Below are 115343 nucleotides of genomic sequence, written 5' to 3'. Positions count from 1 at the left end.
ATTTTATGTTATTGTGTGCAAGGGCAAGGTTCTAAAAACTTTGATAAGGCGAAGAAATTTTGTTTTACAAATCCTATTGCTGCGCATCAATTATTGCAAAAAATTACAGATACCACAATAGCGTATTTAAAGGAAAAAGTTAAAGCGGGTGTAAATGCTGTACAAGTTTTTGATTCTTGGGGAGGAATGTTGTCACCAACAGATTATCAAGAATTTTCGTGGCAATATATTCAGCAAATAATTAATGCGTTAAAAGATGAAGCTCCAGTAATTGCCTTTGGTAAAGGATGTTGGTTTGCCTTGCAAGAAATGTCTAAATCTGGTGCATCTGCTTTAGGTGTAGATTGGACAATTACTGCAAGAAACGCGCGTTATTTAACTGGCGGAAATATGACATTACAAGGTAATTTTGATCCTACGCGTTTGTACTCATCACCATCTGAAATTAAAAGAATGGTAACACAAATGATAAACGAATTTGGGAAGGATAAATATATTGTAAATTTAGGGCATGGTATTTTGCCAGACATTCCTTTAGAAAATGCCAAAGCATTTATAGATGCAGTTAAAGAATATAAGAGTCCGTCTTAATTTGGTGAAAAGGTAAAAAAACGATTCGATTAAATTTTGATGAGCTATCGTGTTTCCTCTTTTTTAGAAAAGGACTAAGGTTAAGATTATGGTTAAAGACATACTTTCAGGAATTAGAACCTATTTTGGTGCTTTTGGTTTAATATCTAAACTAAAGCTATGGAAGTATTTTGCAATACCAATGTTTATTAGTTTTGTAACCGCTTTGGTAATTGGTGTTATAGCTTATAATTTGTCAAATCCTATAGGTAATTTTTTAGCTAAAATTTGGATTTGGGATTGGGGCAAAACAACCTTTACAACCATATCTGCATTTATTGGAGGTTTAGTTGTTTTAGTACTTGGTTTAATTCTATATAAGCATATAATTTTAGCATTATCTGCACCATTTATGAGTCCTGTTTCAGAAAAAATAGAAATTTATATTAATGGAAATTTATCACATCAACATAGAAAAACCTCGTTTCAAGAGCAATTAATAAGAGGAATAAGAATTAACGGTAGAAACTTAACAAAAGAACTATTAGTAACCATTCCAATTTTACTTTTAAAGTTGGTGCCTATAGTAAATATATTTTCTACGCTATTATTGTTTTTAGTTCAAGCATATTATGCAGGTTTTGGTAATATGGATTATACTTTAGAACGGCATTTAAAATATAGAGAAAGTATACATTTTGTAAGTAAAAACAAAGGTTTTGCAATTGGCAACGGTATTGTTTTTTTACTGTTTTTATTAATACCAGTAATTGGGGTTGTTTTTGTTTTACCACTATCTGTAACTTCTGCAACTGTAAATACAGTTAAGGTATTAAACAAACAGAAAGCGTATAGTTAAGAAATATTTCCTTTAAAAATGATGCGTTAATACTTTGTTTTAGTAAATAAAGTAGGAAGTTATAAAATGAATAATACTGACAATAAAGTTAATAAACATGCAGAAAGGTAAAGTTAGTTTTAAAAAGGAATTTTACAAGTACATAGAAAATTTACAAGATACGATAACTTTAACTCTAGAGAAATTAGACGGCAAAGCAAAGTTTAAAGAAGATCTTTGGCAAAGAGCAGAAGGAGGAGGAGGTAGAACACGAGTTATAGAAAACGGTAATGTTTTTGAGAAAGGAGGCGTAAATATATCTAAAGTTTTTGGAGAATTGCCAGAAGCTTTACGCAAACAATTTGGTGTAAAAGAAGGAAACTTTTTTGCGTGTGGCTTAAGTTTGGTCTTGCATCCAACAAATCCGTTTGTGCCAACCGTACATGCAAATTGGCGTTATTTTGAAATGTATGATCAGGAAGGTAACATTGTAACACAATGGTTTGGTGGTGGGCAAGATTTAACGCCTTATTATTTGTTTGATGAAGATGCTATACATTTTCATAAAGTATGTAAAACCGCTTGTGATAAACATAGTGCTGAATTTTATCCAAAATTTAAAGATACTTGCGATACCTATTTCTGGAATACACATAGAAATGAAGCAAGAGGAATTGGTGGTTTATTTTTCGATTATTTAAAAGAGACCGAAGATTTTTCTATTGAAGATCGATATAATTTTGTAACAGAAATTGGGAATAGCTTTTTAAATTCTTACACTCCTATTGTAGAAAAAAGAAAATCTTTAACTTATTCTAAAGAGCATAAAGATTGGCAAGAGGTAAGAAGAGGGCGTTATGTAGAATTCAATTTAGTGCATGATAGAGGCACATTGTTCGGTTTAAAAACAAACGGAAGAATAGAGAGTATTTTAATGAGTTTACCACCTGTTGTGCAGTGGAAATATAATCATCTACCAAAAGAAAATTCTAAAGAAGCAAAACTTTTACAAGTTTTAGCAAAACCTAAAAACTGGTTAAATTTATAAAAACATTACTTATAGATTGATTGTTAATAGTGGTCATTATTTTTTTTGATTCTTTTTAAATTGTTAATAACTCCTAATTCACTGTAAAAACCTACCCTTTATTTACCGAAAAATAAAGGTTTCGCTATTCTCTTTTTTGTGTTTTTATCTATTTAAATATTTTTTATTTCTACTTTATCTTTTCTTTTTTTTTAAATTTAAAATACTGATTATAAGTTATTTATTTTTTTTGATGTTATGTGATATGATACGTATTGTTTAGGGTTTTATATCAGAAAAAGGTGTAAAAAATATTGGTTTACAGGCCGTGTTTAACTTCGTTTTATGTTTTAACCTTATTAACAACAAGATGTTTTGTTTATTAACAATTTGTTAATAAGTCAAACTCGTTCGTTTTAGGGTAACATTAAAAGTTTGTAAATTGTTACTGATTTTAGCACTTATTTTAACAATCTGTTTTATCCTAAAAATTAAAAAATATGAAAATCAAACTAACTTTCTTTATATGTTTCATTGGTGTAAATGTATTTGGTCAAACAAGTAATACTGTAGATTCTTATAAATTGAATCAAGATTTCGGTAAAATTATTCAAGATTTATCTAATAATTATATTTATTTAAATGATAAAAAAACAGATTTTAATTGCGTAAAAGAAACCTACTCAAAGTACATTTCTAAAGTAAAAACAAATCAAGAAAGTGTTTTGTTTTTTGAATATTTACTAAACGAGTTTTACGATGGGCATTTATTATTAAATACCAAAACAAAAGCCTCTTTTAGGTTACATTCTCCTGTTTATGTAAAGTTGAGAAATAATTCATTTTGTATAGAAAACATTTGGTTTTCGCAATTAGAGAAATTTGGTAAAAATATTTTAAATGCAGAAGTTTTAAGATTTAATGGCAAAGATTTAAATAGTGCTATTGATGATTTTCCTGTGCAATGTGTAAACAAACAAATACCAGAAGTAAGGGAGTGGATAGCAAATAAAATAATTGCTGGAAGATATAATGAGGCAAGAATGTTAACATTACAATTGGCAGATGATAGAAGGATTAGCTTAAATCTTGATGAAATTGAAGTTAGAAAAGATAATAAATTATTTTCTGTCACTAAAAAAAATGACATTGCTATTATAAGGATAAATAATTCTTTGGGTAACAACAATTTAATTAAACGTTTTGATAGGGCTTTAGATCAACTTACAGATACTAAAGGTATAATCTTAGATTTAAGAAACACCATTAGTGGAGGAAATACCTACGTGGCAAGAGCAATAATGAGTAGATTTATAGAAACAGAATTGCCTTACCAAAAACATATCTCTAAAGAAAAATATGGAAATAATCCAGCAATTTCTAAAAGATGGGTAGAGTATGTAATGCCTAGAGGTAAGCAATACAAAAAGCCAGTTGTGGTTTTAGTAGGAAGATGGACAGGTAGCATGGGAGAAGGTTTGGCTATTGGTTTAGATGGAATGCAAAGAGCTACAATTGTTGGTTCAGAAATGGGTAAATTGGCAGGTTCAATTGTAAATTATTCTTTTAATAATAGAAATTATGGTTATAGCATTACAACCGATAAAATATTGCATGTTAATGGTGAAGCAAGAGAGAATTTTGTTCCAAAACACCTGGTTACACAACAAAGTATTTTAAATGATGATGTTTTGATAAAAGCCTTAAATTTAATAAAAGGAAAAGAAAATGAAAATTTTGTTACAAATGTAAAGTCTGGTAATAGAATAGTTTCTAAGTTAAATAAATAGGGATAATGAAATTTTTAAAGACAGAGAAACAGCTTGGTAAAAAATCTCAGTTGCGCTAATTTTGTGTTTTTAGCATTTCTTGTTTTTATTTTCTTAGGCATTTGCTAAAGACATTCAAACAGAAACTTACCTATTTAAAATGTGATAAAATTTTGTTGTAAACCTTTTTTATAAAGAGATTATTCTTTTTATGACTCTAAGTTTATGCGTATGCTTTTGAGTGTCTAAGTTAAAAATTCCACTATGATCTAAAGTGTCTATTCTAACTTTGCCATGCACATGTATAATGTTATAATTGTTTAATATAATACCTACATGAATAATTTCTCCTTCTTCGTTATCAAAAAAAGCCAAGTCTCCTGGTTCACTTTCTTCAATAAAGCTTAAAACTTCACCTTGTGCGGCTTGTTCTTTAGCGTTTCTAAACAATTTATAACCACAAAGCTTGTAAACCATTTGTGTAAAGCCAGAGCAATCTATACCAAAAGGAGATTTACCACCCCATAAATAAGGGCAGTTTAAAAAAGTAAAAGCCATTTTTACTATGGCGCTTTTTGGTAATTGACTATTAAAAATTTTACTTTTATAATCGTATACTGTTGCTGCAATTTGTAGTTTTCCGTCTTTTAATAAAGGTAGGTGAGAGCCAATACAGATTGTAGTCAATTCGTTTTTAGAATTTATTACAAAATCTACAATTTCTGAGCTGCAAGCAATATTTTGAGTTGCTATTTCTTCAAATGTATCTTTAGCTATTGTAGCAAATTGATTGTTGCTTATATAGCCTTCAAAGTCATCAAAAGCAAGTTTAATTTTACTCCAATCACCATCATTTTCTAATATGGTAAAATGCTCGCCAAACAATATCTGATTAGTCATTTCAGAAACATGAGACCCAACTGCTCTTAAAGGAGCAATGCTTAAATTACAAATGCCGTATAACAAACTATTGTTTTTGGTTTTTAAATTTTAAAAGTACCGTCATAAATATCAATTCTTTAAGAAACTCTTTCTATAACCATAGCACTTGCACCACCACCACCATTACAAATTCCTGCTGCACCAATTTTCGCATTATTTTGTTTTAAAATAGAGGTTAAAGCAATTATAATTCTAGCGCCAGAGACACCTAAAGGATGTCCTAATGAAACTGCTCCACCATTTACATTTACCTTATTATTATTCAGGTTTAAAAGCTTTATGTTAGCCAAACCAACTACAGAAAAAGCTTCGTTTAACTCAAAAAAATCTACATCTTTAATATTTATATTAGCTTTTTCTAAAGCTTTTGGTAATGCTTTGGCAGGTGCTGTGGTGAACCATTTAGGTTCTTGTGCAGCATCTGCATAACTTACTATTTTTGCCAATGGTTTAATTTTTAATTCTTTTGCCTTTTCTGCAGACATTAGCACTAAAGCAGCACCTCCATCGTTAATTGTAGATGCATTTGCAGCGGTTACAGTGCCTTCTTTTGTAAATGCAGGTCTTAAAGTAGGTATTTTTTCTAGTTTTACATTTTTAAACTCTTCGTCTTCAGTAAATAAAATAGGTTCTCCGCGTCTTTGAGGTATAGAAACTGGTACAATTTCTTCTTTAAATTTACCATCTTTCCAAGCTTTGGCAGCTTTGTTGTAAGAGGTTATGGCAAAATTATCTTGCTCTTCTCTAGAAAAATTATATTTTGTTGCACATTCATCTGCACAAACACCCATTGCTACTTGTTGGTATGCATCTACTAAACCATCTTTTTGCATGCCATCTTCCATGGTAATTGGGCCAAATTTAGATCCTTTTCTTGCATGTTGATAATGAGGTATGCTACTCATGTTTTCCATACCTCCAGCAATTACAATTGCTGCATCACCTAAAGCAATGGTTTGTGCTGCTAGCATTATAGATTTCATGCCAGAGGCACAAACTTTATTTACAGTTGTACAAGGCACGTTTTCTGGAATTCCAGCATAAATAGCGGCTTGTCTTGCTGGCGCTTGCCCTAAACCAGCAGAAACTACATTTCCCATGAAAACTTCATCTACTAAATTTGTATCTAAATTTATTTTATCTAAAGCACCTTTTATGGCAATTGCGCCTAATTTAGTGGCTGGTATACCAGACAAACTCCCTAAAAAACTGCCAATAGGGGTTCTTGCAACAGATACAATTACAACTTCTTTCATATTCTAGTAGATTTTAAATTCATCGGAATTATGGCTAAATTAAAGAAATTTAATCAATTTTAAAGGGATTGTATCCTTGTAATTTTAAACCTAAATATTTTTACAGTAAGTTTGTTTCTAGAACCATAACTATATGAGTAATTTAGTAAACAAACTCTATCAAAACAACGCCATAATTTATAAGGTAATGCTGTTTTTAATAACTACAACAGCTATTGTGTATTTGTTTCCAAAAGGAGGGCAGTTTAAGTACGATTTTAATAATGGGCAATTATGGAAATATGATAATTTGTATGCCCCTTTTGATTTTGCTATTCAAAAATCTGAAGAAGAAATAGTTATTGAGAAAAAACAGATTTCTGTTAGTACACAATTGTATTTTAATTATGATGAACTTGTGCAAGAGGAAGTTTTGGCTACTTTTAAAAGAAGGGTAAGCGCATTTACACAAAATGATTCCGTAAATTTAGTTGATAGGGAACGTTTAATTCTCAGGGGTGTAAACATTATAAAAGAAATATATAAAACTGGTTTTTTAGAAGTAATTAGTCAGGATAGGGTTTCTAACGGAAATGAGTTGGTGGCTATAAAAAAAGGGAATGTTGTAGAAAATGTTTTGTTTAAAAACCTATTAAATTCTAACAACGTCTTAAAGAAAATATCAGCGGGAATTCCCAATTCAAATTCAAATACTTTTGTGGCGCAGGTATACACTGTTTTATCAGAAATTATAAAACCGAATGTTTTTTATGACGCAGCGTTTACGGATAAAGTTTTAGAAACAGAAATGTCTAATATTTCTTATACTAAAGGAAAAGTATCTGCTGGTGAATTAATTATTTTAAAAGGAGATATTGTTGAAGGAAAAAAGTTGGCCATTTTAAATTCTTTAAAAAGTGAATCTGAGTCTAAAGTTTGGACAGAATCTAATTACAATTGGATTATTTTTGGCTATACCATTCTGGTTGCGTTAGCCTTATTAATGTTATTGCTATTTCTTCAAAAATATAGAATAGAAATTTTTAATAATACCAATAAAGTAACGTTTATATTTTTTAATGTGTTTTCTATGATATTTATACAAACACTTGTTATAAAATATAATGTAGATTACCTATATGTTGTGCCTTTAAGTATACTGCCAATTATTTTAAAAGCTTTTTTTGATGCACGCCTTGGTCTTTTTACGCACGTTTTAACAGTATTGCTTTTAGGTTACATTGTGCCCAATAGCTTTGAGTTTATTTACCTTCATATTATTGCAGGTATTGTAACTATTTTAACGGTTTCTGAATTGTATAAAAGAGCAAATCTTTTTATTTCTGTTGCACAAATTACAGGAATTTACATGATTACGTATTTTGCATTTTCTATAATTAGAGAAGGTAATGCCTCTCAAATTAATTTAGAATATTTTATTTTATTTGCAGTGAATGGTTTGTTATCTTTTTTATCTATTATTTTAATTTATATCTATGAAAAAGTATTTGGTTTGGTGTCTGATGTTACTTTGTTAGAACTCTCTAATACAAACACAAAATTATTAAGAGATTTAAATGAAAAAGCTCCAGGTACTTTTCAGCACTCTATGCAAGTCGCTAATTTAGCAGAAGCAGCGGCTAATGAAATAGGAGCAAATTCTATGTTGGTTAGAACAGGTGCACTATATCATGATGTAGGTAAAATGGTAGATCCTATGTATTTTATAGAAAATCAAACTACAGGCGTAAATCCACATAACGAATTACCTCCTAGAGATAGCGCAAAAATAATAACAGACCATGTTATTAAAGGAATAGAAATTGCAAAAAAATATAAGCTACCAGATAGGATTATAGATTTTATTAGAACACATCATGGAACGAGTACGGTCTATTATTTTTATATGAAAGAAAAGGAGCAAAACCCAGATGAACATATTGATATTAAAAAATTTCAATATAAAGGACCAAATCCTTTTTCTAAAGAAACCGCTATTTTAATGATGTGTGATGCTTCAGAAGCAGCTTCTAAAAGTTTAAAAAAGCCAACAGCACAATCTATTAGCGATTTAATAGATAAAATTACAGATAAACAGATGGCAGAAAATCAATTTTTAAATGCAGATGTTACATTTAAAGAGATCGAAACAATAAAGAAAGTTATTAAGAAAAAACTGCTAAACATCTATCACTTAAGGCTAGAGTATCCTGATTAAAAAAAATATAGAAAAAAGTTAAGAAACCATTTGTAATATTGTAAATGTAATAGTACATTTGCACTCGCATTTTTAGATAAATGCAGTAGTTCATTAAAAAGGAGAGGTGCCAGAGTGGTAATGGAGCAGATTGCTAATCTGTCGACGGGTAACTGTCGCCAGGGTTCGAGTCCCTGTCTCTCCGCAAAATTTAATACTCGGGGTGTAGCGTAGCCCGGTCATCGCGCCTCGTTTGGGACGAGGAGGTCGCAGGTTCGAATCCTGCCACCCCGACAAAAGCCTCAGTTTTTAAACTGAGGCTTTTTTATTTCTGAAAAATATTAAACAACTATAATTTAACTGTAAAAAGATCTTTTTACATTTTTCCTTTTTTAAAAACTTACATCTTTTCATTTTAAAGTAATTCATTAATAATTATAGCAATTCGTTTGGTGTAAATGAATTAGATTTATAAAATTCAATATTAGTTTTAAAGCTGTTCTTTAATTTTTTTCTAAGAATTTTTTCAGAAATACTTGTAGCAACAAGAAACAAAAGTTTTATTGCAATTTTGAATTCAAAGTAGCTGTTATTCACGAATTTTATAATTCAGTTGTAAACGCTATTATTATTTAAAAAAGTAGTTGGTGTTGTGTTTTTAGAAAGATGGAGTAGATAAAGGTATCAATAATAGTTTTGAATAGTTTTTTGCTTGGGGAATAATGGTTTTTAATTTAAATTAAAATCACTAGGTGCATTTGCCCAAAGTTTATAATTGCCACCTTTTTCTAGCAATTTGTTTTTCCAGAGACTTTCTTCTTTATTCGAAAAAATATTATCAAAATTATTTTCTGAAACAAACCAAGAGCTTGTTTTTAATTCTTCAGAAAGTTGTTGTTTATCCCAACCAGAATATCCTAAGAAAAATCGGATATCTGATTCTTGTAACAATCCTTCATTTAAAAGTTTTTTTAATTGATTAAAATTACCACCCCAAAAGATGCCATTAGCAACTTCTATGCTATCTTCTAATAATTGAGGTATTCTATGCACAAAATATAAATTATCCTGTTCTACAGGACCTCCTTGGTATATATTAAACTCACAAGCTATTTCTGGCATTAAATCATTTAAATTATACCCTAATGGCTTGTTTAATATAAAACCAACAGAATTGTTATCTGTATGTTCTGTTAACAAAATAATTGCTCTGTTAAAAGAATCGTCATTTAATATAGCAGGTTCTGCAACTAATAATCTACCCTTTTTAGGAAGTAATTTAGACATTTAAACTTTTTTTATAAATATAGGAATTATTTGCACAAAAAAAAACTCTCTTAAAAAAAGAGAGTTTAATATCGTGTAAAACGCTGTGTTTACTAGTTTACAGCATCGCTTAATCCTGCACCAGCTTTAAATTTTGCTACATTTTTAGCAGCAATTTGAATCGTTTTTCCTGTTTGTGGGTTTCTACCGCTTCTTGCAGCTCTGTTAGAAACTGAAAAAGTTCCAAAACCTACTAAAGCAACTTTATCTCCTTTTTTTAAAGAAGAAGTTACATTATCTGTAAAAGACTCTAAAGCTGCTTTAGCTGCTACTTTAGAAATTCCTGCGTCAGCAGCCATTGCATCGATTAAATCTGATTTGTTCATAATAAATGTTTTTTAAATTATTTAATATTTTATTTTTTTGCTTAATAGCTTAACAAATATAGACGGAATGGGGGATTAGGCAAATTAAGACCCTAAAAAAGCACCTTTTTGTTAATAAAAGTAGGTGTAATGTTAATAAAGTAGTCTTTGAAAATCAAAAAACCCTACAAACCACGCCAATAAAGGGGTTACAACATTATTGCGTCTTCAGAAAAAGTAAACCCGTTCAATAGACTTTTAGCGTCCATTTTTTTCTTACCAGATATTTTTATTTCTTCAATTATTAAGTATCCTTTATGTACGGCTACTTTTAATTCTTTTTTGTTATCAATTATTTTACCTGTTTTGTAATTGTGATTTTCTTCTTGCTTTGAAACAGCATAAATTTTAGCTGAAATTTCATTTTCGTCATTTTTTATAATTGTCCAAGCTGCAGGAAATGGATTTAAACCTCTTATTTTATTATAAATAGAATCAAGAGAAGCTGACCAATTTATTTTTGTGTTCTCAGCATTTAATTTAGGAGCAAATTTTTCTTCAAAATCAGGTTGTTTTGTGGTAGCAACTTTATCTTGTTTAATAAGGTCTACCGTTTTGGCAACTAAATTTGCACCTAAATGCATTAATTTATCGTGCAATGTGCCTACAGTTTCATTATTTGCAATATCAATTTCTTCTTGTAATATAATTTCTCCTGTATCAATTTTATCATCAATAAAAAAAGTAGAAACCCCAGTTTTTGTTTCACCATTAATAATAGACCAATGTATTGGTGCTGCACCTCTGTATGCTGGCAAAAGAGATGCATGTAAATTAAATGTACCATACGTTGGCAGTTGCCATACAATTTTGGGTAACATTCTAAAAGCAACTACGATTTGCAAATTTGCATTTAAGCTTTGCAACTGATCGTTAAAGGCTTGGTTTTTTAAATTTGTAGGTTGTAGTATTGGTAATTCTTGAGAAAGTGCATATTTTTTTACTGCAGATTGGTTTAACTTTCGACCTCTACCTGCAGGTTTATCTGGTGCAGTTATAACACCAACAACTTTGTAATTATGTATAATTAAGTTTTTTAAAATGGCAACAGCAAAATCTGGTGTTCCCATAAAAACGATACGTATATCTCTCATTATTATTTTTTTAATTGAAATTTATTCTGATGATTTATTACCAAAACACCAATAGCTATTAGGTTTTGCAAATGTATTAAAATGCTATTTTCTGACGCTTCTATTGCGCTGCTTATTTCTGTAGAAGTTAATTGTTGATGTTTTTCAATTAATTCTAAAATTTTGGCGTCTAAATTTGTAGGGTTCTTCTTTTTTCTTTGGATGCAGACATCGCAAATTCCACAATTTTTAGTTGAGTTTTCATCAAAATAATTTAACAACTGTATGCTTCTACAAACCTTATTGTTTTTAATAAAATTTATGAAATTTGCTGCTTTTTTTTGTTTCTGATTTAGAAATTGTTTTATTTCTTTACTAATTTGATTTACAGTACTATTGTCTTCTCTAGGTAACAGGAATGTTATGGAGCTTTCTGCTTTTACAGGAACATAGTTTACCAAATTATTTTCTTGTAGTTTTTCTAAATTTCTTATGGTTTGTTGTGTGGTTATGCCTGCCTTTTTTGCAATTAAAAATTCGTTTATTTTAGTTTCAGTTTCAAAAAGCCCACCATAAGTTCTTAAAACTACATTTAAAAAATTTTTGAATTGCGTATTTTCTGCAGAAAATTTTAAAATTGCTTTATGAGAAGTCAATACTTGTAAAGTTGCCTTTTTATTGTAATTATTGGTAAGTTGAATAATACCGTAATTGGATAATAATTTTAAAATGATATCTGTTTTTATCAAAGAGAAATTATGTTTTTTACAAAATTCAAAAAAGGTAAAATCGAAATTTTCTATGGTAAGTTCACCATGGGCAATTCTAAAATACTGGTACAGTTTTTTTAAAACATCTTTAATTTCTTTAATTGAAGGCAACGCATTTTGGGTATTTAGCTGGTGTATTTTAATATCATTATCATTATATAATAAAACGCCAAAAGATTTTTGTAAATCTCTACCAGCTCTACCTGTTTCTTGCACATAATTTTCTGTGCTAGCTGGTAAATTATAATGAATTACCAACCCTACATTAGCTTTGTCTATACCCATGCCAAATGCATTGGTAGCAACTATAATTGGTATTTTTTCAGACATCCAATTGTTAAAATGTTCTTGTTTTTCTGCGGATGTTAGTCCTGCATGATAAAAAGAACTTTTAAAGTGATTTGCATTTAGAAAATTAGAAATCTCTATGGTTTTCTTGCGTGAGTTTACATAGATAATCGCTGGTTTTTTTGTCTTTTTAAAAATATGGAGTAAACGCGTTAATTTGTCTTCAATTTTAAAAATTTGATACGCCAAATTTTCTCTAAAAAAAGATTTCTTAAAAATTACTGGCTTTTTTAAGTTTAGGTTTTTAGAAATATCTTCTAATATCTTTTGGTTTGCAGTTGCTGTTAAAGCAATAAAATTAGCATGAGGTTGTAAATCTTTTAAAACGGCAATATTTCTGTAAGAAGGTCTAAAATCATGACCCCATTCAGAGATGCAATGTGCTTCATCTATAGCAATTAGATTTACATTTAACTCTTTTATTTTCTGTTGAATAAATTGCGACTGTAATCTTTCTGGTGAAATATATAAAAATTTAAAGCCGCCAAATTTTATATTATCAAAAAGTGTAATTTGCTCATTTTGGTCTATGCCAGAAGGAATTAAAGCAGCTTTAATACCCTTATTGTTTAAGTTTTTTACTTGATCTTGCATTAAAGCAATTAATGGAGAAATTACCAAACAGATGCCTTCTTTTGCTAAAGCGGGTATTTGAAAACAGATAGATTTACCACCACCTGTAGGCAACAATGCAATGGTGTCTTTTTGTGCTAAAACGGCTTGTATAATTGCTTCTTGTGGTGTTCTAAAGGAAGAAAATCCCCAATATTTTTCTAATATTTCTTTTGGTGAAATCATATATCGCTATTAAGCGAATTTATGATAAAATCGCATCTTTTGGCAATACTACCAAAAGGAACTTTAATTAATTTATAGCCTAAATCTGAATATGTTTTTACTAAAAAATTATCTATTGCTAAAGATTCTTCAAAAGTTTCATAACGTTCATTATCTGTAATATGAATGTCTTTCCAAGGCGCAAAATGAAATATTTTGGTGTATTTATAATGTTTGCTTTTTTCTAAAAAATAGGCAGGATAAGCTGTTTTAAAATAATCCATATATGCATGCACATCAGGAATGCCTCTGTCAAAAAACACTACTTTTTCGGCAACTTGTTCTGCTGCTTTGTATTGTGCTTCTCTACCTTCTAAAAGCAATTTGCTAAACAATAAAGGTTCTGTTAAAAAAAGTTGATCAATACCTTTTTCTTGTGCTTTTAAGGTAACTTCTCTAGAAATTTCAGAAAAACAATAAAAGCCACGATTTTTAAGGGCATTTAATACAGAAGTTTTGCCAGTTCCAGGGCCACCAATAAGCACAATTTTATTTTGCATTTCACAAAAATAATTCATTCCGTTTATAAACCTAATTTTTAATGTAATTTTGTAGATTGCATTCCCAAAAAAGTTTAGAAAATTATTAACAAAACATATGAGTAATAAAGCCGAATTTTACACCAAGTTAAAAGCTCAATTAGAGGATACAACTACGTTTCCTGCAGATTATTTGTATAAGTTTATAGTGCCAACAACAGAAGATCAGGTAAAAGAAGTAGAAAATCTATTTGACAATACAGGTGCTGTTATTAATACCAAAAAGTCTAAAACAGGCAAATATGTTAGTGTTTCTGCGCTTTTAAAGGTGCAAAATGCAGATAAGGTTATAAGTTATTACAAAAAAGCAGAGGCAATTAAAGGAATTATATCATTATAGTAAATTAATTATGAGAATTAAAATTTTATCAATTTGTATTTTATTTTTAAGTTTTGGTGTTTTTGCACAAAAAAAATCTAAAACGCTAGTAACCATCAATAATCAAAAAACAAGCGTTGCAGATTTTAAACGTATTTACGAGAAAAACCTAGATGCAGTAGATAATGAAGAGGCAAAGGACGTAACAAAAAATTTAGAATTATATATCAATTACAAATTAAAAGTTGAAGAGGCTTATCAATTAAAATTAGATACGTTGCCTTCTTATAAAAGAGAAATAGAAACGTATAAAAATCAACTTTCTGCACCTTATTTGCAAGACACTACGTTTATTGCAGACTTGGTAAAAGACATTTATTACAGAACAAAAAACCAAATAAAAGCAAAGCATATTTTAATAAGGTTGCCAAGAGATGCAACACCAAAAGATACACTGAAAGCTTATGCTAAAATAAATGCAATACGAGATAGGATTTTGGCAGGCGAAAATTTTGAAAAAGTTGCAAAAGAAACGTCAGAAGATGGTTCTGCAAAAGATGATCCTGCTACAGGTAGAAAAGGAAATGGCGGTAATTTAGGTTATTTTTCTGCCTTTAATATGGTGGCACCTTTTGAAGATGCTGCTTACAATACAAAAATTGGTAAAACGTCTAAACCCTTTAGAACTCAATTTGGGTATCATATTGTAAAAGTAGACGATATTAAACCTTCTAAAGGAGAAGTTGAAGCGGCTCATATTTTGGTTTTAGACACTACCAATAATGGTAAAAATAAAATAGATAAAATATATGATGAGTTAATTATAAGCAAAGATTTTTCAGGTTTAGCACAAAAATATTCAGAAGATAGAGGCTCTAAAAGTAGAGGTGGTAAATTGGGTAAATTTGGAGCTGGCAGAATGGTAAAACCTTTTGAAGACGCTGCTTTTGGTTTACAAAATGAAGGTAGTTTTTCTAAACCATTTAAAACTAGATTTGGTTGGCATATTGTAAAACTTCTAAAAAAACATCCAATAAAGCCTTTTAATGAATTAGAAAATGATTTAAGAACTAAAATTAAAAGAAGTTCTAGAATGCAAATATCTAAAACAGCAGTTATTAATAAGTTAAAAGCGCAATATAATATTGTAGAGAATGAAGTTTCTAAAAAGATATTGAACAGAAAAAATATCAACGGAATACCTAAAGATTCTTTGCAACAAACCTTATTCACAATTAACAATAAAAAGATTACTCAAGAAGAATTTGTAAAATATACTAGAAACAGAAGAAATAAACCTGTTTTTTTACTTTTTGATGAATTTAAAAACGAAGAAATTTTAAAGTACTACAAAGAAAATTTAGTAAACACAGAGCCAGAATACGCAAATACTTTAAATGAATACGAAGACGGATTGTTGTTGTTTGAGCTAATGCAGCAAAAAATTTGGAACAAATCTTCTAAAGATACGCTTGGTTTAAAAAGCTATTTCACAAAAAATAGTAAAGCATACAAAACTGCAGATTTAAAGGAAATTAAAGGTGAAGTTATGAATGACTACCAAAATTATTTAGAAAAAGAATGGATAGCAGATTTGAGGAAAAAAGCTACTATTAAGGTAAGTAAAAAACAATTAAAAAAGTTGATTAAATTTTACGCTAATAAATAATGAAAAAATTAATTGTTGTTTTTTTTGTTGCCTCTTTTGTTTCTTGCGATTATTTTATGGTGCAAGAAAAGCAATTAAATACAGCAGAAATTATAGCCACTGTAAATACAGAAAAACTTTTTAAACAAGATTTAAGAGAACTTTTACCAGAAAACTTAGCTACAGAAGATAGTTTAATTTTGGTAAAAAGTATTATTCAAGATTGGGCAATTAAAAGGCTTTTACTTAAAAAAGCAAGCACTAATAATACATTGGAAGATATTACAGATATTGATAAATTGGTGCAAGACTACAAAGAAAGTTTATTAATTAATAGCTATAAAGAAAAACTGGTTAAACAAAAATTAGACACAACAATCTCTGAAGAAGTAATAAAAAACTATTATCATTTAAATAAAAATAATTTTAAACTAAATGATATTTTAATGAAAGCGAAATATCTTTCTTTTGACAATGCTATAAATGATAAAGAAGAAATTATATCGCTTTTTAAATCAGATGCCATAGAAGATGCAGAAACATTAGAAAAACAACAATTAAGTTTTAAAATATATCAGCTAAACGATTCTGTTTGGACTCCATTAGACAAGATTTTGTTAAAACTACCGTTTTCTAAAGAGAATCTGTTAAAAAAAACAAAATTCATACAAAAACAAGACTCATTAAGTTTATATTTGGTCGCAATTAAAGAAGTTTTAAATAGAAATGATACTGCACCATTAAGTTATATTAAGCCCACCATTAAAGAAATTATTTTACACAAACGTAAAATAGAATTAATCAAAGAAATAGAAAAAATTATAGTTAAAGATGCCACAGAAAACAACAACTTTAAAATATATTAAATTATGTACTGCATTTGTTTTTTTATTCGGAATAATACAAAAAGCAAACGCTCAGAAAGTTAAAATAGATGGTGTAGCCGTAGTAATTGGTAAAAACATTGTTTTAGATTCTGATATAGAAAAATTTAAATTAGAAATAGAAAAACAAAGTGAAGGTAGAATTACCATTTCTGATTGCGAAATGCTAGAAGAATTAATGCAGCAAAAATTACTATCTCATCACGCTGTTATAGACAGTGTAACAGTTTCAGACGCAGAAGTAAATGCAAGAGTAGATAGAAGTATACAGTATTTTACACAACAATACGGCTCTATAGATAGAGTTATTGCTGCTTATGGTATGAATGATTTAACCGATTTAAAAGCAGAATTGTACAGTGTACAAAAAGATAATCTTTTAATTAATAAAGAGCAAGCTAAGCTAACAGAAAAGGTAGATGTTACTCCAGAAGAAGTACGTTTATATTATAACGGACTTAAAGATAAAGGAGAATTACCAGAATTTACTGCAGAAATAGAGTTGGCACATTTGGTTTTAAAGGCAAAACCTACACCTCAAGAAAACAAAAAAATTATAGACCAATTAACAGAAATTAGGCAAGAAGTTTTAGATGGTGCTAGTTTTAGATTAAAGGCTATTATAAATTCTAAAGATCCTGGAGTTACCCAAAACGGAGGTAAAATAATGGTAACTAAAGAAGCAGGTTTGGTAAAAGAATTTAAAGAAACTTCATTTGCGTTAGAAAAAGGCGAAATATCTAAACCGTTTAAAAGTATGTTTGGGTATCATATTATCATGTTGCATGAAATTAAAGGAAATACAAGAGTAGTATCTCATATTTTAATGCAGCCAGAAGTGCCAGATAGTAGATTAAAAGAAGTACAACTTAAAGTAGAAGAAATTAAAAGAGATATAGAAGCTGGTAAATTAACTTTTGCAGAAGCAGTTAAACAATATTCAGATGATGAAGCTACTAAAAAAAGTGAAGGATTAATTGTGAATCCATATACCGGAGAAAGCAAGTTTAATTTAGTTGGTATGGATCCTGCTTTATATGCAAGAGTTAGCGATTTAAAGAAGGGCGAAATTTCTGATACATTTTATGATGAAGAAAGAAGTGGAGAAAAAATGTATAAATTTTTATACATGAGAGAAAGAACAAATACGCACAAAGCAGATTTAGTAGAAGATTACGTTAAAATACAAGATTTAGCCTTAAAAAAGAAAAAAGAAGAAACTATAGAGAACTGGGCTGTAGAAAAGATAAAAGATACTTATGTTAAATTAGGTAAAGAATATAAAAAGTGTACTTTTAATAAAAATTGGAAAAAAGAAGTTAGTAAATAATGTCAGACGTTGCAGCAATAAATAATTTAGTAGATAAATTTAAATCTTTAAAAACAGAAATAGGTAAGGTAATTATAGGGCAACAAGAAGCTGTAGATTTTACCTTATTGTCCATATTTTGTGGAGGTCACTCGCTTTTAATAGGTGTTCCTGGTTTAGCAAAAACACTTTTGGTAAACACGGTTTCTGAGGTTTTAGGTTTAGATTTTAAAAGAATACAGTTTACACCAGATTTAATGCCTTCAGATATTTTAGGTAGCGAGATATTAGATGAAAACAGACAGTTTAAGTTTATAAAAGGCCCAATATTTTCCAATATAATTTTAGCAGATGAGATTAATAGAACACCGCCTAAAACACAAGCTGCTTTATTAGAAGCAATGCAAGAACGTTCTGTAACCGTTTCTGGTAACCATTACAAATTAGATTTACCCTTTTTTGTCTTAGCAACCCAAAACCCAATTGAGCAAGAAGGTACTTACCCTTTACCAGAGGCGCAGTTAGATAGGTTTATGTTTTCTATTAATTTAGAATACCCAACTTTTGAAGAGGAAGTGCAGGTAGTAAAAAGTACAACTTCTGCAGTAAACCAAAAAGTAAGCGCTATTTTTTCTGGTGAAGAAATTGTTGCCATTCAAAAATTGATAAGAAAAATACCCGTGGCAGATAATGTAATTGAGTATGCCGTTGGTTTGGTTGGTAAAACAAGACCTAAATCTTCAAAAGCAACAACTATGGTTACAAGCTATTTAGATTGGGGTGCAGGTCCTAGAGCTTCGCAAAACTTAATTTTAGCAGCTAAGGCACATGCAGCTGTTAAAGGTAAATACTCACCAGATATTGAAGACGTAAAAGCAGTAGCCATTCCTATTTTATCTCATAGAATTGTTAAAAATTATAAAGCAGAAGCAGAAAGCGTTTCTATAGCAGATATTATTAATAGTTTATTGTAATTCAAAAAACGAAAGTTTAGTTTTAAACGTGGTTTACGTATTAAAATTTACCAATAATTACAAAATGCAATAATTTTAAAGATTTAACCAAGTAGTTTATTTGTAAGTATTTTAAATGAAGACGCTATTGTAAGTAGTGCTTTTTAATCCGTTAGTTTTTTTGAAATGGAGTAAATCACAATATTTCTACCTGAGTTTTGTTTATTCTGAAGACTCCAATTTACCCAGCATATATCAAGGCTTTTATGAAATCATTTTCAAAGTAAATTGATTTCCAAGTCTTTCAGTAAATTATCCTGATATAATTTTTCATATAAACTACTAAACTATTTTATTCAATCTGTTTTTAAAGTCTTGTTGAAATAAGAAATAAGCTTTTTCTCCTTCGCGCTCTTATAACTTTTTTGCAAGTGATTTTGAGTAAATTTAAATTTAGAGGTTTCACTAAAAATCTCAATTTTTTCTTTATTGAATCTACTTAGTAACCAAATAAATTTATGATAAACGTTATCGTTTAGTTTTAATTGTCTAGTGTGTATAGTATAAGTGTTTCATACAAAAGCAAAAAAAGATTTAATTACTATTTTCTATATGAATTGTTCTATAATTTGCAAAAAGCATTAAGCCTACTCAGGTGCTTCAATTTCAAAAAAACTGAATACGTTACCTCCATAGCGTTTGTCATAGCTGTGGTGGCTGTGTTTTGTTAAGTCTGTGTGTTTAGAGTGCTCTATAATTAGTACGCCACCTTCATTTATAATTTCTCTTTCAAATACTACATCTGCAATTTTTAAAAATTGCTCTTCATTAAAATCATAGGGTGGGTCTGCAAAAATAACATCGGCTTTTAAAGGTGTTTTGTCTAGAAATTTATAAACATCACTTTTAAAGGTATTAATATTTAAATCTAACTTTTTTGCGGTTTCATTTATAAACTTAATACAACCAAAATGTGCATCAATAGCATAAATAGATTTTGTTCCACGAGATGCAAATTCGTAACTAATATTTCCTGTACCAGAAAATAAATCAATAACATCAATGGCATCAAAATAAAAAGTATTATTTAAAATATTAAATAAAGATTCTTTAGCCATATCTGTGGTTGGTCTTACAGGTAAGTTTTTTGGAGCAGATATGCGTCTTGATTTTAATTTTCCAGAAATAATTCTCATGAGCCTAAAAGGGTATAATTTGTATGTTTTGGTAGGTCTAAAACTTTAAAAATAGAATTGTTGCTTTCTAACAAATACATGTTTTTTATATACAAATACGCTATTTTATAAAGACTAGTTTCTTTATCTATTTCTCCGGTAAAGTATAATTTAAATTTAGCGGTGTCTAAATTTAATTGTTCTGCTACAAATAAAATGTAGTACATAAAATCTTCTTTTGTATGGTAAGTAAAGCTGTTTATTAATACTACTTTTTTAGCTTTTAAAATAGTAATATCTAACGTGCTTTTATCAACATTAACATACATAGTTGTTTCCTCTCCTGTATTTTGCAGCGTGTATTTTTCTATAAGAACTGTTGTGTGGTGTTTATAATCAAACTCACCAAAGTTGTTAAATAAATAATTGTTTATGTTTACATAAGGCACATAAACGTTTTTTATTTGTTGTGCTGCAATAGCATCAAACGCAATAAAATCTGTGGCTAAAACTTTAATGTTAAATTTTAAGTAACTGGCTAGTTGGTCTTCTTTAAAATATATACCTGGTACTAATGTAGAAAGGTTGTTGCTATGTATTACAGTTACTTTAGAAAAATCTTTTTGCAAATGACTATCTGTACTAAAAATTTCTTGTATTTTTAAAAGTAGTTTTTCTGGAGTTTTTACAGAATTTTCAAAGCTATATTTACAAAAATATAAGGTATTTTGTTCGTTTTGATTTGTGATGCAAAAAGAAAATCCATCCAAATTAAATTGGATGGATAATTCATTTTCTTTTAGGTGAACTAAGCTTGTATTGCTATTTTTAATTTCCACCTTTTTTATCATAAAATGGAGGCCAATTACCTGCAGTTGTAACTTCATCTAAAGAACCAACAAGAACATATTCTCCTCTTATTTGGTCTGTTGCTAAAGCTTCTATTTCTTGTTTTACTAAAGACGGTTTCATTCCTTTTAACAAGAATTCTTTTTCAATTCTAGCTCTAAATACAGGTACTTCAAGGTCTTGTACTTTTTCTACAGTTCCAATTTCTAGTTCAAATTCTTTATCTGTTCCAGGAACTTTAAACATGTTTTTAAAGTCTCTATTTTCAAAATATTTAAGTACAGGCTCGTAACCAATTGTATCTGTTACTCTTTTTTCTACATCAACTGTAATTCCTCCACCTTTTCTTACTTTTTCCATAACAGTTTGTGTTCTTGTAAGTGCTAGTTGCGCAACATTTATAAAATTAATTAAAGAATCTTTATTATCAATATAATTACCGGTTACTTCATAATGTTTTACTTGTGCATCTCTAATAATTTTAAGGTTTTGAATTACAGGAGTATATCTTTTAATTTTGTTGATATTAAAGTTTATAGGCTCCATAATTCCACTGTAAATTTTATTACCATAAAATACAGCTAAAACTAGCAATAATATTGATGCCAACCATCTTAATTTTAATGGTAAATATTTAACGGTTACAAAAGCAAAAGCTGCGGCAACCAAAACTGCAAGTAAAATTTGAACATACAAAGGCAATTCTACAGCAACTATAATCATTCCTAATAATTTCATTTTTAATAATATTTTTTAATAGTATACTCGCAAATCTACAATTTTTTTTCAATGATAAAAATTTTTATTTATAAATCGATGTATCTTTGATACTTTAAATTTTTTATGATAGAAAAACCATTAGATTTTTACAAAGAATTAGTTTTTAAATTTCCACATTCGCCTACTTTAAAACAGAATAAATTATTGAATTTGTTAAGTTCATTTGTTTTTAATGAAGACAAAAGCGCTTTGTTTTTATTAAAGGGTTATGCAGGTACAGGAAAAACTACTACAATTGGTACTTTTGTAAATTCTTTAAGGATGGTTAACAAAAAAGCGGTGTTATTAGCGCCAACAGGTAGAGCTGCAAAAGTAATTGCCATTTATTCTAAAAGGCCTGCATTTACCATTCATAAAAAAATATATTTTCCTAAAAAGCAATCTAACGGCTCTGTAGATTTTGTTTTGCAAAAAAACAAACACACCAATACTATATTTATTGTAGATGAAGCTTCTATGATTCCAGATGGCAAGCAAAATCAACAATTATTAGATACCAAATCTTTACTAGATGATTTAATTAATTATGTGTATTCTGGTAAAAATTGCAAATTGATTTTTATTGGAGATACCGCCCAATTACCACCAGTAAAATTAGAGGTAAGTCCTGCTTTAGAATCAGAAAAATTGCATTATGAATATGATAAACAAGTAACAGAAATAGAATTAGATGAAGTAATGCGTCAGCATGAAAATTCTGGTATTTTAGCAAACGCTACAGCATTAAGATTGTTATTAAAGAATGAAGATGAAAAGTTTGAGTTTGATTTAAATTTTATAGATATAAAAAGGTTAGAAGACGGTTATGATATTGAAGATGCTTTAGTATCTGCCTATGAGAAAGATGGGGTAGAAGATACTGCTTTTATAGTACGTTCTAATAAAAGAGCAAACCAATATAACCAACAAATTAGATATAATATTAGAGGGCAAGAAAATGAAATTTCTGCTGGAGATTATATTATGATTGTAAAGAATAATTATTTTTGGTTACCAGAATCTTCTAAAGCTGGTTTTATTGCAAATGGAGATATTTGCGAGGTTTTAAAGTTATTTGCTGTCAAAGAATTGTATGGTTTTAAATTTGCTGAAGTAGAAATTAGGTTAATTGATTACCCAGAAATGCAACCTTTTGAAACTGTTTTATTGTTAGATACTTTAACAAGTGAAAGTCCTTCTTTAACCTATGAGGAATCTAATAAGTTATACCAAGCAGTTAAAGAAGATTATGCACATGAAAAATCTAAATTTAAACAATTTTTAGCCATCAAAAAAAATAAATATTTTAATGCATTACAAGTTAAGTTTTCTTATGCAATGACTTGTCATAAATCTCAAGGTGGCCAATGGAAAACCGTTTTTGTAGAACAACCTTACTTGCCAGATGGTGTTTCTAAAGCTTATTTTAGATGGCTTTACACAGCTATTACAAGAGCTCAAGAAAAATTGTATTTAATTGGGTTTAAAGATGAATTTTTTAAAGATGCTTAAAATTTATTTTAATAAATAACTCAATTTTATAGCCCCAAAAGTATGGCCTGTATTATTTTTTAAATCTTTAGATTTATTGGTGTTATAATTAAAAACATAACCAAAATTTACGTTTTTGGCTGTAAATAAAAAACCTACTTCTAAACGAAAAACAACTGGGTTTATAAAACTAGTTACCACACTGCCTTTATTTAAAAAATTGCCTTGTAAAGTTGCATCATAAAGTACATAATTTACCATAGGTTTAATGTATAGTAACGTTTCTACAGCTCTAAAAAAAGTGCTTTTTTGGTTGTTTAAATGATTGTTAAAAGCAATAGAATTAGAAAAGGGTTGTAAAGCATTAAACCCAATTCTAGCAATAAAACCACTACCAATATTAGTGTTTACACTTCCTGCGTTAGCAGTATTTAGCCAAGTAACATCAAAACGATTTGTAGTTTCTTTAAACAGAAATTTGTTGTAATTTAATTGTAGGTTGGCAGCCAAAGAATTTTTAATTTGAAATTGCCAACCAACAGCTTCAGGAAAATTATACAGGTTATGAATAAAATTTTGCAATTCTTTACCAAAAGCACTAGGTCCTAAAATGCCAAGTTTATAATTAATAGCAAACGAACTATTGTTCGTATATACTTTTTTAATACCAAAACCAGCATATAAATAACCTGCAAATGGCCTGTCATGATTATTTACAAATTGCGTTACTGCATTACTGGGCGTATACATTTCATGGCCAATTTGCCAGGAATAAATTTTTTTAACTAAGTTTTTATGCTTCCTTTTTGATACATAGTTGTAGTTTAAAAATATTCCGTTGGTGTAATACCTATCGTTATAGGTAGAAGTGTACAAATCATTTTCGCTTACAAAGCTAATTTCCTTGCTATATTTTTCTTGGGAAAAAATTACACAGGTAAAAAACAGCAAAAAAATTAGTAGGTTTTTAAACATTTCTAACAAATATAAAATTTAATGTTTAAATTGATTTAATTTTAACTTAAATGATAAAAAAAAATGATATTTTTAAGTTTTTAAAGAGATGTATGAGTAAGAAAAGTATGCTAACCGCAGAAGACTTTAACAGTCTAAAAAATAGTGAAGATTTAAAGGAGTTACTTAAAGCTAAAAGTCATTTGTATTCTAAAGTACAAAAAACACTTTTTTATGAAGAAGAACTTCGTCAATTACAAATTGAATTGGTAAAGTTACAACGTTGGGTTTCTAAAGAAAATAAGCGTGTAGCAATTATTTTTGAAGGAAGAGATGCAGCAGGTAAAGGAGGAAATATAAGACGATTTATGGAACATTTAAACCCGCGTTCCAGCAGATTAGTAGCTTTAAATAAGCCAACAGAAGTAGAAAAAGGGCAATGGTATTTTCAAAGATATATTAAAGAATTACCCAACCCTGGAGAAATTGTTTTTTTTGATAGAAGTTGGTACAATAGGGCAGTAGTAGAGCCTGTAATGGGTTTCTGTACAGAATCTCAATACAAAGAATTTTTAGTACAAGTGCCAGAGTTTGAGCATATGATGTATGAAGATGGTGTAATTATTATAAAATTTTGGCTATCGATTACTAAAGATGAACAATTAAAACGCTTTGAAGAACGTAAAGAAAATCCGTTAAAAAGATGGAAATTTAGTCCTGTAGACAAACAAGGGCAAATTTTATGGGATAAATACACACATTATAAAGAAGAAATGTTTTCTAAAACCCACACTTCTTATAGCCCATGGATGATGATTAAGACAAATGATAAACAAGTTGCAAGATTAGAAGCAATTCGTCATGTAATTTCTCAATTTGATTATGACGGTAAAGAAGATGCAACAACAGTATTAACTCCAGATCCTAATGTGGTAACACGTTATTTTAGATCTAATAGTAAAAGTATAGATTAAACAGTATGGCACATCAATTAAATGAGAAACAGTTAAAAAAACTGAATACAAAAAAAGGCTTAATTTCACTTTTATCTAAAGAACCTTTTAGTATAGAAAGAAGTTTACGCTATGTAGATTATCAGAAAAAACTAAAAAAATTACAGGTAGAGTTAATTCGTTTGCAAACTTGGGCAATAGAAAATAATGAGCGTATTATTATAGTTTTTCAAGGTAGAGATGCTGCAGGTAAAGGTGGCGCAATTAGAAGATTAACAGAACGTATAAACCCAAGACATATGCGTATTGTAGCCTTACCAAAGCCAACAGAAGATGAAGAAACGCAATGGTATTTTCAACGTTATGTGAATCAATTTCCTACTGCAGGAGAAATTGTTTTTTTTGATAGAAGTTGGTATAATAGAGCAGTAGTAGAGCCTGTAAATAAATTTTGTACTCAAAAAGAATATGAAATTTTTATGAATCAGGTAAACGATTTTGAAAAAATGATCTTAGAGTCGGGTATTCATTTGGTTAAAATTTACATGTCTATTTCTAAAAAGGAACAAGCCAAACGCTTTGCAGATATTAAAAGTAATCCATTAAAACAATGGAAAATGACAAAGCTAGATGAAAAGGCTCAAGATTTATGGGAGCAATACACAGAGTATAAAAAAGCCATGTTTGCTAAAACAAATACAGAGATTTCTCCATGGAAAATTATAAGAGCGAATAGAAAAACGGAGGCAAGAATAAACGTAATCAATCACGTTTTAAAAAGAATACCTTACAATAAAGAAATTAAAATTTAACCAATTAACTTTTTAACAGCACTAAAAATAAAAAAAATCTCTGCAGCTATTTGTTGATTCGTTTTAAGGTAAGTTTCTACTTGATTTTCTGTGCCATCAGAAAATTTTGGATCAACAAAAGGTAAGTGGAAACGTGCAAAGGCATCAGGTATAAAGGGGCAGTTTTTATCAGCATTATTACAAGTAGTAATGGCAATAAAAGGTTTAGTGTTTATAAAATCATCAAAATGTTTGGAATAGCATAATATACTTTTTTTACTACCATCAAAAGAAACCAAATATTTAGGATTTTGATGACAGAATTTTTCTAACTGAAAATTAAAACCTACTTTTTGCAAAGTTTTTACAGTATTTCTATAAAATGCTGTAACTTCTGTACCACCAGAAAATGCATTTATACGCAAATTGAAGAAATTTGCAGCATAAAAAGCCCACACTTGCCCCAATTGACTTCTTCTAGAATTGTGCGTGCAAATAAAATTAAGATTTACAAGATTTTCTTTTTGGTATTCTATAGCTATTTTATCAGAAATTTTAGAAAGTAAAACCTTTCTTTCTTCACTAACATGCACATTTTTTATTGCCTGCTTAAAGAAGTTTTCTGTAGATATAGAAGAACTAAAAATCATATGCTTATTTTTGAACAAAACTAAGATCTAATTTTTTATTTAGAATTAAAATAATGTTAAGAATGCGTTTAGAAATTGGTAACAAAGTAGCTGTTTTAGATGATGTTATAAAAGGAAAAGTGGTGGCTGTAAATAAAAATATTATAGCTGTAGAAACCACAGATGGTATGGTTTTTAATTTTGACGAAAAAGAGTTGGTTAAGATAGAGAAAGAGCAACATGAGTTAAGTAAATTCTCTGATATAAATAATGATTTATTAAAAGAAAAAATTGGTGCCGTAAAACAAAAAGAAAGCCTTTTTAAAAAGCAGAAACAAGCTGTAATTATGGAAGTAGATTTACATATTAATCAACTTGTAAAATCTGTAAGAGGTTTAGATAATTTTGATATGCTAAACCTACAAATAGATACAGCAAAAAGAAAATTAGAATATGCCATTGCAAAACGAATTTCTAAAATAGTTTTTATTCATGGTGTGGGAGAAGGTGTATTAAAATCAGAATTACAATCTTTATTTAATAAATATCCTGTAAAATATTATGATGCTTCTTATAAACAATATGGTTTAGGAGCTACAGAAGTGTATATTTATCAAAATATAAATTAAAATTTATAATGCGTATTTTTGTAATATGACTACAATATATTTAGACAATGCAGCAACAACAGCGTTAGATCCAGAGGTGGTAAATGTTATGCACGTTTCTATGTTACAAAATTATGGCAACCCTTCTTCTACACACCAATTGGGTAGAAAGGCAAAATCTGCTGTAGAAACTGCAAGAAAAAATATTGCAAATATGTTGAATGCATCGGCTCCAGAAATAATTTTTACTTCAAGCGGAACAGAAGCAGATAATTTAATTTTAAATAATGCCGTTTTAAATTTAGGGGTTACCAAAATTATTACTTCAAAAATAGAACATCATGCTGTATTACATACTTGCAAACATTTAGAAAAAACTCAGAATATAGCTTTGAATTATGTAAAAATACAATCTAATGGTAATGTAGATTTACAAGATTTAGAATATTTATTACAAACATCTAAAGAAAAAACTTTAGTAAGTTTAATGTATATTAACAATGAAATTGGTAGTATTTTACCTTTGCAAGAAGTAGGTGAAATATGTAAAAAACACAATGCACTTTTTCATTCAGACACTGTGCAAACTATTGGGCACTACCCATTAAACTTGCAAGAAATTCATATTGATTTTTTAGTGGCAAGTGCGCATAAATTTCATGGACCAAAAGGCATTGGATTTGCTTTTTTTAGAAAAGGATTTGGAGTTTTACCAATGCTACATGGCGGAGACCAAGAAAGAGGTGCAAGATCTAGTACAGAAAATGTACATGGCATTTTAGGTATGGAAAAAGCCTTAAAAATAGCTACAGAAAATCTTCAAAAAGATAAAAATTATATAGAAAGTATAAAATTATTTTTTATTTCTGAGTTAAAAAAACTGTCAAAAGATATTTATTTTAATGGCACATCAGGAGATTTAGATAAAAGTAGTTATACCATTTTAAATGTGCGTTTTCCAATAAAAAACAGTATGCTGTTATTTACGTTAGATATGGCAGGTATTGCTGTTTCTGGAGGTAGTGCTTGTCAATCTGGTAGTAATAAAGGTTCTCATGTATTGCAAGAAATTTTATTAGAAGAAGAGGAAGAAAACACCTCTGTTCGTTTTTCATTTTCTAAATACACCACTAAAGAAGAAATTGTAACTACCATTAAAAAACTAAGCACACTTTTTAAAAAATAGTTTTCTTTTTTAAGTGGTTTTTGAATGAAAAACTTCTACTAAAAAAGCAAGTAGAACATCATTAAAATAAAGCATATTTCTTATATTTGTCCTTCCAAAAAAGACACAAATTATGTTTAATAATTTAAGCGAAAAGCTAGATAAAGCCTTACACACCCTAAAAGGGCATGGTAAAATTACAGAAATTAATGTTGCAGAAACTTTAAAAGAAGTAAGAAGAGCGCTTTTAGACGCCGATGTTAACTTTAAAATTGCCAAAGAATTTACTAAAAAAGTACAAACCAAAGCAATTGGGCAAGATGTATTAACTACATTAAACCCAGGGCAATTAATGGTAAAGCTTGTAAAAGATGAGCTTACAGAATTAATGGGAGGAGAATCTGTTGGAGTAAATTTAGCAGGATTGCCAACGGTAATTTTAATGTCTGGTTTGCAAGGTTCTGGTAAAACTACGTTTTCTGGTAAATTAGCAAACTTCTTAAAAAATAAGAAAAGTAAACAAGTTCTTTTGGTTGGTTGTGATGTGTATAGACCTGCTGCAATTAATCAATTACAAGTTGTTGGAGAGCAAATAGGTGTAGAGGTTTATGCAGAAGTTGGTAATAACAATCCTATAGAAATTTCTCAAAATGCTATAAAACATGCCAAAGCAAACGGCAAAAATGTGGTTATTATAGATACTGCTGGTCGTTTAGCAGTAGATGAAGAAATGATGACCGAGATTTCTAACATTCACAAAGCAATTACACCACAAGAAACTTTATTTGTTGTAGATTCTATGACAGGGCAAGATGCTGTAAATACAGCAAAAGCTTTTAATGATATTTTAAATTTTGATGGTGTTGTTCTTACAAAATTAGACGGTGATACAAGAGGTGGAGCCGCTTTATCTATAAAATCTGTTGTAGACAAACCAATTAAATTTATTGGTACTGGTGAAAAAATGGATGCAATTGATGTTTTTCATCCAGATAGAATGGCAGATCGTATTCTTGGAATGGGAGATGTAATTTCTTTAGTAGAAAGAGCCCAAGATCAATACGATGAGCAAGAGGCGAGAAAACTTCAGAAAAAAATAGCAAAAAATCAATTTGGTTTTGATGATTTCTTAAATCAGATTCAGCAAATTAAAAAGATGGGAAGCATGAAAGACCTTATGGGAATGATTCCTGGTGCTGGAAAAGCTTTAAAAGGTGTAGATATTGATGATGATGCTTTTAAAGGAATTGAGGCCATTATTCACTCTATGACACCATCAGAAAGAAGTACGCCAGCTTCTATTAATGCAAGTAGAAAAAAGAGAATAGCCAAAGGTTCAGGAACATCTATTCAGGAGGTAAATCAACTAATGAAACAGTTTAACCAAATGAGCAAAATGATGAAGATGATGCAAGGTGGCGGTGGTAAAAAGATGATGCAGATGATGCAAGGAATGAAATAATTTAATATCCAGATTCACGATTTACTATTTAGTATTCAAAATAAAATTTTGAAATTCAAAACAACAAAATGATTCTACTCGACGGAAAAAAAACAGCGGCAGATATTAAAGAAGAAATTGCCTTACAAGTAAACGAATTAAAAAATAACGATAAAAGAACACCACATTTAGCTGCAGTTATTGTTGGTAATAATGGCGCAAGTATAACTTATGTTAACGCAAAAGTAAAAGCTTGTGAACGCGTTGGTTTTGAATCTACTTTGATTCGTTTAGACGAAGATATTACTGAAGAAGAATTGTTAAATGAAATTGCAGTTTTAAATGTAGATAATGATATTGATGGCTTTATAGTACAATTGCCTTTGCCTAAACATATAGATGAGCAAAAGGTTTTAATGGCTGTAGATCCAGATAAAGATGTAGATGGTTTTCATCCTACAAACGTAGGTAAAATGGCATTAAATTTACCAACTTTTATTTCTGCAACACCTTTTGGTATTTTAGAATTGTTAGACAGGTATAATGTAGAAACTTCTGGTAAACATGTTGTGGTTTTAGGTAGAAGTCATATTGTGGGTAGCCCAATGAGTATTTTACTTTCTCAAAAAAGGAAAGTTGGTAACGCAACAGTTACCATGTGCCACAGTAGAACTAAAAATTTAAAAGATATTACCTTACAGGCAGATATTGTTGTGGCAGCTATTGGTATTCCAGAATTTTTAAAAGCAGATATGGTTAAAGATAACGTAACTGTTATAGATGTTGGTATTACAAGAGTTGCAGATTCTTCTAAAAAAAACGGATTTAGATTGGTAGGAGATGTTGCTTTTAATGAAGTGGCAGAAAAATCTGAATTTATAACGCCTGTACCTGGTGGAGTAGGACCCATGACAATTGCAATGTTGTTAAAAAACACTTTACTGGCTTGTGAAAGAAGGGCATAAGAAAATATGAATAAAAAAAAATCCATCAACTACTTTTATGAATATTTTCAAATATTTCTAGGAGTAGTTTTAACCAGTTTGGGCTTAAAAGCTTTTTTATTGCCTAATGGTTTTTTAGATGGTGGTGTAACTGGTATTGCACTTTTGGTAAGAACCCAAGTAGACATAAATATGTCTTACTTATTAGTGCTTTTTAGCATTCCTTTTTTAATTTTAGGGTATTTTACAGTTGCAAAAAGAATTGTAGTTAAATCTATAATTAGTATTTTGGGAGTTGCCCTTTTTATACACTTTGAGAATTTTCAAACCATTACAAATGATAAATTACTAATTTCTATTTTTGGAGGTTTATTAGTAGGTTCTGGTATTGGAATAGCCATAAGAAACGGCTCTGTTTTAGATGGCTCAGAAATTTTAGGAATTTATTTAAATGATAAATTTGGCATTAGTATTGGCAAAATAGTGCTCTTTTTTAATATTGTTTTATTTACAGCCACTGCTTTCGTAGAAACTATTGAAATTGCTTTGTATTCAATTTTAACCTACATTATAGCGGCTAAAGTTACAGATACAGTTATAGAAGGCTTTGAAGATTTTATAGGAATAACAATTATTTCAAAACAAAACGCTTTAATTAAAAAAGCTATTTTAGAAGAATTGGGTGTAGGACTAACGCTTTATAAAGGATCTTCTGGTTTTGGGAACAATGGTATATCAGAAGATTTTGATATTATTCATTCTATTATTAATAGAATTGATATTAAAAAAATGTATCGTATTGTAGAGCATATTGATACAGAAGCTTTTATTATAGAGTTTGATGTAAATACAGTAAAAGGAGGAGTTTTAAGACATTATATAGATAAGAGAAAGAATAGAAAACTTCATGCTTTTCAGGCAGCAAAAAATTCAAAAAATAAATAATTTGCTCTAAAATTACAGTAAAACGTTTGGTTTTGACGTTTAGTTTTATATAAGTTATTGTTTTAGATAATTTTTTATTGCGCTTCTCTATTTACCAATTCCATAGAAAAAGCGGGCAAACAAATGGCTAAGTATTCGCAAGAATCATTAAAAGGATTTGAGTATTGCACCCTAGTATTTTTTTCAATTTTAATTGATTGACCAGCTTGTAAAACAATTGTTTCGTCATTAATTATAAATTGTTTTTTTCCTTTTATAATATACGTATATTCTTCAAATTCTGGTGTTTGAAATGGCTCACTCCAACCAGGAGGTGCAACCATGTGCGCAATACTTACTTTATTATTTTTATCTGTGGCATTGCCAAAATGTTCTTCTATGATTTTACCATCTGTTGTGGGAACTACAAATGGAGATTTTTGTATGGTGTATTTTTTTTTCATAATGGGTTGCATTTTGCAAAAGCGATTGAAACGGCATCCTTTTTTTTGTGCTAATTTCTAAAAGTTTTTATTCGCTAAAACTTAAATTTTTAATAACTAGATATTGAAACAAGTTCAACATAAAAAAAAGATATAGTGTAAAGCGCGGTAACGCTTTTTTGCGTTATTTGCCCTAATTGAACCAAACTACTAAAGATTTCATTTTAGCTAAATCTGGAATTTGCTCAATAGTTACTTTTTGTGCGCTAAAATCTCTTAAACCCAACTCTTCTTTATCTATAGCAATTGTAATATTGTAATCGTTTATAAATAAAGTTGCTGTAGAAAATGTAGATTCTATTCTATTAATATTGTTGTTTGTGTTAATTCCAGAAAATGTTGCATTAATATTAATTCCGGTTTCTGTTTTGTATCTAGCATCATGAATTTCTATACTTTTAATGGTAGAAACAGAATCTAATTGCTCTTTAGGAACTATGGTTAAAAGGTGTTTTCCGCCTTTTTCAAATACTAAATATTCATCATCATCTTGAAAATAATTATCGCCAAGTGCGCCTTCGCTTAAATTTTTAACAATAGAGTCATTTGCAAAAATTTTATCTAATTCTTTAATTGTAGTTTTAGTATGTAGGTTACCTACTTTTCCTTTTTCAATTTTAAATTTATTTCCATCTCCACAGCTTATGAGACTTAAAGAAAAGGTAAGCACTAAAATTTTAAGTATATTTTTTTGAATCATTTTTGGTTGTTTATACTTTTATAACGTTGTTTTTATTGTTTTGTTATTTTAAAACTTTTTTTAAAATACCAAATGCAGCTCTAATAAAAGTAGCACTTGTTAATACTTTAACTATTGGGTTTTGTGCGGTACTTCTTCTTCTAGAACTAGATCTAGAAGCACGCTCTTCTCTTGCTTTTTCTTTTGCCTTTTCTTTAGCCAAACGCTCTTTTTCTTTTAGCTCCTTTTCTTTTTCAATTGCTTTTTCTTCTGCAAGGTTAATTTTATCAATTTTAGAGTTTAAAAGTTCATAAGCACTGTCTCTATCTAAGTTTTCGTTGTATTTGTAGAATAATCTAGAGTTGTTTATTACGTTTTTGAGTTCTTTGTCTGTTAAAATATCCATTCTACTCATTGGCGCTCTTAACATAGTTCTTGCTAACGGCGTTGGTATTCCTTTTTCGTTTAAAACAGATACAAATGCTTCTCCAATACCTAATTGAGTTAGTACTTCTTTGGTATCGTAATATTCAGAATCTGGGTAGTTTTCTGCAGCTAATTTAATGGCTTTTCTATCTTTGGCTGTAAAAGCTCTTAAGGCATGTTGTACTTTTAAACCCAATTGTGCTAAAATATCTTCTGGCACATCTTTTGGGTTTTGTGTTACAAAATACAAGCCAATTCCTTTAGAACGAATTAGTTTTACAATACTTTCTATTTGATTTAAAAGTGCTTTGGATGCTTCTTCAAAAACCAAATGTGCTTCGTCTATAAAAATAACTAATTCTGGTCTGCCAGCATCTCCTTGTTCTGGGAAAGTTTCGTACACTTCTGCTAATAATTGTAACATAAATGTAGAAAACAACTTGGGTTTATCTTGTATATCTGTTAAACGTAAAACAGAAATAATTCCTTTACCATCTTGATCTACTCTGGTTAAATCTTCTACATCAAAAGATTTTTCGCCGAAAAATAAATCGCCACCTTGTTGTTCTATTTCTACAATTTTACGTAAAATGGCTCCAGTAGAAGATGATGAAATTCGCCCATATTCTGCTTGAATTTCCTCTTTACCTTCATTAGTAACAAATTGTAATACTTTTTTAAAGTCTTTAATATCTAAAAGAGGCAATTTATTATCATCACAATATTTAAAAATAATGGCAACAATGCCACTTTGTGTTTCTGTTAAGTCTAAAATTCTAGATAATAAAACTGGGCCAAATTCTGATATTGTAGCACGCAGTCTTGTACCATCTTGCTCTGAAATTGTTAAAACTTCTATGGGGAATTTTTGTGCTGTAAACGGAAAACCAATTTTTGCATGACGTTCGTCTATTTTAGCATGTCCAGGACTTGGTTGTGCCAAACCAGATAAATCTCCTTTAATATCCATTAATAAAACAGGAATACCTTTTTCAGATAAATTTTCTGCTAAAACCTGTAACGTTTTTGTTTTTCCAGTTCCTGTTGCACCCGCAATTAAACCATGTCTGTTTAAGGTTTTTAAAGGTACTTTTACAATAGCGTCTGTTATGGTTTCTTCTCCCAACATGGCTGCACCTAATGCTATAAAATCTCCTTTGGTTTTGTAACCTTCGTTTATGTAACTAAAAAATTCTTCTTTTTGACTCATTTAAAACTATTTAAAAAATCTGAAACAACTAAAATAAAATTGATAGATAAAAATTCAGATTTCAACCATAAAAATAAGTAAAGTTTAAGAAGTAGGGAATTTTTTTACAGGTTTGTTGCAAATAGATTTTAAAAATGTGCAATAAAAAAAGATTTGAATTTTTTACGCCATTTTATTTTATCTTTTTCTGATAGCTTGTTGTTGTCTAAAACAATCCCTTTTATGGCATATTTTTCAGTTTCAAATTCGGTTGAAATTTTTGTAATATTACAATTATTGATGTGTAATAAAATAAGTTTTGGCACATGAATAAGTTGTACAGGTAATTCTGTAAATGTATTATGCCCTAAATGAAGTACATTTAATTTTTTTAACTGCTTCATAGAATTTGGTAAACTATTTAGTTGATTATGTTCTAAATATAAATTTTTTAAATTGCTTAATAAACCAATTTCTTCTGGTAAATTATAGATGTTGTTATTTGTGAACCAAAGCGATTTTAATTTTTTATTACTTTCTAAAATTTTAAAAACACCAGGTTTTTGGATGTGATTATTGCTTAAATTTATGCTAGAAAGTGATGTTATTTTAGAAATTTCAACAGGTATTTCTTCTAAATTATTTTGTTGTAGGTTTATAAATTGAATGGGCAAAGAGGCAATTGCTGTAATGGCTTGTTTAAAATTAAGATTAGGATTGTTGTTTAAAGAAATGTGATTTAAATTCTTTAACTTTAAAATAGAATTTGGAATTCTTTTTAAGTGCAAACTATCTAAAATAAGGACTTCTATTTTTTCTGGATTTGGAATAGCGTTTAAAACAGCATTTAAATTTAAAGAAACATTTCCAGAAAGGTTTAACATTCTTATTTCTTTAAATTTATGAAAGTTAATAGGTACTTTTTTTAATTTTTTATTACTTAAATCTAAACGATATATTTTATTATAATTTTTGAGATTTGTATTTGTAAAGGTTTCTCCAAAAGAGCGTTTGTAGGTATTACAACTTTGTAAAACAAACGCTAAAACCAAATATGTAAAGTATAGCCTTTTAGTCATTGGTTTGTAACGTTTTAAAAATGCTGCTGTTCAATTCAAAAAAAAGGTTGTCTTTTTTACTTACATTCCAAGGAAATCTGGGATTTAAACCAACATTGTCATGCAATGTGTTTTGTACAAAAGCACCAAGTTTCTGGGAGTTGATGCCTGCTTTTAAAGTTGTACTGTAATTATTAGTTGTATAGTTGCCAAATAGATAAGCATTTGCATAAAAAAGATTTTTAAATGGTGGTTTTGTATGCCACACATTTTTGCTGCCATCGTCTGAATTTACCATATTATTTGGTGTTTTACTATAATCTGGATTTGGCGTAAACAAAGAAAGAGCAAAACCTATATTAAAAACTTCTTGCTTATTTAAAATTCTACTATAACTAAGTTGTAAAACACCAGTATTTCCAAAATCTGTACCTTCTCCATAAAAAAGATTTCCTCCTCTAAAATCGTTTTTAAATTGAATGTTTAACGAGTTGTTATTTTTACTAAATCGCATTAAAAACTTACCTAATCTTTGGTTAAAAGTATTTAGATTTTTTGGTAAAAACTCTTTTTCGAATCCAAAACCTAAACCATAAAAACGTTGTTTGTTGTTAACAGGACTGTTTAATAATGTGTTTTCGAAAAAGGAAGAAGCTAAAAAGTTTAGATTATTTCCAACGCCTAAGAGTGTAAAAAAATCATACCCATAATTAAAACCTTTTGTTTTTATAGTATGTCTTTTAAAGAGATAACCACTGTATAAAGCAATGCCACTTTCAAAAGCAAAATTATTAAATTGACCTGTGCCAATAGCATAAGTGCTAAATTTAACTACTTTATTTTGATTGCCTAGTTGTATTTCCGCTTTAAAAATGAAACCAACATCTACATTTGTTTTTTGCGCATAAATGGCTAGGTTTACTAGAATTACAAATAAAGAAATATGTTTTTTAAAATTGATAATTTGGCAGTTTTAATACAGTTAAACTATTTAACAGACAATAAATTTGCGAACAATTTATACGCACCAGAAACACCTGCAGGCAATTCTCTAAAGAAACTTAAACCTGTGTAAATGTAATTTCCCTTGCCATATTTGGCAATAAGTAAACTCCCGTTTTTAGGCGTTTCTCCCTTATCATTCATAGATAAAATAGGTGTGTATGCGGAATTCCAAGAATTTGGAAAATACAAACCACGTTCTTGCACCCAGCCTTTAAAATCTTGTGTTGTAATTTTGTTGGGAGTATTTAAAACAGGATGGTTTTTGTCTAAAATTCGTACTTCTGCAAACTCGTCTGTAACTCTATCTCTAGAGAGTTGCAGTGGGTAAGGAGCACCAACATCAACTCTTCTGTTGGTGTTGTATTGTACAATTAAATTGCCACCATTTTTAACATAATTCAATAAGAATTTTTGTTTAAATTTTAATTCTTTTACCACATTATAAGCTCTGATACCCAATACAACGGCATCAAATTTTTCCAAATTTTCTGCATTTATTTTAGATGGGTTTATGGTTTCTACCAAATACCCAATTTGTCTTAAGTTTTCTGGTATTGCATCACCAGCGCCTTTAATGTAGCCAATATTGGTGCCTGTTTTTTTAATATTTAGACGTACAATTTTTGCTTCAGAATTTATTAAAACCGATTGTTTTGGAATATGATTGTAATTTATTTCTACCAATTCTTTAGTAAACTCTTCACCATTAACTGTTGCAGAAATTTGCAGTTTTCCTTCAGTTTGTTTTTTAGGAGGTGTTACTTTAAAAACAACCGTTTGTTTATCATTTTTCTGCTGAATATTAAAATTGATTCGCTTTGGAGAAACTGCCCAATTATTAGGAACATTTAAGCTTACAAAACCATTAACATTATTTGCTCCTGCACGAATTGCAACAGGTATTTCTTTTGTAGTATTGTCAGAAAAAAGTAACACTTTATCTTTAAGATTGGTAGTTACCTTGGGCAATACTTCAAAAGGTTCATAAATTTCTCCTTTATCACGTTCTGCATATCTTCTAACAATGTTTTTCGTAATGGTTAGTGGTATCTTGTCAATAATTAAATGAAAATCTATTTTTGCAGGTCTTGGCGTTTCTGGTTTTCCAATTAAAAGTTGATTTTCCACGGCATACATGCCTAAGCTAGCTTGTTTTTTAAGCCAATAAGGAGCTGAATATGCTGTAGTATTAATTACCAAATCTTCTTTAAAAGTTACCCTTTTGTTGGGCGTTAGAATTGTGTTTTTTTTATAGACTTTATTTTCTAATCTAGAATTGAAAGAAACCAATTCAATAGCAGTTGTACTTCTGTTTAAAGTTTCAAAATTTACAGAAACTTTTGTTTTTGGCGCAGTTGAAGAGGTATTTGCAGACGCTTCTAAATACAAGCCAGCACAAGCTTCTATAATTTCTTTAATTTGTTTTTCTTTGATTTCTCTCCAATGATTGTCTTTTAATTTTTGAATTAATTTGTAGGCTTTCATTAATTCTGGTAAATGTTTAGATGGATTTATAAAATTAAAATTTTCTTCAACTTCATATAAAATTTCACCAATTTCTCCACCCTTTTCAATACGATTCCAAGTGGTATTTATTCCTGAAAAAATATCTTCTTTATCTTTTGGTGCATCACCTTTTAAAAACTCTATATATTCTTTTTGAGAACCTCTTGTGGTAAGTCTGCCAAAACCTTGGCATAAATGTTGGCTGCTTGCTAAAGATGCTAATTCGTTGTTAGATAAACCTTTTAACGGGTAATAAGCGCCCACATCAAAAGAAGTAAGTTTACCTTCAGTTGCTTTTTCAAAATCGGCTTTATTTCTATAAAACCAAGAAGAAGTATTAAAGTATAAACGTTTGGGTTGCCAGGTTTCCGTATATTTTAATTGTTCAGGGAATTTTGTTTTATCATTAACCAAATCAAAAGCAGCAACACTTAACATGGCAGAACTTGTGTGATGGCCATGAGTTGTACCTGGTGTTCTGTGATTAAATCTATTGATAATAACATCTGGTTTAAACGTTCTTATTGCCCAAACTACATCACTTAAAACAGCTTCTTTATTCCATATTTTTAACGTTTCATCTGGGTGTTTAGAATAACCAAAATCATTCGCTCTGGTAAAAAGTTGTTCACCACCATCTACATTTCTTGCGGCTAGCAACTCTTGTGTTCTTATTACGCCTAGTAATTCTCTAATTTCTGGGCCAATTAAATTTTGGCCACCATCTCCTCTTGTTAAGGATAAATAGGCTGTTCTTGCTTTAACTTTATTTGATAAATAAGCAATTAATCTGGTGTTTTCATCATCTGGATGTGCGGCAATATATAAAGCTGTACCTAAAAAATTTAGTTTTTCAATTTTCTCAAAAATTTGGTTGCTAGTTAATTTTTCTGGTTTTTGTGCAAGTATTGATGTTGAAATTAGTAAAATTACTAAAAAGGAATGTAAGATTTTCTTCATTTTAAAATATTGATAATGAGCAAATGTACTTTTTTTATAACCTACAAGAACGCTGTTAACATAATTATAACGTTTACAGCTCATCAACAAAATGCTTATAATCTGTTGATAAAATAATTTTTAAAATAACTTAATAAAGTTATATTTGTAATACAAATTAAGACAAAAAATAAATGAAATTTATTGTATCAAGTTCGCAATTATTAAGACAATTACAAGTTTTAGGAGGCGTAATAAATAGTAACAACACCTTACCAATTTTAGACAATTTTTTGTTTGAATTGTCTGAGAATCAGTTAAAAGTTTCGGCATCAGACCTAGAAACTACCATGAGTTCTGTGGTAGACGTAGAAAGTGATAGTACAGGTTCTATAGCAGTTTCTGCGCGTTTATTGTTAGATACTTTAAAAACATTTCCAGATCAACCCTTAACATTTAAGACAGAAGGAGAAAATACTATAGAGATAAGTTCTGACCAAGGAAAGTATGATATGGCGTATTTTGGTGGAGATGAATTCCCAAAAGCAGTTACTTTGCCAAGTCCAAGTCAAACAGTATTGCCAGCACATGTTTTAGGAACAGCAATTTCTAAGACCATTTTTGCTGCAGGTAATGATGATTTAAGACCTGTAATGAGTGGTGTATTTTTTCAGTTTAGTTCTCAAAGTTTAACTTTTGTAGCTACAGACGCGCACAAGTTGGTTAAATATTCTAGAACAGATGTAACTGCAGATCAAACGGCAGAATTTATTATGCCAAAGAAACCTTTAAATTTATTAAAGGGAATTCTTGGTGGTTCTGAAAGTGAAGTTACCATAGAATATAATGATGCAAACGCAAAATTTACTTTTGATAATATCGTCTTGGTTTGTCGTTTAATAGACGGAAAATATCCAAATTATGAAGCGGTAATTCCTAAAGAAAATCCAAATAAATTAACTGTAGATAGAGCATCTTTTCAAAATTCTGTGAGACGTGTTTCTATTTTTTCTAGTAAAACAACGCACCAAATTCGTTTAAAAATGGCGGGTACAGAATTAAATATTTCTGCCGAAGATTTAGATTTTGCAAACAAAGCAGATGAGCGTTTAAGTTGCGATTATCAAGGAGATGATATGCAAATTGGTTTTAATTCTCGTTTTTTAAGTGAAATGTTAAGCAATTTAAGCTCTAGTGAAGTTTTAATTGAAATGTCTTTGCCAAATAGAGCAGGAATTTTAACACCTATAGATGGCACAGATGAAGGTGAGCAAATTACCATGTTAGTTATGCCTGTAATGTTAAATAGTTAGTATTAAAACTAATGAGAGTTAAAATAGATTTTTTTGTTTATATTAAAATCAAAATAAATTTATAAAATGAAAACTCTCTATTTTATCTTTTTTTTATGTTGCTTTCAAATTTTAAGTGCTCAAACAAATACAAATTTTAGATTAAGCAAACAGTATTTTGTTAGGGGAGACGCAAAAATAATTGGAAATACCATATTAAGTAAATACAAGAAAAAATCATTTAATAATAAATTTGTTATTAATGATGTTGTAAAAATGAAATATGTTGATATTGACAATGACAAAAGTACTTTTAGTTCTAGTCAAGCAACTTTAAAAATACCTAAAAACACCAAAAAAATAGTAAATGCTACCTTATATTGGTCAGCTATTTATAGTTTTAATCGAGGTGTAAAAAAAAGAAAGGGTAATAACATTGTTTATAGAGGTAATAATGTTAGAGATAAAGATATTCATAAAATAAAATTTAAAACACCAAACAATACTTATCAAAACATAGAAGGTAAAGTTCTTTATGATGGATTTGAAAAATCTAAAAATACAGACAATGCCCCTTATGTTTGTTATCTTGATGTTACAGATATAATTAATAAAAATCAAAATAAAAACGGAGTTTATACTGTTGCAAATATTAAAGCCACACAAGGTTTTACAACTGGCGGTTCTTCTGGAGGTTGGTTACTACATGTTGTCTTTGAAACGGAAAGTGGTACACCTAAATTTATAAATACCTATCATGGCATTAATACAATTAGTAAAAAACCTTTACAGATAGAATTAAACGGTTTTAAAACAGTTAAAGAAGAAAACGTAAAAGCGGCTTTAACTTTGGCTACTTTAGAAGGTGACAGTGGTTTAGGTAGAGATCAATGTCTTATTTACAACCAGAAAAAAGAAAAGTTTATTCCTTTAAAAAATAAATTAAGACCTGCTAGAAATTTTTTTAATGGCACCATAACCATAAACGAAGAAAACTTTAAAGATAGATTACCATACAATTTAAATAATTTAGGTTTTGATATTGTTGAAACGGATTTACCAAACCAAAATAACCAAATATTAACAAATGCGACAACATCATTAAAACTTAAACTTCAAACAAAATCAGATAGGTTTCATTTGTTTTTTGCATCTTTTAAAACAGAAGTTGACAGTGTTTTTTTTAAGGATAAAAAAGAAATTGAAGAAAGAAATATAGAAAATAAAATTAAGATAAATGGACTTTTGGTTAAAGATTCAAAATATATTAATGGTATAACAGACCTTACAAATAAAGAAATAGCTATTAAAAAGAACATTAATATCCCCAATTTAAAGTCAGGATATTATATCATATCAAATGTGTTTTCTAACCCAGATTTTGCTGAAAAATGGAAAGACTTTTTAAAAAATAAAAACCATACTCCAATAACATTTGTAAATCCAGAAAATCAATGGCAATATGTATCTATTTTTAATAACTTAGATAAAAACAAAGCAATATTAGAGTTGGAACAACTAAAAAAAAGCGAATACTTTAAAGATCTATGGATACAAAAAATTAATTTAGATTGATTTAAATACATTCTAATTTATTTTAAAAGCAATTAAAATAGTTGTTTAAAAAGTAAATAAAGTGTTTCCATCCAAAGGTAAAACCAACCAATATCAATCCTTCTAAATTTCCATTGATTAAAGTGTACATAGTAAAAGAGTATCTTAATTAAAAGACACTCTTATTTCGTTTAAATAATAAACGAATTTACAAACTGCTTTTGGGGAGTAGTTATCTTTTTGTAACTTGTGAAAATACTTTTAAAGTATCTTTTTTCATAATTTTCGCGTCTTTTAGGGTTACTGCAATTACATGTTCTGGGTTAGAAACCTGAAATATATAACTGAATTGTCTAAAAGAGGTTATATGGTAATTTGGGAACTCTTTCTCTACAGCAGCTTTATTTGATTCATAATGTGCTAACTCTGTTTTTACCGGTTGACAGCCAACTAATGTTAAACCTAAAAATGCCAAGGCAATACATACTTTTCTCATAATAAATAATTTTTAAAAATTAATAAAAACTATTATTATACTAACTCAGAATTAAATTATATAGGGATAAATTCTGCTTTTCTAAGCTATTACATAATAGCGAAAAAAAATACATTTTGTAAAGTAGGGAACTTTAAATTGTATTATAACAAGAAATGTTTTTAGGGTTAAACAATTTCCAACTTATTATAAATTTTAACTATAGGGAGTATAATTAAATAACATTACAAAGATAATAAAATTTATTTCATATTTAAAAAGGAAAAATTATAATTTATTCCTAAATTTAAAAATGTACTACCTAATGTGCCTCCTTTTGCTTTTACATATCCTAAAGCACTTCGTAGTTTTAATGTTTTATTTACTTGATATTCAAAGCCTAAGCTAGGTTTTATAATTAAGCCTTGACCTGTGCTAATATTACCACCACCAGCTGCACCTGCAAGAAGTTGTGTGAATAAACGGGTGTTTATACCTATAATATTTTTAGATTTAAAACCTAGACCAATTAAACCTTCTCCATAAGCACCTGCATTGCCAAAATTTGCAAAAGAAGTTTGTCCTGCAATGTATAGGTATTTATTGATATCAAAATTTATTTGCAAAGATATTTGATGCATGTCTTCTGTTGGGTTTTCTATTCGTTTTGCATCAAAATACCAATCTTGTTTTAAAATAAAATCTACTCCTTTAAAAATTCCACTGTTAAAAGTTTTATTTTCATTTGTAGTAATTGCTCCATTTCTGTCTAAATAATACTTTAAGCCAATACCGTAAGAAGATGCTGTAAAATCTTTACTAGGAGTTAAAACGTATCCTTTGTTAATTGATATAAAAGTATGGTCAAAAAGTTTTTGTTCAATAGAAATATCAGGAGAAATCATAAAACCGCCATCAGAATCTACACCACCACCACCAGCTGCACCAATACTAAATTTACCTAGAATATTTGTTCTTCTTTTATTAAAGCTAAAGTGATAACCACCTCCTAAAAATACATCCATAAAGCCAGCTCTAATTCCGCTATAAGCGCCATCTACTTTTACAAAAGCAAACCAATTGTCTGTAAAATAGTTTGCAAATTCAAAACCAGCAAGACGTATTGTTTTGCCTTGTATGATTTCTTCTTTATTAGGGATTGCTCTTGTTGCATATAAATTGTTTAAATGTAACATTAAAGCATTGGTTTTACTTTTCTGATTCCAAGAAGAATTTCTTAATTGTTGAATTGAATACGTTTTTTCTAATGCTTGGTTTTCAGCATAATCATAATTTAAAGGAATCTCTATAGCTACATTTATTTGACTGCCTTTTATTAAACCCTCATCAAAAAAATTAACGTAACTGTAGCCTGTATTTAGAGAAAAATATTTAAAATCGTAACCTAAATTAAAATGTGGTAATATAAAAGCTCCTCCTCCATCTTTTGCTCCTGCACCACCTCCACCACCAAAATGAAAGCCTGTATCTAAATAAAATTTTTCTGAAATAAACTTTTTGTAGCCAGCATTTAAGCCAAGTGTAAAAAAACCACCTCTTTTTCCTGTAACAGAGCCATAAATACCTAAACCTGTATAAAAAGACTTGTTTAAAAGAATGTTATAATGTATTCCAGAAAAACCCATGTTTGGTTCATTTGGAATTTCTACCTCTGGCATTACTATAGATAAGTAATCTATTTTTGCAAAGCCTTTTTGTTTCAATTTCTGTGGAATATTTTTGTCCTGAGCAATTAAGTTACAGCTAGAAAAAATAAGTAAAAGAATATAAAAGTACTTTGTAACCATGAGTTTATGTATAAAATATTTTGCAAATATAAATTATCTTTTTTCAATAGTAATAATAACAGTTTTAGAGGCTGGTGTGTTACTTGTATGCGCTACACTTTTTATGGGAACTAAAACATTTGCTTCTGGAAAATAAGTTGCAGTACATTTTTCTGGAATATTGTAGGGTACAACTAAAAACCCTTTTGCCATTCTTTTTTCAGTATTAAAATGACTGCTTAAATCTACTAAATCTAAGCTTTTGAAGTTAGATTTTTCCATGTCTTTTCTATTCATAAAGATAATGCGTCTTTCATTTAAAACACCTCTGTATCTATCATCTAAACCATATATAGTTGTATTGTATTGGTCGTGGCTTCTAATAGTCATCATTATAAATTGATGCTCATTTAGTTTTATTTCTGAAGGCTTGTTTAAAGTAAAATTGGCTTTTCCTGTTTTGGTAGGAGAAAAGTTGTTATTTCTTGCATTGTTAGGTAAATAAAAACCACCATTTTGCCTTATTTTTTGATTATATTTTTCGAAACCTGGAATAATTTTGGCAATTTGAGCTCTAATTTTGTCATAATTAGAAATTAACTCAGTCCAATTTACTGTTGAATTTTTTAAAGTAGCATTTGCTAAGCCAGCAATTATTGCAGGCTCACTAAGTAAATCTTTTGAATGTGGATTTAAATGTCCTTGAGATTTATGCACAACTCCCATTGAGTTTTCTACAGAAATAAATTGTTCTCCAGAACTTTGGTAATCTTTCTCTGAGCGTCCTAAACAAGGTAAAATTAAAGCTTTTTTACCAGTAATTAAATGACTTCTATTTAGTTTGGTAGAAACATGAACGGTTAAATTACAGTTTTTTAAAGCTTCTGCGGTATATGTTGTATCTGGTGTAGCAGAAATAAAGTTGCCACCCAAACCAAAAAATACTTTTGCTTTTTTTTGATGCATTGCTTTTATAGAATTTACCACATCTAAACCATGTTTTCTTGGAGAAGAAAAATTAAACTCTTTATCTAATTTGTCTAAAAAAGAATCTGGCATTTTTTCCCAAATCCCCATAGTTCTATCGCCTTGCACATTAGAATGACCACGAACAGGACAAGTACCTGCGCCTTTTTTACCAATACTTCCTTTTAACAATAAAATATTTACCAACTCTCTAATGTTATCTACAGAGTTTTTATGTTGTGTTAAACCCATTGCCCAACAAAAAATAATTTTATCATTATTGATAATCATTTCTGTTGCTTCTTGAATAATCTCTAAAGAAAGACCAGTTTGTGGCAATAACTCTTCAATAGAAAAATTATCTAAATCTAAAAGCATTTCTTCTAAACCAGCAGTCTTATTTTTAATAAAATCATGATTAAAAACAGCACCAGGATTTGCCATTTCTTCTAATTTCATCAGTTTTAATATGATTTTTAAAAGGGCAACATCTCCATTAATTTTTACTTGTAAAAATAAATCTGTTAAATCCTGTCCTTTTCCAATCCATTTTAAAGGGTTTTGAGGATCTTTAAAATTTAGTAAACCAACTTCTGGCAATGGATTTATGGTAATTATTTTACCACCATTTTTTTTGGTTTCACTTAAAGCGCTTAACATTCTTGGATGGTTTGTTCCTGGATTTTGCCCAATTACAATAACCAAATCGGCATAATTAAAGTCATCTAAGGTAACAGAGCCTTTTCCAATTCCTAAAGTTTCGGTTAAGGCAGCTCCACTAGATTCATGACACATATTAGAGCAATCTGGTAAATTGTTGGTACCAAATTGTCTTACAAAAAGTTGGTAAAGAAATGCGGCTTCATTACTAGTTCTGCCAGAAGTGTAAAATATGGCTTCATCTGGTGTGTTTAAATTATTTAGTTCTTTGCCAATTAATTCAAAAGCACTTTTCCAAGAAATTTCTTCATAATTGTCTTTTCCTTCAGGCAAAAACATAGGTTGTGTTATGCGACCACTTTTACCAATTTCATAATCAGATAATTTAGAAAGTTCTTGTACAGAATGTGTTGCAAAAAATAAGGGAGAAACTTTGTTTTTTGTAGCTTCTTCTGCAACTGCTTTTGCGCCATTTTCGCAATATTCTGCTAAAAAAGCACGCTTAGCATCAGGATCTGGCCACGCACAACCTGGGCAATCAAAACCATATTTCTGATTCAAGTTTTTTAACAACTTAATTCCTTTTACAAAGCCTACCTCTTTATTTATATTTACTAATGCAGATTTTATAGCTTTTGCACCAACGGCAGAAGTTGGGATTTTTGTCAATTCAATTCCTGTTAATTTTTCTGCTGATGTTGCATTTGTTTTGTTTTTCATAACGCTTATTTTAAATATTCAGGATTCGAATAGATTGTCATTTTTTGTGCTCTAGTAAAACCAATTAAACAAATACCAAATTCTTTTGCAAAATCTACAGCTAAAGATGAACACGCAGAAACTGCTATTATTACAGGTATTTTGGCAATAAAAGCTTTGGTTACAATTTCATAAGATACTCTACCACTTACTAATAAATATTTGGCTTGGTTTAGTTGTTCGGTTAAAAGTAAATCTCCAATAGCCTTATCTACGGCATTATGTCTGCCAATATCTTCTTTAATACTTAATAATGTATAAGTTGCGCTAAAAAGGCCAGCAGCATGACTACCACCTGTTTTTAAAAATGTTTCTTGGTACTTTTTTAGTTGAATAAACATTTTATAAATATGCACAGCATCTACTATTTTTTCTGGTGCTAGTTTTTTACCACTTACTTTAATGTCTTTTAGTGCTGTTTTGCCACAAATACCACAAGAAGAAACAGATAAAAGTGTTCTTTTATTTAAATAACCTTTTCCTAAATTATTTTCTGCGATTGTTACATTAATAATGGTTGGAACATTATTTTTTTCTTCAATAATTTTAAAGTAAAATGAAGATTTTTTTTTTAAGATATCTTCTGCGTATAAAAGGCCTCTTACCAGTTCTTTGTCACTTTTTGGCGTGCGCATAACAACTGTGTAAGGTTTTTTGTTGATGTTTATTTGCAACGGAGCTTCTACCACCAAAAAATCATCAATTTTGTTTAAAATTGTGTTTTTAATTTTTATGGCTTGGTAGGTATTAGTTTGCATTTACAAATGGCTTTACTACAAACTTAATAAAAAAAGTGATAGCTTAATAAGAACAAAAGTCTTAGAAATACATCTAAGACTTTTTATTAAGTGTTTCTTACCCCTAATAAAGTAACACTCAAGTGTTTCAAAGCTAAACTTTATTATCTGTAACCCTTAGAAAAAATATATTTTAGTTATTAACATTTTTCTATAAAAGTTATTAACAATCTATTTGGTTTCTATTTTATTTTACTGGTAATCAGTACAGTTAGTTTGTTTTTTTTGTTAGTAGTGCAGAAGATAAATAGATTACCACCTTCTTTAATTTTAGTTTCTTTTCTAATTTGAGCTACTGTTTTTGGAAAGTTTCTTGTAGTAATATTGGCTTTGTTGTTGGGTATTAGTTTTTTAAGTAACTTTTTATCATAAGCCAATATGTGGTTTATTTTAAATACTCTACCAGGAAATGTTTCTAAATTTTCTGATGTATACAAATGTGCATGTTCTTGTAGTTTAAAAACATTAAAGTGTTTTGTTATTTGATGAAAACCACCAGACTTTAATATAGCTGCATTAGGCTCATATAAATAGGAGAGTGGCATTTCATATTTAGAATAGTTTGTTTCTTTATAATTAAATTTAAAAAATTCTTTAATTCCCTTTTTTAGGTTTATTGTTTTTATTTGTATTTTATTTTCAAAATCTTTTTCTAAAAGAAATAATAATTCTTTTACTTCATTATTAACGGCTATAATATGAATTTCTTTTACATTTTTAAGTTCTCCTATAGTTTGTGTAATGTCTAAAATTGGAGATGTTTTTACCAGAATTGTATTGGTTTTGGTAAAAAGAAAGTCAATTTTTGGAGTTATGTATGGTAAACAGTCTTTTAGTAAAAATACTTTTCCTTTTACTTCATCTCTTCTAGAAGGATCAATATAAATGCAATCAAAAAAACACTTGGTTTCTTTTAAATAATTTGCACCATTTACAGCAATGGTTTTAATATTTTGATTGTTTAATTGCCTGTAGTTGTGGTTTACAATTGTTGATAATTCACTATTAATTTCACAATGAATTACTTCTTTAAAATGTTTAGAAAAATATAGGCAATCTACCCCAAACCCTCCAGTAATATCTATAATTTTATCACCAGAAATTAAACTAGCTTTATACTTTGCTGTAATTTCTGATGAAGTTTGCTCTATACTTACTTTTGGTGGGTAATAGATATTTTTACTTGCAAACCAAGTAGGTAATTTCTTTTCAGATTTTTGTTTGGCAATAATTTGATTTGCCAATTCCTGTATGGTAATTTCTTTAAAAGGAGTTCCTTTTAAAATTAGCTTTGTAATTTCTGTTTTTAAATTTTCTGCAATAAATTGCTGAACTTCTGGATTGAGTATGGCTAAATTCAATAGGAATTATAAGTCTTTTGTTAACGATTTTACAATTTTATTTTCTGCTAAAAATTCTTTTAAAATTACTTTTAAAGCAGTGTATAAAGGCACAGCAGTTATCATTCCTGTAATGCCAAATAATAAACCACCAATAATAATAACTAAAAATATTTCTAACGGATGTGATTTTGTGGTTTTAGAAAAAATAATGGGTTGGCTAGCAAAATTATCTACCAATTGGGCAATAAAATAACCGATCATTACATAAATAGTTGTTGGTAATATTTCTGTTTGAAAATCTTGTGTAATATTACTAGTCATAGATAATACAAACATTATAAAAGCTCCTATTAAGGGACCTATATAAGGGATTAAATTTAATAAAGCACATAAAAATGCAATTACAATGGCATTATTTATTCCGAAAATTAATAAAATTATGGTGTAAAAAATAAACAATATTGTTATTTGCAATATTAAACCAATAAAATATCTAGACAATAAATTATTAATGGTTTCTAAAGATTTAGAAAATCTAGTTTCTGTGTTCTTAGGCATCAATATTAAAACACCTTTTTTTAGCAACTGACTGTCTTTCATAAAGAAAAAAGAAATAAACAATACAGAAAATAAGCCAACACTTAATGTACCAACAGCGCCTAAAACTGTATTTAGTAAATTTGGTATTGCTTTAAATTGAGAGGTAAAATCTATATTTTTAAGTTCGTTTAATATATTTATTCCTTTGGCAGAAAAATAAGTATTAATTTGATTGAATATATTTTGAATATTAGATTCTAAACCATCTACTTGTAAAAGTGATAAACTTTCGCCTTGCTCTATAATTAAAGGGATAAATAAGCCAATAATACCTGTTAGAAAACCAAGCATTAATACCATAGAAACTATAACAGCTAAGGTATTTGGGAATTTTAGTTTATTTCTTAAAAATAAAATGAAAGGTCTAGCAATTAAAGATAAAATTGCAGCAATTACAATGTAAATAATAACAGACTGTATAGTATATAAAAAATAACATAAAAGGAAAATTCCTAACAGAATTGCCAGTGCTCTTAAAATACCGTTTGCTATTGTTTTCGCCGTCATTAATTATATGCTTTAACTTCTCCCATACTTAATTTTCTACCGTTTGCAAAAGTATGATTTTTTGGAAGTAACGTTCCACTTTCTGTTGTTATCCAATCTTGCCATGTAGCAGAAACACCATTCATTTTCATGCTTGGCACTGTCATTTCATAAGCAATCGGTAAATACGTTTCATCTAAAATCCATAAATACGAGTCTCCAGGAGTTGTGCCACCAGTTGTGTATTTAATTAAGAGCGCAGTTTTATTATTTTTTTTCTCAATACTTCTAATGGCGCCATTATCAAATAATTTATGTGGTGCAACTAGCCAAAAAGAATCATTATTAAAAATATTCCAAGCCCTATTAATAATTTTAGCATTAGGTGTTTCTTGTTTTTTATTATTGAAGTATACCGTGCTTTTTTCTTTATTTGTTGGATATAAGTTTACGCGAATGGAATCCCAAGATACATCTGCAACGTGTTTTTCTTTATCCCATTTAAAAGAACGTCTGCCACTAAAACTCCATTCTAGATAGCGTGTTTTTTGATAAGCATTGTGTTTTATTCTGTTTAAAATTTTGTTTGCTAGCTCGTTTGCTTTAGGATTATAGGCTCTTACATTTCCCATTGGAATTTCTAAACCAAATAAAGAAAGTGTATGGTTTGTAGGTAATTTTATACCAGATTCTGTGTTTTTTAGTTGATTCCAAGTTGCAGAAACTCCTCCAATAGGAATAATCTTTGTCCACATTTTATAAGAAGTTGGTAAGTAATTATCATCTAAAATCCATAAATAAGAATCTCCAGGAGTGTCTCCACCAGAAGTGTAAGTTATTAAGAGCGCATCTTTATTATTGTGTTTTACAATACGTCTTTCTGTGCCTTTATCAAATATTTTGTATGGTGCAACTAACCAAAAAGAATCATTATTAAAAAAACGTGTTGCTTGTTTTATTAAACTTTGGTTTTTTACGCTTTTTTTTGCCACAAAAACTGCTGTTTTTTTTTTGTTTTTAGTATCTAAAACAACTTTGTTATCATCCCATTTTACTTCTACAATATGCTGTTTTTTATACCATTTGTAGTGATGTGTATTTCTAAAACTCCATTCTAAAACTTCTGTATTTTCGTATGCTTCTCCGTTTAAGGCGTTTATCATTTTTATAGCTAAAGCATCTGCATCCTTTCCTTTTTTTCCTTCAGGAAGTGCTTCATTCTTAGAAAAATAAAAAATAAGTACACCTACAAATAAAATTAAAACGGTGTAAGCCAAAAACTTGAAAAATTTCTTCATTTTTAAATTTTAAAATAATTGAATTGCTAAAATAAATCTTTTTAAAATAACATATTTATTTTAAAGCTATTAATGCACTGGTTTCAGAAAATATTTTATTAAATTTCTTAGGTAACTCTTTAGAAACATGCAGTTTTTCTGCTGTAAAAGGGTGTAGAAAAGTTAAAGAAAATGCATGTAAATACAAACCTTTTCCATTTAAAATTAGTTCAGTTTCTCCATAATTTTTATCTCCTAAAATTTGGTGACCAATACCTGCCATATGTTTTCTGAGTTGATGTTTTCTACCTGTTTTTGGCATTAGTTTTACCAAGTTTAAATTGGTAAAGCGTTCAGAATTTACAGCTTTTATCACCAAAAAATCTGTTATTGCATTTTTATGATCAATAGTAAGATTAATTGTACCGTCTTTGCACATTTTGCCAGTAGTTACTGCAAAGTAAGTTTTGGTAATTTGTTTAGTTTCAAATAATTTGCTTAATTTTTGAATTGAACTACTAGTTTTTCCTATCAATAGCACACCAGATGTTGGGTAATCTAAACGATGAATAGGTTGTGGCAAAACGGCATCTTTTTGCTTACTTTGTTTTAGGTTTTGTGGTAAGGCATTTTTAAGTGTTACAAACTTATTACCACTTACTAAAAGGCCAGATGGTTTGTAGACAATAGCTAAATAATCATCCTCAAATAAAACTTCTAAAGTTAATTTTAGTTTTTTAGAAAATGGAGTTTTTTCATTATTAATTAAAGTAATTTTTTCTCCTCCAGAAATATATTTAGAAGTTGTGGCAACCAAACCATCAATAAAAATGAGCTCTTTTTTAATCGCTTTTTTTAAACCAGATTTTGTGGTAATTGTGGTAAATATTTTTACTCCATATTCTTGAAAACGAATGGTTTCTTTCTGTTTTTTAGCAATATGGGTTTCTATAATTTGCATTATTTTGCAAACAATTGCCCAATATCTCTAAATGCTTTAAATTCTAGTGCATTGCCTTCTGGATCTTTAAAAAACATAGTAGCTTGTTCACCTACTTTACCTTTAAATCTTATATAAGGTGCAATTTCAAATTTGGTGTTTGCTTTAATTAATTGGTTAGAAAAATTTTCAAAATCTTCCCAAGTTAATACCACTCCAAAATGAGGTACAGGAACGTTATGACCATCTACAGCATTAGAAATTCTTTGAGGTTCATAGTCTTTTTTTTCATGGAGTACCAATTGATGTCCAAAGAAATTAAAATCTACCCAATCTTCTGTAGATCGACCTTCTTCGCATTTTAATACATCTCTGTAAAATGTTCTAGAAATTTCTAAATTTTTAACGGGTATAGATAAGTGAAATGGTTGTACCTGCATTATAATTTATTTTAAAAAATTAATTTTATCTTTGAATTTCTTTCCTGCTAAATTCCATTAAATCTTTAAAAAACGTTGTAAAATCTTGTTCTAAATCATTTTCTAGAATATTTAAATCTTCAATAGCCAAATTCATTTGAGAAACACCTTTGGTTCTTGCATTTAGACCATTTAGCACTTTAGCAATACCTTCTTTTTTCTTGTAATTGAATAAAATGTTATATTCAATCATATAGTTTATAAAACTTTGAGATTTTTCTGGCAGTTGAGGAGCATGCTTAGACAGTAATGTATAAATTGCTTTTGTGTAAATATCTAAGGGAATCGCAGAATAACTAGCCCAATTTTTGGCCAAGAAATAGTCGTAAAATACATCTATTATAACACCATCATAATGTCTGTATCTTTCGTGTAAACGTCTTTTACTTTTGCGCACAATTTTATGTGTATCTGTAAAAGTATCTATAGCTCTATGTAAAAAAATACCTTTTTGAATTTCTTCTGAAAAACCTTTATAATTATTGCCTTTAATATGATCTGCAATAAAATTACCAATCATAATATTGGTGTTGTCTTTTGAGAGGTATAAATGTGCTAAGAAATTCATGCCATAAAAGTAATTAAAAATATGCCACTTAAAGTTAAATCTTAATAATTTGTGGTTTATAAATTTAAACTTCTGTATTCAAAAGAAAAATCCAGAATTCATAAAATTGTGGATTTCTATTTAAATAAAACTAGATTTATTTTTTTTCGGGTATAAATTCTAAAGCGGCGCCATTTATGCAATGACGTTGACCCGTAGTTTTTGGTCCGTCGTTAAATGAATGTCCTAAATGACCACCACAAGTATTGCACTTTAGTTCTGTTCTAGCATAACCAATTTTATAGTCTACATCTAATTCTACATTACCTTTAATGGCTCTATCAAAAGAAGGCCAACCTGTACCAGAATCAAACTTATGTTTAGATTTATATAATTCTGTTTTACACGCGGCGCAAACGTATATTCCTTTTTTATAATTTTTATTTAAAGGGCTGGTAAAAGGTCTTTCTGTACCTGCCTCTCTTAGAATATAGTATTGTTTTGCTGTAAGTTCTTTTTTCCATTCTGCCGCTGTTTTTGCAACTTTATAAGTTTTTTTTTCTTTGGATGTGTTTTGGGCTTTACTATTACAGCTAATAAGTATAATAAGAGAAAGTATAGTGATTATGTTTTTCATTTTTTTATAAAATTAAAGTGACTTGTAAAAATAAAGTGTTTCTAAAAAAATAGTCGCATTTATTTTTAATAACTTAGAAAAAATGTGCATTTTTAACAAATAATCCAATTAAAAATACAGACTTTGTAAAAAATGAGCTTCAAAATATAATATTTTAGCTAATTTTGAAGTCTAATAAAAATAGAATACCATGAAAAAAATAAGTTTACTTTTATTTACAATATTTTTATTTGCAGAATGTAGTACAGTGCCAATTACTGGCAGAAGTCGTGTTAATTTTGTAAGTGATGCACAGGTTTTACCTGCAAGTTTTGCTCAGTATAAAGGTTTTTTAGAAGAAAATAAATTATCTACCAATAGAGAAATGACCAATCAGATAAAAGAGGTTGGTAAAAATATTTCTGCGGCTGTAGACCGTTTTATGAGAGCAAATAAAATGACTAAAGAAGCAGATTCTTATAAATGGGAATTTAATTTGGTAGAAGATGAAACCGTAAACGCTTGGTGTATGCCTGGAGGTAAAGTAGTTTTTTACACGGGTATTATGCCAATTTGTGCTAATGTAGATGGTGTTGCAGCAGTTATGGGGCATGAAGTTGCACATGCTTTTGCAAAACATGGTCAAGAACGTATGTCTCAAGGACAAATGCAACAAATAGGAGGTTTGGCTGTAGCTTTAGGAACATCAGGTAAAAGCCCAGAAGCGCAACAAATTTGGAATACTGCGTTTGGTGTTGGTTCTGGTTTAGGGATGCTAAAATTTAGCAGAGTGCATGAGCAGGAAGCAGATAGATTAGGTTTAGTTTTTATGATAATGGCAGGTTATAAGGGCACAGAAGCTGCAGAAGTTTGGGTAAGAATGAGTCAGAGAGCAAAAGGACAACAACAACCAGAATTGCTAAGTACACACCCGCACAACGAAACTAGAATTAATGATTTGAAAAATTACTTACCAACTGCAAGAAAGTATGCAGCACAATATAATGCATCACCAGTAAGAAATTAAATTTTTTGCAATTAAACTTTTACTATATTGTAAGCCGTTCAATACCAATTGAACGGTTTTTTTATGAATTAAATTTAGAGATATTATAATGTTACAAAAGGGAGATAAAAAGTTAATAAATGCTTGGGCATTTTATGATTGGGCAAATTCTGTGTACTCTTTAGTAATTAGTACAGCTGTTTTTCCTATTTATTATGCAGGTTTAACGGCTTCAGAAAATTTTGCAAATGCAGAAGGTAAAATTTCTTTTTTAGGAATGCTTTTTAAACCTACTTCGCTTTATAATTATGCGTTAGCGTTTTCTTTTTTGGTAGTCGCCATTTTATCTCCAATGCTGTCTGGTATTGCAGATTATGCAGGTAGTAAAAAAACATTTTTAAAGCGTTTTTGTTTGTTAGGTTCTATTTCTGTAATGTGTTTGTTTTTTTTTACAGGTAAAGAAACGTTATGGGTAGCTATTGTTTTTAGTGTTTTAGCGAGTATTGGTTTTTGGGGAAGTATTGTTTTTTACAACGCCTATTTACCTGAAGTTGCGCATCCAGAACAACAGGATAATGCTAGTGCAAAAGGATTTATGTTAGGCTATAGTGGCTCTATTTTATTATTAATACTTTGTTTGGTTTTAATAGAAACAGAGGTTTTTGGTTTTTATGACAAACAATTCGGATCGCAACTTTCTTTTGTTTTGGTTGGTTTGTGGTGGCTGGGTTTTGCACAAATTACTTATGCAAAACTGCCTAAAGATTTAAAAAATGATTTACCAAAAGACAATTACTTTAAAAAAGGAATTTTAGAGTTTAAAAAAGTGGCTAAAGAATTGTTTGGTTATCGTTCTTTAAAAATATTTTTAATTTCTTTCTTTTTATTAAGTATTGGTGTGCAAACAATTATTTTAATGGCGGGTATTTTTGGAACCATTTTAGGTTTACCAACTTTAAATTTAATTGGTACCATTCTTTTGGTTCAATTTGTGGGTATTTTAGGTGCATTTTTATTTTCTAGATTATCCAATAAAATTGGCAATATAAAAACGCTTAAAATAACCATTGCAATTTGGGGTTTGGTTTGTGTAATTGGTTTTAATTTAACTAAAGAAACTCCAAATATAGATTTGTATTTTTATGTTTTAGGAGGTTTAATTGGTTTGGTAATGGGTGCAATACAATCTTTGGCAAGATCTACATATTCTAAATTATTACCAAAAACAGAGGATACTGCTTCTTATTTTAGCTTTTTTGATGTTACTGAAAAAGTTGCTTTAGTTGTTGGTATGGTAACTTTTGGTTTATTAAACGCCATTTTCACCATTCAGTCTAGTGTATTGTCTTTAGCAGTTTTCTTTTTAGCGGCTTTTATTGTGTTGAGTTTTATTAATAAAACGAAGAATGTGCGTTAAAAGAAGACCTTTCTAATTAAAATGAAAATAAAAATCATAAAAGAGTAACCTATAAAAAAAGGAATTATAAAGGCTTTTAAACCTAAAACTAAAAGTACACTTATAATTAGTAATTGAAACCCTAATCCAAAAGTAGAAACTAAACTCATTAACCAATTTGGAAATGGTTTACCTTCTGGTGCTTTTCTGTCTAGAGCATAAATAATTTCATCAAAAATACCGTAAAGTGCTTTGTATATAAAATATAAAATATTTACGTTTTTTTGTTTTTCTCCGGGTAAGGCAGTAGGAGTAGCGTTTTCAAAAATTCTACTTGTGGTATCTCCTTCAAAATGATTTCTTAAAATTACATAATAATAATTGTACAAAGTTCCTTGTAATTGTATACCGAAGAAAGCTAATAAAGTCCAATAAATACTAATATCTGTTAAGTACCAAATGGTAATAAAAATAATAAAGTTGAGTATAATATCAGAAACGGAATCTAAAAAACGTCCTGTGTAAGAAGGTGTTTCTTTTATTCTTGCCAACTCACCATCTGCAGCATCTAAAATCGACTTAAAAATAAGGAAAAATGCAGCTGCCCAATAATATTCTATTACAATGCAATAAATACCAATTAAACCAGATATTACAAAAGCCAACGTAACATCTACCGGTGTAAATTTTGTAGTTTTTAAAGAATTTGCAATAATTCTAGCAACAGGTCTGCCATAATCTGATAAATCTATAAATTGATGTTCTTTGGGTAATTTAGACATAAAATGCTTTTAATTCGAGCATTTTTATCACTTTAAAAAGAAGTAAAACAGCACAAAAATAATACATGGTAAAAATATAAAAAGCAAAGAATTAAAAAAAGTAAAATATGTAAATAAAAAAAGTGCTGATTTCTCAGCACTTTTTAATCTTAAAAAAGAAATTTATTATTGCACCTGAATATCAAAAGTTACTTCAACATCTGTACTTCCTCCTGCATCTGCAGAAGTACCATTATTTGGTTTTGTTGGTTCGTGCTTTAAAACAATTGTTAAGGTACCAGAACCAGAAGGACCTGTTACTAAAGAAGTTTTAAGTCCAATAGGGTTTCCATCACCATCCATATCTGTTTTAGTAATTTCTATACCAGGAGCAGAGGTTGTGTAAAAGAACTCGTGCTCATCATCTTCCTCTTCTATTTCTTCTGTAATATCTTCTGCAGGAGATTCTGTTTCGTTTAACAATTCTATTTCACCAGTATAAGATGTATTAGGTGCTAATGTTCCAGAAACAGTGTACGTTCCTTCTGCACCACCTTCTCCATCTAAATCTTGGAAAGTTAAAGTTACAACATCATTACCATTTGTTAATCTATAGTTTACTGTTGTTATTAATTCTTCTTCATCCTCACCATCATCGTCATTACGATCATCTTCACAGCTTGTGAATATTAAAGTAGAAATAAATAATACGGCCAATAATTTAATTGTTTTCATTTTGTTTGATTTTAAAGTTTTCATTTGTGTTTGTTTTAATAATTATATTTTAATTTTAAATTAAAGTTTCTACCTAATTCATCTGCAAAATAACGTAGTCTGTTTAAATTTTCTCTGTAGGCAACATTAAAAACATTAGCTACATTAAATTCTATTTTTAAATTACTCTTTTTATTCATTTTAAAAACAGCAGAACTTCGTAAATTAAATACAGTATAAGTAGGTGGTGTTGTGCTAATATCTACAAAAACATCTTCTTGTAGAATTGCATTAAAGGTGTTAAAATTATAATCTGGAAATCTATTTTGCTGTAAAACCGTTTTTTGGTTGAACGCAATAGTTAACTGATTTAAATTTTTGTTTTGATAAGAAATTGTATTTGTAAAATTTGTAGAAGGCATGTGAATTAATGCAATATCCTCCGTTAAATTATCTCCTTGCAACAAGCTTAAACTGCCCAAATAGTTAAATTTTTCTGTTATTTGCTTATTAACATCTATATCTATCCCAAATATTTGCGCATTAATTTGATTGTATTCCCAAACAGGAAATGCGCCTCTAATAGTTGTTGTAATTCCAACAGGTATTAATTGAATAAAACCATTAATATGTTTGTAATACGGACTTATAGAAAAACCAAAATTACGATTTACTCTTTCTAAAGAAACAATAAATTTATTGGCAATTTCTTTATCTAAAGTTAACAAACCTGTTTCTATTCTTGCTGCAGAATGATGCAAACCATCGCTAAATAATTCTGATGGATTTGGAACTCTAGAAGCTAAACCGTAATTGACTAATAAAGAAACATCATTATTAAAACGTTTAGAAAGCCCCAAACTTGCAGATAGGTTGTGAAATGTGTACTTAGGATTTGTTAAAATTCTAGTTCCATTTATAGTACCTGTTTCAAATTCTGGGAACAATTCGTCGTAATTAAAAGTTTCGTTCCAGTCTGTAACATTGTATCGCTTTCTTGCATCAATTTTAGAAAAATCATATCTAAAACCAGCACTAAAATCAGTGCTTTCATTTAAATAGTAATTTGCAATTGTAAATAAACCAGCATCATATTTTGTAAAATCTGGAATTAATGGATTGGTTCCTGTTCCAGAAATTGCATCATTTTGCTGATAACGAATTAAAACGCCAGTGTCTATTTTTAAATTATCTAAATATTCTACCTCTAAATTTGTTTGTAGCGTATTTGTAAATAACCTTAAATCTATAACAGGTGTGTTAGATCTGTTTCCTCTTCTTAAATCGAATTCTTTTCTTCGGTTTAATTGCACATCATATTGTACAGACAATTTACCTAAATCTTTAATACGTTTATAAGCTTCTATTTTACCTAAATGATGGTAAATTTCTTGTTTTGGAAACGTAATATCATAAGAAAAATCTTCTGTAACTCTTGGTTGTAAGTTATTAATTGCGTTTACCAAATCGTTAACGTTACCAATATGAGAAGATTGTAAAATTGCAAATTGGTTATTTACAAAACTATAATACGCGTTAAAACCTTTTTCATACGTATTATAACCCATTCTTAAAGATGCATTTAAATTCTTTAAACCACTATTGGTTAAATAATAATCTGGTGCTCTAAAATCTCCAAATTGTTTGTAATTGGCTTGAAGCTTAGAGTAAAACCCAGATTTATACGTTTTTACAATTTCAGAATTTATGTTACCACCAAAACCGTTGGTGTTAAAAGAGGTTATTGTGCTGCCAAAAAGGGAATCTTTTACTGCATATTTTTTAGGTTGAATCAATATTAAACCACCAACAGCATCTGAACCATACTTTAAGGTATTTGCACCTTTAATAACTGCAATTTTTTCGCTTGCATTTATGTCTATATTTGGTGCGTGTTCATCTCCCCATTCTTGGTCAAACATACGTACATTATTGTTTACTATTAACAGTCTGCTGCTATGTAAACCATGTATCATTGGTTTTACAATACTATTTCCTGTATTTAAGGAAGATACACCACTCATTGTGTTTAAAGCATCGCCTAAAGATTTGTCTGTAAAATTTTCTATGACTTCTTTTTTTAGGTTTTGCTCAACACTTGTTATTGTTGTTTTAGATGTTGTTCTTACAACTACTTCATTTAATTCGTTTAAGTGGTGTTCTAAAAAGATTTCTTTGTAAGTATTTTTTTCAAGATTGATGTTTATTCTTTTAGGATCGCAAGAAATATGCTTAATTTCTACAACAAATTTTTGTGCACATAAGTTTTTAAATTCAAACAATCCATCTTCATTAGAAGAGGTGTATTTGTTTAAATCTAAGATGTGAACAGATGCACCAATAATTGGTGTATTGTCGTGAAAATCTGTAATTTTTCCTTTAAAAGTAATAGAACAATCTTGTGCTTGTGTAGCGCTAAAAATAAACCACACAAATACAAATGCTAAAAATCTTTTTATCATTTTTTGCTTTAATCAATTAAATAAATATCTAAAATATATTTAAGTAATAGCAGGTGGTCCTCTTAGAGAAAAAGCTAATTGATAATGATTTTTTAAGTAAGAATACGTTGTTAAGGCTTTGGTATTACAAGGAATTGTAATAATTTCTTGAAACGTATTTTGTGTTAATAAAGGTGTAGATTGTTTAATTAAATGCAAACTACAGTCTGTATCTTTTTCATGTATATGTTTTTCTACTTTAGAAGTACAAATACCATGCTCGTGATTACTAAAAGCATGTAAAGACATCATAATTAAAGGCATTACAAAAAGTGCCAATAAGAATAGACTTATATGTTTGTGTATTTTTTTGATAGTTTTATTTAATTATATGTTACTATTTTAAAACGGATGCAAAGTACTAATTAGCTTTAAAATTAAGACCTATACTTTTGTTAAATATTACTTTATTTTAAAAAGTGTACCCTCTGTTTTAAATTTACTAAAACCAACTTTAGCAGAAAAATCATAAGAACTATCTGTAACTTTGGTTATTTGCACATAAATAGCGTCTTTGTCTAACTGTTTTTTTGGAGATTTCATTTTTAAAGAATAAAAGAAGTTACTTTTCCATTTTATGTATAAAGTATCTATTCTTTTTACTCTTTTTTCTTGTACAGTACTATCATTAGAAATACTTATAATTTTCTCGTATTCTTCTATTTGGAAACTATCTTTTCTGGTGATAATGGTTTTACTGTAGCCATCGCCTGCAGGAATTTCAAAAACACCTTGTTTAAATCTGTCTGCATCTGGTTTTTCTGAAGAACAAGCAACTAAGAAAAAAAGTCCCATTCCTAAACAAATAGCAGTTTTAGTAAATCTTGCTAAAAAACTCTTTTTTGATTTTCTATCTAACATGTTTTTTCAATTTTAAACTTCCAACTTCCAACTTCCAACTTCCAACTTCCAACTTCCAACTTCCAACTTCCAACTTCCAACGAAATCTAAATTCCTGTATAATTTGCTGGTGTAATTGCTTTTAATTCTTCTTTAATGGTTGGTGAAACATCTAAAGTATCTATAAAATTGGCAATTGAGTTTTGATTAATTTTCTCATTAGTTCTTGTTAACCCTTTCAACGCTTCATAAGGATTTGGATAAGCTTCTCTTCTTAAAATAGTTTGAATTGCTTCTGCCACAACAGCCCAATTATTTTCTAAATCTTGCTCAAACTTTTCTTTGTTTAACAATAATTTATTTAATCCTTTTAAAGTAGACGTAAAAGCAATAATTGTGTGTCCAAAAGGTACACCAACATTACGTAAAACAGTACTATCTGTTAAATCTCTTTGCAATCTAGAAATTGGCAATTTTGCAGAAAGATGTTCAAAAATGGCATTTGCAATTCCTAAATTTCCTTCAGAGTTCTCAAAATCTATAGGGTTTACTTTATGTGGCATTGCAGAAGAACCTACTTCTCCTGCTTTAATTTTTTGTTTAAAATAATCCATAGAAACATAGGTCCAGAAATCTCTATCTAAATCTATAATTATGGTATTTATTCTTTTTAAACAGTCAAATAAAGCTGCTAAATGGTCATAATGTTCTATTTGTGTTGTAGGAAAACTATGGTACAAACCTAGTTTTTCTTGTACAAAACTGCTACCAAATGCTTTCCAATCTATATCTTTATATGCAACTTTATGTGCATTAAAATTACCAGTTGCTCCACCAAATTTGGCAGCACTTGGTATATCATTTAATAAATTAAATTGCTCTTTTAAGCGTGTAACGTAAACATCTATTTCTTTACCTAATCTTGTAGGAGATGCTGGCTGGCCATGAGTTCTAGCCAACATAGAAACCTCTTTCCACTCAATTACTAAAGTTTGTAATTTTTCTAAAACCTCAAAATATTGAGGTACAAAAACAGCATTCATTGCCTCTTTTATAGAAAGAGGAATTGCAGTATTATTAATGTCTTGAGAAGTTAAGCCAAAATGGATAAATTCTTTGAATTCTTGTAAATTTAACGCGTCAAATTTTTCTTTAATAAAATATTCAACGGCCTTAACATCATGATTTGTAATTTTCTCAATATCTTTTATTTTCTGAGCGTCTTCCGCAGTAAAATCTGTATAAATTTTACGTAAATCATCAAATAAAGATGCATTAAAATTTGCTAGTTGAGGTAAAGGAATTTCGCATAATGCAATAAAATATTCTATTTCTACGCGAACTCTGTATTTTATTAAAGCCTCTTCAGAAAAGTAGTTGGCTAATTTTTCTATTTTTCCTCTGTACCTTCCATCAATAGGAGAAATGGCATTCAATTGTGTTAAGTTCATTTTTTGTTGTGTTGTAAGCTGCAAAAATAAGCATTAAAACACAGTTATTCATGGGAATTTTGATGTTTTTCTATGCGTAAAAGAATTTGTTTTCCGCGTGCTTTTGTTCCTTTACTTTCATGAATTATTTTAGATACTATTAAATGTTTTAACTCAGTATGAATCCAATTACTGTTTAATCCAAATAAATACAAAGTATTCATAATGTATGCTCTAACTGCAATTTTTTGCGGAGTAATTAACCAATCAAAACCAGTGTTGACGATATTTTCTATGTGAGTTTTGGTTAATACTTTTTTGGTTTCATTTGTTGTTTTATCAAAAAAAGCGTTTGCTATATGTTCACAAATTTTTGCACAAGGTCTTATTGCGCTATCAAATTTTAAATATTGAATATTTTCTGTAAATTCTGTTAAATGTGGCAATATCCAATTTAAATTATGGTGGGTACAAATCCACTCTAAAATCCAAGCAGCTTTAATAGACACTTTATCATCAACAAAAAAGGTAACAGAAACCAGTGCTTCAAATAAATCTTTTTTGGCTAACACAATATCTGCAACCCTTTTTCTGTTTTCTCTTGCAGCAGTTCCCATATTTTGTAACTGCTCAATTAAATAAAGTTCATTTGTTTGCGTCATTCGTTTTACTAATGCTTTATTGTATATTTGTCCTAAATTCTATTGCAATGATACATATAAAAAGACTAACTTTTCTAAGCATCTTTATGGCCTGTTTTTTTATAAATAAAGATGTAAAAGCGCAAAAAATAAATCGTTTTAACAATAAAAACGAAAGAATTGGAGTTTGGAAAAAATATTATCCCAACAAGAGAATTCGCTATTCTGGTCAATTTGAAAACGGAAAAGAAGTAGGTGTTTTTAAGTTTTATGATATTACAAACTCAGACCATCCTGTTATTATAAAAACTTTTTTTGAAGATTCTGATTCTCTTTTTGTTCAATTTTTTACGTTAAAAGGAAAAATTAAAACAGAAGGTATTTTAAACAAAAGGAAAAGAACAGGAAATTGGCAATATTTTTATCCTGATGGTACCTTAATGGCAGAAGAAAATTATAACAAAATAGGGCAGTTGCATGGTGAGCAACTAGTATATTACCCTGATGGCCAAGTTACTGAGTTTGCAGAATATAAAAATGGTGTATTGCACGGCATAACTAGTAAATATGCTAGTAATGGTAATTTAATAGAAGAAGTTGAGTATAAATTTGGTAAAGAAAACGGACGTGCAAAGTATTTTGAATTGAATGGTAATTTAAAAGAAACAGGCATGTATAAAGAAGGCATACGTGTTGGGAAATGGGAATTTTATTTGGATGGAGAAATTGCCAAGAAAAAAGAGGTTAGAGAAAAATTTAAGGTGAAAAAGAATTGATGAAATGCTCTTTAAAACAAGAAAAAATTAAATTTTTACTTCAATTGTTATACAATAGAATATTTCTGTAAAGTTGTATCTTTGCATCCTTAAATTTATAAAATGAAAAGAGTAGTTGTTGGTCTTTCTGGTGGTGTAGATTCTAGTGTAACCGCATATTTACTAAAAGAACAAGGGTACGAAGTTATTGGGCTTTTTATGAAAAATTGGCACGATGATTCTGTAACAATTTCTAATGAATGCCCTTGGTTAGAAGATTCTAACGATGCAATGATTGTTGCAGAAAAGTTAGGTATTCCTTTTCAAGTTGTAGATTTAAGTTTACAATATAAAGAACGTATTGTAGACTATATGTTTGCAGAATATGAAAAAGGAAGAACACCAAATCCAGATGTATTGTGCAACCGAGAAATAAAGTTTGATGTTTTTATGGACATTGCTTTAGAATTGGGTGCAGATTTTGTAGCAACAGGGCATTATTGTAGAAAAGGCGAAGAAATTATCAACAAAAAACCAGTGTATAAACTTTTGGCGGGTAAAGATAATAATAAAGATCAATCTTATTTTCTTTGTCAATTATCTCAAGAGCAACTAACAAAAGCACTGTTTCCTATTGGCGAATTAACAAAACCAGAAGTAAGAGAAATTGCTAAAAAAGCCGATTTAATAACAGCAGAAAAGAAAGATTCTCAAGGTTTATGTTTTATAGGAAAAGTTCGTTTGCCAGAATTTTTACAACAAAAATTACAACCCAAAGAAGGAAATATTGTGGTAATTCCTTCAGAATTTGCTCAATATAAAGCAGAACTTCCTAAGTTCTCAAATAAAGAAGAAGAATTACAACATTTAGCTACGAAGTTTACCTATGCTAAAAATGATGGTAAAATAGTGGGTAAGCATCAAGGAGCGCATTATTTTACAAAAGGGCAACGTAAAGGCTTAAATGTTGGCGGTACTAAAGAAGCGTTATATGTTATAGAAACAGATGTAAAGACCAATACCATTTATGCAGGTGAAGGCAAAAATCATTTGGGTTTGTATAGAAATACATTATTTGTGGCCAATGAAGAAATCCATTGGATTCGTAAAGACCTCACTTTAGAGGTAAATGAAACTATGAAAGTAGAGGCAAGAATACGCTACAGACAACCGCTAGAAAATGCAACATTACATAAAGTTAAAAACGGTTTATTTGTTGAATTTGAGAATAAACAATCTGCCATACAAGAAGGGCAGTTTGTAGCTTGGTATAAAAACGAAGAACTTTTAGGTTCTGGTGTAATTTCTTAAAAACTTTTTTTACGATATATAATGTAGTATTTTTATAACTCAATTACAGAGTTATGAAAAACATTGTATTTATATTTTTAATCTTTTTTGGTTTTCAACTTTTTGCGCAACAAGAAGATGCTTGGATTTTTCTAAAAGATAAACCAAAGTCGGAAAGTTTTTTAGCAAATCCATTATCAATTTTATCTCAAAGAGCTATAGATAGAAGAAATCAACAAGGTGTAACTTTAGATGTTACAGATGTTCCTGTTGATGAAAATTACTATAATCAACTTAAAAATGAACCAAATATTACCATTTTAGGAAAATCAAAATGGTTGAATGCGTTACATATTCAAGGAACAGAATCTGTTATAAAAACATTAAAAACGAAGTTTAATTTTATAGAAAGTATAGATTTTGCAGATAAATCTTTAAATGCAGCAAGTAAAACGGTTTCTAAAAAACAGGTTTTAAATCATGTAAATAAATTTAAATATACTACTACTTCTTTTAATTACGGTGCAACAGCGACTCAAATAAAAATGTTAAATGGAGATTTTTTGCATGAACAAGGTTTAACAGGAAAAAACCAAGTTATAGCAATTATGGATGCTGGTTTTCCCAATGTAAATACTTTACCAGCGTTTAAAAGAATAAGAGCTAATAATCAAATTTTAGGTGGTTATAATTTTGCCGATAGAAATACTAGTTTTTATACTAGAAATAACCATGGAACCAATGTTTTATCAACCATAGGAGGCTATCTGGAAGACCAATTTGTAGGCACTGCACCAGATGCAAAATTTTATTTATTTATTACAGAAGTTGTAGAATCAGAAACTGTTTTAGAAGAAACACTTTGGGTAGAGGCTGCAGAAAGAGCAGATAGTTTAGGCGTAGATGTAATTAATACTTCTTTAGGATATTCTACATTTGATAACTCTAAGCACAATTATACTTATGCAGATATGGATGGAAAAACTACCTTTATTTCTAGAGGAGCAGAAATTGCATCTCAAAAAGGAATTTTAGTGGTAAATTCTGCAGGAAATTCTGGCATAAGTGCTTGGAAACATATTACAGCGCCTGCAGATGCTGCTTCTGTAATTTCTGTTGGCGCAGTAGATTCAAGTAAAAATATTTCTCCATTTAGTTCTTTTGGGCCAAGTTTTGATGGCAGAATAAAACCAGAAATACTAGCTTTAGGAACTTCTGCTTCTGTTATTAACCATACAAATGGCGCTATTTCCAATGCAAACGGAACTTCTTTTTCTGCGCCTATAATGGCAGGTTTAATAGCTTGTTTGAATGATAATGAAGGTTTTATTTTAAAATCATCAGCTAAAAAAAATAGTAAAAATTTTAATGATTATTTAAAAGAAGCCGTTTATAAATCTGCAGATCGTTATGCAAATCCTACAGATCAACACGGTTATGGTATTCCAGATTTTAAAGTAGCTTTTACTAATTTCACATCGGTTTTTTCTGTAGATAGCAATTCTTTAAATGAAATTAGTATTTATCCAAATCCTGTTGTTACAATTTTTAAGGTTAACGGCATTGAGGAGGATTTAGAAAGGTATCAATATAAAATGTTTGATGTTTTAGGTAAAAAAGTTTTGCAGCAAGTAAAATTCAACCAAAATCAAATAGATATTTCTCTATTAAAAAAGGGCGTTTATTTTTTGCAACTTTCTAAAGACAATCAACAAAAAACCATAAAAATTCTAAAGCAATAATGCAAAACAGCATCACAAAATTATTCAATATTAAATACCCAATAATACAAGGTGGTATGGTTTGGGTTTCTGGTTGGAAATTAGCTGCCGCCGTTTCTAATGCAGGTGGTTTGGGTTTAATTGGTGCAGGTTCTATGTATCCTGAAGTTTTAAGAATGCATATTCAAAAATGCAAAAAAGCAACAAACCAACCTTTTGGTGTTAACGTGCCTATGTTGTATCCAGATATTGAAAAAATAATGAATATTATTGTAAAAGAAGGAGTAAAAATTGTTTTTACTTCTGCTGGAAACCCAAAAATTTGGACGTCTTTCTTAAAAGAAAAGGGAATTACTGTTGTACATGTAGTAAGTTCTGTAAAATTTGCTTTAAAAGCAGCGCTTGCAGGAGTTGATGCAGTAGTTTGCGAAGGTTTTGAAGCTGGAGGACATAATGGAAGAGAAGAAACAACAACCTTTACTCTAATACCAATGGTAAAAGAGCAAGTTACCATACCTATAATTGCTGCTGGCGGAATTGGTTCTGGACGTGGTATGTTAGCTGCAATGATTTTAGGTGCAGATGGCGTGCAAATTGGTAGTAGGTTTGCAGCAACAAAAGAATCTTCTGCTCACCATAATTTTAAACAGCGTATTGTTGAGGTTAAAGATGGAGATACACAACTTACATTAAAAGAATTGGCACCCGTAAGATTGATTAAAAATAAATTTTATAATGATGTTCAAGACTTGTACAAACAAAAACCAACATTAAAAGATTTAAAACAATTACTGGGAAGAGCAAGAGCTAAAAAAGGAATGTTTGAGGGAGATTTAGAAAATGGAGAACTAGAAATAGGACAAGTTGCAGGGTTAATACATGAAATAAAGCCAGCAAAAGAGGTTTTAGAAGAAATTATAGTAGAATTTAATGCGCTTAAAGCGTTAGAAATCAATATTTAACATAATTTAACTAAAAGAATACAATAAATTTACATTGTATTAATTTTTTTGGAACTATCTTTGCAACTCAATAAACGCTGTTCGTAATTAAACAGGCAGCACATTAATTTTTTTATAATGAATAAAGGTACCGTAAAATTTTTCAATGAATCTAAAGGATTCGGATTCATCACTGAAGAAGGAACAAACAAAGAACATTTTGTACATGTGTCAGGATTAGTTGACGAAATTCGTGAAAACGATGAAGTTGAGTTTGACTTACAAGATGGAAGAAAAGGATTAAACGCAGTAAACGTAAGAGTTATATAATTATATATTATTACTAGTTAATTTTTTAAGAAAACCTATCAATATTGATAGGTTTTTTTTATGCCTAAAGTTTTGTTATATTTCGGGCAGTAAAGTTATTAATTTTCAATATTTTTATTTTAATATAAAACAGTTCTTATGGTTGATGCAAGAAAAAGAGATAATATTAAAGTTGGGCAGTTTGTGAAAATTGTTAAAAAGCAACACCAAATAACTGGAGAAACTACGGAAGGAACCGTGGGTGAAATTTTAACAAAATCACCCAACCATCCCTATGGTATAAAAGTTAAATTAGTTTCTGGTCTTGTAGGTAGAGTAAAAGAAATTATAGAATAAGTAATACTATTAAATAGGAACTTTTATTTCATATAACTTTCTACTCTTATTATTTAATTTATTTTCTCTTAACCAAGGGTTGTAAATTTTAAATTCTTTATAATTTAAATTATATCGTTTGGCAAAACGGGTAATATTAGTGATTGCTGTATCTACTTTGATTACTTTAGTTGGTTTTAGTGTATATAAATCTTCTTGATCAAATACAAAACCATATTTTTTAGGATTGCCAATTACTTCTTTTAAAGCTAAAATTCTAAAAACATATCTTTCAGTTTCGTCTGGTAATTTCACATCATAATAATTGTTAACTTCTTGAGCTTTTAATCTTTTAGAAACACCATAATTGCCTGCGTTGTAGGCTGCTGCTGCTAGCGTCCAAGAGCCTAAATTGTTCTTAGCTTTTTTTAAATACGTTGCTGCAACTTTAGTTGATTTTTCTATGTTATAGCGTTCGTCTACATTTTTATTTATTTCTAAACCATATTCTTTACCGGTAGCTTTCATAAAGTGCCACATACCTGCAGCACCAGCAGTAGAGGTTTCGTCTATAAATGCACTTTCAGCCAAGGCTAAAAACTTAAAGTCATCTGGTAAACCATATTTTTTAAGCAAGGGCTCTAAAACAGGAAAATATTTGTTAGCTCTTTTAATGAGTAAAATTCCGTTAGACTGCCAATAGGTATTTACTAACAACTCTCTTTCCATACGTTCTTTAACATCATTTATTTCTACAGGTACTCTTTCTCCTGCTAAATTTAGATTTTCAGGTAACTTTAGCGCTTTAATTTTATAGGTTTCGTGAGTTTGAGTTTCAGGATCTTGATTTGTGTTATTTGTTAACGTTGTTTTAGAAATTCCGTTGTAAAAGAAAGTGGCAACAATGCAAATACTTACATAAATTAAAATTTTGTTTTGTTTTTTCATAGGATTCAATTTTAGCATAAAAATAGTAATTGTGTTTGGTTTAGCAAGTTAAAATAGTATCAATAATTTGAGATATTTGTTTCGCTTTCATTAAAATGATAACATGTGTACCATCTTTAATTTCTATGGCATCTTTTATGTTTTTTATGGGGAAAATAGGGTCTTTTGTACCGTGAATATGCACGATTTTAGGTGAAGTTTCTTTTTGTTTCCATTTTAAAACATTGGTTATAGACCATTTTAAGTACGTTTTATCTCTTACGTGCAAGTACTTTTTATATAAATTTGCTTTTTTTGTTAATGATGATCCAATAAAGAATTTGGCATATTCTTCAAAATTTTCTATAACTTTAGTCGGAAAAAGTTTGTAAATCTTAGTGAGTTTGGCAAATTTAAATGATTTGGGTAACTCTTCTTTTTTTTTAATACTAGATATGATAATTATTTTTCTGCAGGTAATAAATTGTGCAATTTCTTGCACCAATAAGCCACCAAAAGAAACGCCAATTAAAACAGGGTTTTCTTCAGTAATTTTTTGGCTTAATCTGTAGGCGTAATCTGAAATTTCTTCATCTAAAGATAATGGAATAAGCCAACTAAGATAATGTAAACTATATTTTTCTTTATCTAATGTTAAGTTTTCAAAAATTTCTGGACCCGCGGCCAAACCTGGCATTAAATAAATTGGAATTTTTTTCATTTCCTTAAAATAGATGCACTTTTAATTCGTAACCAAATTATGCAAAAGTTACCAATATATTTAATTCTTTATCAGTTCTTTTTCAAATTTAAATCTTACCAAACCGTCTTCATCAATAGTTGTTAATTGTATAGGATGTAATGTGTTTACTAAATCTGGATTCCATGGAGCTTTAACTTTTACATAATTTTCTGTAAATCCGTGAATATAGCCTTCTTTATTTTCATTTTCAAACAAAACGGTTAATGAATTACCTAATTGCGACTCATAAAAAGCTCGTCTTTTTTTAGCTGATAAACCACGCAACATTTTACTGCGTTTTGCTCTTGTTTTTTTAGGTACAACACCTTCAAAATTTACAGCAGCTGTGTTTGGTCTTTCAGAATATGTAAAAACGTGCAAGTAAGAGATGTCTAAATCGTTTAAATAATTATACGTTTCTAAAAATAACGCATCTGTTTCTCCAGGAAAACCAACAATAACATCTACACCAATGCATGCATTTGGCATGGTTTCTTTAATGCGCGCAACTCTATTGGTATAGGTTTCTCTCAAATACCTTCGTTTCATTTTTTTTAATAAAACATTACTACCAGATTGTAGTGGAATATGAAAGTGAGGTACAAAAGTTTTCGATTTTGAAACAAAATTAATTGTTTCATCTTTTAGTAAATTAGGTTCTATAGAAGAAATTCTTAATCTATGAATTCCATGAACATTGTCTAATTCTTTAACCAATTCTAAAAAGGTATGTTCGTGTTTTTTATTACCAAATTCACCTTTACCATAATCGCCAATATTTACACCTGTGAGCACAATTTCTTTAATGCCTTTAGCAGAAATTTCTCTAGCATTTTCTAATACATTTTGTAAGGTATCACTTCTAGAAATACCACGTGCCAAAGGTATAGTGCAATAGGTACATTTATAATCGCAGCCATCTTGTACTTTTAAAAAAGCGCGGGTTCTATCTCCAATAGAATAAGAGCCTACATAAAAATCGGCATCAGCAATTTCACAAGAATGTATTTCTCCAACATTATTCTTGGTTAAATCGTTAATATAAGAAGTTACATTAAATTTTTCTGTAGCTCCTAAAACCAAGTCTACGCCATCTACAGCAGCTAATTCTTCTGGTTTTAATTGAGCATAACAACCAACAGCAATTAAAAAAGCTTCTTCATTTTTTTTAAGTGCATTTTTTACAATACTCTTAAAGCGTTTGTCTGCATTATCTGTTACAGAACAAGTATTAATTACATAAATATCTGCTTTCTGTTCAAATGCTACGCGTTTAAAACCTTCGTTTACAAAATTTCTTGCAATGGTAGAGGTTTCAGAGAAGTTTAATTTGCATCCTAAAGTATAAAAAGCAACTTTTTTATTTGGGTTCATTTTGGTACTTTTAACGTTTACAAAAATACGATATTATTCATGATTTTTGAAACGGAAAGACTACTTATTAGAAGATTGCAAGAAGAAGATTTGTCTGGTTTTTATGATTTAGAAAGTAATCCTGAAGTTTTAAAGTATGCAGATGGTTGTGTTAAAAATCTTAAAGAAACTAAAGAAGAACTTTTTGGTTTCATAAGAAAATATGATGAAAAGAATAATTATTTTTGGATTTATGCTGTAGAAAGAAAACAAGATGGCGCATTTATAGGTACTGTTGCGCTTATAAATTCTAAATTTGATACTGAAATAGGCTATCGATTTATACAAAATTATTGGGCAAATGGTTATGGTTTAGAACTCTGTAAAGCACTTATTAATTATGCCAGAAAAATTGGTTTACAAAGGTTGATAGCCTTTGTGATTGACAAAAATATTGCTTCAAAAAAGATACTTGAGCAATTGTTTTTTAAAGTTGAAAATTGCTTTTTAAATGAAGAATTGCAATTGCAAGAAACAAAGTATGTCCTAGAATTATGATTTAATTATGCTTTAAAGTTTTTCACATTTTTGAAGTTTTAATAAAAAATAAGAATTAAAGACGATTAATAACATATTGTTTTCAGCATAAAGAAGGTTTAAAAACCATCAATTTAGAAATAGTAATCTTGTAAAAGTGTATGGATTAGCTTTACAAATTAAAGAATAATAGGTCTTTATAAATGGAGAATATAGAAAAAACAACAATTTGTATTATTGGAGCTGGACCATCTGGTGCAGCAACTGCATTGATGTTAAGTAAGCTTAAAATTCCGCATATTATAATAGATAAAGCATTATTTCCAAGAGACAAAACTTGTGGAGATGGCTTAATTCTTTACGCATACCGTTCTTTAAAAATTTTAGGAAATCAATTATTTCAAGATTTTTTAAAACATCCTAAGTTTATTCACAGTAAAAAAATACAATTTCATCCAAATGATCATCATCATATAGAATTTAAAGAAACTGAAGAAAGAGACATGGTGATTTCTTATGCAAAACGCATAGATTTCGACGATTTTTTAGTAAAACATTTTTCTAAAACATACACCAAAACATTTTTTGGGAGTGGCGTAAAAATAATAAAGGAGAATAAAAAAGGGATGCAAATTACCTTAAAAAATGGAAAACAGATTGATGCCAAATTGATAGTTGGTGCAGATGGTGCAAAATCTACAGTTTATAGAAACTTGGTAAAAGACAAGATTTCAAAAAAATTGGCATCAACATTTATTAGTGGTTATTTTAATAATGTAGTTTTGGCAAAAGATAATGTTGCAGAAATTAGGTTGGTGTATAAAAAAGTAACTTTATTCTTTTATATTTTTCCTTTATTTGATGGCAAGGTAAATGTTAGTTTAGGAGGAAGGGTAGATCTAATAAAAAAACATAATATTAATTTAATTGATGAAATTCAGCATATTATACAACATCATAAAAAAGTAAAAGGTAAATTTATACATGCAGAAAAAGATGGGAATTGGAGAGGTTGGTCCATACCTTTTCATTTTGGTAAACAGAAAACCTCTGGAAATGGTTTTTTATTGGTAGGTGATGCTGCAGGTTTAGCAAATCCTTTTTACAAAGAAGGTATTGGCACAGGCATGATGTCTGGAATTATTGCAGCTAAAAATATTGAGCGATGTGTAAAAGAAAATAATTTTACTGCAGAAAACTTAAAAAAATATGATCAAGAGTTAAAAGACAAATTTGGTAGACTTTTAAGGTTTAGTTTTTATGCGCTTCAAGTAGCAAGATTTAAAAGTACTTTTGCTTTTTTTACAAGTCTTTTAAAAAGGAAAATAGAATCAAAATCTTACGGTGCTATTCAAAAAAGAAGTTATTAATTACTCCAATTAACTTTAGCCATAATAGGGAAGTGGTCTGAGTAATCTACTGAATATGTTTTAAATTGATTTATAATGCTGCTTTTGTCTGTTAAAATAAAATCAATTCGCATAGGAAACCAGTAATCAAAAGATTTTCCAAATCCTTTACCAGATTCTATAAAAGCATCTTTTTTATTATTCGAAAGTTGTTTGTACATCCAAGAATATGCAGTATTGTTAAAATCTCCACAGATTATTTTTTTGCCTTTCCATTTTTTTTCATGGGCTAAAAAAAGTTCGGTTTGCTTTACTTGCTCTTTAAAAGAATTGCCAACACGTGCTAATAATTTTTCAGAGTTTGATTCTCCAAAATTTTCTTCATTGGGTTTAATTCGTAAAGATTCAAAATGTACATTATAAATTCTAATGGTATCTTTATCTTTTAAAACATCTACAAAAATTGCGTTGTTATTTGTTTTTTCAAAATCTAAGGAGCCTTCGTTAATAATTTTATATTTAGAATATATTACCAAACCGTAATTTCCTTTTAGTTTATGGTACTTGTACTTGTAATTTTTTATTATTCTTTTAGGCGATTTATAAAACTCTTGCGCTACAAAAATATCTGGCTCTTGTTTTTTAATAAACGCATAACCATTATTTTTTAAGGTTTTATTTTTAGAAAATAAATCGAATGCTTTTACATTAAAACTCATAATTTTTAAATCTGAATTTAATGATGAGTTGTTTTCTGATATTTTAAAAAACGGAGTAGCAACAAAGCCACCAAGCACTAAAACAGCGGTAGAAAGTAAAACCTGTTTTTTTAATTTTACCAACCAATATATGGCAAAGACAATATTTATAAGTAGTAAAATAGGTACAAATAAACTTAATATTGCTAAAAAAGGTATGTTTTTAGGAGATACATAAGGCAATACAAATGAAAGCAGTAATAAGGCTGCAAACAGCGAATTAATTAAATAGACTAACTTGTCTAAAAAAGATAATTTCTTCATCTATTTTTTACCTTGTTTAAATAAAAAATCTTTTTCTGCTTTGGTTAAGGTGTCATAACCAGATTTACTTATTTTATCTAAAATAGCATCTATTTCTTTTTGATTGTTAGCAACAAGTGTGGTTTTCTTTTTTAAGTTGGTTTTAGATTTGTAAACCGTTTGTAAAGGCTTTTCTTTCTTTTTAAACATTGAAAAAAGACTCCCAAATATATCTAATTTTTTGTTACTTGCCTGGTTTACATATAAAAAACCAAATAAGCTACCGCCCAAATGAGAAAAGCTACCACCACCATTTGGTCCTATTAAACCAACAACATCAAACGCTAACCAAACTGCAGCCAAATGCCATAATTTTATATAACCTAAAAGACGAATATTTATCTGATAATTTGGCATATATGTAGCTAAACCTATAAAGATAGCAGAAACTCCAGCTGATGCTCCAACCAAACGAGAAGAACTGCCTTCAAAAAGAGGAAAGTAATTCTGACTAAATAAATAGAAGAATCCACCAAACAAAGTTCCTAAAAGATAAAATTGTAAAGCTTGTTTTTGTGTAAAATATTGAATGAATAGATTGCCAATAAAGTACAAACCAATCATGTTAAAAAGTAAATGTATAAAGCCAGAATGCAAGAAACCGTAAGAAATTAAAGTCCAAGGTTGGGTTAATAATTCGTTTAAATCTCCATCTAAAGAAAACCATTGCACAATATAACTAACCTGGCCACGATACAAACCTTGCACTACCAATATAAGTAAGCTTACGGCAAATACACCTACGTTTATATAGATTAGTTTTTCTATAATATTGGCCGTATTAAATCTATATTTTATTTTATTTATAAAATCCATTTAACTTGTTTTAAATTGATTTTTTTTCCAGTAATAAGCAATTAAAAACCCAATTAAAGCGCCACCAATGTGCGCAAAATGGGCAATGTTACCCACGGAATATTTTGTCATTCCAAAAAATAAATCTCCTAAAATCATAATAGGTATAAAATATTTTGCAGCTATTGGAACAGGAAAAAACAGTAATGCCAATTTAGCATCTTTAAAATACAAGCCAAAAGCCACTAAAACTCCGTAAACTGCTCCAGAGGCTCCTACAGCAGGTGTGTTGTATAATGATGATATTTTGTTAAATTGTTCTTGGGTTATAGCATTTACAACTCTAACATCATTAGTACTTCCTTTTTCTAAAATTGATAAAATTTCATTTGGATTTACACCAGCATTTATAAATAATTCATAAATACCATTAAACTGATAATAATTAACAAGTGTGTAAATTAAGCCTGCTCCAATTCCTGCAGAAAAGTAGAAAAATAAAAATCTTTTTTTACCCCACATTTGCTCTAAAGGAGTTCCAAAAGCCCATAAACCATACATGTTAAAAAGAATATGCGCAAAGCTACCATGCATAAAAATGTGGCTAACATATTGCCAAATTCCAAAATGTTCATTTTCTGGAAAATGCAATGCCAAAATATTGGTAAAATCTAATTGTAGTAATTGTGGTGCTATAAATACAATTACATTTATAATAATTAAGTGTTTAATACCTTCTGTAACTTTTCCCATAACTAACTATTAAATAAATTATCAATTTCGTTTAATGTTAAAGTCTTAAAGGTAGCCTTACCAAAAGGGGAAACACTTGGTTCTTTGCAAGAAAATAAGTCGTTTACCAAACCTTCTTGTTCTTTCTCTGAAAGTAACGTACCCGTTTTTATAGATAAGGTTTTGGCAAATGATTTTGCCATAACATCAAAATGACTAAAACTTGCATCGGGTACTTCTAAATCTATATCATTTAAAAGTTGTTCTAAAATTATGGTAATTTTACTTTCTGTTACAGAAACTGGGATTCCTTTAATGGTAACACTGTCTTTTGTAAATTCATCAAAAGAAAAACCAGCGTTTTCAAGCTCACTTTTAATAGTGTAAATCATTTCTATTTCCGCAGAAGAAAAAGAAATTTTAACAGGAAACAAAAGTTGCTGACTGTTGGCTTCTTTGACAGTAATACTTTCTAGAAAATCTTCATATAAAACTCTTTGATGCGCTAAAGATTGATTAATTAAAACCACACCAGATTTTATTAAACTTAACACGTATTTGCGTTGTATTTGAAAAGTCTTTTGTGTTTTTTCTTCTTGTTGATGCTCAAAAAGTTGCTCTTGTTCGTTTTCTATAGTTGTTGCAGTAGCAGTGTACAAAGATTCCCAACTTTGGGTGTTTTTTTCTCTTTTGTAAGGAAAACTTATTTCTTTTTGAACCTCTTCTTTAAAAGGATTAAAATCTGGATCTACAGAAATTTTTGGAATACTAGCGCTTTTTGTTTTCGATTTAAAATGATAAGGTGTATCTAGATTAGCATCTCTATTAAAATCTAAAACTGGCGCTACGTTGTATTGTCCCAAACTATGTTTAACAGTAGCACGTAACATGGCGTATAAAGCTTTTTCGTTATCGAACTTTATTTCTGTTTTTGTTGGGTGAATGTTTATGTCTATGGTGTTTGCAGGTACTTTTAGGTATAAAAAATACGATGGATGTGTACCATTTTCTAACAAACCATCAAATGCATTAACAACAGCATGGTTTAAGTAAGAACTTTTTATAAAACGATTGTTTACAAAGAAAAACTGTTCGCCTCTTTTTCGTTTAAAAAATTCTGGTTTTGCAACAAAGCCTTCTATTGTTAAAATATCGGTAACTTCATCAATTGGTACTAGTTTCTCATTCATTTTACCACCAAAAACAGCTACAATACGTTGTCTTAAATTTCCAGCTCTTAAATTATAAACTTCGTTATTATTGTGGTGTAATAAGAAAGAAATACTAGGGTGTGCTAAAACCACACGCTGAAATTCATCTACAATATGTCTGGTTTCTACGGTATCTGATTTTAAGAAATTTCTTCTTGCAGGAATGTTATAAAATAAATTTTTAACCGCTAAACTGGTTCCTGCTCCTGTAGAAACAAAATCTTGAGAAACAATTTTACTTCCTTCAATTTTTATGGCACAGCCCAATTCTTGGTTGTGCTCTTTTGTTTTTAATTCTACATGCGCAATAGCTGCAATTGAAGCCAATGCTTCGCCACGAAAACCTTTGGTAGATAAATTAAATAAATCTTCTGCTTTTTGAATTTTAGAGGTTGCATGGCGCTCAAAACACATTCTTGCATCTGTAGCGCTCATTCCTTTACCATCATCTATTACTTGTATTAATGTTTTACCAGCATCTTTAATAAGTAATTTTATATTTGTTGATCCTGCGTCTATCGCATTTTCTAACAATTCTTTAACTACAGATGCAGGCCTTTGCACTACTTCTCCTGCTGCAATTTGGTTGGCAACATGGTCTGGTAAAAGTTGAATGATGTCAGACATTAATTAATTTGTGAATATAGATAAATCGAAATCTATAATGTATAAGAAAATGAATATTAAAATGGCAATAATAATTAAGATGGTTTTGTTTACGCTTTTGTCAGACGATTTTAAATCGTTTAGAGCATCTGAAAACTTACCTTTAATACCTTTGTTTTTACCAGCAGTAGTTCTAAATTGGTCTAATTTATGCTCAATTTTAAAAGGGCTACCTTCTCCTTTGTAATAAAGAGGTTGATAATCGAATTTCTTATTTGTACGTTTTAAAAATCCCATAGTTTTTTACTGAATTGATAGGTTAATTTACATTGTAAAATCAACTTTTATACCAATTTATAAAGTTACTCAAATTTAAAGAAATTCGTTTGATTGTAAAAGGTTTGCTGTTAAAAGTATTCTTAAAATTAAATAGGAAATAAAGCATTGATTTGCTAAAAACCAATACTATCTGAAGTTCTATTTAAATTATTTATGGCCGCCATTTTTATTGCAGCAACGGCACACTCTATACCTTTATTGCCTAATTTACCACCAGATCTATCTAAAGATTGTTGTTTGGTGTTGTCTGTTAAAACGCAAAAAATAACAGGCACATCATATTTAATATTTAAATCTACAATACCTTGTGTTACGCCATCACAAACAAAATCAAAATGTTTAGTTTCTCCTTGAATAACGTTACCTATTGCAATTATAGCGTCTACTTTTTGAGACTGTATCATTTTTTTACAGCCATAAATTAGTTCAAAACTTCCTGGGACATCCCAAGAAATAATATCCTGTTTTGCAGCGCCACAATCTAGTAAAGTATCAATTGCTCCTTGTTGTAAATTTTTTGTAATTTCTGGATTCCATTCAGAAACAACAATCCCAAATCGAAAAGGTTTCGCATTTGGGATTGTTGTTTTATCGTAATAAGATAAATTTGTTGTTGCCATTTTTTGTTTTTAGTTTATCGTTTTTGGTTGTTGGATTTAACTAAAAACTATAAACCAACAACCAAAAACTAGTTTGCGTATTTTGCAGCGTTTATAAACTTTTCTATACTTCTACCTTGTTCTGAGCTTGGGTAGTTTGCTTTTATTTTTGAAAATAAAGTTTCTGCTTTTCCAAATTCTTTTAATTGCATTGCAGTTTGGCCTGCTTTGTATAAAAATAATGGAGATGTAAATGTGTTGTCTTTTTTATTAGCAGCTTTTTCGTAATATTCTAAAGCCTGTTCTGGTTGATTAATATCTGCGAAAGCATCACCAATAGCACCTAATGCAACAGGACCTAATAAAGCATCATCAGAATTAAATTTCTCTAAATAAGTAATTGCTTTTTCGTAATTTTTCATTTGCAAATAAGAAACTCCAGCATAATAATTTGCTAAATTTCCTGCATCTGTACCACTATAAGATTCAGCAATGTCTAAAAATCCAAATTTACCATCTGTACCTTCTAAACCTAAATTTAATAAAGAATCTATACCTGAACCTGCAGTAGAAGCTTCATCAAAATATTTTCTTGGAAAAGCCAATTCATTAGAAGCCTCCAATTCATTTGGTTCTACAACGTATTTATTATATGCTAAATATGCTAAAAAGACAACTACAACACCAACTAATGCATAAAAAAGTGGTTTGCTGTTTTTTTCAATCCACTGTTCAGATTTAGAAGCTGTTTCGTCTAAAGTATTAAAAACTTCAGCAGTTGTGCTTTCCATTTCTTCTACTTGTTGCTGTTCTTTTTTACCTTCTGGTTTATATTTTTTCTTGTATGTTGCCATTGTTGCTTTAAAATTAGTGCGGACAAAAATAGTTTTTTTAATTGGATTTTAAAAGTCTATAATTCGCAAAATTTTCAATAATTTGCAAATTGTTTTATAGGTTAATTTATATACATGTATTTACAAAAACTTTCTTTACTTAATTTTAAAAATATAACATCTCAATCTTTTGATTTTCAGGAGAAAATAAATTGTTTTGTGGGTAATAATGGTGTGGGAAAAACCAATGTTTTAGATGCTATTTATTACCTTTCGTTTGCAAAAAGTTATTTTAATTCGGTTGCAGGTCAAAATATAAAACATGGCGAATCTTTTTTTATGGTTGAAGGAGATTATTTTTTAAAAGAACGAAATGAAAAAATTGTTTGTAGTTTAAAAAAAGGGCAAAAGAAAGTTTTAAAAAGAAATGGTAAAAATTACGAAAAATTTTCTGAACATATTGGCCAACTTCCTTTGGTAATTATATCGCCAGCAGATAGAGATTTGGTTACAGAAGGCAGTGATACCAGGAGAAAGTTTATAGATGGCGTAATTAGCCAGCAAAACAAAAAGTATTTACAAGATTTGTTGGCGTACAATAAAGTATTAAGTCAAAGAAATGCACTGTTAAAATATTTTGCAGCAAATAGAACTTTTGATGCCTTAAATTTGAATGTTTATAATGAACAATTGGCTTTGTATGGAACAAGAATATATGAAGTTAGAAAAGATTTTTTAGAACGTTTTATTCCTATTTTTAATGAAAAATATGCTTTAATTTCTGGAGATAAGGAGCAAGTTAATCTAAAGTATAAAAGTCAGCTTCATGATTTTTCTTTAGAAGCGTTGTTACAAAAATATGTTGAGAAAGATAAAATGATGCAGTATACAACTGCTGGCATACATAAAGACGATTTAAGCTTTGATATTGGAGATTACCCGATAAAAAAGTTTGGTTCTCAAGGACAACAAAAATCATATTTAATTGCCTTAAAATTTGCGCAGTTTGAATTTATTAAACAACAAGCAAACGTTACTCCAATTTTACTTTTAGATGATATATTTGATAAATTAGATGAAAATAGAGTAGCGCACATTATAGATTTGGTAAATAATAATAAATTTGGACAAATATTTATAACAGATACGCATAAAGATAGAACAGAAAGTATACTAAAACGAAGTGATAAACCATACCAGATTTTTGAATTATAAAGTTTAAAGTTCTAATGTATAACTGATTAATTTTTGTAATTTTTAAACCACAAACAAAAACCAAAAACCACAAATATGTCTAAAAGAGAAAACGATTCTGTTTCAGTTAAAGATTTAATGCAACTTTTTATCACAGAGAATAATTTGAGCAAGGGAATGCAGAAAATTAAAATAGAAGAAACATGGCATAAAATGATGGGGCCAGGTGTGGCAACACATACTACTTCTGTAAAATTGCAAAACAAAACTTTAATTATACAATTAACTTCATCTGTTTTAAGAGAAGAATTAAGTTACGGTAAAGAAAAAATAATTAAAATGATGAATGAGGAAGTAGGAGAGGAAGTAATTCAGAAACTAATGTTGGTATAATTTTTCTCTAATTTAAACTTTTAAATCTACCAAGAAGGTTTTTACTCTTAAAGTATCCATTCAATTTTTATCTTGGACAACCCAATTATTATAGAAACATAACATAATCTTTTTTAGTAATGTTAAGATTGTTTTCATAAAGCTAAATATTTGAAACAAAGATAGAAAAGCAAATGAATACCTAAAAATTCTAATTATGTATTTGCGTTAATTTTATTAGAAATTGTGGCTATAATATTATTAGCATTGGTGGTATAATCAAACCAAATTGTTTCTAGGTCTCTTTTAAACCAAGTAAGTTGTCGTTTTGCAAAACGTCTAGTATTTTTTTTAATTTCAGAAATTGCAAATTCTTTGGTAAAATCTCCATCAAAATAAGCAAATAATTCTCTATAACCTACGGTTTGTAGTGCATTTAAACTTTTATGCGGATATAAATTTTTAGCCTCTTCCAGTAATCCTTTAGCCATCATAATATCTACTCTTTGGTTTATTCTATCATATATAATTGGTCTATCTGCGTTTAAACCAATTTTTATGCTGTTAAAGTTTCTAGGTTTTTTAGGTTTATTTTTAAAAGTGGAGTAGGGTGTACCAGAAGAAATACAAACTTCTAAGGCTCTCATTATTCTATGTGGATTGTCTAAAGCAATATTGTTGTAGGTTTCTAAATCTAATACTTTAAGTTGGTTTTGTAGTGTTACAATTCCATCTGCCGCCAATTGTTTTGTTAAATTTTCACGAATTTCAGGATCAACTTCAGGAAAATAATCTAAGCCTTTTAAAACAGCATCTACATACAAACCAGAGCCACCTACCATAATTTGCACATTGTTTTTTTTGAATAAAACGTCTAGTTTTTTTAGAGCATCTCTTTCAAATTCACCAACATTATAATTATCAAAAATACTTCTGTTTTGTATAAAGTGATGTTTTGCACTGGATAATTCCTCGGGTTCTGGCACAGCAGTACCAATAGACATTTCTTTATAAAATTGTCTTGAATCGCAAGAAATAATGTCTGCATTAAACGCTTTAGCAAGCTGAATGCTTAATGCAGTTTTGCCAATTGCTGTAGGTCCTACAATGGTTATTAAGGTGTTTTTTGTTATATGCATACTAATTTAAAATACTACCACAATTATAGCAAAATGTTGCATTTTTTGTATGTTTCTCTTTTAAACAAGTTGGGCAAGCTTGCGTGTTTATGTCTAAGTCATAATCTTTTTTAGTAATTTCTGCACTTACAATTCCTGTAGGAATTGCAATAATAGAGTAACCTAATATCATTATTGCACTTGCAATTAATTGTCCTAATGGTGTTTGTGGGGCAATATCACCAAAACCTACTGTAGTTAAAGTTACAATAGCCCAATATATACTTTTGGGTATGTTGTTAAATCCGTTTTCTTCACCTTCTACCATGTACATTACAGTGCCTAAAATGATGCAAACAATTAAAACAAAAAATAAAAAAACTGCAATTTTAGCTCTACTTGCTTTTAAAGCCAATAAAAGAGTATTAGAAGCACCAATGTATCTGCCTAATTTTAAAATTCTAAAAACTCTTAATAACCTTAAGGCTCTAAGCGCAACTAAACCTTGTGAACCAACCAGAAAAAACGATAAATACATGGGTATTGTTGAAAGAAAATCAATAATACCATAAAAACTAAGTACATATTTTAAAGGTTTTTTAATGGCAATAATTCTTAAAATATATTCAATAGAAAATAAAATCGTAATTACCCACTCACCAATATATAGCGCGTTGTGGTACGTATTGTCTATTTGGTTTACACTTTCTAGCATTACCAAAATAATACTAGCTAAAATGGCTATCAATAAAATTACATCAAAAACTTTACCTTGTTTGGTGTCTGCTTCGTAAATAATTTCATGAAGTTTGTTTTTCCAATTATTGTTTTTTGTAGAATTACTCAAAATAGAAGTTTTTTCTCTTACAATAGTACAAAGATTTAATCATTTTTTTAATCTTTAATGCAAATTCTTAGGTTTCAACAATGATATTTTATTCAAAAAAAACACCGATAAAAATATCGATGCTTCCAAGTTTAATTGTTATATATTTTTTGATATAAATCTTTATAAATCTCCTTAATAACTGCTCTTTTCATTTTCATGGTTGGGGTTAAATGTCCATCATCTATAGACCAAACATCTTTGGTAAGTTCAAAACGTTTAATTTGCTCCCATTTACCAAAATTGCTATTACATTTATCAACTTCTTGCTGAATTCTTTTGATTACAATGTCTGAATTGGCAATTTCTTCATTAGAAGTACCAATATTATGGTTTTTATGTTTGATCCAACCTTGAATAAATTCAAAATTTGGCTGAATAATTGCAGCTGGCATTTTTTCACCTTCACCAACAACCATAACTTGTTCTATAAATAAAGATTGTTTTAATTCTCCTTCTAATAAGGGTGGTACCACATATTTACCACCAGAAGTTTTAAACATTTCTTTAGTTCTACCAGTAATTTTTAAGAAACCTTCGGCATCAAATTCACCTTTATCTCCAGTATAAAAGTAACCGTCTTTTAAAACAGATTCAGATTTTTCTAAATCTTTATAATACCCTAGCATAACGTTAGGGCCTTTTACTAAAATTTCTCCATTTTCTGCAATTTTAACTTCAACTTCCTTTATGGGTTTGCCAACAGTACCTGTTTTAAAACCTTTGTTTCTTTGGTCGTTCACGGTTACTACTGGAGATGTTTCTGTTAAACCATAACCTTCCATAATTGGCATACCAGCTGCTGCAAAAACTTTTGTTAATCTTTCTTGCAATGCTGCACTACCAGAAACCATTAATTTAAGTTCGCCACCAAGTGCTGCTTGCCATTTAGAAAATATTAATTTTCTAGCCAAACCAAGTTGTTTTTCGTACCACCAGCCATTTGCACCATTAGGTTTATATCTTAAACCTAAATTAACAGCCCAAAAGAATAACCCTTTTTTAATACCCGTTAAAGCCTCTCCTTTTAAAATAATTTTGTCGTAAATTTTCTCATACAAACGTGGTACAGCAGTCATTACGTTTGGTTTTATTTCTTGTGCATTTTCAGATAGTTTTTCTATAGATTCTGCAAAATAAATTGAAACTCCACAATATTGATATAAATAAAGAATCATACGTTCAAAAATATGGCAAACAGGTAAAAAACTTAAGCCAACATCTTTACCATATTCTAAAGGTACTCTTTCTTTAGAAGCAAGCACATTACTTACAATATTTTGGTGAGAAAGCATAACACCTTTAGGTTTTCCTGTAGTACCAGAAGTGTAAATTAAAGTAGCTAAATCTTCTGTTTTTACGTTATTTTTTCGGGTTTCTAACTCAAGATTATAATTTTGGTTGTTGCCCAATTCTAAGATTTCTTTCCAAGATTTTTCGCCAGCAATATCATCAAAAGTAAAAATGGCTTTTAATTTGGTATTTGCTTTAATGGCATTTATTTTTTCTAAAACCTCTACATCAGAAACAAAACAATAGATAGCTTCTGAATGGTTTAAAACATACTCATAATCTTCTTTACTAATAGTTGGGTAAATTGGTACATTTTGGGCACCAGTTTGTAAAACACCAATATCACATATATTCCATTCCGTTCTATTTGTAGAAGAAATTACGGCAATTTTATCGTTAGGTTTAACACCTAAACTAATTAAACCCTTGCTAATTAAATTTGCTTGTTCTATATATTTTTGGGTAGAAATACTTTCCCAATTGTTATGATATTTACTGGTAAATGCTTTTTGTAAATTGTAAGTCTCTAATTGATAATAAGGAAAATCGAATAATCTTTTTATTTCTATTGCCATAAATTTAATTTTGTTACTGCAAATTAGGGAATTTACAGGTATTTAACAAATAGTTATTTTAATAGATGGTTTTTTAAGAAATATTTATAATTTTATCATATAAAATAATTATTTCTTAAAATAAATTAAGCTAACTTATAAAAATTAGCTTAATTATTTAAATCACAGAAATAATTATTGGGAGAATAATACTATAGAAAGTTGTATGCTATAGAAACTAGCCTCTTTTTTGTGTAAAAAGAAGCTAGCTATAATTTGGTTATGATTAGCCCCTAATCCAATCAGTTTCCATTATGGCGCAAATTAATTTTATTTTTTAAACTACAGATAGGTGTTTTTACTTGTTTTTTAACTTACGTATTTTACTGAAAATTAAAAAATTAGCGTCTTTTTTATAGAAACATTTTATTTGGGCGTTTTAACGGGCTTTACGCACTCGCTTCCCGCTAAAAAGCGGGAGAGCTCAAACAATGCTGCAATCCCTAACGCAAAAAAAAACAGCTTTTAGTAATTCTAAAAGCTGTTTTTTTTAAAGGAAATAGATTTTATTATTTGTTCTCTATCCAAAATCTTGCGTTTACAAAAGCTGTTAACCAAGGCGTAACTTCGTCTTGTCTGTCTGTTGGGTAATGTGCCCAATTCCATTGAAAAGTAGAACGTTCTATATGTGGCATAGTTACTAAATGTCTTCCAGATTTATCCGATAACATTGCTGTATTAAAATCAGAGCCATTTGGGTTGTTTGGGTAACCTTCATAAGCATATTTGGCAACAATATTATAGTTTTCTTCTGCTTCTGGTAAGTTAAATTTACCTTCTCCGTGCGAAATCCAAACCCCTAACTCAGTTCCTGCTAAAGAAGATAGCATTACTGAATTATTTTCTTGAATTTTTACAGAGGTAAAAGAACTTTCGTGCTTTTTAGAATCGTTATGTACCAGTTTACCATGTATTTTATGTTCAGGATTTATTAAATCCAATTCCATCCATAGCTGTGCGCCATTACAAATACCAACCGATAAAGTATCTTCTCTTTTAAAGAAGTTTTTAAGTGCAGTATTTGCCTTTTCATTATATTTAAAAGCTCCTGCCCAACCTTTTGCAGAACCTAAAACATCAGAATTAGAAAAACCACCAACAGCACCAATAAACTGAATGTCTTCTAAGGTTTCACGACCAGAAATTAAATCTGTCATGTGTACATCTTTTACATCAAAACCAGCTAAATACATTGCATTTGCCATTTCGCGTTCAGAATTACTTCCTTTTTCACGAATTATTGCAGCTTTTGGTTTGTTAGATTGCTTCACTGTGTTTGCAACATCCTCTAATTTTCCTGTAAAATCTTTTGGAAAAGTGTATTGTAAAGGTTGCTTTTTAAAGTTTTCGTAACGGTTTTTAGCCAAACCATTTGCCGTTTGTTTATCGTCTAATAAATACGATGTTTTGTACCAAACGTCTCTAAATTCTGAAACATTTAAGCTAAACTTATCTTCGTTGTTTTTAATTACAACCTCACCAGAATTGTTTGCGGTACCAATTTTAAAAGCTACAATTCCGGCTTCTTCTAAAATACCTTCAACAGTTTGGTCTGCTTGAAAAACAATACCTGCATTTTCTGAAAACAATACTTTTATAGAATCTTCTTCGTTCAGTTCAGAAATATCAAAATTTGCACCTAAATCTACATCAGCAAAACACATTTCTAACAAAGTAGTAATTAATCCACCAGAAGCAACATCATGCCCAGCCTTAATTTTATTTGCTTTAATTAATTTCTGAATGGTGTTAAATGTGTTTTTTAAATAAGGAGCGTTTGTAACATCTGGCGCTTCATTTCCAATAGCATTTAAAGTCTGGTTAAAAGAACTTCCACCTAATTTGTATTCGTCTTGAGATATGTTTATATAGTAAATATTGCCGCCATTTGCCTGTAAAACAGGTTCTACAACTTTAGTAATTTCATTACAGTTTCCTGCTGCAGAAATAATAACTGTTCCAGGAGATATTACATCACCATCAGCATATTTCTGTTTCATAGACAAAGAATCTTTACCAGTTGGTACATTAATGCCTAAATCTATAGAAAATTCTGAAATTGCTTTAACAGCTTTGTACAAACGTGCATCTTCACCTTCGTTTTTACAAGGCCACATCCAATTTGCCGATAATGAAATTGAAGCCAAATTGTCTTTTAAAGGTGCCCAAATAATATTGGTTAATGCTTCTGTAATAGAATTTCTACTACCTGCTTCTGGGTGAATTAATCCAGAAATAGGCGAGTGGCCAATAGAAGTAGCAACGCCTTCTTTACCTTTGAAATCTAAAGCCATTACGCCAACATTATTTAATGGAATTTGCAATGGACCCACACATTGTTGTTTGGCAACTTTACCACCAACACACCTATCTACTTTGTTTGTTAACCAATCTTTACAAGCTACAGCTTCTAATTGTAAAACTTGGGCTAAATAAATTTGTAAGTTTTTAGTTTTGTAACGTGGGTTTTTATATTTTCTAACAATAGTTTTGTCTGTCATTATTGTTTTTGGAGAAGAACCAAACATGTCTTCTAAAGCTAAATCCATTGGTTTTTCTCCAGTGGTTTTAGATTCAAAAGTAAAACGATTATCGCCAGTAACATTACCCACAGTATACATTGGCGAGCGTTCTCTTTCTGCTATTTTTTGTAAGGTTTCTGTATGCTTTTCTGCAATAACCAAGCCCATTCTTTCTTGAGACTCGTTACCAATTATTTCTTTTGCAGACAAGGTTGGGTCTCCAACGGGTAATTTATCTAAATCTATTTTTCCACCAGTATCTTCTATTAATTCAGACAAACAATTTAAATGGCCACCAGCACCATGATCGTGAATAGAAACAATAAAATTTTCTTCACTTTCTACCATTCCACGAACTGCATTTGCGGCACGTTTTTGCATTTCTGGATTAGAACGTTGTACGGCATTTAATTCTATACCAGAAGCAAATTCTCCTGTATCTGCAGAAGAAACTGCAGCACCACCCATACCAATTCTATAGTTTTCTCCACCAAGAATTACAATTTTATCGCCTTCTTTTGGCGTATCTTTTAAAGCTTGTTCTACTTTGCCATAGCCAATACCACCAGCTTGCATAATTACTTTATCAAACCCTAATTTTCTTGCAGGAGCCTCACTAGAAGAGTTGTTTTCTTCATGCTCAAAAGTTAAAACAGAACCTGTAATTAAAGGTTGCCCAAATTTGTTACCAAAATCAGAAGCACCATTAGAGGCTTTAATTAAAATGTCCATTGGTGTTTGGTATAACCAATTTCTTTCTTTGAATTTGTGTTCCCAAAACCTGTTTTCTTCTAAACGAGAATAAGAAGTCATGTAAACAGCGGTTCCTGCCAAGGGTAAAGATCCTTTTCCGCCAGCAAGCCTATCTCTAATTTCTCCTCCAGAGCCTGTAGCAGCGCCATTAAAAGGCTCTACAGTAGTTGGGAAGTTATGTGTTTCTGCTTTTAATGAAATTACAGAATCATAATCTGAGGTTGTATAAAAATCTGGTTTATCTGCTGTTTTTGGCGCAAATTGCTCTACTTTAGGTCCTTTTACAAAGGCAACATTATCTTTATATGCTGAAACAATATCGTTAGGAAATTGCTTTGATGTTTCTTTTATTAATTTGAATAATGAAGTTGGCATTTCTTCACCATCAATTACAAAAGTTCCATTAAATATTTTATGCCTACAATGTTCTGAGTTTACTTGACTAAAACCAAAAACTTCTGAATCGGTTAGCTTTCTTCCTATTTTATTTGCTACACTTTCTAAATAAGTAACCTCTTCATCACTTAAAGATAAACCTTCTTGCTTGTTATACGCGGCAACGTTTTCTATTTCTAAAATAGCTTCTGGTTGCACTTTTACGGTAAATGATTCTTGATGTAAACTTTTAAATTTCTCTGAAATCATAGGATCAAAGTCGGCAAAATCTTCTGATATAGCCATAAATTCTTCAATTCTAATGATATCTGAAATTCCCATATTTTGGGTAATTTCTACAGCATTTGTGCTCCAAGGCGTTATCATTGCCGCTCTTGGACCAATAAAAAAAGCATCTATTGATGCCTCGTCTATTTTTGGTGCGTCACCAAATAACCATGTTAATTTGGCAATAGTTTCTGCGGTAAATTCTTTTGTTGTTTGAACAGCAAATACCTTACTGTTTTTGTTTCCAAAGAAATGAATCATTTTTTATAGTTTGCAATAATTTATAAGCTACAAATTTAATTCTTTACAATGAATTTAGCGCATAAAAAAACTCGCAATATTTGCGAGTTTTTTAAAAGGGTTATTAACAATAAAATACAACTTTTAAGGTGTTATAATTTTATAAACTTTTTACTGCTAGTTTTTTCTCCAGAAATAAAATTAATTAAATACACACCAGAAGTTAATGCAGAAATATCTATTTGTTTAGCGTTTGCTTTTAATTTTTCTGTTTTTACCAAAGTACCTAAGACGTTATAAATTTTAAGAGTAACCGCTTCTTTATTAGAAATAGAAAGGTTATTTCCCTTTACAGGATTTGGGAAAATCTTTATGGCGTCTAAAATTTGGTTGTCTTCTGTACTTAATGTACTCGTAAAAGAACCAATACCACTGTAGGTATTTACAGGAAATGCTTCCCATTCTCCTTGTTCACTAAAAACAGGGTTGGGTTTGCTAATATCTCCGTTTCTTCTTAAGGTAATGTTTTGTATGTGGTTGCTAGAGTTATTTAACTCTCCAACCATGTCTATTAAAACGCCATTTTTATACAATCCAACAGGATCATTTCCATTAAAGTTTAAAGGTGATGCAAATTGATAAGGCGGATTAGCATTGCTTGGTACTTCCATATCTGCATTGCTAGTTAACTCTGTTTCTGATGCTCCAGAGTGTATAATTACAAAAACATCATTTGGTAAAATACTTGCAGAAGAACCTTGTAAAATAAAGCTTTGATTGTCTAATGCTAAATTATCTACCCAACTGCCTCCATTAGATTGTTTTTGCAAAGAATAACCAGCTAAACTTACAGTTTTACCTGTAAGATTTACAATTTCTATGGCTTTGTTGTTTCCGGTATTTGGCTCTACATATTCAGAAATAAATAATTCGTCTGCAACACCATTGCCACCTTCTATAGTAGTAACAGTTATGGTGTTAGATTTTACAGAAACATTACCAGAGGTATCTTTTGCAATAACGTATGCTGTATATGCTGTTGTTGCTGCCAACCCAGTTATAATAGCAGTTGTACCTGTTACGTTTTGGTCTAATTGATTATTTAAATAAACATCATAAGAAGCAATTGCATTGTTGTCTGTAGATGCTGTCCAAGAAAACGTAAAAGAAGTGTCTGAAATATTGTTAGCTATAACATTAGTAGGCATAGAAGGAGCAACAGTATCTGCTAATGTTGTTCCATTTGCAACAGTACTTAATGCAGATTTGTTATTTACTAAATCTTTAGCTAAAATTGTTATTGCATAGCTAGTATTTGGTGTTAGGTTTGTAAGGGTAGCATTAGTGGTAGTGGTTTGCGTTGCTAAAGTTCCATCAACAAAAACATCATAACCGGTTACCGCTTCATTATCTGTAGATGCTGTCCAAGAAATATTAAAGGAAGTAAAAGTAATGTTGTTAATTGTTACATTTGTTGGTGCTGTTGGTGCTTCTCTATCATTAGATGTATAAATTCCCCAAGTATCTTGTGCAGAATCTCCACCCCAAATTCTTGTTGCCAAAAATGGGTTGTCTATAAAAGGATTTCTATTTCCTTGTGCAGCAGCATTATTGGTGTTTTCATGATAGGTATTTCTAGCTCTTTCAAAATCAGAAACAGGATCTTCTACATTCCATTTTAAAAATAAATCAATCATGTCATCTGGCGTATTTGTATTGCTACCAACGCCAACTGCAGTTGGTAAACAAACATTACCATAACGCACGTACATATACATTATCATTCTTGCAACATCTCCTTTCCATTCATCTCCAGGATAATAAGCCGCTGTATTTGGGCCATCATTTCCTTGATGAGTGTCTAATGAAGAAAAACCAGAATTACCTGTTCCTCTTCCAAATTTTCGATTACTTCTAGAAGAATTTCTACCAGGATCTGCTGGTCTTAAATGATGCGCATCTGCACCAGGACCTACTGTTCCTAAATTGGGGTTTCCAAGAGATCTAGCAAATACGTGTTCTCTGTTCCAATCTGAAGCTGCACCACCATTCACGTTAATGTTTCTAGTTCTATCGTTTTCTAAATTGCTATCAGAACCGTTTTCAAAGCCATAAATTAATAAAACTTCATTTGGGTTATTTGGGTTTACGTCCGTTGCTTTTGAGGCAGTCCAAACATCTGGTGTATAATCTAAAAAATTAACATGAGTTGCTGTAATTTTAGTTGCCAGTGCATTTTTTAAGGCTACACCTGTTAATTGTAAATCTACATCGCTGTAATAAGATTGTACTTGAGAAAAAACATTTAAAGATGCAACGGTAAAAATAAAAAGGAATAATTTTTTAATCATTTTTTAATTAATTTAAGTTATCAGTATCAGTTTTACTCATTTTTAACTACTGTTTTCTTTCTAATAAAGCCATGTAAAAACCATCGAAACCAGAAACATGAGCCAATACTTTTTTATCTTTTACAAAGGTAAACTCTTTTCCCGCTTCTGATGTTAAGAAACTATTAACTTGATTTTGATTTTCTGATGGTAAAACAGAACATGTAGCATATACCAGTTTACCACCTGGTTTTACCATTTTAGAATAACTTTGTAAAATTTCTTGTTGTACTTTTTTTATATTATCTATAAATTCTGGTTGTAATTTCCATTTAGAATCTGGGTTTCTTCTAATTACGCCTAAACCAGAACAAGGTGCATCAATTAAAACTCTGTCTGCCTTACCATATAGTTTTTTAATTGGTTTGGTAGAGTCTAAAACGCGCATGTCTATATTGTGCGCTTTATTTCTTTTAGCTCTTACTTTTAATTTACGCAATTTACTTTCGTAAATATCCATGGCAATTATTTGCCCTTTATTTTCCATTAAGGCAGATAAATGTAGCGTTTTACCACCAGCGCCTGCACAAGTATCTACCACTTTCATACCTGGTTTTACATCTAAATAAGCTGCAACAAGTTGCGATGATGCGTCTTGCACTTCAAAAAAACCGTTATGAAAAGCTTCTGTTTTAAAAACATTGGCTCTTTCTGGTAATACAAGGGCATCTGGATGGTTTGGCACAAACTCTGTAATTACGTTTTCTGAACGTAATTTTTTTTGTAGCATTTCTTTAGAAATATTTAAAGTATTGGTTCTTAAGATAACTTTTGCTTGCTCATTTAAAGCTGCAATTTCTTTGGTCCACGTTTCTTCTCCTAATTCAGTTACACAAATCTCGTCCATCCAATCTGGAATAGATTCTCTGTATTTTCTTGTTTTTGATAGTTCTGCAAATCGTCCTTTAATTCTACGTTCTGGCACATCACCAATTTGATTCCAGTCTGGTAATTTAATTCCTCTTAAAATACACCAAACAGAAAATAACCTCCAAATGTTATCTCTATCATAAGGTGCTTTTACTTCTGCTATTTCTGCGTATAATCTATTCCAGCGTACAATATCATAAATGGTTTCTGCAACAAATTTACGATCTCTTGCGCCCCAGCGTTTGTCTCTTTTTAAAGCTTTTTCTACCGCTTTGTCTGCATAAACGCCTTCGTTAAATATATCTCTAATACTGTCTATAACAGCAAAGGTTAAGTTTCTGTGTAGTCTCATTTTTTAATTTGATAATGAGTTGCAAATGTACGAGAAATAAAAGGTATTTAGTAAAAACTTAAGGCACAAAAAAAGTCCTACCTAAGCAGGACTAAAGATTTTCATCTACGGCATATAGCCTTATTGTGATAAGATTAAAGATTAGAAATTTAATCTGTGTAAATATAATTAAAAATTATTTAATAAAATTATGGGAATCCGTAAAAGTTAAATTTTCTTTTCCGTATTTTTAAAATTCAAAAAAAAGCTATGAATTATGAGTAAAATATTAGGATTAGATTTAGGAACTAATAGTATTGGTTGGGCAGTTGTTGAAAAAGAGAAAAGTGAAAAACATTTTAAACTTTTAGACAAAGGTGTTAGGATTTTTACAGAAGGAGTAAATATAGAAGCTAAAACAAGTAGTGAAAGTTCAAAAGCGGCACAAAGAACGGATTATAGAAGTGCAAGAAAATTAAAATACAGAAGAAAATTAAGGAAACTTGAATTATTAAAAGTTTTATCAGACTATAATTTATGTCCTAAATTGACTGATGATGAATTAGAACTCTGGCGATACAAAAAGATTTATCCTAAAAATGATGCGTTTAGATTATGGTTAAGTACAGATAATCAAGATGATAAAGTAGCACGAAAAGAGCAAGTAAAAAATCCTTATTATTTTCGTTTCAAAGCATCAACAGAAAAACTTAATTTAAATACTATTAGTGATAAACATGAACTTGGAAGAGCTTTTTATCATATGGCACAAAGACGTGGTTTTTTAAGTAATCGTTTAGATACTTCAGATAATTCTATTGTTGAAGATAAAAATAGTGAGATAGAAGAAATTATACAACAAGCCAATAATTCAAAGGGTTTTTTACAGAATTATGGCGAATTTCTTCAAGGTTATGATAAAGCAGAAGCTAATACAAAAGCTTTATTTACTCTAGAAAGAGCCTTTAAAGCTATCTTAAAAGAAAATATAAATGTAGCATTTGATATTGTAAAAGATAAATTATTAGAACGTTTAAACCGAAAAGAGTTTTTAGGTAAAGTTAAAAGCGCAATTAGCGATTTATCAACTAAAATGCAAGAAGCAAATTGTAATACTTTAGGCGAGTATTTTTATGGATTACATAAAAATAGCATAAGAATAAGAAATAATTACACACATAGAGAAGAACATTATTTACAAGAATTCAATACAATTTGTGATAAACAAAATCTAGAAACATCATTAAAAGAAGCTATAGAAAACGCTATTTTTTATCAAAGACCATTAAAATCTCAAAAAGGTTTAGTTGCTAAATGTCCGTTAGAAAATGATAAAGCTTGTGTACCAATTTCACATCCAGATTTTGAGTTGTTTAGAATGTTTAGTTTTTTAAATTCAGTAAAAATTAAGACAGCAGAAGAAGATAAATTAAGGTTTTTAAATTCAAAAGAAAAAGCAATTTTAGAACCACTCTTTTATAGAAAATCAAAACCAAATTTTGATTTCTCAGAAATAGCAAATAAACTAACTCCCAAAAATTTAAAGTCAGCATATTATAAAGATAAAAATAAAGGCGATTTTGATGTCTTGTTTAATTTTGGTAATTATACAAATGTTAGTGGTTGCCCAACAATTGCCAATTTAAGAGCAGTTTTTGGCGAAGATTGGAAAACTTATTTACTTAAAAATTTTAACAAAAAAAATAAAGACGGTTCTGATAAAACAGAACATCAAATTATTGATGCTATTTGGCACGTGCTTTTTAGGTTTGATAAAACTGAAAAGCTGAAACAATTTGTTATTAAATATTTAAACTGTGATGAAAAAACAGCTGTTAAATTTTCAAAAATAAAACTAAAACAAGATTATGGTTCTTTAAGTTTAAAGGCAATACGTAACATTTTACCTTATTTAGAAAAAGGCTTATTGTATTCGCATGCTGTGTTTTTAGCAAACTTAAAAACTGTTTTACCAAAAGAAATTTGGGATAATAATGAGTATAGAAAAATAATTAATAAAGAAATTTTTTCAATTATTAATACCTACAATATTTACAGAAACAAAGTTGATATTATTAACGGTTTAATTAAAAATGTAAAAGACAATAAGGAAACTTGGAATGAAAATAATTCTTTTGTAATTAAAGCTTATAAAAAAGATATTCATAAAAACATTAAAAGTTATTATGGTTTAAAACTCTGGGAATCGTTTTCTAAAGAAGAGCAACAAACAATTTTAGATGATAGCTTTACTCTTTTTTCTGTTCAAATGAAATTAAATACCGGTCGAGGAGAATTTTTGAAAAAAGAAACATTAGATGAACGTGTAAAAGATTTTTTAAGAGATAATTTTAATGTAAATAAAGATAGTTTAAAGAAGCTCTATCATCCATCTGCCATTGAAGTTTATAATAAAGCGAAGAGAAGTGATAAGGATGGTAAATTATACTTAGGTAGCCCATTAATTTCTTCTATTAAAAACCCCATGGCAATGCGTGCTTTGCATCAGTTGCGTAAAGTTATTAATCAATTAATTAAAGAAGATGTAATAGATGAAAATACGATTATTCGTATTGAAATGGCAAGAGAACTTAAAAGTGCCAATGAAAGAGTTGCTATTAGACAATGGCAAAATGAGCTTCAAAATAATAGAAAAGAATACACAGATGCTATAAAAAAACTGTACAAAGAACAATGCAACTTAGATATTGAACCTTCACAAGATGACGTTTTAAAATATCAACTTTGGATTGAGCAAAACAGAGTTTGCTTATACACAGGTAAAAATATAAGTATTTGTGATTTTATAGGAGCAAACCCCAAATTTGACATAGAACATACCATACCAAGAAGTAAAAGTTTAGATAATTCTCAAATTAATAAAACATTATGTTGTTCAGTTTATAACAGAGATTTAAAAAAGAATAAAATACCAAGTGAATGTAATAATCATGAAGAAATTTTACCCAGAATAAAACATTGGTTTGCTAAATATAAAAGTTTAGATAAACAAATTAGAGATCTTACAAAAAAAGTAAGAGTAGCTGCAACAAAAGAGAGTAGAGATGGTAATATACAAAAAAGAACCAAATTACGTTTTGAGCATAACTACTTGAAAGACAAATACAAAACTTTTACGATAACTGAAATTCCTAGAAATTTTAAAAACAGTCAATCTGTAGATATTGGCATTATTAGTAAATATGGCAACTTATTCTTAAAGTCTTTGTTTACAAAAGTATATCCTGTAAAAGGAAAAACAACATCTAATTTAAGAGATATTTGGGGTTTAGATAAAAAAGAAAGAATAAATCATGCACACCATGCAAAAGATGCAGTAGTTGTTGCTTGTTGTTCTAAAGATATAAATGATGCTTTGGCAGCATATTATCATAATTATGAAGATTATAAATATTATGGTAAACCAAAACCATCTTTTCAACATAGAATTCCTTGGAAGGGATTTAATAAAGACGTTAAAAATTTTGATGAGAATATTTTAATTAGTCATCATGTTCCAGACGTTTTGCCTATTCAAAGTAAAAAAGCCATTCGTAAACGTGGTATTATACAAAGAAATGCAAAAGGAGAAATTAAATACAAAAAAGGTGATACTGTTAGGGGAGCTTTGCATAAAGAAAGTTTTTACGGTGCAATAAAAAGAGAAGAAACAGATAAAAAAGGAGAAACTAAAGAAGTAATTAAATATGTATTAAGAAAACCATTAGAAAATTTTTCTGATACAGATTTAAAAAATATTGTTGATGATAAAATTAAAGAGATTGTAACAGAAAGTAGAAAACAAGAAAAGGCCTTAAAAAAAGAAATTGAATCTTTAAAAAAGCAAATTAACAAAGTAAATGATAAAGAAGAAGTAATAATTAGAGCGCAAATAGAAAGTCTAACTAACAAAATAGAAAATGAACTTTATAAATTACCAAACAAAAATGGCAACCCAATACCAATAAAAAAAATAAGATATTTTACTACAGATGTAAAAGTTCCTTTAGAAATTAAAAAACATAGAGATGTTTCTAAGCACGAACATAAACAACATGTTTTTGCTAAGAATGATGGTAATTATTGTATGGCCATTTATGAAGGAACCAATTCAAAAGGAAGATTCAAACGTGATTTTCAAATTATAAATAATATTACTGCTGGAGAATATTATAAATTTAGTAATAATGAACATAAAAGAAATTATAATTTAGTGGAAAGTTCTCATATAAAATCTAATTTACCTTTAAAGTATATCTTAAAAAAAGGTGATATGGTTTTGATGTATAATGAAAACATTGATGAAATTTTAGAATTACCCAAACTTGATTTGTTAAAAAGACTTTATAAACTAGCGAAATTCGATGCTCAAGGAAGACTCACTTTTAGACCACATTCTGAAGCAAAACAAGCTTCAGAATTAAAAGAAGTTTATAGCGTAGATTTTAATATACAAAGAGAACAGATTAGACTTCAGGTTAGTAAATTAAATATTTTAGTACAAGGTTATGATTTTACAATATCATCAACAGGTAAAATAAGTTTTTGTAAATAAAAATTCTTAAAATAGAATTTACTTAAGATTAGCAATAAAGTTCTTTGACATATTTTCAGTTGTGGTTTGATTAAAGATTAGAAAAAACGATATTTATAGCCATGAGTAAGAAGGTGAAAATAGAGTTGTGGTTTGATTAAAGATTAGAAAAAACGATATTAAGCTGCATATCTTCATAAGTGCAACCGGGTTGTGGTTTGATTAAAGATTAGAAAAAACGATATTACCTACTAGAGTTATGATTATCCACCATAGGTTGTGGTTTGATTAAAGATTAGAAAAAACGATATTCAAGAAAAAATACAATGTAAAGTTTGGTTAGTTGTGGTTTGATTAAAGATTAGAAAAAACGATATTTTAAAGGTGATTATTGGGTGCGTATGAAAGGTTGTGGTTTGATTAAAGATTAGAAAAAACGATATTTTCGTTTTTATCGTTGATTGATTTGTGATAGTTGTGGTTTGATTAAAGATTAGAAAAAACGATATTTACTTACCCAGTAGCCGTTTACATTATGCAGTTGTGGTTTGATTAAAGATTAGAAAAAACGATATTTCTATCGTCTATTGTACCAACATTAACTGGTTGTGGTTTGATTAAAGATTAGAAAAAACGATATTAACAGCTATGGAATCATTAAAAGACGAACTGTTGTGGTTTGATTAAAGATTAGAAAAAACGATATTTCCTAAACTTAAAGAATTAATACTGTTTTTGTTGTGGTTTGATTAAAGATTAGAAAAAACGATATTACCCCACTTATTAAAATAGTCTAGCGCACTGTTGTGGTTTGATTAAAGATTAGAAAAAACGATATTCAACTTATATCATTGCAAGTTACCTTACTAGTTGTGGTTTGATTAAAGATTAGAAAAAACGATATTACTAGAATCAGTAAATAAGCCTTCCTCGAAGTTGTGGTTTGATTAAAGATTAGAAAAAACGATATTACTCACTAGATTTGGCAGGACAGTTGTGAAGTTGTGGTTTGATTAAAGATTAGAAAAAACGATATTAAATATTCTCATTAGTAACTATTACAGCGTGTTGTGGTTTGATTAAAGATTAGAAAAAACGATATTTGCAATATGCCTTAAATCCGTTATCGTTAAGTTGTGGTTTGATTAAAGATTAGAAAAAACGATATTAGGTGGAAGTTGGTATTTGGTCTATGACCAGTTGTGGTTTGATTAAAGATTAGAAAAAACGATATTTGTCATTTTCTGTAATCCGCCATTTGTAAGTTGTGGTTTGATTAAAGATTAGAAAAAACGATATTTGCAATATGCCTTAAATCCGCCATTTGTAAGTTGTGGTTTGATTAAAGATTAGAAAAAACGATATTAGGTGGAAGTTGGTATTTGGTCTATGACCAGTTGTGGTTTGATTAAAGATTAGAAAAAACGATATTTGTCATTTTCTGTAATCCGCCATTTGTAAGTTATGGTTTGATTAAAGATTAGAAAAAACGATATTTGTCATTTTCTGTAATCCGCCATTTGTAAGTTGTGGTTTGATTAAAGATTAGAAAAAACGATATTATATGTTTTACTTATTCTTTAGATGATGGTGTTGTGGTTTGATTAAAGATTAGAAAAAACGATATTAAAATTTGCGTGGGGCAAGTTTAAAGAAGTGTTGTGGTTTGATTAAAGATTAGAAAAAACGATATTAATCCGCCTTTGTTAATATGATTAATTTATGTTGTGGTTTGATTAAAGATTAGAAAAAACGATATTTGGTTTAACTGGTGCAGTTAGAGGGTTAATGTTGTGGTTTGATTAAAGATTAGAAAAAACGATATTAGTTGTTTTACAAAAACAAATTAATCTTGTGTTGTGGTTTGATTAAAGATTAGAAAAAACGATATTAAACATCACTTAAAGCTTTTCCTATTATCAGTTGTGGTTTGATTAAAGATTAGAAAAAACGATATTGTTAAATCTTTACAATTTAATCAGGATGCAGTTGTGGTTTGATTAAAGATTAGAAAAGACGATATTCTTAATTTCTTTGCTCATTGTGTTGGTATTGTTGTGGTTTGATTAAAGATTAGAAAAGACGATATTTTCAATTAATATTTTACACATCTCATTTAAGTTGTGGTTTGATTAAAGATTAGAAAAGACGATATTTGCTGTAGAAAGTGCCTTTGGTGCAAGTAGGTTGTGGTTTGATTAAAGATTAGAAAAGACGATATTTAAGATGAAGAAAAAACACAAACAAATAGAGTTGTGGTTTGATTAAAGATTAGAAAAGACGATATTAACGTGTTTTGCATAATCCTTTGCAATCATGTTGTGGTTTGATTAAAGATTAGAAAAGACGATATTTGGTTTGCTATATATTCATTGTCACCGTTAGTTGTGGTTTGATTAAAGATTAGAAAAGACGATATTAAGATTTACAACAAATATAGATAGAACAGAGTTGTGGTTTGATTAAAGATTAGAAAAGACGATATTTACTTTCTTTGCTACCACCTTGCACACGCAGTTGTGGTTTGATTAAAGATTAGAAAAGACGATATTCTATAAAGAAGCGTTAAGAGATGTTTTGTTGTTGTGGTTTGATTAAAGATTAGAAAAGACGATATTCGAACTTGTTTTAGTGACTAATAATAAACAGTTGTGGTTTGATTAAAGATTAGAAAAGACGATATTATTCCTTACTTATATATAATAGCATATCATGTTGTGGTTTGATTAAAGATTAGAAAAGACGATATTAAATACAAAATATATGTGTGATATAGCAATGTTGTGGTTTGATTAAAGATTAGAAAAGACGATATTGCAACAACCTCTTAATGTTTATTCGCCAGAGTTGTGGTTTGATTAAAGATTAGAAAAGACGATATTTAATCATAAATCATTTAACGAAGTTAAAAAGTTGTGGTTTGATTAAAGATTAGAAAAGACGATATTTAGTACAAATTAATAAAAAATAAAACACATGTTGTGGTTTGATTAAAGATTAGAAAAGACGATATTAATAGATTTAAGGTTAACAGGTTACTGTATGTTGTGGTTTGATTAAAGATTAGAAAAGACGATATTGAATTTAAAGAAGGTAAATTTAAAGTAGAGTTGTGGTTTGATTAAAGATTAGAAAAGACGATATTTTTACCCTTTGCCTAAATACGACTTGATTAGTTGTGGTTTGATTAAAGATTAGAAAAGACGATATTTTTCATTGTATTCAGAATTAGCCCAAGCAGGTTGTGGTTTGATTAAAGATTAGAAAAGACGATATTATTTAATCAATTTAAAACTTATGCGCCTTTGTTGTGGTTTGATTAAAGATTAGAAAAGACGATATTAATACAAACTGAATGCCAAGTTGGACAAAAGTTGTGGTTTGATTAAAGATTAGAAAAGACGATATTAGTTAACAAACTAATTATTACACTTAATAGTTGTGGTTTGATTAAAGATTAGAAAAGACGATATTAATTTTAGAACCTAATAAACTAATCTACAGTTGTGGTTTGATTAAAGATTAGAAAAGACGATATTAGTTGCTGTGTTAGCTTCTGATATTGAAAAGATTAAAAGAAAATATCGTAATAAAAAATGCTTCTTATAAAGACATAATTGCTTTATTTGAAGCATTTTTTTTATCCTGTTAAAATAATTCAAGTTGCATGGGTGGTGGTTCTTTTGGGGTTTCTACTTTACCCCAATAATTTAAAATATTGCCATATTGTTTATCTGTAATTCTTAATACACTTACTTTTCCAAAAGGAGGCAATAACGTTTTTATGCGTCTTTCGTGAGTATCTGCACTTTCGCTGCTTGCACAATGGCGCATGTAAACAGAAAACTGCATCATTGTAAAACCGTCTTTTAAAAGATTTTTACGAAATAGTTGCGCATTTCTTCTGTCTTTTTTTGTTTCTGTTGGTAAATCAAAAAATACAAATAACCACATAATTCTATATGCGTTTAAATCCATAATTTTGGATAATTGATTTTTCTAGATTTTCCTAAAAAACAATTTTGTAAAGAACTAGTAGTGTTAGATAAAGCTACCATTAAGGGGCTTTTTTTATCTTCAAAATATACCGTTTGGGTTAAAACACTTAACAATTCTATTTTTATAGGGGTTATTAAATCCTGCTCATCATATTTTTGCATAATTTCAATCACTTTAGCATCTATTAAAGGTCTGTAAGGCTCCATAATATCATCTGCCAAACAAAAAGCATTGTATTTATTACTATGATGTATGCCTAGTGTATTTAATAAGCCACTTCCAGAAAGCGCTCTTGCAACAGCGGCTCTTAAAATAATATAACCATAGTTTAAAAAGAGGTTAGGGTAGATACCTGTTCTTTCTCTTTTAAAATTGAAGTCAAATATGTTTTTCCAATAAAAAGCAGCTGCTACTGCCTCTCTGTTTGTTGTATCGCCACTTAAAACTTTAGATTCATGGTAGGCTAAAGGGTTTTTGTTTTTGCCAATTTTATGTAAAAGAGCTGCCTGATTATGTATTTTATGTTGTACAACTTGTTGCCAAAGTTGCTTTTTTAAAGGTTCTGAAGCGTTTACTTGATGTTTAAATAACTCATGTTGTATATGATGATTATCTAGTGTAAGCAACATGCTCTGTGGTAAATGTTTTTCATTACAAAAAATTACAGCTACATTGTTTTCATTTAGTTTATTTAAAGCAGGAATTGAAATATAGGTTTGTTGGTTTTCTATAACAATGTACCCAATATCTTCAATGGGTATTGTTTTGTCTGGTACCTCATTATTACTTATTACAAGTTGATTGTTTTTTGTGGTTAAAGAAAATTTTTTAGCGAAAAAAAGTGTTCGTTTAATCATAGTTTTTTGATTTAAATATACTAAAAATCAAATAATTAATAAATAAATTTTGTAAATCTGTTATTAAAATCTATGTAAATAAAGATAAATTACAGCACCTTAAATAGTGGCTTTATAATGTTTTTGAAGTTTCATTTTTATTATTTTCCTTGTTTATAATTTTTAGATTTTGATTTAAAAAAACCAATAAAATATATAAACAGCATATGCTCAAAAAGAGCTACATTTTTGTTTATAAAAATGGTTTATAAAAACATGTAATAGTTAATTAATTTCGCCCCACGTTTTATAGTTAGTACGAATTCTTTTGTTTAAATATCTGTTTTCGCTTTATAAAATTAAAAAAGGTCTTTAAAATTTAATTTAAAGACCTTTTGTAGTTATTTGAAAAGAATTTTCTTTAGTATCTAGAATTTTATCTTTTTACTTACAAACCCTTTGTCTGTTTCTATATTTACAATATAAATAGTTTCTGATAATTTATTTACTTTTAATCTGTTTTCTGTAGCAGATTCTAAATTGTTCCAAGAAGAAACTTTTTGTCCTAATATATTGTAAATTATTACCTTATTAATAGTTTGATTGTGTTTGTTTTCAATGACTAATTCATTTGAACCTCCATCTAAGTAAACAGCTATATTTTCGTTTGCAATTGCTTGTGTATTTTCTGTATTTAATACCGTGTTTTCTTTAAATACAAGCGCAAATCGTTCTGTATAAACTCCTTTTTTTAACTGTAAACCAACTTCATTTTCTTTAGAAATTAGTTGCGTTTTATTGGTTAACTTATCTAAAAGGTAAACTTCACTATCAATATTAAAAATATCATCTATTTTAAAAATGTTAGTGCCATCATAATCTATAACAACATCAAAAGGAATTTGTAAACCTTTAGAGAAACTTTGAATACCTGCAATTACAAGTTTTGCCTCTTCTTGTTCAAATTTCCAATACATATCTGTAGCTCCTAAATCTAGAATAGGGCTGTCATATCCTTTGTCAAACGCAAATGAATTGTTACTACTAAAAGAAACTCCTATTTGTCTTTTTAAACTTATTCCTTCAGTATTCATAAAGTCCATACTTAACTTAATAGAAGGCAGTCTGTTAAAGTCTCCATTTTTAAATTTGGCACTTTGGTTATTTTCTTTAGCTTTTTTTCCTGATTTAAAGAATACTGCATTTCCAGAGGCTTCTGAAACAAATTCTCTTTGACTATTGTCAAATACTATTGGGCCACCATTGCTATCTCCTCCAATAAAGAAACCTTGACCAATAGGTAAATATGTTCCTGGTGTTTTAAATAGTGATGCATCTGATCCTGCGGAAGGAACACAACTTATAAAACCATCATCATCACTAATACTAATTTTATCTAAAGATAAATTATTACCGTCTAAAGATTCAATTCTAATGGTGGCTCCAACAGGTAAACAACTTATAATATCAAAATCTGCGTAAACATTGCCACTAGGGTCTAAATCATAATTTCCTATTGCTACATTGTTTACTAATACTCTTATTCCTTTGGTAGTGTTTGCTTTATAACTTAATGTAATTTTATCAGTAGCTCTTGTAATTCTATCGAATTGTATAAAGTCTGCAGCGTTATTTAATGTTACCACATCTAGTGCACCGTCTGTTACTGTTGTTGAATTTGTTACAGCATTTTCTGCTTCAATAGAAATATTAAAAGGACCAGCAGCAGCAGCAGATGCTGAACCTAAAGCGCCAACAGACATGGAAAGGTTTATGGTTGCATAGCCACCTACATAACCTCTGTAATTATGGCCTCTTGAATCTGTGACACTTGTTTCTTGCTCACCAACATGATCCCATAAATACACGCTACCATCTATAGAGTTTAAATTGTCTTTTATAAATTTTAAAGCATTTAAAGAAGATGGGTAAGGGTTTCCTAAAAGGTAAGACTCATTAGCACCAACAGATGCGTTTAGATCACCATCATTAGGGTTTCCAACAAATGTATAGTTTTGTGCTACTTCTGGACCTTTAAATATAAAACCTTCTGTGTTATTCATAATTCCAGCTTTAAATTTCTGAATCCAATTAGCTCTTTGTCCGTTCGCACTAGAAAAAGCGTAAATCCAATAATCTGCAATATTTATTGGTGTACCAAAGCTACCATCAAAACCACCTACAAAGTTAATATCTCTAGCAATATCTGTACTTCCTTGACCAACAGTACCTGCAAATGATACTGGATTTGTACCATCTTTTAAAACATCTTCTACAGTATAAGTAGCGGCAGTATTTAATGAAGTTACAGGAGAACTCATATAATTATATCTGTAAATATTTGCTAAAGTAGAGTTTTGCTCTACATATAATTTACCGTTTCCAGAAATATCTGATCCTCCTAAATGGGTTTGAATAAATTGGCTGCTACCAACTAAGCGAATCTCTGCATTGTCTGCAATATTTACATTGTTTGTAACTACTAAAAATTGACTGTCTAAAGCTAAAATATTAGTATTTAACACTTCTAGTTTACGTGCACTCAGTCTTACATTTTGGTGATTGTAATTCTCATCTATAGACACAAATCTAGATCTATCTGGGAAACCGTTGTTCCAACTACCAGCTGTTCTCGTTGTTTTTTCTATTCGATGTAAACCTAATAAAGTGTTAGCATCTGTATTAGCGTTTTCGATTTCTGAGATTAAAGGATCATGTGGGTGTCTTTCTGCTACTGTAGATAAAAACTCAAAAGGATCTAATGCATCATCTATAAATACAACCCATTCTTCTGGTGTGTACGTTACATTAGGTACTAATGTTTCATCTATTCTTACAAAAGATGTTTTATTAGGAACTTGTTGCACTACATCATAACGATTTTCCCAAGAATCTATAAAAATGGAGGTAGATAAAGTAATGATATCGTTAGCATCAGCAATAGCGGTTATAGCATTGTTTTCTATAACAGAAGCAGCAACAGTGGGGTTTGTAGCAACCGTATTTGTGATGTTTCTTGAAACGGTATTTCCATCTCTAAATAAAACAGATTGACCAGGTTGTATGACTGATGGAATAGTAAAAGCCACATCTGGCACAACACCTGTTTGATCTCCTGATCTATTTTTATACAATTGAATTTTTACCGTATAGGCATCTATTGAATTGGTTGTACTAATGTTCGTAATTTCTATCCACCTTTCGCTATCAAATTGATATACTTGAGTTATCATTGGTGTACCTTGGGCATCTGGAGTATCTCTATAATCTACATCCCCAAAAGGGCTGCTTGCATCATTATCTATATCACCTAAATTAGCTGGTCCTGGTGGGTTATGGTTATCGTTTACTATAAAACCAATATTATCATCAAAAGCGTCTACTAACCCATCTCCATCTGTATCTGTTATATTAAAAGTATCTCCATCTCCGTTTTCATCAATATCTAAAACGCCATCATTATCTGTATCTGTGTCTATATAATCTGGGTTATCGGTATTATCTGTGTTTACAGGGTTTAAACCAATTAATGCTTCTGTTTCATAATTGTCATCTACACCATTATTATTAACGTCTGTAATACCATTAGCTATTCCACTTGGTGCAGTATAGCCGTTTGTAGTTTGTGCTTCTATATTGTCTGGAATACCATCGTTATCTGCATCGATATCTAAATAGTTTGGAATGCTATCGCTATCTGAATTTGGTGGTGTATTTCCTGTTCCTGCAGAGCTTGGTATTCCATTGGTAGTAATTGTAGTGCCAACAGTTCCATCAGCTCTACCATCTCTATCTGCATCTGTACCTCCTGCCTCTATAACATCTGGAATACCATCGTTATCGGAATCTAGATCTAATGAGTTTGGGATTCCATCTCCATCTGTATCTAAAGGGGCACCACAAGAAACAGGAGCAATATCAACGGTATATTCTAACCTAAATGGACAAAAATCTACATCTGCAGGATAACTAATTTCTAATGATATACCAGGTATTCCAGACCCTATATCAATAACAGTTACTGTTTCTGTAATAGGTGATGTAACAGGAATTAAACTCCCGTTACAATCTACTCCGGTTTGCAAACCTGTAATAGGGGTACCAGAGTTTATGCTTAATGAAAACACTTCAGTACCAGGATTGGTTAAATCTCCGTCAGCTAACAAGTTATTTAAAGTTACTTGACTTCCAATAATTACTCCTAAAGAAGATAAATCAATGTTTTGTGAGTCTGTAACTGGTCCGTTATTTGCTAGCTGTCTTACAGGTGTTCTAAATGAAGCACAGGCATCTTCTACAGTATCTAAAATACCATCATTATCATCATCTAAATCGTCTACATCTGCAATACCGTCGTTATCGGAATCTAAACCTGGCACATCTCTATAGTCAACATTTCCTCCTGTTCCAATGTCACCATCTGCATCTCCAAAAACATTCACAATATCTGTGGTATTTGTAATTTTAGTTGTAGGTGTAACTCCATCGTTTACAGTAGACCCAGAAATACCAGAGTCATCATTATCATCAAAAGCATCTATTAAACCATCTCCATCGGAATCTGCTAGTGCAAAAGGATCAGCGTCTCCGTTTTCATCGACATCAGTAAATACATCATTATCTGCATTTGTATCTTGATAATCGGGATTATCTGCATTGTCTGTATTTGTAGGGTTTACACCAATATTACCTTCTGTTTCATAATTATCGTCTACTCCATTTTGGTTGACATCTGTTATCCCAGGACCTACGCCACTTGGGGCAATATATCCATTGGTTGTTTGCCCTTCTATATTATCTGTAATACCATCGTTATCTGCATCGATATCTAAGAAATCTGGTATAGTGTCTCCATCTGAGTTGGTTGGGGTGTTTCCTGTACCATTATTTGTAGAACTTGGCACACCTTGTACGTTTCCAGAAGTACCAACAGCGCCATCTGCTTTACCATCATTATTTGCATCTGTACCTCCAGCTTCTATAACATCTGGAATACCATCATTATCAGAATCTAAATCTAATGAATTTGGAATACCATCGCTATCTGCATCACAACCAGTTAAATATTCAAAAAAACATTCGTCAAAATTAAAAGAATTATCTATAATAACTTCAAAAGTATATGTGCCTGCTGATAAAAAGGTAGTTTCTTCGAAAAAATCCCAAGAAGAATCATTTGTTACCGTCTGATTGCCTAATGAGGATACTATTGTTCCTGTATTACCAGAACCATTCCTAATTAAAATATCGGCTCCAGAAATATTTGTTCTTCCATCTCTTGCAGAAAAATAACCACCATATCTTACTAAACTTGCTGAACCAATTGTAAATGTTTGATAAATACTACCACCACCTACAATATCATAATAATTTCCAGCACCACCTCGTGCATCAAAATTAGGTCCATTCATATAATTTGTGGTACCATCTACCCTTATTACATTTGTTCTTCCAATATTGGACCATGGAGAAATATTTGCATCTCTATTATTTCCAAGATTAGGCGCTGAACTTTCTTCAAATCCAAAATTTACTATAAGATTACAGCCAAAGTCTTCTTCGGTATCAAGAATACCATCATTGTCGTCATCTAAATCTACACTATCAATAACACCATCGTTATCTGTATCTATTCCTGGTACATCCCTATAATCTGCATCACCACCTGTACTTATATCTCCATCAGAATCTGGAAAGTTATCAAATTGTGTGTTGTCAAAAGATCCATTTGGGTCTGTATAATCATCTGCATTCTCTAAAGTATTAACTAAACCATTTGTACCTACAGTGCCTGTAACTTGACCTCCAGATTCTGCTAAACCACTTCCTGATTCTACCACGTCATCAATTCCATCATTATCTGAATCTAAGGCCAAATAATCTGGATTATCTAAATTGTCTGAATTTTGAGGTGTAATTCCATTAGAACCTATACCTGTAGTGCTTCCTGAAGGTGTATCATCATAAGCATTATCTAATCCATCTCTATCAAAATCTAAACCAGAAGGTGCTACATAACCATTTGTAGATTGTGCTTCAATATTGTCTGGAATACCATCATTATCTGAATCTAAATCTAAATAATCTGGAACACCATCATTATCTGTATCTCTGGATGTTACACAATTTAAATCAACTGTATATTCTAATGCAAAAGCACCTCCATCATTACAAAAATTACCGACACCCGAAGCTGTTGTTGCTTGAATTGTAATACCTGGGGTTCCACCTCCAATATCAATTACTGTTAATGTTCTATTTACTTGCGGAAAAACAGCATCTAAAGTATTACTACATTGGGCAGTATTAACAAATAAGTCACTATCTATAATGTTGTTGTTAAAATTTAAACTAAAAGTTTCATTTGCTCCACCTCCATCAATATCTCCTCTTGCTCTCACATTACTAACAGAAATTAAATTGCCAACCTCTAGGCCTAAAGTAGAAACATCTATACTTTGTAAAGCTCCAGTACCACCATTATTTACGATAATTCTATCGGGTGTAGTTGTGAATGGAGTTCCAGGACAAGCTCCTTCTACTATATCTAAAATACCATCGTTATCATTATCAATATCTACGTTATCTGCAACGCCGTCTCCATCTACATCATCAAAATTTTCACAAAAAGTTAATCCAGAAATACCACTTCCGTGAACTGCACCAACTGTACAAGCTGTACAGTCTTGCCAAACAATGGTAATTGAGTTTATTTTTTCGTTATCAGAAAAATTTACTCCAATATTGTCATCATCTCCGGTTGCAGAAGCACTATTATTAGAATCTATAACTCCTGTATTTTCATCTGACGTGTATGAGGGGTTCAAAGCGTTAGTAAATGTCGGGAAAATTGTATTGTTAAAAGTATCTATAGCTGTAATTGTAAATCTGTCTCCATTAGTTCCGTTTCCGTTTATATGTAACAAATCAAAACCAACAGAAAATACAGGTGTACTAAATTCTATTGTAATTGTTACACCAGCTCCTGTTGTAAAACCATTTGTAAAAAATTGTAATGCCTCAGCAGGTTCTGCATCTATACCAACAGCAGGAGAGTTTGTTGTGGATGTGCTTCCCAACCACTGACCTAAAGCAGTAGTTTCTCCAGAAAAAGTGTAGGTAATATTTATACCGCTGCCATCTACATTATTAAGTGTATTTGTTAAATCTCCATCAACCCAGTCAAAATTATTATTACCAGTTGGTGTTGTGCTCCAATTAAAGCTTGAAGCACCATTATCACAACTCCTATGTAAAAACTGTGAATAAGTGTTGATTGAAATTAAAATAAAAAGTATTACACTAATTTTTCTCAAACGAGTTATTTCTCCAGATAGTTTCATTGATAGCTAATTTTAATTTTAAAATATCTTAATAGCGAAAATACAAATTATATTAATATTATACCTTAATACATGCACTTTCAGTCTTGTAATAGTCAAATGTTACCTAGTTTTCTTACATTTTTTCTTAAAAACACTTTTTATTTAAAATAGTTCGTATAAATTATTTTAATTTCGTTCATTATAGATTTAAAAATTGAATTTAGAAAACCCAATCACATATATTAATGGCATTAGCGTGCAAAGAGCTTCTTTATTGCAGGCAGAATTAGGTATAAAAACCTGTAATGATTTATTAAATTTTTTCCCCTTTAGATATATAGATAAAACCCAGTTTTATACCATAAAAGATTTACAATCCAATTCTTCTGAAGTGCAAATTGTAGGTAAAATAACCAGTTTAAAATCGGTTGCACAGAAAAGAGGCAGTAGGTTAGTGGCTACTTTTCAAGATACTACAGGTACTATGGAATTGGTTTGGTTTAGAGGCCAAAAGTGGTTAAAAGATTCCTTAAAAATTAATGAACCTTATGTGGTTTATGGCAAACTGAATCATTATAATGGCAGTTTTAGTATGCCACATCCAGAAATGGAGTTGGTTTCCGAGTATAAAAAAAAGTTGCAAACAAAAATGCAACCTGTGTATCCTTCAACAGAAAAATTAACCAATGCTGGTGTTTCCAATAAATTGATGCGAAATTACATTCAGAATTTATTACAGCAGTTTTATGATGCTATTCAAGAAAGTTTATCAACAGAAATTTTAGCAGATTTTAAGTTGATGAATAAAAGAGATGCCTACTTAAATGTACATTTTCCTAAAAGTCAAGAAAATTTGGCGAAAGCCCAAAACAGACTAAAGTTTGAAGAGTTATTTTACATACAATTACAATTGGTACGCAAAAAACTCATCAATAAAAATAAAATAAAAGGTTTTGTATTTGAAAATGTAGGTGCAATTTTTAATCAGTTTTATGCAGAAAAATTACCTTTCAATTTAACAAATGCACAAAAAAGAGTTTTAAAAGAAGTAAGAAAAGATGTAGCTTCTGGTGCACACATGAATAGGCTTTTACAAGGTGATGTTGGTTCTGGTAAAACCATTGTTGCCTTATTAAGTATGTTGTTGGCAATAGATAATGGTTTTCAGGCTACAATTATGGCGCCCACAGAAATTTTAGCAAATCAGCATTTTACGGCAGTTTCAGAATTGTTAGCAGGCATGAATATTAACGTAGCTATTTTAACAGGTTCTGTAAAAGTTAAAAAACGTAGAGAAATTCACGCAAATTTAGAAGATGGAAGTTTGCATATTTTGGTGGGCACACATGCCTTATTAGAAGATAAGGTACAATTTAAAAATCTAGGAATTGCTATTATAGATGAACAACATAGATTTGGTGTAAAACAAAGAGCAAAATTATGGACTAAAAACACACTGCCACCGCACATTTTGGTAATGACAGCTACTCCAATACCAAGAACTTTGGCAATGTCTGTCTATGGAGATTTAGACATTTCTGTTATTGATGAGCTTCCACCAGGAAGAAAACAAGTAAAAACAGTGCACAGGTTTGATAGCAATAGACTTTCTATTTTTAAATTTATGAAAGATGAAATAGAAAAAGGACGTCAGGTTTATATTGTATACCCTTTAATTGAAGAATCTGAAGCCATGGATTATAAAGATTTAATGGATGGTTTTGAGAGTGTTTCTAGAGAATTTCCAACGCCAAAATACCAAATAAGTATTGTGCATGGTAAAATGAAACCAGCAGACAAAGATTTTGAAATGCAACGTTTTGTAAACGGAGAAACGCAAATAATGGTAGCAACTACAGTTATAGAAGTGGGCGTAAATGTACCTAATGCAAGTGTTATGATTATTGAAAGTGCAGAACGTTTTGGGCTTTCTCAATTGCACCAATTAAGAGGTAGGGTAGGTAGAGGTGCAGACCAAAGTTATTGCATTTTATTATCTAGCTATAAATTATCTACAGAAGGAAAAACCCGTTTAAAAACTATGGTAGAAACTACAGATGGTTTTAAAATTGCAGAGGTAGATTTAAAATTGCGTGGACCAGGAAATATTATGGGAACCCAACAAAGTGGTGTTCTAAATCTTAAAATTGCAGATGTTGTAAAAGATTCTAAAATTTTGGTTGCTGCTAGGAATACAGCAATTTCCGTATTGCAAGAAGATCCTAATTTAGAAAAACCAGAAAATTTAGTTATTAGAAATACGTTTGCAAAAGTTACAAGAACCTCTAAAATTTGGTCTAATATTAGTTAGTTTCATTCTTTTATAAAAACCATACAATGTTGCCAAGGTAAATTAGTAAGGTTTTTTTTCAACTTAAAACCAGCAGCTTTAAACTCTTTAACAGCTTGTTTTTGGGTCATTTTATGAATTTTTTTTATGGGAACACTAGCATCTTCTAGTCTGTATTCTATTAAAAATAGTTCGCCATCTTTTTTCAGAGCGGTATAAATTGAAGAAAGCATTTCTCTAGGAAAACTAAATTCGTGATAAACATCTACCATTAAAATTTTATCAACGGCATTTTCTTTTAAGTTTGTACTTTTTTCTGCACCTTTTACAAGCGTTATGTTTTTGTAATCATCAAATTTTTTATTGTTGTTGATTGCATTTAGCATTTCTATTTGAATATCTACAGCAAACATTTTTCCTTTATTAACCAGTGGCGCCATTTTAAAAACATGGTATCCAGAGCCTGCACCAATATCTGCAATACAATCTGTACTTTGTATATTCATGTTTTTAATTAAAGTACCTGTACTTTCTTCTTTTTCTCTAGAAGATCTTTCCAACCAATTTATACCTTGAAAACCCATAACATAGGCAATTTCTCTACCCAAATACCATTTTCCAATTCCATTAACATCTCCCTTTTTGTATTCGTAAAAAGGTTTAGAAGTTGCTGTTTTTTGAGCAAATAAACAAGTGTTGTAAATTGTACAAGTAAATAGTATTAAAAGCAGTGTAGTTTGTTTCATTTTACGAAATTAAAAAGATTCCTTTTTAGATATCCTTAAAAAAAAAGTAAAAAGTAATTTTTAAGAAGTTGCTATATATCTTAAAGCATTGTTAAAGAGTTCAGTTTCCTGTATTTGATTCGCTATATTTGAAGAATTACAAATCGAAATCTTTAAAAATGAGAAAACTTATATGTTTTTTTTTACTAGTATCTTTTTCTGCAATTGCCCAAAAAGTAGATTTATCTTACTATTTGCCAACAAATGTTACCTATAATTCACAAATACCAACACCAAAATCTGTAATTGGTCATGAAGTAGGTGAGTGGCACATTACACATGATAAGTTGGTGGAATATATGAAAGTGTTGGCGGCATCTTCAGATAGAATTTCAATAGAAAATAGAGGAAAAACTTTTGAAGACAGACCATTGTTGTTGCTCACAATTACATCAGCAAAAAACCATAAAAATTTAAAAGAAATAAGAGAAAATCATATAAGAGCTACAAATAATAATACTGTAGATGTTTCTAAAAACCCAATTGTGATTTATCAAGGTTTTTCTATACACGGTAATGAGGCAAGTGGTTCTAACGCAGCAATGGCAGTGGCATATTATTTAGCGGCAGCAGAAGGTAACAATATTGATAATTTATTAAAAAATACAGTAATTTTATTAGATCCATCTTTAAATCCAGACGGTTTACAACGTTTTGCATATTGGGCAAATACCAATAGAAGCAAAAATATAAATCCAGATCCAAATGATAGGGAATATACAGAGATTTGGCCACGTGGCAGAACCAATCATTATCAGTTTGATATGAATAGAGATTGGCTACCTGTGCAATTGCCAGAAAGCAAAGCAAGAATAGAAAGTTTTCATAAATGGTTGCCAAACATTTTAACAGATCATCATGAAATGGGTAGCAATTCCAGTTTCTTTTTTCAACCAGGAATTCCAAGCAGAACAAACCCGTTAACACCACAATTAAACCAAGATCTAACCAGAGAAATTGGTACATATCATGCAAAAGCATTAGATAAAATAGGTTCATTATACTATTCAGAAGAAAGTTTCGATGATTTTTATTACGGCAAAGGCTCTACTTTTCCAGATATTAATGGTAGCATAGGTATTTTATTTGAGCAAGCCAGTTCTAGAGGTCATGCTCAAGAAACTGTAAACGGAATTTTAACCTTCCCTTTTACAATTAGAAATCAATTTACAGCAGCACTTTCTACTTTAGAAGCTGCACAAAATATGCGCATAAAAATTTTACAATATCAACAAGATTTTTACAAAGAATCTAGAAACACAGGTAGTAAAAAAGCCATTGTTTTTGGTGATGAAAAAGATGCCGCAAAAAGTTATCATCTAGCAGAGGTTTTAAAAAGACATCAAATTAAAATTCATCAAGTTAAAGAAGATTTTTCAAAAAACGGAAAAAACTTTAAAAAAGACTACAGTTATATGGTTCCAATGAATCAGAAAAATCAACGTTTGGTACAAGCAATGTTTAATGTTCGTACCACTTTTAAAGACAGTTTATTTTATGATGTTTCTGCATGGACCTTCAATCATGCTTTTGGTGTAGATTATGCAGAAAATATTTCACTTTCTAAAGCAGGTTCAGAAATTGTAGATTTAAAAATGCAAAAAGGTACGGTTTCCATTAAAAGTAATTATGGGTATTTAATGCCTTGGAACGAATATTATACTCCAAAAGCATTAAATGCAATCTTGCAAAAAGGCATAAGAGCTAAAGTTGCCATGAAAAACTTTTCTAATCAAGGTACAAATTTTGAATATGGAACCATATTTATTCCAGTCCAAAATCAAAAATTAAATAGCTTACAATTATTTCAATTTTTACAAAAAACAGCTCAAGAAAGTAATTTAACTATAAAAGGAGTAACAACAGGCTTAAATAGCGGAATCGATTTAGGCAGCAATAACTTCAGCACAATTCAAACTCCAAAAGTTGCAATGTTAGTTGGCAACGGAATCACGGGTAACGATTCTGGAGAAATTTGGCATTTGCTAGATCAAAGATTCAATATGGCAGTCACAAGGTTAGACATGAGCTATTTCACAAGAGTAGACATTGCAAAATACACAACCATAATTATTCCTAACAGTTCAAGTTTAGGTAAAGCTGCCGAAGAAAAATTAAAAACTTGGGTTCAAAATGGCGGAATTTTAATAGGCTACAAGAATACAGCAAGGTGGTTAAAAAACAAAAATTTCATAAATTTAGAATTTACAAGCTCAAAAATAGATACTATCAAAAATGTTTCGTTTGAAAACAGAAGTCTAAAATCAGGCGCACAAGTAATTGGTGGTGCCATTTTTCAAGCAAAAATAGATAGGTCTCATCCCGTAAATTTCGGATATAAAAATAACCTTTTAGCACTTTTTAGAAACAGTACCTTGTTTATAAAACCAGACAAACGCAGTTACAACAATCCAATTCAATACACCAATAACCCATTACTAAGTGGTTATATTTCTAAAGAAAATGCGAAAGTTATTAAAAACACAGTTCCGTTTAAAGCACAAAGACAGGGCAGAGGTCGTGTAATTGTATTTACAGACAATACAAATTTTAGAGCGTTTTGGTACGGTACAAATAAACTCTTAATGAATGCTATTTTCTTTGGTAATAAAATGTAGAAAAATCAAAGCAATCATTTCAATTTAAAAAAACCGTAGAACAACAATTTTACGGTTTTTTTTATCATCTATATATAAGGAGTAAAACCTCATAATAAAACCACTCATATATATAGGTAAAAAAACAGGTTTAAATATTTGGGTGTTCCCACGCAAAAAAGCGTGGTCAGGCTTTACGTTGCAATCTTTTTATGAGGCATAGCACAAAATCAGTCAATTTTTAAAAAGGTAATTTTTCAATTATAAAATGAGTTAATAATAAAGTAGTCATAAAAAGGATTTACACTGCAATCCTTAACACGGGCAGTAGTCTTATTTAATAGTTTTTATCAAATAAACAAACAACAATAGTTTTATTCAATAAAATTTAACAACATTAGTACATCAATATAATAACCCGAGTTCGATTAATATTTAGATAGATTTTATTAGCAAAAAAGATAGATTTTTAGTAAATTAAAGTACTGAAA

At 29.6% G+C, this 115343-nt stretch carries 91 protein-coding genes, 2 tRNA genes and 1 CRISPR repeat array (1 of these 94 running past the window's edge); of the genes, 37 read left to right on the top strand and 56 right to left on the bottom strand.

The features are described 5' to 3' along the window. The 4 genes from hemE to Q0762_RS10175 form a co-directional block, all read left to right on the top strand. Positions 1–591 carry the 3' portion of a uroporphyrinogen decarboxylase gene (hemE, locus tag Q0762_RS10190; protein ID WP_298766598.1) on the top strand. Its footprint begins 441 nt before the window's first position, so the window shows 591 of its 1032 coding nt (coding positions 442–1032); its start codon lies beyond the left edge, outside the window; the stop codon is at positions 589–591. Between the two features lie 88 nt (positions 592–679). Beyond that, positions 680–1429, top strand: a complete 750-nt coding sequence (locus Q0762_RS10185) for an EI24 domain-containing protein (RefSeq protein ID WP_298766597.1) — start codon at positions 680–682, stop codon at positions 1427–1429. Positions 1430–1526: 97 nt separating this feature from the next. Further along, positions 1527–2456 (top strand): oxygen-dependent coproporphyrinogen oxidase, encoded by a 930-nt coding sequence (gene hemF / locus Q0762_RS10180; protein ID WP_298766596.1) that lies wholly within the window; start codon positions 1527–1529, stop codon positions 2454–2456. Between the two features lie 479 nt (positions 2457–2935). Further along, entirely contained in the window at positions 2936–4225 is a 1290-nt protein-coding gene (locus Q0762_RS10175) for a S41 family peptidase (protein WP_298766595.1), read from the top strand. 168 nt (positions 4226–4393) lie between these two features. Here the strand turns inward: Q0762_RS10175 and Q0762_RS10170 are convergent, their stop codons facing one another. Beyond that, complete coding sequence (locus Q0762_RS10170; RefSeq protein WP_298766594.1) at positions 4394–5170, bottom strand: C40 family peptidase; 777 nt, start codon at positions 5168–5170, stop codon at positions 4394–4396. Between the two features lie 53 nt (positions 5171–5223). Next, positions 5224–6402, bottom strand: a complete 1179-nt coding sequence (locus tag Q0762_RS10165; RefSeq protein ID WP_298766593.1) for an acetyl-CoA C-acyltransferase — start codon at positions 6400–6402, stop codon at positions 5224–5226. Between the two features lie 133 nt (positions 6403–6535). Here Q0762_RS10165 and Q0762_RS10160 point away from each other — a divergent pair, with 133 nt between their 5' ends. The 3 genes from Q0762_RS10160 (at position 6536) to Q0762_RS10150 (ending at position 8872) form a co-directional block, all read left to right on the top strand. Further along, positions 6536–8599 (top strand): HDIG domain-containing metalloprotein, encoded by a 2064-nt coding sequence (locus tag Q0762_RS10160; RefSeq protein ID WP_298766592.1) that lies wholly within the window; start codon positions 6536–6538, stop codon positions 8597–8599. Positions 8600–8699: 100 nt separating this feature from the next. Next, positions 8700–8783 (top strand) — tRNA-Ser (locus tag Q0762_RS10155). A 14-nt stretch (positions 8784–8797) separates the two neighbouring features. Continuing rightward, positions 8798–8872 (top strand) — tRNA-Pro (locus Q0762_RS10150). A 435-nt stretch (positions 8873–9307) separates the two neighbouring features. Here Q0762_RS10150 and Q0762_RS10145 read toward each other — a convergent pair. The 5 genes from Q0762_RS10145 to Q0762_RS10125 form a co-directional block, all read right to left on the bottom strand. Beyond that, entirely contained in the window at positions 9308–9865 is a 558-nt protein-coding gene (locus Q0762_RS10145) for a YqgE/AlgH family protein (protein WP_298766591.1), read from the bottom strand. A 92-nt stretch (positions 9866–9957) separates the two neighbouring features. Further along, positions 9958–10230 (bottom strand): HU family DNA-binding protein, encoded by a 273-nt coding sequence (locus tag Q0762_RS10140; RefSeq protein ID WP_298766590.1) that lies wholly within the window; start codon positions 10228–10230, stop codon positions 9958–9960. 188 nt (positions 10231–10418) lie between these two features. Further along, complete coding sequence (gene fmt, locus Q0762_RS10135) at positions 10419–11363, bottom strand: methionyl-tRNA formyltransferase (RefSeq protein WP_298766589.1); 945 nt, start codon at positions 11361–11363, stop codon at positions 10419–10421. Positions 11364–11365: 2 nt separating this feature from the next. After that, a complete protein-coding gene (locus Q0762_RS10130) occupies positions 11366–13258 on the bottom strand; it encodes an ATP-dependent DNA helicase RecQ (RefSeq protein ID WP_298766588.1) in 1893 nt (630 codons plus the stop codon). Then, positions 13255–13815: an ATP-binding protein gene (locus Q0762_RS10125; RefSeq protein ID WP_298766587.1), complete on the bottom strand. Its 561-nt coding sequence runs from the start codon at positions 13813–13815 to the stop codon at positions 13255–13257. Before Q0762_RS10125 ends, Q0762_RS10130 begins: the two co-directional genes overlap by 4 nt. A 79-nt stretch (positions 13816–13894) precedes the next feature. Here Q0762_RS10125 and Q0762_RS10120 point away from each other — a divergent pair, with 79 nt between their 5' ends. The 5 genes from Q0762_RS10120 to Q0762_RS10100 are packed head-to-tail and all read left to right on the top strand — an operon-like array spanning position 13895 to position 18970. After that, positions 13895–14176 (top strand): DUF493 family protein, encoded by a 282-nt coding sequence (locus Q0762_RS10120; RefSeq protein WP_298766586.1) that lies wholly within the window; start codon positions 13895–13897, stop codon positions 14174–14176. A 10-nt stretch (positions 14177–14186) separates the two neighbouring features. Then, positions 14187–15824 carry a peptidylprolyl isomerase gene (locus Q0762_RS10115; protein ID WP_298766585.1) on the top strand — a complete coding sequence of 546 codons (1638 nt, stop codon included), beginning with the start codon at positions 14187–14189 and terminating at the stop codon, positions 15822–15824. After that, complete coding sequence (locus tag Q0762_RS10110; RefSeq protein WP_298766584.1) at positions 15824–16669, top strand: hypothetical protein; 846 nt, start codon at positions 15824–15826, stop codon at positions 16667–16669. The genes Q0762_RS10115 and Q0762_RS10110 overlap by 1 nt, the downstream gene beginning before the upstream one ends. Further along, positions 16635–18017, top strand: a complete 1383-nt coding sequence (locus Q0762_RS10105) for a peptidylprolyl isomerase (protein WP_298766583.1) — start codon at positions 16635–16637, stop codon at positions 18015–18017. Before Q0762_RS10110 ends, Q0762_RS10105 begins: the two co-directional genes overlap by 35 nt. Next, positions 18017–18970, top strand: a complete 954-nt coding sequence (locus Q0762_RS10100; protein ID WP_298766582.1) for a MoxR family ATPase — start codon at positions 18017–18019, stop codon at positions 18968–18970. Before Q0762_RS10105 ends, Q0762_RS10100 begins: the two co-directional genes overlap by 1 nt. Positions 18971–19596: 626 nt before the next feature. Here Q0762_RS10100 and Q0762_RS10095 read toward each other — a convergent pair. From Q0762_RS10095 to Q0762_RS10085, 3 genes are read right to left on the bottom strand one after another with little or no spacing between them, the layout of a single operon-like run. Beyond that, on the bottom strand, positions 19597–20145 hold the full coding sequence (locus Q0762_RS10095) for an RsmD family RNA methyltransferase (protein WP_298766580.1): 549 nt from the start codon (positions 20143–20145) through the stop codon (positions 19597–19599). After that, the gene (locus Q0762_RS10090; protein ID WP_298766579.1) at positions 20142–20963 is read right to left on the bottom strand and encodes a DUF3822 family protein; all 822 of its coding nucleotides are present in this window, start codon (positions 20961–20963) and stop codon (positions 20142–20144) included. The genes Q0762_RS10095 and Q0762_RS10090 overlap by 4 nt, the downstream gene beginning before the upstream one ends. Further along, on the bottom strand, positions 20953–21711 hold the full coding sequence (locus Q0762_RS10085; protein ID WP_298766578.1) for a hypothetical protein: 759 nt from the start codon (positions 21709–21711) through the stop codon (positions 20953–20955). Before Q0762_RS10085 ends, Q0762_RS10090 begins: the two co-directional genes overlap by 11 nt. Positions 21712–21816: 105 nt before the next feature. Here Q0762_RS10085 and Q0762_RS10080 point away from each other — a divergent pair, with 105 nt between their 5' ends. Further along, the gene (locus tag Q0762_RS10080) at positions 21817–23244 is read left to right on the top strand and encodes an AAA family ATPase (RefSeq protein ID WP_298766576.1); all 1428 of its coding nucleotides are present in this window, start codon (positions 21817–21819) and stop codon (positions 23242–23244) included. Positions 23245–23247: 3 nt separating this feature from the next. Here Q0762_RS10080 and Q0762_RS10075 read toward each other — a convergent pair whose 3' ends face one another. After that, on the bottom strand, positions 23248–24198 hold the full coding sequence (locus Q0762_RS10075; RefSeq protein WP_298766574.1) for a lipid A deacylase LpxR family protein: 951 nt from the start codon (positions 24196–24198) through the stop codon (positions 23248–23250). A 92-nt stretch (positions 24199–24290) separates the two neighbouring features. Between Q0762_RS10075 and ppk2 (Q0762_RS10070) the strand changes: the two genes are divergently transcribed. Together ppk2 (Q0762_RS10070) and ppk2 (Q0762_RS10065) are read left to right on the top strand one after the other, a co-directional pair. Then, positions 24291–25151, top strand: a complete 861-nt coding sequence (gene ppk2, locus Q0762_RS10070) for a polyphosphate kinase 2 (protein ID WP_298766572.1) — start codon at positions 24291–24293, stop codon at positions 25149–25151. A 5-nt stretch (positions 25152–25156) separates the two neighbouring features. Further along, positions 25157–25942, top strand: coding sequence for a polyphosphate kinase 2 (gene ppk2, locus Q0762_RS10065; RefSeq protein ID WP_298766571.1), 786 nt, complete (start codon positions 25157–25159; stop codon positions 25940–25942). Here the strand turns inward: ppk2 (Q0762_RS10065) and Q0762_RS10060 are convergent. Beyond that, positions 25939–26571: a hypothetical protein gene (locus Q0762_RS10060; RefSeq protein ID WP_298766569.1), complete on the bottom strand. Its 633-nt coding sequence runs from the start codon at positions 26569–26571 to the stop codon at positions 25939–25941. The two genes, ppk2 (Q0762_RS10065) and Q0762_RS10060, sit on opposite strands and share 4 nt — an antisense overlap. Positions 26572–26633: 62 nt before the next feature. Between Q0762_RS10060 and Q0762_RS10055 the strand changes: the two genes are divergently transcribed. From Q0762_RS10055 to Q0762_RS10035, 5 genes are all read left to right on the top strand, one after another. After that, positions 26634–27179, top strand: a complete 546-nt coding sequence (locus Q0762_RS10055; protein ID WP_298766567.1) for a Smr/MutS family protein — start codon at positions 26634–26636, stop codon at positions 27177–27179. Positions 27180–27204: 25 nt separating this feature from the next. Continuing rightward, on the top strand, positions 27205–28344 hold the full coding sequence (locus Q0762_RS10050) for a cysteine desulfurase family protein (RefSeq protein WP_298766565.1): 1140 nt from the start codon (positions 27205–27207) through the stop codon (positions 28342–28344). A 112-nt stretch (positions 28345–28456) separates the two neighbouring features. Beyond that, positions 28457–29785 carry a signal recognition particle protein gene (ffh, locus tag Q0762_RS10045; RefSeq protein ID WP_298766563.1) on the top strand — a complete coding sequence of 443 codons (1329 nt, stop codon included), beginning with the start codon at positions 28457–28459 and terminating at the stop codon, positions 29783–29785. A 68-nt stretch (positions 29786–29853) separates the two neighbouring features. After that, positions 29854–30729 (top strand): bifunctional methylenetetrahydrofolate dehydrogenase/methenyltetrahydrofolate cyclohydrolase FolD, encoded by an 876-nt coding sequence (folD, locus tag Q0762_RS10040; protein WP_298766561.1) that lies wholly within the window; start codon positions 29854–29856, stop codon positions 30727–30729. A gap of 6 nt (positions 30730–30735) precedes the next feature. Continuing rightward, on the top strand, positions 30736–31653 hold the full coding sequence (locus Q0762_RS10035; RefSeq protein ID WP_298766559.1) for a YitT family protein: 918 nt from the start codon (positions 30736–30738) through the stop codon (positions 31651–31653). Between the two features lie 74 nt (positions 31654–31727). Here Q0762_RS10035 and Q0762_RS10030 read toward each other — a convergent pair whose 3' ends face one another. The 6 genes from Q0762_RS10030 to Q0762_RS10005 form a co-directional block, all read right to left on the bottom strand. Next, positions 31728–32096: a cupin domain-containing protein gene (locus Q0762_RS10030; protein ID WP_298766557.1), complete on the bottom strand. Its 369-nt coding sequence runs from the start codon at positions 32094–32096 to the stop codon at positions 31728–31730. 172 nt (positions 32097–32268) lie between these two features. Beyond that, complete coding sequence (locus Q0762_RS10025; protein WP_298766555.1) at positions 32269–32835, bottom strand: hypothetical protein; 567 nt, start codon at positions 32833–32835, stop codon at positions 32269–32271. Positions 32836–32878: 43 nt separating this feature from the next. Next, complete coding sequence (locus tag Q0762_RS10020; protein ID WP_298766553.1) at positions 32879–34450, bottom strand: helicase HerA-like domain-containing protein; 1572 nt, start codon at positions 34448–34450, stop codon at positions 32879–32881. Positions 34451–34578: 128 nt separating this feature from the next. Further along, positions 34579–35508 carry a hypothetical protein gene (locus tag Q0762_RS10015; RefSeq protein WP_298766551.1) on the bottom strand — a complete coding sequence of 310 codons (930 nt, stop codon included), beginning with the start codon at positions 35506–35508 and terminating at the stop codon, positions 34579–34581. Next, positions 35501–36001, bottom strand: coding sequence for a hypothetical protein (locus Q0762_RS10010; RefSeq protein WP_298766549.1), 501 nt, complete (start codon positions 35999–36001; stop codon positions 35501–35503). Before Q0762_RS10010 ends, Q0762_RS10015 begins: the two co-directional genes overlap by 8 nt. 473 nt (positions 36002–36474) lie before the next feature. Next, the gene (locus Q0762_RS10005) at positions 36475–38958 is read right to left on the bottom strand and encodes a PIG-L family deacetylase (RefSeq protein ID WP_298766547.1); all 2484 of its coding nucleotides are present in this window, start codon (positions 38956–38958) and stop codon (positions 36475–36477) included. A 173-nt stretch (positions 38959–39131) separates the two neighbouring features. Here Q0762_RS10005 and dnaN point away from each other — a divergent pair, with 173 nt between their 5' ends. Continuing rightward, entirely contained in the window at positions 39132–40250 is a 1119-nt protein-coding gene (dnaN, locus tag Q0762_RS10000) for a DNA polymerase III subunit beta (protein ID WP_298766546.1), read from the top strand. 66 nt (positions 40251–40316) lie between these two features. Beyond that, positions 40317–41804 (top strand): hypothetical protein, encoded by a 1488-nt coding sequence (locus Q0762_RS09995; protein WP_298766544.1) that lies wholly within the window; start codon positions 40317–40319, stop codon positions 41802–41804. Positions 41805–42015: 211 nt separating this feature from the next. Here Q0762_RS09995 and Q0762_RS09990 read toward each other — a convergent pair whose 3' ends face one another. The 11 genes from Q0762_RS09990 to msrB all read right to left on the bottom strand — a co-directional run bounded on the left by Q0762_RS09990 (position 42016) and on the right by msrB (position 53536). After that, positions 42016–42279: a hypothetical protein gene (locus tag Q0762_RS09990; RefSeq protein WP_298766542.1), complete on the bottom strand. Its 264-nt coding sequence runs from the start codon at positions 42277–42279 to the stop codon at positions 42016–42018. A 242-nt stretch (positions 42280–42521) separates the two neighbouring features. Beyond that, entirely contained in the window at positions 42522–43982 is a 1461-nt protein-coding gene (locus tag Q0762_RS09985; RefSeq protein ID WP_298766540.1) for a hypothetical protein, read from the bottom strand. A 117-nt stretch (positions 43983–44099) separates the two neighbouring features. Next, positions 44100–46391, bottom strand: coding sequence for an FdhF/YdeP family oxidoreductase (locus Q0762_RS09980; RefSeq protein ID WP_298766538.1), 2292 nt, complete (start codon positions 46389–46391; stop codon positions 44100–44102). 5 nt (positions 46392–46396) lie between these two features. Further along, entirely contained in the window at positions 46397–47188 is a 792-nt protein-coding gene (gene fdhD, locus Q0762_RS09975; RefSeq protein ID WP_298766536.1) for a formate dehydrogenase accessory sulfurtransferase FdhD, read from the bottom strand. A 221-nt stretch (positions 47189–47409) separates the two neighbouring features. Continuing rightward, a complete protein-coding gene (locus tag Q0762_RS09970) occupies positions 47410–48588 on the bottom strand; it encodes a class I SAM-dependent methyltransferase (protein ID WP_298766534.1) in 1179 nt (392 codons plus the stop codon). Positions 48589–48594: 6 nt separating this feature from the next. Continuing rightward, entirely contained in the window at positions 48595–49677 is a 1083-nt protein-coding gene (locus tag Q0762_RS09965; protein WP_298766532.1) for an AI-2E family transporter, read from the bottom strand. Beyond that, complete coding sequence (locus Q0762_RS09960) at positions 49677–50954, bottom strand: hypothetical protein (RefSeq protein WP_298766530.1); 1278 nt, start codon at positions 50952–50954, stop codon at positions 49677–49679. Before Q0762_RS09960 ends, Q0762_RS09965 begins: the two co-directional genes overlap by 1 nt. Before the next feature lie 55 nt (positions 50955–51009). Beyond that, the gene (locus Q0762_RS09955; protein ID WP_298766528.1) at positions 51010–51894 is read right to left on the bottom strand and encodes an RluA family pseudouridine synthase; all 885 of its coding nucleotides are present in this window, start codon (positions 51892–51894) and stop codon (positions 51010–51012) included. Then, positions 51894–52313 carry a VOC family protein gene (locus Q0762_RS09950; protein WP_298766526.1) on the bottom strand — a complete coding sequence of 140 codons (420 nt, stop codon included), beginning with the start codon at positions 52311–52313 and terminating at the stop codon, positions 51894–51896. The genes Q0762_RS09955 and Q0762_RS09950 overlap by 1 nt, the downstream gene beginning before the upstream one ends. 25 nt (positions 52314–52338) lie before the next feature. Further along, positions 52339–52920, bottom strand: a complete 582-nt coding sequence (locus tag Q0762_RS09945; RefSeq protein WP_298766525.1) for an ACP phosphodiesterase — start codon at positions 52918–52920, stop codon at positions 52339–52341. Positions 52921–53056: 136 nt separating this feature from the next. Next, entirely contained in the window at positions 53057–53536 is a 480-nt protein-coding gene (msrB, locus tag Q0762_RS09940) for a peptide-methionine (R)-S-oxide reductase MsrB (RefSeq protein ID WP_298766523.1), read from the bottom strand. A 190-nt stretch (positions 53537–53726) separates the two neighbouring features. On the opposite strand from msrB, the gene Q0762_RS09935 reads away from it, so the two are divergent. Further along, the gene (locus Q0762_RS09935) at positions 53727–54542 is read left to right on the top strand and encodes a M48 family metallopeptidase (RefSeq protein WP_298766521.1); all 816 of its coding nucleotides are present in this window, start codon (positions 53727–53729) and stop codon (positions 54540–54542) included. A gap of 88 nt (positions 54543–54630) precedes the next feature. Beyond that, complete coding sequence (locus tag Q0762_RS09930) at positions 54631–55938, top strand: MFS transporter (protein WP_298766519.1); 1308 nt, start codon at positions 54631–54633, stop codon at positions 55936–55938. On the opposite strand, the gene Q0762_RS09925 is transcribed toward Q0762_RS09930, so the two are convergent. From Q0762_RS09925 to Q0762_RS09895, 7 genes are all read right to left on the bottom strand, one after another. Further along, positions 55935–56699: a CDP-alcohol phosphatidyltransferase family protein gene (locus Q0762_RS09925; RefSeq protein WP_298766517.1), complete on the bottom strand. Its 765-nt coding sequence runs from the start codon at positions 56697–56699 to the stop codon at positions 55935–55937. The genes Q0762_RS09930 and Q0762_RS09925 overlap by 4 nt on opposite strands. Before the next feature lie 165 nt (positions 56700–56864). After that, on the bottom strand, positions 56865–57413 hold the full coding sequence (locus Q0762_RS09920; protein WP_298766515.1) for a type 1 periplasmic binding fold superfamily protein: 549 nt from the start codon (positions 57411–57413) through the stop codon (positions 56865–56867). A gap of 35 nt (positions 57414–57448) precedes the next feature. Beyond that, a complete protein-coding gene (locus Q0762_RS09915) occupies positions 57449–59854 on the bottom strand; it encodes a TonB-dependent receptor (protein WP_298766513.1) in 2406 nt (801 codons plus the stop codon). Between the two features lie 39 nt (positions 59855–59893). Then, the gene (locus Q0762_RS09910; RefSeq protein WP_298766510.1) at positions 59894–60145 is read right to left on the bottom strand and encodes a hypothetical protein; all 252 of its coding nucleotides are present in this window, start codon (positions 60143–60145) and stop codon (positions 59894–59896) included. A gap of 150 nt (positions 60146–60295) precedes the next feature. Beyond that, a complete protein-coding gene (locus tag Q0762_RS09905) occupies positions 60296–60754 on the bottom strand; it encodes a hypothetical protein (protein WP_298766508.1) in 459 nt (152 codons plus the stop codon). An 86-nt stretch (positions 60755–60840) separates the two neighbouring features. Continuing rightward, on the bottom strand, positions 60841–62184 hold the full coding sequence (gene purB, locus Q0762_RS09900; protein WP_298766506.1) for an adenylosuccinate lyase: 1344 nt from the start codon (positions 62182–62184) through the stop codon (positions 60841–60843). A 44-nt stretch (positions 62185–62228) separates the two neighbouring features. Then, entirely contained in the window at positions 62229–62825 is a 597-nt protein-coding gene (locus Q0762_RS09895) for an adenylosuccinate lyase (RefSeq protein ID WP_298766504.1), read from the bottom strand. 47 nt (positions 62826–62872) lie between these two features. Between Q0762_RS09895 and Q0762_RS09890 the strand changes: the two genes are divergently transcribed. From Q0762_RS09890 to Q0762_RS09865, 6 genes are all read left to right on the top strand, one after another. Then, on the top strand, positions 62873–63580 hold the full coding sequence (locus Q0762_RS09890; RefSeq protein WP_298766502.1) for a toxin-antitoxin system YwqK family antitoxin: 708 nt from the start codon (positions 62873–62875) through the stop codon (positions 63578–63580). A gap of 102 nt (positions 63581–63682) precedes the next feature. Next, positions 63683–64870, top strand: coding sequence for a tRNA 2-thiouridine(34) synthase MnmA (gene mnmA, locus Q0762_RS09885; RefSeq protein ID WP_298766501.1), 1188 nt, complete (start codon positions 63683–63685; stop codon positions 64868–64870). A gap of 53 nt (positions 64871–64923) precedes the next feature. Further along, positions 64924–66591, top strand: a complete 1668-nt coding sequence (locus Q0762_RS09880) for a S8 family serine peptidase (RefSeq protein WP_298766499.1) — start codon at positions 64924–64926, stop codon at positions 66589–66591. Further along, the gene (locus Q0762_RS09875; protein ID WP_298766497.1) at positions 66591–67532 is read left to right on the top strand and encodes a nitronate monooxygenase; all 942 of its coding nucleotides are present in this window, start codon (positions 66591–66593) and stop codon (positions 67530–67532) included. Before Q0762_RS09880 ends, Q0762_RS09875 begins: the two co-directional genes overlap by 1 nt. 117 nt (positions 67533–67649) lie before the next feature. Further along, positions 67650–67841 carry a cold shock domain-containing protein gene (locus Q0762_RS09870; RefSeq protein ID WP_077809452.1) on the top strand — a complete coding sequence of 64 codons (192 nt, stop codon included), beginning with the start codon at positions 67650–67652 and terminating at the stop codon, positions 67839–67841. A 138-nt stretch (positions 67842–67979) separates the two neighbouring features. Further along, entirely contained in the window at positions 67980–68177 is a 198-nt protein-coding gene (locus Q0762_RS09865) for a YwbE family protein (RefSeq protein ID WP_298766487.1), read from the top strand. 9 nt (positions 68178–68186) lie between these two features. Here the strand turns inward: Q0762_RS09865 and Q0762_RS09860 are convergent, their stop codons facing one another. From Q0762_RS09860 to mtaB, 3 genes are read right to left on the bottom strand one after another with little or no spacing between them, the layout of a single operon-like run. Then, the gene (locus tag Q0762_RS09860; RefSeq protein ID WP_298766485.1) at positions 68187–69104 is read right to left on the bottom strand and encodes a lytic transglycosylase domain-containing protein; all 918 of its coding nucleotides are present in this window, start codon (positions 69102–69104) and stop codon (positions 68187–68189) included. A 40-nt stretch (positions 69105–69144) separates the two neighbouring features. After that, positions 69145–69804, bottom strand: a complete 660-nt coding sequence (locus tag Q0762_RS09855; protein ID WP_298766483.1) for an alpha/beta hydrolase — start codon at positions 69802–69804, stop codon at positions 69145–69147. Positions 69805–69864: 60 nt separating this feature from the next. Then, complete coding sequence (gene mtaB / locus Q0762_RS09850; RefSeq protein ID WP_298766481.1) at positions 69865–71199, bottom strand: tRNA (N(6)-L-threonylcarbamoyladenosine(37)-C(2))-methylthiotransferase MtaB; 1335 nt, start codon at positions 71197–71199, stop codon at positions 69865–69867. A gap of 39 nt (positions 71200–71238) precedes the next feature. Here mtaB and Q0762_RS09845 point away from each other — a divergent pair, with 39 nt between their 5' ends. Together Q0762_RS09845 and Q0762_RS09840 are read left to right on the top strand one after the other, a co-directional pair. Beyond that, positions 71239–71736: a GNAT family N-acetyltransferase gene (locus Q0762_RS09845; RefSeq protein ID WP_298766479.1), complete on the top strand. Its 498-nt coding sequence runs from the start codon at positions 71239–71241 to the stop codon at positions 71734–71736. Positions 71737–71918: 182 nt separating this feature from the next. After that, on the top strand, positions 71919–73085 hold the full coding sequence (locus Q0762_RS09840; RefSeq protein WP_298766477.1) for an FAD-dependent monooxygenase: 1167 nt from the start codon (positions 71919–71921) through the stop codon (positions 73083–73085). Here Q0762_RS09840 and Q0762_RS09835 read toward each other — a convergent pair. The 7 genes from Q0762_RS09835 to Q0762_RS09805 all read right to left on the bottom strand — a co-directional run bounded on the left by Q0762_RS09835 (position 73082) and on the right by Q0762_RS09805 (position 79261). After that, positions 73082–74086: an endonuclease/exonuclease/phosphatase family protein gene (locus tag Q0762_RS09835; RefSeq protein WP_298766475.1), complete on the bottom strand. Its 1005-nt coding sequence runs from the start codon at positions 74084–74086 to the stop codon at positions 73082–73084. The genes Q0762_RS09840 and Q0762_RS09835 overlap by 4 nt on opposite strands. After that, positions 74087–74941, bottom strand: coding sequence for a rhomboid family intramembrane serine protease (locus Q0762_RS09830; protein WP_298766470.1), 855 nt, complete (start codon positions 74939–74941; stop codon positions 74087–74089). Next, positions 74942–75673: a rhomboid family intramembrane serine protease gene (locus Q0762_RS09825; RefSeq protein WP_298766467.1), complete on the bottom strand. Its 732-nt coding sequence runs from the start codon at positions 75671–75673 to the stop codon at positions 74942–74944. Between the two features lie 2 nt (positions 75674–75675). Beyond that, positions 75676–77490 carry a DNA mismatch repair endonuclease MutL gene (gene mutL, locus Q0762_RS09820; RefSeq protein WP_298766465.1) on the bottom strand — a complete coding sequence of 605 codons (1815 nt, stop codon included), beginning with the start codon at positions 77488–77490 and terminating at the stop codon, positions 75676–75678. A gap of 3 nt (positions 77491–77493) precedes the next feature. Continuing rightward, on the bottom strand, positions 77494–77766 hold the full coding sequence (locus Q0762_RS09815; RefSeq protein WP_298766463.1) for a riboflavin synthase subunit beta: 273 nt from the start codon (positions 77764–77766) through the stop codon (positions 77494–77496). 155 nt (positions 77767–77921) lie between these two features. Continuing rightward, the gene (ribH, locus tag Q0762_RS09810; protein ID WP_298766461.1) at positions 77922–78428 is read right to left on the bottom strand and encodes a 6,7-dimethyl-8-ribityllumazine synthase; all 507 of its coding nucleotides are present in this window, start codon (positions 78426–78428) and stop codon (positions 77922–77924) included. Between the two features lie 68 nt (positions 78429–78496). Next, positions 78497–79261, bottom strand: coding sequence for a tetratricopeptide repeat protein (locus Q0762_RS09805; RefSeq protein WP_298766460.1), 765 nt, complete (start codon positions 79259–79261; stop codon positions 78497–78499). A gap of 114 nt (positions 79262–79375) precedes the next feature. Between Q0762_RS09805 and Q0762_RS09800 the strand changes: the two genes are divergently transcribed. Next, a complete protein-coding gene (locus Q0762_RS09800; RefSeq protein ID WP_298766458.1) occupies positions 79376–80455 on the top strand; it encodes a DNA replication/repair protein RecF in 1080 nt (359 codons plus the stop codon). A gap of 75 nt (positions 80456–80530) precedes the next feature. Then, positions 80531–80827: a DUF721 domain-containing protein gene (locus tag Q0762_RS09795; RefSeq protein ID WP_298766456.1), complete on the top strand. Its 297-nt coding sequence runs from the start codon at positions 80531–80533 to the stop codon at positions 80825–80827. 194 nt (positions 80828–81021) lie between these two features. Here Q0762_RS09795 and miaA read toward each other — a convergent pair whose 3' ends face one another. The 6 genes from miaA to Q0762_RS09765 all read right to left on the bottom strand — a co-directional run bounded on the left by miaA (position 81022) and on the right by Q0762_RS09765 (position 92507). Next, entirely contained in the window at positions 81022–81945 is a 924-nt protein-coding gene (miaA, locus tag Q0762_RS09790) for a tRNA (adenosine(37)-N6)-dimethylallyltransferase MiaA (RefSeq protein ID WP_298766454.1), read from the bottom strand. Between the two features lies 1 nt (position 81946). Then, the gene (locus tag Q0762_RS09785) at positions 81947–82771 is read right to left on the bottom strand and encodes an ion transporter (RefSeq protein WP_298766452.1); all 825 of its coding nucleotides are present in this window, start codon (positions 82769–82771) and stop codon (positions 81947–81949) included. A gap of 131 nt (positions 82772–82902) precedes the next feature. Further along, a complete protein-coding gene (locus tag Q0762_RS09780; protein ID WP_298766450.1) occupies positions 82903–84678 on the bottom strand; it encodes a long-chain fatty acid--CoA ligase in 1776 nt (591 codons plus the stop codon). Positions 84679–85226: 548 nt separating this feature from the next. After that, positions 85227–88916, bottom strand: a complete 3690-nt coding sequence (gene purL, locus Q0762_RS09775; RefSeq protein WP_298766448.1) for a phosphoribosylformylglycinamidine synthase — start codon at positions 88914–88916, stop codon at positions 85227–85229. Between the two features lie 131 nt (positions 88917–89047). Then, positions 89048–91246: an endonuclease gene (locus tag Q0762_RS09770; protein ID WP_298766446.1), complete on the bottom strand. Its 2199-nt coding sequence runs from the start codon at positions 91244–91246 to the stop codon at positions 89048–89050. Between the two features lie 46 nt (positions 91247–91292). Then, positions 91293–92507, bottom strand: a complete 1215-nt coding sequence (locus tag Q0762_RS09765) for a methyltransferase domain-containing protein (RefSeq protein ID WP_298766444.1) — start codon at positions 92505–92507, stop codon at positions 91293–91295. Positions 92508–92763: 256 nt separating this feature from the next. Here Q0762_RS09765 and cas9 point away from each other — a divergent pair, with 256 nt between their 5' ends. Further along, positions 92764–97041 (top strand): type II CRISPR RNA-guided endonuclease Cas9, encoded by a 4278-nt coding sequence (gene cas9, locus Q0762_RS09760; protein ID WP_298766443.1) that lies wholly within the window; start codon positions 92764–92766, stop codon positions 97039–97041. 58 nt (positions 97042–97099) lie between these two features. After that, a CRISPR array of direct repeats spans positions 97100–100559; the repeat unit is 36 nt; unit sequence GTTGTGGTTTGATTAAAGATTAGAAAAAACGATATT. A gap of 109 nt (positions 100560–100668) precedes the next feature. Here cas9 and cas2 read toward each other — a convergent pair. The 3 genes from cas2 to Q0762_RS09745 form a co-directional block, all read right to left on the bottom strand. Beyond that, positions 100669–100998, bottom strand: a complete 330-nt coding sequence (cas2, locus tag Q0762_RS09755) for a CRISPR-associated endonuclease Cas2 (protein ID WP_298766440.1) — start codon at positions 100996–100998, stop codon at positions 100669–100671. Continuing rightward, complete coding sequence (cas1, locus tag Q0762_RS09750; RefSeq protein ID WP_298766438.1) at positions 100989–101876, bottom strand: type II CRISPR-associated endonuclease Cas1; 888 nt, start codon at positions 101874–101876, stop codon at positions 100989–100991. The genes cas2 and cas1 overlap by 10 nt, the downstream gene beginning before the upstream one ends. Before the next feature lie 407 nt (positions 101877–102283). Next, positions 102284–109198 (bottom strand): T9SS type A sorting domain-containing protein, encoded by a 6915-nt coding sequence (locus tag Q0762_RS09745; RefSeq protein WP_298766436.1) that lies wholly within the window; start codon positions 109196–109198, stop codon positions 102284–102286. Positions 109199–109394: 196 nt separating this feature from the next. On the opposite strand from Q0762_RS09745, the gene recG reads away from it, so the two are divergent. Next, the gene (recG, locus tag Q0762_RS09740; protein WP_298766434.1) at positions 109395–111491 is read left to right on the top strand and encodes an ATP-dependent DNA helicase RecG; all 2097 of its coding nucleotides are present in this window, start codon (positions 109395–109397) and stop codon (positions 111489–111491) included. Positions 111492–111493: 2 nt separating this feature from the next. Here the strand turns inward: recG and Q0762_RS09735 are convergent, their stop codons facing one another. Next, on the bottom strand, positions 111494–112216 hold the full coding sequence (locus Q0762_RS09735) for a class I SAM-dependent methyltransferase (RefSeq protein ID WP_298766432.1): 723 nt from the start codon (positions 112214–112216) through the stop codon (positions 111494–111496). Positions 112217–112374: 158 nt separating this feature from the next. On the opposite strand from Q0762_RS09735, the gene Q0762_RS09730 reads away from it, so the two are divergent. After that, positions 112375–114873, top strand: a complete 2499-nt coding sequence (locus Q0762_RS09730) for a M14 family metallopeptidase (RefSeq protein ID WP_298766430.1) — start codon at positions 112375–112377, stop codon at positions 114871–114873. The last annotated feature ends 470 nt before the right edge of the window (positions 114874–115343 follow it).

This window comes from uncultured Polaribacter sp. (genome assembly GCF_947495205.1).
Taxonomy (GTDB): domain Bacteria; phylum Bacteroidota; class Bacteroidia; order Flavobacteriales; family Flavobacteriaceae; genus Polaribacter.
Note: the sequence above shows the minus strand (reverse complement) of the source record. Positions and strands in the feature narration are given on the sequence as shown.

What these genes read in the sequence shown, in the direction of transcription:
- Q0762_RS10185 (WP_298766597.1), top strand. Translation starts at nt 680, where the DNA reads ATGGTTAAAGACATACTTTCAGGAATTAGAACCTATTTTGGTGCTTTT.
- hemF (WP_298766596.1), top strand. Translation starts at nt 1,527, where the DNA reads ATGCAGAAAGGTAAAGTTAGTTTTAAAAAGGAATTTTACAAGTACATA.
- Q0762_RS10175 (WP_298766595.1), top strand. Translation starts at nt 2,936, where the DNA reads ATGAAAATCAAACTAACTTTCTTTATATGTTTCATTGGTGTAAATGTA.
- Q0762_RS10165 (WP_298766593.1), bottom strand. Translation starts at nt 6,402, where the DNA reads ATGAAAGAAGTTGTAATTGTATCTGTTGCAAGAACCCCTATTGGCAGT.
- Q0762_RS10160 (WP_298766592.1), top strand. Translation starts at nt 6,536, where the DNA reads ATGAGTAATTTAGTAAACAAACTCTATCAAAACAACGCCATAATTTAT.
- Q0762_RS10145 (WP_298766591.1), bottom strand. Translation starts at nt 9,865, where the DNA reads ATGTCTAAATTACTTCCTAAAAAGGGTAGATTATTAGTTGCAGAACCT.
- Q0762_RS10140 (WP_298766590.1), bottom strand. Translation starts at nt 10,230, where the DNA reads ATGAACAAATCAGATTTAATCGATGCAATGGCTGCTGACGCAGGAATT.
- fmt (WP_298766589.1), bottom strand. Translation starts at nt 11,363, where the DNA reads ATGAGAGATATACGTATCGTTTTTATGGGAACACCAGATTTTGCTGTT.
- Q0762_RS10130 (WP_298766588.1), bottom strand. Translation starts at nt 13,258, where the DNA reads ATGATTTCACCAAAAGAAATATTAGAAAAATATTGGGGATTTTCTTCC.
- Q0762_RS10125 (WP_298766587.1), bottom strand. Translation starts at nt 13,815, where the DNA reads ATGAATTATTTTTGTGAAATGCAAAATAAAATTGTGCTTATTGGTGGC.
- Q0762_RS10120 (WP_298766586.1), top strand. Translation starts at nt 13,895, where the DNA reads ATGAGTAATAAAGCCGAATTTTACACCAAGTTAAAAGCTCAATTAGAG.
- Q0762_RS10115 (WP_298766585.1), top strand. Translation starts at nt 14,187, where the DNA reads ATGAGAATTAAAATTTTATCAATTTGTATTTTATTTTTAAGTTTTGGT.
- Q0762_RS10110 (WP_298766584.1), top strand. Translation starts at nt 15,824, where the DNA reads ATGAAAAAATTAATTGTTGTTTTTTTTGTTGCCTCTTTTGTTTCTTGC.
- Q0762_RS10105 (WP_298766583.1), top strand. Translation starts at nt 16,635, where the DNA reads ATGCCACAGAAAACAACAACTTTAAAATATATTAAATTATGTACTGCA.
- Q0762_RS10100 (WP_298766582.1), top strand. Translation starts at nt 18,017, where the DNA reads ATGTCAGACGTTGCAGCAATAAATAATTTAGTAGATAAATTTAAATCT.
- Q0762_RS10095 (WP_298766580.1), bottom strand. Translation starts at nt 20,145, where the DNA reads ATGAGAATTATTTCTGGAAAATTAAAATCAAGACGCATATCTGCTCCA.
- Q0762_RS10085 (WP_298766578.1), bottom strand. Translation starts at nt 21,711, where the DNA reads ATGAAATTATTAGGAATGATTATAGTTGCTGTAGAATTGCCTTTGTAT.
- Q0762_RS10080 (WP_298766576.1), top strand. Translation starts at nt 21,817, where the DNA reads ATGATAGAAAAACCATTAGATTTTTACAAAGAATTAGTTTTTAAATTT.
- Q0762_RS10075 (WP_298766574.1), bottom strand. Translation starts at nt 24,198, where the DNA reads ATGTTTAAAAACCTACTAATTTTTTTGCTGTTTTTTACCTGTGTAATT.
- ppk2 (WP_298766572.1), top strand. Translation starts at nt 24,291, where the DNA reads ATGAGTAAGAAAAGTATGCTAACCGCAGAAGACTTTAACAGTCTAAAA.
- ppk2 (WP_298766571.1), top strand. Translation starts at nt 25,157, where the DNA reads ATGGCACATCAATTAAATGAGAAACAGTTAAAAAAACTGAATACAAAA.
- Q0762_RS10060 (WP_298766569.1), bottom strand. Translation starts at nt 26,571, where the DNA reads ATGATTTTTAGTTCTTCTATATCTACAGAAAACTTCTTTAAGCAGGCA.
- Q0762_RS10055 (WP_298766567.1), top strand. Translation starts at nt 26,634, where the DNA reads ATGCGTTTAGAAATTGGTAACAAAGTAGCTGTTTTAGATGATGTTATA.
- Q0762_RS10050 (WP_298766565.1), top strand. Translation starts at nt 27,205, where the DNA reads ATGACTACAATATATTTAGACAATGCAGCAACAACAGCGTTAGATCCA.
- ffh (WP_298766563.1), top strand. Translation starts at nt 28,457, where the DNA reads ATGTTTAATAATTTAAGCGAAAAGCTAGATAAAGCCTTACACACCCTA.
- folD (WP_298766561.1), top strand. Translation starts at nt 29,854, where the DNA reads ATGATTCTACTCGACGGAAAAAAAACAGCGGCAGATATTAAAGAAGAA.
- Q0762_RS10035 (WP_298766559.1), top strand. Translation starts at nt 30,736, where the DNA reads ATGAATAAAAAAAAATCCATCAACTACTTTTATGAATATTTTCAAATA.
- Q0762_RS10030 (WP_298766557.1), bottom strand. Translation starts at nt 32,096, where the DNA reads ATGAAAAAAAAATACACCATACAAAAATCTCCATTTGTAGTTCCCACA.
- Q0762_RS10025 (WP_298766555.1), bottom strand. Translation starts at nt 32,835, where the DNA reads ATGATTCAAAAAAATATACTTAAAATTTTAGTGCTTACCTTTTCTTTA.
- Q0762_RS10020 (WP_298766553.1), bottom strand. Translation starts at nt 34,450, where the DNA reads ATGAGTCAAAAAGAAGAATTTTTTAGTTACATAAACGAAGGTTACAAA.
- Q0762_RS10015 (WP_298766551.1), bottom strand. Translation starts at nt 35,508, where the DNA reads ATGACTAAAAGGCTATACTTTACATATTTGGTTTTAGCGTTTGTTTTA.
- Q0762_RS10010 (WP_298766549.1), bottom strand. Translation starts at nt 36,001, where the DNA reads ATGCGATTTAGTAAAAATAACAACTCGTTAAACATTCAATTTAAAAAC.
- Q0762_RS10005 (WP_298766547.1), bottom strand. Translation starts at nt 38,958, where the DNA reads ATGAAGAAAATCTTACATTCCTTTTTAGTAATTTTACTAATTTCAACA.
- dnaN (WP_298766546.1), top strand. Translation starts at nt 39,132, where the DNA reads ATGAAATTTATTGTATCAAGTTCGCAATTATTAAGACAATTACAAGTT.
- Q0762_RS09995 (WP_298766544.1), top strand. Translation starts at nt 40,317, where the DNA reads ATGAAAACTCTCTATTTTATCTTTTTTTTATGTTGCTTTCAAATTTTA.
- Q0762_RS09990 (WP_298766542.1), bottom strand. Translation starts at nt 42,279, where the DNA reads ATGAGAAAAGTATGTATTGCCTTGGCATTTTTAGGTTTAACATTAGTT.
- Q0762_RS09980 (WP_298766538.1), bottom strand. Translation starts at nt 46,391, where the DNA reads ATGAAAAACAAAACAAATGCAACATCAGCAGAAAAATTAACAGGAATT.
- fdhD (WP_298766536.1), bottom strand. Translation starts at nt 47,188, where the DNA reads ATGCAAACTAATACCTACCAAGCCATAAAAATTAAAAACACAATTTTA.
- Q0762_RS09965 (WP_298766532.1), bottom strand. Translation starts at nt 49,677, where the DNA reads ATGACGGCGAAAACAATAGCAAACGGTATTTTAAGAGCACTGGCAATT.
- Q0762_RS09960 (WP_298766530.1), bottom strand. Translation starts at nt 50,954, where the DNA reads ATGAAGAAATTTTTCAAGTTTTTGGCTTACACCGTTTTAATTTTATTT.
- Q0762_RS09955 (WP_298766528.1), bottom strand. Translation starts at nt 51,894, where the DNA reads ATGCAAATTATAGAAACCCATATTGCTAAAAAACAGAAAGAAACCATT.
- Q0762_RS09950 (WP_298766526.1), bottom strand. Translation starts at nt 52,313, where the DNA reads ATGCAGGTACAACCATTTCACTTATCTATACCCGTTAAAAATTTAGAA.
- Q0762_RS09945 (WP_298766525.1), bottom strand. Translation starts at nt 52,920, where the DNA reads ATGAATTTCTTAGCACATTTATACCTCTCAAAAGACAACACCAATATT.
- msrB (WP_298766523.1), bottom strand. Translation starts at nt 53,536, where the DNA reads ATGAAAAACATAATCACTATACTTTCTCTTATTATACTTATTAGCTGT.
- Q0762_RS09935 (WP_298766521.1), top strand. Translation starts at nt 53,727, where the DNA reads ATGAAAAAAATAAGTTTACTTTTATTTACAATATTTTTATTTGCAGAA.
- Q0762_RS09930 (WP_298766519.1), top strand. Translation starts at nt 54,631, where the DNA reads ATGTTACAAAAGGGAGATAAAAAGTTAATAAATGCTTGGGCATTTTAT.
- Q0762_RS09925 (WP_298766517.1), bottom strand. Translation starts at nt 56,699, where the DNA reads ATGTCTAAATTACCCAAAGAACATCAATTTATAGATTTATCAGATTAT.
- Q0762_RS09920 (WP_298766515.1), bottom strand. Translation starts at nt 57,413, where the DNA reads ATGAAAACAATTAAATTATTGGCCGTATTATTTATTTCTACTTTAATA.
- Q0762_RS09915 (WP_298766513.1), bottom strand. Translation starts at nt 59,854, where the DNA reads ATGATAAAAAGATTTTTAGCATTTGTATTTGTGTGGTTTATTTTTAGC.
- Q0762_RS09910 (WP_298766510.1), bottom strand. Translation starts at nt 60,145, where the DNA reads ATGATGTCTTTACATGCTTTTAGTAATCACGAGCATGGTATTTGTACT.
- Q0762_RS09905 (WP_298766508.1), bottom strand. Translation starts at nt 60,754, where the DNA reads ATGTTAGATAGAAAATCAAAAAAGAGTTTTTTAGCAAGATTTACTAAA.
- purB (WP_298766506.1), bottom strand. Translation starts at nt 62,184, where the DNA reads ATGAACTTAACACAATTGAATGCCATTTCTCCTATTGATGGAAGGTAC.
- Q0762_RS09895 (WP_298766504.1), bottom strand. Translation starts at nt 62,825, where the DNA reads ATGACGCAAACAAATGAACTTTATTTAATTGAGCAGTTACAAAATATG.
- Q0762_RS09890 (WP_298766502.1), top strand. Translation starts at nt 62,873, where the DNA reads ATGATACATATAAAAAGACTAACTTTTCTAAGCATCTTTATGGCCTGT.
- mnmA (WP_298766501.1), top strand. Translation starts at nt 63,683, where the DNA reads ATGAAAAGAGTAGTTGTTGGTCTTTCTGGTGGTGTAGATTCTAGTGTA.
- Q0762_RS09880 (WP_298766499.1), top strand. Translation starts at nt 64,924, where the DNA reads ATGAAAAACATTGTATTTATATTTTTAATCTTTTTTGGTTTTCAACTT.
- Q0762_RS09875 (WP_298766497.1), top strand. Translation starts at nt 66,591, where the DNA reads ATGCAAAACAGCATCACAAAATTATTCAATATTAAATACCCAATAATA.
- Q0762_RS09870 (WP_077809452.1), top strand. Translation starts at nt 67,650, where the DNA reads ATGAATAAAGGTACCGTAAAATTTTTCAATGAATCTAAAGGATTCGGA.
- Q0762_RS09865 (WP_298766487.1), top strand. Translation starts at nt 67,980, where the DNA reads ATGGTTGATGCAAGAAAAAGAGATAATATTAAAGTTGGGCAGTTTGTG.
- Q0762_RS09860 (WP_298766485.1), bottom strand. Translation starts at nt 69,104, where the DNA reads ATGAAAAAACAAAACAAAATTTTAATTTATGTAAGTATTTGCATTGTT.
- Q0762_RS09855 (WP_298766483.1), bottom strand. Translation starts at nt 69,804, where the DNA reads ATGAAAAAAATTCCAATTTATTTAATGCCAGGTTTGGCCGCGGGTCCA.
- mtaB (WP_298766481.1), bottom strand. Translation starts at nt 71,199, where the DNA reads ATGAACCCAAATAAAAAAGTTGCTTTTTATACTTTAGGATGCAAATTA.
- Q0762_RS09845 (WP_298766479.1), top strand. Translation starts at nt 71,239, where the DNA reads ATGATTTTTGAAACGGAAAGACTACTTATTAGAAGATTGCAAGAAGAA.
- Q0762_RS09840 (WP_298766477.1), top strand. Translation starts at nt 71,919, where the DNA reads ATGGAGAATATAGAAAAAACAACAATTTGTATTATTGGAGCTGGACCA.
- Q0762_RS09835 (WP_298766475.1), bottom strand. Translation starts at nt 74,086, where the DNA reads ATGAAGAAATTATCTTTTTTAGACAAGTTAGTCTATTTAATTAATTCG.
- Q0762_RS09830 (WP_298766470.1), bottom strand. Translation starts at nt 74,941, where the DNA reads ATGGATTTTATAAATAAAATAAAATATAGATTTAATACGGCCAATATT.
- Q0762_RS09825 (WP_298766467.1), bottom strand. Translation starts at nt 75,673, where the DNA reads ATGGGAAAAGTTACAGAAGGTATTAAACACTTAATTATTATAAATGTA.
- mutL (WP_298766465.1), bottom strand. Translation starts at nt 77,490, where the DNA reads ATGTCTGACATCATTCAACTTTTACCAGACCATGTTGCCAACCAAATT.
- Q0762_RS09815 (WP_298766463.1), bottom strand. Translation starts at nt 77,766, where the DNA reads ATGGGATTTTTAAAACGTACAAATAAGAAATTCGATTATCAACCTCTT.
- ribH (WP_298766461.1), bottom strand. Translation starts at nt 78,428, where the DNA reads ATGGCAACAACAAATTTATCTTATTACGATAAAACAACAATCCCAAAT.
- Q0762_RS09805 (WP_298766460.1), bottom strand. Translation starts at nt 79,261, where the DNA reads ATGGCAACATACAAGAAAAAATATAAACCAGAAGGTAAAAAAGAACAG.
- Q0762_RS09800 (WP_298766458.1), top strand. Translation starts at nt 79,376, where the DNA reads ATGTATTTACAAAAACTTTCTTTACTTAATTTTAAAAATATAACATCT.
- Q0762_RS09795 (WP_298766456.1), top strand. Translation starts at nt 80,531, where the DNA reads ATGTCTAAAAGAGAAAACGATTCTGTTTCAGTTAAAGATTTAATGCAA.
- miaA (WP_298766454.1), bottom strand. Translation starts at nt 81,945, where the DNA reads ATGCATATAACAAAAAACACCTTAATAACCATTGTAGGACCTACAGCA.
- Q0762_RS09780 (WP_298766450.1), bottom strand. Translation starts at nt 84,678, where the DNA reads ATGGCAATAGAAATAAAAAGATTATTCGATTTTCCTTATTATCAATTA.
- purL (WP_298766448.1), bottom strand. Translation starts at nt 88,916, where the DNA reads ATGATTCATTTCTTTGGAAACAAAAACAGTAAGGTATTTGCTGTTCAA.
- Q0762_RS09770 (WP_298766446.1), bottom strand. Translation starts at nt 91,246, where the DNA reads ATGATTAAAAAATTATTCCTTTTTATTTTTACCGTTGCATCTTTAAAT.
- Q0762_RS09765 (WP_298766444.1), bottom strand. Translation starts at nt 92,507, where the DNA reads ATGAGACTACACAGAAACTTAACCTTTGCTGTTATAGACAGTATTAGA.
- cas9 (WP_298766443.1), top strand. Translation starts at nt 92,764, where the DNA reads ATGAGTAAAATATTAGGATTAGATTTAGGAACTAATAGTATTGGTTGG.
- cas2 (WP_298766440.1), bottom strand. Translation starts at nt 100,998, where the DNA reads ATGGATTTAAACGCATATAGAATTATGTGGTTATTTGTATTTTTTGAT.
- cas1 (WP_298766438.1), bottom strand. Translation starts at nt 101,876, where the DNA reads ATGATTAAACGAACACTTTTTTTCGCTAAAAAATTTTCTTTAACCACA.
- Q0762_RS09745 (WP_298766436.1), bottom strand. Translation starts at nt 109,198, where the DNA reads ATGAAACTATCTGGAGAAATAACTCGTTTGAGAAAAATTAGTGTAATA.
- Q0762_RS09735 (WP_298766432.1), bottom strand. Translation starts at nt 112,216, where the DNA reads ATGAAACAAACTACACTGCTTTTAATACTATTTACTTGTACAATTTAC.
- Q0762_RS09730 (WP_298766430.1), top strand. Translation starts at nt 112,375, where the DNA reads ATGAGAAAACTTATATGTTTTTTTTTACTAGTATCTTTTTCTGCAATT.